Source organism: Microbispora sp. NPDC049125 (assembly GCF_040802045.1).
Classification (GTDB): domain Bacteria; phylum Actinomycetota; class Actinomycetes; order Streptosporangiales; family Streptosporangiaceae; genus Microbispora.
This window is the reverse complement of record NZ_JBEZDW010000018.1, coordinates 1-115,343: the sequence shown is the minus strand read 5'-3', so window position 1 is coordinate 115,343 and position 115,343 is coordinate 1. Positions and strand designations below refer to the sequence as shown.

Here is a 115,343-nt window from a genome sequence, read left to right as displayed (position 1 = left end):
AGGGCGGCGGGAAGATTCTGGAGGACCAGAAGATCGTCATCACCCAGCCGGAGGCCGGCACGTTCAAGGCGTTCAGCGCGGTGTGCACCCATGCCGGCTGCACGGTCGCCAGTGTGTCCAACGGCACGATCAACTGCCCGTGCCATGGCAGCAAGTTCAGCGCCAAGGACGGGTCCGTGGCGCACGGACCGGCGAGCCGGCCCCTCGCCGAGCAGAAGATCACGGTGACGGGCGACAGCATCACGCTCGGCTAGTCATCGGCGGTCGCGGGCCGGTGACGGCGCGGCGCCCGGCTGTGGCCCGGGCGCCGGCCCCGGTCGCGGCCGGGACTGATCGTCTCCGGCGGGAATGTCGGTGGGGCCAAGTAGTCTTGCAGTGTGGCGGATCCGGCAACCTACCGACCGGCGCCCGGATCGATTCCCGAATCGCCAGGCGTCTATCGTTTCCGTGACCCGGGCGGCCGGGTGATCTACGTCGGCAAGGCGAAGAGCCTGCGCCAGCGTCTCAACTCCTACTTCGCCGACTTCGCCGGGCTGCACCCCCGGACCCAGTCCATGCTCACCACCGCGGCGTCGGTGGACTGGACGGTGGTCCGCACCGAGGTCGAGGCGCTTCAGCTCGAATACTCCTGGATCAAGGAGTTCGACCCCCGGTTCAACGTGAAGTACCGGGACGACAAGTCGTACCCGTTCCTCGCCGTGACGATGGGCGAGGACTTCCCGCGCGTGCAGGTCCTGCGCGGCGCCAAGCGCAAGGGCACCCGGTACTTCGGCCCCTACTCCCACGCCTGGGCCATCCGCGAGACCGTCGACCTGCTGCTGCGCGTCTTCCCCGTGCGCACCTGCTCGGCGGGGGTGTTCAAGCGGGCCGGGCAGATCGGGCGGCCCTGCCTGCTGGGCTACATCGACAAGTGTTCCGCCCCCTGCGTCGGCAAGGTCACCCCCGACGAGCACCGCGCGCTCGCCGAGGACTTCTGCGACTTCATGGCCGGCAACACGGGCCGGTTCATCAAGCGGCTGGAGCGCGACATGCGCGAGGCCGCCGCCGTGGAGGAGTACGAGCGGGCCGCCCGGCTCCGCGACGACGTCCAAGCCCTGCAGCGGGCACTGGAGAAGCAGACCGTGGTGCTCGGCGACGGCACCGACTGCGACGTGATCGCCCTCGCCGAGGACCCGCTCGAGGCCGCCGTCCAGGTCTTCTACGTGCGCGGCGGGCGGATCCGCGGCCAGCGCGGCTGGGTGATCGACAAGGTGGAGGACGCCACTCCCGGCGATCTGGTCGAGCAGTTCCTCCTGCAGATGTACGGCGAGGCCGCCATCCCCAGGGAGATCCTCGTCCCGGCGCCGCCGCCGGACGAGGAGGCCGTGGTCGAGCTGCTGAGCGAGCAGCGCGGCAGCCGGGTCGACCTGCGCGTCCCCCAGCGGGGCGACAAGAAGAGCCTGATGGAGACCGTCGAGCGCAACGCCAAGGAGTCGCTCGCGCAGCACAAGCTGCGGCGGGCGAGTGACCTCACCACCCGCAGCCGGGCGCTGCAGGAGATCGCCGACGCCCTCGACCTCGACCAGGTGCCGCTGCGCGTCGAGTGCTACGACGTGTCGCACATCCAGGGCTCCAACGTGGTCGCGTCCATGGTGGTCTTCGAGGACGGCCTGGCCCGCAAGAGCGAGTACCGCCGGTTCTCGATCAGAAGCGGCGACGGCGACGTGGCCTCGATCTACGAGGTCATCTGCCGCCGGTTCAAGCGTTATGTCGAAGAGCGGGTGGCCACCGGCGAGCTGGCCGGCGGGCCGGACGGCGAGCTCGTCCCGGCAGCCGACGGGACGGACGGCGCCGAGGCGCCGATCGGGGTGGACCCCGAGGTGGAGCTCCGCCTCGCGGGCGATCCCGGCGCCGGGATGCCGATCGACCCCGAGACCGGCCGGCCGCGCAAGTTCGCCTACCCGCCCAACCTCGTGGTGGTGGACGGCGGCCCGGCCCAGGCGGCGGCCGCCCAGCGGGCGCTCGACGAGCTGGGCATCGACGACGTGGCGGTCTGCGGCCTGGCCAAACGGCTGGAGGAGGTGTGGCTCCCCGGCGACGACCAGCCGGTGATCCTCCCCCGTACGAGCGAGGGGCTCTACCTGCTTCAGCGGGTGCGTGACGAGGCCCACCGGTTCGCGATCAACTTCCACCGGTCCAAGCGCTCCAAGAGCCTCAAGGAGAGCGCCCTCGACGAGGTCCCCGGTCTGGGCCCGGCGCGCAGGCAGGCGCTGCTGCGCCACTTCGGCTCGGTGAAGCGGCTGCGCGAGGCCACCGCCGACGAGATCCGCGAGGTGCCCGGCATCGGCCCGTCGACGGCGGAGGCCATCGTGGCCGCCCTCCGTGGCGAGAGCACGTCCCCGGCTGGGCAGGGATCGTGAGCAAGCCCCGGGCGTCCCGTTGCCCGTCGCCTGGTGGAACGGCGCGGCGGCGGCGCGGCGTGGCGGTGGCGGGACCAGGGCCACAGATGTCATGCTCCGGCACGGAGGCGCCGTCCCCGAGGGGGAAGGCGCCACGTCCGGGCGGCCGCGCACCGTCCGGCGGCGTGGCGATGCCGATTTCAAGCAGGGCGGTGAGCGGGCGATGAGCACGACTGAGCCGGCGTTCGTGGTGGTCACGGGAATGTCGGGGGCGGGGCGCAGCACCGCCGCGAAGGCGCTGGAGGACCTGGGCTGGTTCGTGATCGACAACCTGCCGCCCGGGCTGCTGTCGTCGGTGGCCGAGGAGGCGGGCCGGGTCAACCTGGCCGCCAACCAGGTGGCGGCCGTGGTCGACGTGCGCAGCCTCGCCTTCACCACCGACCTGACCACGGCGGTCGAGGAGCTCGACGGCCGTGGCATCGGCGTCCGGGTGGTCTTCCTGGAGGCCAGCGACGACGAGCTGGTCCGCAGGTTCGAGAACGTGCGCCGGCCCCATCCCCTGCAGGGGGACAGGCGGCTGGTCGACGGGATCGACCGCGAGCGCGGCATCCTGCGGGAGATCCGGGCCAACGCCGACCTCGTCATCGACACGTCCCTGCTGAACGTGCACGAGCTCCGAAAGAAGATCATTTCTTACTTCGGCGGCGAGGACCGGCCCGGCCTCAAGGTCAACGTGGTGTCCTTCGGCTACAAGTACGGCCTGCCGGTCGACGCCGACCTGGTCGTCGACTGCCGCTTCCTGCCCAATCCGCACTGGGTGCCGGAGCTGCGCCCGATGAACGGGCTCGACGCCCCCGTGCGCGACTACGTGCTCAACCAGCTGGGCGCAAAGGAGTTCCTCGACGGCTACGAGGAGGTCTTCGCCGTCGTCGCGGCGGGGTACACCCGCGAGGGCAAGGGGTACGCGACGCTGGCGGTCGGGTGCACGGGCGGCAAGCACCGCAGCGTCGCCATGGCCGAGCAGCTCGGCGGGCGCCTGCGGGAGCGCGGGATGGACGTGCAGGTCAGTCACCGCGACGTCGGCCGGGAGTGACAGGCGCGGCCTGCGGGGTGGCGGACGTGCGGGCCGGGTGACCACAGCGCCGCCGGAGCGACGCGTTCCGACGCGCGGGCCGTTTTACCGCGACCCCGGCCGGGAGTGACGAGTCCGACGCGCGGGGCGGTTTACCGCGACGCAGGCCGGGGAGTGACGAGTCCGACGCGCGGGCCGCAACCGCGACCCCGCCAGGGGAGTGACGCGCCGGCCCCCTCTCCCTCCGGTGCGACACCGGCCCCGTGGGCTCGTAGGGTGGGGCGAGCCGTCAGGCGAGGAGGAAAATGAAAGATCTCGCCAGTGGACCCGCCGGCACGACCGTCACCGGAGCCCACCTCACCCCCCGGACAACCACAACGACCGCCCGCGACGAGGCGCATCCGGGCCGCGGCCCCAAGGTCGTCGCCCTGGGCGGTGGCCACGGTCTGTACGCCTCCCTGTCGGCCCTGAGGACCATCACCGACGACCTGACGGCCATCGTGACCGTCGCCGACGACGGGGGCTCCAGCGGCCGTCTCAGGCGTGAGCTGGGCGTCCTGCCCCCGGGCGACCTGCGGATGGCGCTCGCGGCCCTGTGCGGCGACGACGAGTGGGGCAAGACCTGGAGCGAGGTGGTCCAGCACCGCTTCCGCAGCCAGGGTGATCTGCACGGCCACGCCGTCGGCAACCTCCTGATCGTCGCCCTGTGGGAGCTGCTCGACGACCCCGTCTCGGCCCTCGACTGGGTGGGCCGCCTGCTCGGGGCGCACGGCCGGGTGCTGCCGATGGCCTTGGTGCCGCTCGACATCCAGGCCGAGGTCGAGCTGGACGGCCGGATCACCACGGTCAGAGGGCAGGTCGCCTGCGCCCTCACCCCCGGCCGGGTCCGGTCCATCTCGCTGCTGCCCGCCGATCCCCCCGCCGTCCCGCAGGCGCTGGAGGCGATCGCCGAGGCCGACTGGGTGGTGTTCGGGCCGGGCTCGTGGTTCACCAGCGTGCTGCCCCACCTGAAGGTGCCGGGGCTCGCCCGCGCGCTGCACGACACCCGCGCCCGGCGGCTGGTGATCCTCAACCTGGCGCCTCAGGCGGGGGAGACCGACGGGTTCTCTCCCGAGAAGCACCTCGAGGTGCTCAGGGAGCACGCGCCGTCCCTGGCCGTCGACGCGGTGCTCGCCGACGAGACGGTGGTCGGCGATCCGCGGGCGCTGGAGAAGGCGGCGTGGTCCATCGGAGGCCGCTTGGTTTTGGCCGATGTGGGCGCCTCTGACGGTTCTGCGCGGCACGACGGACCGCGTCTTGCCGCGGTCCTGGACGAGATTTTCCGCGAGAAGCGGTGATTGCCCGCTCCCCAGGTGCGAGAGACTGACGTGCAGAGTCTGTTTGGGGGAGGACACGCGCAGATGGCCATGACGGGTGTGGTGAAAGACGAGCTGAGCCGCCTATCGGTGCTCAAGCCTTGCTGCCGCAAGGCGGAGGTGTCGACGCTGCTCCGGTTCGCGAGCGGGCTGCACCTCGTCGGGGGGCGGATCGTCATCGAGGCCGAGCTCGACACCAACGTCACCGCCCGGCGGTTGATCAGGGACATCGGCGAGGTGTTCGGCCACCGGGCCGAGGTGCTCGTGCTGGCCCCCGCCGGCCTGCGCAAGGGTTCGCGGTACGTGGTGCGGGTCTACAAGGACGGCGAGGCGCTGGCCCGGCAGACCGGGCTCATCGACAACCACGGCCGGCCGGTGCGGGGGCTTCCCCGGCAGGTGGTGTCCGGGGCGACCTGCGACGCCGAGGCCGCCTGGCGGGGGGCGTTCCTGGCGCACGGCTCGCTGACCGAGCCGGGCCGTTCCATGTCGCTTGAGGTGACGTGCCCGGGCCCGGAGGCGGCGCTGGCGCTGGTCGGCTCCGCCCGCCGGCTCAAGATCCACGCCAAGGCCCGCGAGGTGCGCGGGGTCGACCGGGTGGTGGTGCGCGACGGCGACGCGATCAGCGCGCTGCTGACCCGCCTGGGCGCCCACGACAGCGTGATGGCCTGGGAGGAGCGGCGGATGCGCCGCGAGGTGCGCGCGACAGCCAACCGCCTGGCCAACTTCGACGACGCCAACCTGCGCAGGTCGGCCCGCGCCGCCGTCGCGGCCGGCGCCCGCGTGCAGCGGGCCCTGGAGATCCTGGGCGACGACGCGCCCGAGCACCTGGTGGTCGCCGGTCGCCTGCGGGTGGACCACAAGCAGGCCTCGCTCGAGGAGCTGGGGCAGATCGCCGACCCGCCGCTGACGAAGGACGCGATCGCCGGGCGCATAAGGCGTCTGCTCGCCATGGCGGACAAGCGGGCGCAGGACCTGGGGATCGCCAACACCGAGGCGAACCTCACCGCCGACATGCTGGCGAACTGACCGGCCGGGCCCGTACGGCGGGCCCGTGCCTCGTTCCCCCATGACCCGGACCGGCCCTTCCCGGGCGAACACGCCAAAGCACGGCCCCGTGGTCTACACCAATTTGGGTCCGATAAGGTCTGTGACTGAGGTTTAACACAGCCACGGCGCCGGTAGCCCGGCGCACGACGTACGAGGAGATCGGATCTGTGAGCATCCGCGTAGGCGTCAACGGCTTCGGCCGTATCGGCCGCAACTTCTGGCGCGCTGTGGCGGCCAGCGGCAAGGACATCGAGATCGTCGCGGTGAACGACCTTACCGACAACGCCACGCTGGCCCATCTGCTGAAGTACGACAGCATCCTGGGCCGCCTCCCGTACGAGGTCAAGGCCTCGGCGGACGAGATCACGGTGGACGGCAAGGCCATCAAGGCCTTCGCCGAGCGTGACCCGGCGAAGCTGCCCTGGGGCGACCTGGGCGTCGACGTCGTCGTGGAGTCGACCGGCCTGTTCACCGACGCCAACAAGGCGAGGGTGCACGCCGACAACGGCGCGAAGAAGGTCATCATCTCCGCCCCGGCGAAGAACGAGGACGTCACGGTCGTCATGGGCGTCAACCACGACACCTACGACCCGGCCGCTCACACGATCATCTCCAACGCGTCGTGCACCACGAACTGCCTGGCCCCCATGGCGAAGGTCATCAACGACACCTTCGGCATCGAGAAGGGCCTGATGACGACGATCCACGCGTACACGCAGGACCAGAACCTGCAGGACGGCCCGCACAAGGACCTGCGCCGCGCCCGGGCCGCCGCGCTGAACATCGTGCCGACCTCGACCGGCGCCGCCAAGGCCATCGGCCTGGTCCTGCCGGAGCTGAAGGGCAAGCTGGACGGCTTCGCGCTGCGCGTGCCGATCCCCACGGGCTCGGCCACCGACCTCACGGTCGACGTCCGCCGTGAGACCTCGGTCGAGGAGGTCAACGCCGCGCTCAAGGCCGCCGCCGAGGGCCCGCTGAAGGGCTACCTCACCTACACCGAGGACGAGATCGTCTCCAGCGACATCGTCACCGACCCGTCGTCCTGCATCTTCGACGCCGGCCTGACCAAGGTCATCGGCAACCAGGTGAAGGTCGTCGGCTGGTACGACAACGAGTGGGGCTACTCCAACCGCCTCGCGGACCTCATCGTGTACGTGGGCGCCTCCCTCTGATGATCGGAATCGACGAGCTCGACGTGAAGGGGCGGCGCGTGTTCGTGCGCGCCGACCTCAACGTCCCCCTCGACGGGGAGACGATCACCGACGACGGCCGGATCCGCGCGTCGGTGCCGACGATCAGGAAGCTGCTGGAGCGCGGCGCCAAGGTCATCGTGGGCGCCCACCTCGGCCGGCCCAAGGGCTCGCCCACGCCGAAGTACTCCCTGGCCCCGGTCTCCCGGCGGCTGGCCGAGCTGCTCGGCGAGGGCGTGGCCTTCGCCTCCGACGTGGTCGGCGACTCGGCCGCGAGCACGGTCGGGGCCCTGCAGGACGGGCAGGTCGCCCTCCTGGAGAACCTGCGCTTCGAGCCGGGCGAGGAGTCCAAGGACGACGCGGTGAGGGGCGAGTTCGCCGACCGGCTGGCCGCGCTGGCCGAGCTTTACGTCGGCGACGGCTTCGGCGCGGTGCACCGCAAGCACGCGAGCGTCTACGACGTGCCCAAGCGCCTGCCGCACGCGGCCGGCGACCTGGTGCTCGCCGAGGTCGAGGTGCTGCGCAAGCTCACCGAGGACCCGGCCCGGCCGTACGTCGTGGTCCTGGGCGGCGCGAAGGTCTCCGACAAGCTCGGCGTGATCGCCAACCTGCTGTCGAAGGTGGACCGGCTGCTCATCGGCGGCGGCATGGCCTACACCTTCCTCAAGGCCCAGGGCCACGAGGTCGGCAACTCGCTGCTGCAGGAGGACCAGCTCGACCAGGTCCGCGGCTTCCTCCAGGAGGCCGCCACCCGCGGCGTGGAGCTGGTGCTCCCCGTCGACGTGCTGGCCGCCACCCACTTCGCGGCCGACGCGCCGCACGAGGTGGTCGACGCGACCGCGATCCCGGCCGACCGCGAGGGGCTCGACATCGGCCCCCGCACGCGTGAGCTGTTCGCCTCGAAGCTGGCGGACGCGCGCACCGTGTTCTGGAACGGCCCGATGGGCGTGTTCGAGTTCGACGCGTTCTCCGGCGGCACCCGCGCGGTCGCCGAGGCGCTGATCGGCTCCGAGGCGTTCACCGTGGTCGGCGGCGGCGACTCGGCCGCGGCCGTGCGGCAGCTCGGCCTGCCCGAGGACGGCTTCTCCCACATTTCCACCGGCGGCGGCGCCAGCCTCGAATACCTCGAGGGCAAGACGCTGCCCGGACTCGCCGCCCTGGAGGAATAGATGGCCCGCAAGCCGCTGATCGCCGGCAACTGGAAGATGAACCTCAACCATCTCGAGGCCATCAACCTGGTGCAGAAGCTGGCGTTCTCGCTCACCGACCGCGACTACGACTCCGCCGAGGTCGCGGTGCTCCCGCCGTTCACCGACCTGCGCAGCGTGCAGACGCTGGTCGACGGCGACAAGCTCCGCATCGTGTACGGCGCGCAGGACCTGTCGGCCCACGACTCGGGGGCGTACACCGGGGAGATCTCCGGGGCGATGCTGGCCAAGCTCGGCTGCACGTTCGTGCTCGTCGGGCATTCCGAGCGCCGGCAGTACCACAACGAGGACGAGCCCGTCGCCAACGCCAAGGTGAAGGCGGCCTACCGGCACTCGGTCACGCCGATCCTGTGCGTCGGCGAGGGCCTGCCGGTCCGCCAGGAGGGCCGCCAGGTCGAGCACACGCTCGCGCAGCTGGAGGGCGCCCTCGACGGCCTGCCCGCCGATCAGGCGAAGTCCATCGTGATCGCGTACGAGCCGGTGTGGGCCATCGGCACCGGCGAGGTCGCCACTCCGGAGGACGCCCAGGAGGTCTGCGGCGCGATCCGGACACGACTCGCCGGTCTGTACGACGGCGAGGTGGCCGAGGCGGTCCGTATCCTTTACGGAGGCTCGGTGAAGCCGGACAACATCGCCGGCATCATGGCGCAGCCCGACGTGGACGGCGTCCTCGTCGGAGGGGCCAGTCTCGACCTGGGGCAGTTCGTCAAGATATGCCGCTTTGGCGAGATCTCCGGCTAGCTGAGCCGTTTAGGGGGTGCGACTTGACATCAGGTCGTACCCTCATAGAGCAAGATTGAATCGTCACGACGATGGTGACGTGCACACCTGCGGTGCACGCCCGACACGAGGAACAGGTCTACGGTGACTATCGGAATCTCCATCGCCCTCATCCTGTCGAGCTGCCTGATGGTGCTGCTCGTCCTGCTCCACAAGGGCAAGGGCGGCGGTCTGTCGGACCTGTTCGGCGGCGGTTTCTCGTCGTCTTTCGGCGGATCGTCGGTGGTGGAGCGTAACCTGGACCGCCTGACCGTCATCACGGGCGTCATCTGGTTCGTCTGCATCATCGCGCTCGGCCTGCTCCTCAGGCCGTAGCGGCCCGCCTCGGCGACGCGTGACAGAGATTCATCTCCCCCCGTCCGCGGGGCGATCGAGCAAGGAGTTCATCGGTGGGTAGTGGCAACGCGATCCGTGGCAGCCGTGTCGGCGCCGGCCCCATGGGAGAGGCCGAGCGCGGAGAGGCCGCCCCCCGGGTACGGGTCCCGTTCTGGTGCGCCAACATGCACGAGACGCGCCCGAGCTTCGCCAGTGACGCGGCCGTCCCCGAGTTCTGGGACTGCCCGCGGTGTGGCCTGCCCGCGGGGCAGGACCAGTCGAACCCGCCCGCTCCGCCTAGGAACGAGCCGTACAAGACGCACCTCGCGTATGTGAAGGAGCGTCGTAGCGACAAGGACGGCGCGCAGATCCTCGCCGAGGCGCTGGAGCGGCTGCGCAAGTCCTCCCGCCCGATCTACTAGGTCCCCGCGATCCGGCGCAGGCCCTCACCGCTGATGCGGTGAGGGCCTTCGTGCGTCCGGCGGGCGGGTGGTCTCCCCGCCGGTCCGGATGCCGGGAGCGTCGAGGCCCGCACAGGTGGTGTCCCCGGCGCGGTCCGCGTCCTGGTGGAGAAGGCGCGGTCCGCGTCCTGGTGGAGAAAACGTGCGGAGTCGGTGCAGATCGGCTCTGAAGCGGGAGGGCTTCGCAATCATGGCCGTATGAGGGAGGCGGTCAGGGGTGCGCCGGCCGGCCTGGCGGTCGGGAGCGTGGTGGCTGTCATGTGGGCGGAGAGCCCGGGCTGGGACGGGCACTCAGGCGTGCGGGGCCCCTTTTCCCTCATGATGACGCCGGCGATCTTCCTGATCGGCGCGGTCGTGGCGGCCCTGGTCCGGTTGCCCCGCTGGCCTCTCGTCGCGCTCATCGGCGGGATGGCCACGCTCGCCCTGGGCCAGGCCCTGTGGAGGATCGTGCCCGAGACAACCTTCTACGGTTTCGACCGGTCACTGCTCGGCGGTGTGCACCTGATGTCGGCGGTGGCCGGGTTCACCGTCGCGGCCTGGGCGCCGGCCGCCGGGAGGCGGTGGTGGTCCAGGATCGCCGTGCTCGGGGTGCTTGTCGCGGTCTGCGTGGCGGCCGCCGCCTTGGAGGAGCCCGCCCGGCGCTGGCACCTGGCGCGCGCCTTCGAGTCGCTCGGAGTCCCGCTGGTGGCGCCTGACATCGCGGGGCATGGGCTGGCCGGCGTCGAGGCGCCGATCGTCGGCGGGGCGGGCGAACCGGAGATCGACATGGAGTACCGGCGCGTCGGCGCGGAGACGGTGGGCGGGAGCTTCCTGGGCATCCAGGTGACCGTACGCCGGGGGGCGGCCGCGACCGCCGCGGAGGCGTGCGCGACACCGTACGATTCGTGGGACGACAGGGGCGGGCCCTGCCGCGAGGTATCCCGGGATCGGTGGGTCCGCCACGGAGGGAACGGGCGGGTCGCGGTGTTCGCCCACAGCGGCGGCGCGCTGGTCGAGTTGCAAAGCCATGGCGCCGGGGAGACGGCCCTCCTGGCGGCCGCCGAGACGGTACGGCCGATCACCGCCGAGACTCTCGTGGCGCGGGTCCGACCGGTCCGGTGAACCGCTAGCCGTGGACGGGCTCGCCGTCGACGAACGTCATGCGGGCGCCCACGGTCCAGATCTCGGACGGGTCGATCAGGAAGGGGTCGCGGTCCAGAACGACAAGGTCGGCCGGGCGGCCCACCTCGATGACGCCCGCCGGTGAGCGGTTCAGCCAGGCCGAGCCCGCCGTGTAGGCGGTCATGACGGTCCTCAGGTCCACGCTCTGCTCGGGCAGGAACGGCGTCTGCGCCGTGGGGTAGGACGCGTGGACCGAGCCTCCCGGCTCCGTGCGGTTGACCGCCACGTGCATCGCCTGCAGAGGGTCGGCCGAGGAGACCGGCCAGTCGGAGCCCCCGGCGAGCCGGGTGCCGTGCCGTGCCAGGTCGGCGAAGGGATACTGCCACGACGACCGCCGCTCGCCGAGGTAGGGGATGCACAGCTCGTCCATCTGGGCGTGGTGGGTGGCCCACAGCGGCTGGAGGTTCGCCGCGACGCCGAGCTTCGCGAAGCGTGGCACGTCCTCGGGGGTGATGATCTGCACATGGGCGATGTGGTGGCGGTTGCCGGGGTCGGTGCCCGTCAGGGCGTCCAGGGCCTCCCGGACGGCGCGCTCCCCGATGGCGTGGAAGTGGACCTGGAAGCCCAGGGCGTCCAGCTCCTTGACGTACCCGTTCAGCAGCGCGGGCTCGACGTAGGACAGCCCGGTGCCGCCGCAGTGGCAGTAGGGCTCGATCACGGCGGCGGTGAAGTTCTCCGGGATGCCGTCCTGCATGATCTTCACCGACGAGGCGCGGAACCGTTCCAGGCCCTCGGCCGCCGCGCGCCGCTCGACGAGGCCGGGGATCTGTTCGGCGCCGCGTGCGCGGTCCCACCACAGGGCGCCGACCACTCTGGCCCTGAGGCGCCCGGACGCGGCCGCCGACAGGTACGCGGGGAGCTGGTCGTCCGACCCGGCGTAGGAGCCGACGATGGCGTCCTGCCAGCCGGTGATCCCCAGCGAGAACAGGTGCGCCTGCGCGTCGAGGAGGGCCGCCTCGATGTCGGCCGCCGTGGGGCGGGGCGTGAGCAGGCCGACGAGGTCCATGGCGCCCTCGTGGAGCACGCCGCTGGGCGTGCCGTCCGGGTCGCGCTCGATACGGCCGTCGGCGGGGTCGGGGGTGTCGCGGGTGATCCCGGCCAGCTCCAGCGCCCGCGTGTTGACCCAGGCGGCGTGGTGGTCGCGCTGGATCAGGTACGCCGGGCGGTCGAGGAAGTCGAGCTGGGACCGGTGGGGGAGGCCGCCGGGGAAGGCCGCCATGTCCCAGCCGCCCCCGTCGATCCACGCCTTGTCCGGATTTCTCGCGGCATAGGCTGATGCAGTCGCCATGTAGGCCTCGAGCCCGTACACCTCCGAAAGGTCGCACCTGGCCCGCTCCAGCCCGGCCTGCACGGGGTGGACGTGGGCGTCGGTGAATCCGGGGGTCAGCAGGCCGCCTTCGAGGTCCACCGGCTCGGCCGCCGGCGCGAGCCGTACGAGGTCGGACTCGGCGCCCACGGCGGCGATGACGCCGTCGCGGACCAGGACCGCCTCGGCGAAGCCGCCCTGGGAATCGGGGCCGAAGCCGTCCGTCGAAGCACGGGCGGCGGGGGTGAACGCGCGTCCGCCCCGGAACAGGATGGTGGAGCTCACAGCATCGGGCCTTTCACTTCGGGCCTTCCACGGTCAGTGGCCGGTGATCATGTCGGCGATCCTCGCGAGCGCCGAGGTGCGGGTCATGCCCTTGCTCTCGCGGGCGTCGGCCATCCGGTAGAGGCGGTACATCGAGTGGACGCCGAGCCACCGTAGCGGCTCGGGCTCCCAGGCGCGGACCCGCCGGTCCACCCAGGGCAGGGCGGTCAGCTCGCTGTCGCGGCCAAGGACGAGGTCGCACAGCGTCCGCGCGGCGAGGTTGGTCGTCGTCACGCCGTGGCCGGTGTAGCCGCCGGCCCAGCCGATGCCGGTGGCCTGGTCGACGTGGACGGTGGAGCACCAGTCGCGCGGCACCCCCAGCACTCCTGACCAGGCGTGGGCCACCCGGGAGCTCGCCACGGCGGGGAAGAACGCGGTGAGCAGGTCCCACAGCGCGTCGACCGTCCACGTGTGCGTGTGGCCGCGCTCGTCGATCCGGGACCCGAAGAGGTACGGCTTGCCCCGTCCGCCGAACGCGATGCGGTCGTCGGCGGTCCGCTGGGCGTACATGTAGTAGTGCGCCATGTCGCCGAGCAGTTCGCGGCCCTCCCAGCCGATCGCGGCCCACACGCCGGCCGGCAGCGGCTCGGTCACGATCATGGAGCTGTTCATCGGCAGCCAGTCGCGGTGGTGCCCGGGGATGGTCGCGGTGAACCCCTCCGTGCAGCGCAGCACGTGCGCCGCGGTCACCGTGCCGTGCGGCGTGACGGCCCGCCCGGGGGCGATCTCGGTGACCGGCGTCCGCTCGTAGATCTCCACTCCGAGCCGGCGTACGGCCTCGGCGAGGCCGCGGACGAGCTTGGCCGGCTGGATGCGCGCGCAGTGCGGGCTCCAGGTGGCGCTGAGCGCTTCCGCCACCCTCAGCCGGGAGTCCATCTCGGCCGGGGAGAGCAGCCGCACGTCCTCCTCCGTCCAGCCCCACTCCCGCTGGTCGGCGAGCTCGTCGCGCAGGCGGGCGGCTTGGGCCGGGCCGCGCGCGACCGTGAACAGGCCGCCCTTCACGATGTCGGCCTCGATGCCTTCCTCCGCCGCGACCCGGATCACCTCGTCGATGGCCGAGAACATCGCCCGCTGGAAGCGGCGGGCGGCGTCGGTGCCGTGGGTGCGGGCATAGCGGTCGGGTGAGCCGGCGAGCGCCCCGGTCAGCCAGCCGCCGTTGCGGCCGGACGCGCCGAACCCGGCGAACTCCTTCTCCAGCATCACGACGCGCAGCGACGGCCGCGTCTTCTTCAGGTAGTAGGCGGTCCACAGGCCGGTGTATCCGGCGCCGACGATCGCCACGTCGGCCGTCAGATGGCCGTCCAGAGGCGCGGCGGGGGCGGGAACTCCGAGGGATCGGTACCAGAAGGACACTTCGCCGTTGACGAAGTCCGGCGAGAGGGGAGCGCTCATGGAGCACATCCTGCTATATCCGTGCCTTCACCGACGTCCGGCGACGGAACTCGTCGGTAGATCGACGCAATCATGCGGATAACAGTAGTAGTAACGTGCCATAGCCAATGGAAACGGTCACCTCACTCCTATGTAGCAAAGGTGTAACAGCGCTCAGCCAAGCTGAAGGCCGACGCAACGGAGGGAGCGGGTCCGATGGGGTTCTTCCGGATCAGGACGACGGTGGACGAGCGGCCCGGGCGGCTGGCGTCTCTCGCGGCGGCCCTCGCCGAGCAGGGCGGCAACATCCTCGGCCTGTCCGTGCAACCCGACACCGACGGCACCGTCGACGAGTTCGTCACCGACATCCCTGCGTCCCCGGACGCCGTACGGGAGGCTCTGGAGGCGGCCGGGGGGCGGCGCGTGCGGATCGTTCCCGCCACCGCGCACGAGCTGACCGACGAGCCCACCCGCACGCTGCTGCTCGCCGCCCGCCTGCGCTCCGCGCCGTGGCGGCTCCCCGAGATCCTCGCCGAGCTGCTGAGGGCCGACGACGCCCGGTGGGTGTACGGCGCCGTCCCGCCCAGGCCCCGCTCCGAGCCCGCCGCCACCGAGCCTGTCGCGACCGTGGCCGCCAGTGAGGCCACGACCGAGGCTGCCGGTGGGACGGCTGGCGGGAAGGCCAATCGGACGGCCGGTGCCGGGAAGGCCCCGGTGGAGCTGCCCGATCCCACGCTGCTGGTCGTTCCCGTCGCGCCCCGGCGGTCCATCCGGCTCCGCCGCACCGGCCTGCCGTTCACGCTGACCGAGGCGGCCCGCGCCGCCGCGATGGTACGGCTGGCTCAGCCGCCCGCCGACGCCTCCGCGTCCGAGGGGCCGGTACGGCTGGCCGACGGGGCCGAGGTCCTGGTGCGGCCGCTGACCCCGCTCTACCGGGAGGCGCTGCGCGATCTGCATGAGCGCTGCTCCCCGGAGACCCGCAGGTTCCGCTACTTCACCGCCAACCCGACGCTGCCGCCGCGGGTGTTCGACCGCATGTGCGACCGCAGCCGGGGCCAGTCGTTCGTGGCGTGCACCGACGGCCAGGTCGTGGCCGTCGCGTCCCTGATCTTCACCGCCGACCCGGGCATCGCGGAGATCGCCTTCCTCGTCGAGGACCGCTGGCAGGGCCGGGGGCTCGGCTCCGCCCTGGCCCGCACGCTCATGCGGCAGGCGCGGGACCTGGGCTTCGCGGAGGTGCGGGCGACCATGCTCTTCGACAACACGCGCATGCGCAGGCTGCTGAGCTCGCTCGGCGCCACGCTGGCCCACACCGAGGATCCCGGTGTGATGGAGGCGCGCATCGCGGTGGGTGTGATGGCGTCGGCTTCCCCGAGCTGACCCGTCACCGGTGATCCATCCTGGTCCCGTGGCGGCTCAGGGCACCGGACCAGGATGGATCTCCACTCCGGCACGGCGCGGGGTGGACGGGGACCCCGCGGGCGGGTACAGGTGGTCTGTGGACCTCGATGAGGCGGCCGACCGGCTCTACGGCCTGGTGCCCGGCGAGTTCACCACGGCCAGGGACGCCCTCGCGAAGGAGGCCAGGGCCGCGGGGGACGCGGAGCTGGCCCGCGGCGTCCGCGCGCTGCGCAGGCCGACGGTCGTCGCCTGGGCGGTCAACCAGGCGTCCCGTCGCCGTCCGCAGGAGCTGGAGGAGCTTCTCGACGTGGGCAGGCGCCTGCGCGAGGCGTGGCGGAGCCAGGACGCCGACGCGCTGGCCGCGCTCGGCCGGGAGCGGTCGGCGGCCATCGCCCGCCTCGCCCGGGTGGTCAGGCAGGACGCCGAGTCGGCCGGGCAGCCGCTCGCCGGGACGGCGGACATGGAGCTGGAGCAGACTCTGGACGCCGCCGTGGTCGATGACGCCGCCGCCGCGCGGGTGCGCGAGGGACGGCTCGTGCGCGGGCTCAGCTACAGCGGCTTCGCCCCCGCCCCGGTCGTACGGCCCGCGCCTGGGCAGCGAGGGCCCGCCAAGGCCCGGCCGCCTTCCGCGCCGGAGGAGGCGGGCAAGCGCCCCGGGAGCGAGGCGGAGCGAGAGGCCGCAGCACGCGAGCGCCGGGAAGCGGAGCGCGAACGCCGCGTCAGGGAGCTCGATCGGGAGCTGGCGGAAGCCCGGCGCGCCGCGGGAGAGGCCGAGCGTAGCCACGCGGACTGGGAGGCCGAGCTGGCGGAGGCCGGCCGCGAGCATGAGCGGCGCGGCCGGAAGGCCGCCGAGTTGGCGGAGAAGCTGGCCAGGGCCAAGGAGAAGCTGGACGCCGCCGGGCACCGGCTCGACGTCGCGAAGCGCGAGGAGGCCGCCGCCGCCCGGGCCGCGCGCTCCGCCCGCCTCCGCGCCGAGCAAGCCGAGTCGGCCCGGCGTGCCGAGGACCCATGAGCCTCCAGCGGTGGAGCTGGCGCGCCAGGCCACCTTTCAGGGTCGGTCAGAGATCGAATGATCGGAAAGTACCGAGCTACCGGTGGATTCTCGGCAGCGCGGAGACACGCATTGTAACCACCATGCCACCTGGCGCTAGCGGCTGTCCTTGAGTACTATTGAGATCGCCGCCCCCTGTGAGGGGGAGAGGAAGTGAGCCCGGGTTTACTGCCGGAATTGACAGGACCCCGGGCTTCGCGCTGTCTGAACCAGTCCTGCATCAGTCGCAGTGCAGGCGTTCGATCCGATGGTCGCCTACCAGGATGGTCCTGAACGTGGCGTCGCCGATCTCGGCGAGGGCGATTATGCCCGCAATGGCATCAGGCAGCCAGAGAAGCTCTTCACCTCCGGGATCAACCCAGTCGACGTGCATGTCCTCCGGCATGGCGTTGTGAGCACGCAGGGCGTTGACCATGTCGAGGTCTTCCCTGTTACCGACTGCGCCACGTCCTTCCATGACGGCCCGGACGACGCTGCGCTGTGCAAGATGCCAGAAGAGCCGCTCCATGCACTTCCGGCGGGCTCGTCGCTGTTTGGCGGAGTGGAGCCCGGTACCGACGACCGTAAACGATGTCGCCCCGAGGGCGGCTATTGCATGCGTGATCTCGATGCGGCGCTGTGCGCCTTCGTCACGCCAGTGGAGGCGGTGCTGCTTGGTGAGAAGCAGTTCTCTCAAGGCGTTTCGATAGCCCTCTGTGGCCGCTTCCGGCACCATGACCGCACTAAGAATGTAAAGGCCCGCGCCAATGCGCATGGACTCGTCCATGTACGCACATGACCTGCTGTCCACGGTCGATTACCGTACGCTATATCGCCAGGCCGATCCCATAGATCAGGAGAAGACAGAGGCGGCGAGCCACCCATGGTCGGTGGCCGTATGACCTGCTTCCCACCCTGAGCCGCGCCACCTGCGGTACGCCCACGCTGCCGGCGCAGAGCACCGGAAGCCCGTCGGCGCCGAAGCTGTCCATCCGGCTGTGATGGGTGTGCCCGGGCAGCAGCCGTTGCAGGCGGGGCGCGAGGATCTCTCCGAACGCGAGCCTGTCCATCAGGAACGCGTCGTCCTTCTCGTCGCTGATGACTGGGTTGTGGTGGACGGCCCCGATGCGCAGCCAGCCGTCCTGTTCGTAGGCGGACAGCCGTCGGGCGAACGCGAGAAGCTGACGCTCCCCGCAGTAGCCGTAGTGCTCCTCATCCCGGTGGCTCTCCGCGAGGGTCGAGTTCAGCCCGGCGACGACCGTCTTCAGCTCGGGGATCTCGACCAGCGTCCACGGCTCGTCCGGGGCGAAGGTGATCCCCGGGACGTCGGCGTAGAACCGGCTGAACATGGCGAAATACGGTTCCCACTTCGGCCAACACGGCGGGATGGGCTCGATTTCGTCCGCCTGGCAGTTGAGGAAGTACGCCTCACACTTCTTCCAGTTGACGTCATGGTTGCCGGGGACGATGACCACCCGTTGCCGGGTGAGGCCCAGCCCTTCCGCCAGCTCCGCGAGGAAGTCGTGTACTTGGTCGAACTCCTGACGGCGCGCCCACTCGGCGAGGTCCCCGGACGCGACGATCAGGTCGGGCGCCGCTCCACGGTCCTCGCGCAGCAAGGCCAGATCGGTCAGCAGCCGCGCGGCCAGCGAGGCGTGCGCGCGGTCCAGGTCTGCCGCCCCGTCGGCGCCGAAGCCGTGGTGGGCGCCGAACTGGGTGTCGGACAGATGGAGGATCGTGACCGTCCGCCGCTCCGGCGCCGCGCCTCCCGTTGAGGACAGGGGTGCCCCGCCGAGCCGGGCGTCACAGACCGGTCTCAAGGGCGGTCGTAGATCGAATGATCACCGACACGGCGCCACTGCAGGGTCGGCTCGCCGTCTCGGGAGGTCGTGAACCGGAACGTGACGCGACCGTCGGGCGACGTGAAGTTCCACGTCAGCGAATAGATGTCCGTGTCAGTGAGCTTGTGAATGCGCAGCCGTGCGGGCCAAGGCGCCTGACCGGTGTGTGCCCCCTGCTCGATGGCGGGGAGGAGATGCTTGAAGACGGCTTCCCTGAAGAGTGCGTAGTGCTCATGAGGAAGCCGTGACGCGTCTCGGAGAAAGGACGCGGTACGGTCGTACCTCACTGCGGAGTGTCTCCGCGGACGGTGTCTATCTCGGCGAATAGGTCGTCCAGGCTGTCGAAGGCACGGGTTCGCCCCTCCCGGACGTCAGCGTCGGCTTCGGCCTCGGCGGACTGCCATCCAGGTGTCCAGTACCAGGCGTCTTCGGCTGGCACGATGGCGGCGACGCGGCGGCCTCGATCGGTCAAATAGGCGATCGTGTGACGCCGTGCGGCAGCGGTGATGACGTCGGGAAGATGGCCGTCAGCCTCGCTCAGCGGAACCTCGAAGGCGTCGTCGCTCATGTCCTGAGTGTAAGCAGTCGCGCGCACGGGGGGCATGTCACCGAGTGTAGTGGAAGTGTGTCGCTTCGGTCACGGGATTCGGCTCGACGGGCTGCTGAAGGGCGCTCATCCCGGCGGCCACCGGGATGAGGAGGCCGCCGGGAGGATGGCGTACGGGTCAGGGGGAGGCGATCCTGCCGAGGGACGGCGGGATCTTCGCGGCGGCGGCGCGGTCGAGCAGGAAAAGCGTGCCCTGCCGCCCACGGGCCCCGGCCGCCGGCACCTGGAAGGGCCCGGCGCCGGAGAGGGCGAGGTGCACGGCCTGCGCCTTCTCCTCGCCCGCCGCGACGATCCAGACCTCACGGGCGGCCCGCAGGGCGGGGAACGTCAGCGAGATCCGGGTCGGCGGCGGCTTGGGGGAGCCGTGCACGGCGACGACCGGCCGCTCCTCCTCGTAGACCCCCGGCTGGCCGGGGAACAGCGACGCGACGTGGCCGTCGGGGCCCATCCCGAGCAGCAGCACGTCGAACGACGGCACCGGCCCGTGGTCCTCCGGCCTGGCGGCCTTGGCCAGCTCGGCGGCGTACGCCTCCGCCGCCTCCTCCGCCGTCAGGCCCGCGTCGGTGCTCGGCATGGGGTGGATCCTGGACGGGTCCACGTCCACCCGGTCGAGCAATGCCTCGCGGGCCCCGGTCTCGTTGCGCTCGGGATGGCCGGTCGGCAGGAACCGCTCGTCACCCCACCAGATGTCGAGCGCGTGCCAGTCGATCGCGTCGTGCGCGGCCGTCCCGGCGAGCGCCGCGAGCGTCGCGATGCCGATCGTCCCGCCGGTCAGCACCAGATGCGCCGAGCCCCGCGCGGCCTGGGTGTCGACCAGCCGGGTGATGAGGCGGGCCGCCACCGCCTGGGCGAGCACCTCGGTGTCGCGGTGGACGAGGACGGTCGGGACGCTCACCCCTGATCCCCCCGCGTCAGCGCGGCGAGGTGCCGGATCGTCGACGCGTAGACGTCGTCGGGGTCCAGCCTGCGCAGCTCCTCGGCGAGCAGCTCGGAGGTGGGCCTGCGGGCCAGCGCGACCCGCCGATCCGGCTGGCCGGGACGCGACAGCGTGGCCAGGCGGGCGTCGGACCTGCTGACCGTCATCTCGCCCCCCTCGCCCAGGGTGAGCCGTACGCCGGTGATGCCGGGACCGGAGGAGTCCCGCACCTCGACGGGCGCGCCGAGCCGGTCCGACAGCCACGCCGCCAGCAGCGGCGCGCTGGGGTTCCCCGTGGCCGCCTCGACCACCCCGTGCTCGACCTTCCCGATGGGCTGGTCGAAGGCGGCGGCGAGGAGGCTGCGCCACGGCGTGAGCCGGGTCCAGGCCAGGTCGGTGTCCCCGGGGACGTACGCCTCGGCGCGTTCGCTGATCGCCGCCACCGCGTCCTTGGACGCCCGCGCGTCGGTGATGCGGCGGCCCGCCAGCCCCCCTATGGCGTTCTTGGCCGGGAAGCCCGGGCAGTCGCCCGGCCACCAGGCCACGACCGGTGTGTCGGTGAGCAGCAGCGGCGTGATCACCGAGTCGGCGTGCTCGGTCAGCTCGCCGTACAGGCGCAGCAGCACGACCTCGCCCGGGGCCGACTCGCCGACGCGGATCTCCGCGTCGAGACGGTTCGGCTCGGCCGGATCGCGGTTGATCACCACGAGGATGCGTGAGGGATGCTCGCGCGCCGCGTCGGTGGCCGCGCGCAGGGCGTCGTACTGGCCGGCCTCGTCGACGACCGTCACCAGCGTCAGCACCATGCCGACCGCGGGCGCGCCGATCTGGTGGCGCAGCCGCGTGAGCGTCGAAGAGATCTTCGACGCGGTCGTCTCGGTCAGGTTGAAGGTGGTCACCCGGTTCTCCGCTCGCTTGGCGCCGTGCCGATCGCCGTGTCGGCAGCCGCGCCGATCACCCTGCCGATCACCCTGCCGATCATCGTGCCGGCACCCTTGCCGGTGGCCGGGCCGGTCACAGCCGCCTCCAGGCGCGCCCGTCCCTGGCCAGCATGGCGTCGGCGGAGGCGGGACCCCACGTCCCGGACTCGTACCCCTCCGGCTGGCCGTTGCTCGCCCAGAACTCCTCGACCGGGTCGAGGATCGTCCACGACAGCTCCACCTCCCGCTGGTGCGGGAACAGCGGCGGGTCGCCGATGAGCACGTCGAGGAGCAGCCGCTCGTACGCCTCGGGGGAGGACTCCATGAACGACTCGCCGTAGGCGAAGTCCATGTTGACGTCCCTGACCTCCATCGCCGTGCCCGGCACCTTGGAGCCGAAGCGCACCGTGATGCCCTCGTCCGGCTGGACCCGGATCACCAGGGCGTTGTGGCCGAGGATCTCGGTGTCGTCCTTGCTGAACGGCAGGTGCGGGGCCCGCTGGAAGACGACGGCGACCTCCGTCATCCGCCTGCTGAGCCGCTTGCCTGTACGCAGGTAGAACGGCACCCCCGCCCAGCGGCGGTTGGCCACCTCCAGGCGCAGGGCGGCGTAGGTCTCCGTTATGGAGTCCGGCGAGATGCCCTGCTCCTCCAGGTAGCCGACGACGGGCTCGCCGCCCTGCCAGCCCTTGGCGTACTGCCCGCGGGCCGTGCCCGTGGCCAGGTCGGCCGGGAGCTGCACCGCCCGCAGCACCTTCTCCTTCTCCCGGCGCAGCGAGTCGGCGTCGAAGGACGTGGGGTCCTCCATGGCGACCAGCGCCAGCAGCTGGAGCAGGTGGTTCTGGATCACGTCGCGGGCCGCGCCGATGCCGTCGTAGTAGCCCGCCCGGCCGCCGATGCCGATGTCCTCGGCCATGGTGATCTGGATGTGGTCGACGTAGCCCCGGTTCCAGATCGGCTCGTACAGCGTGTTGGCGAACCGCAGGGCCAGGATGTTCTGGACGGTCTCCTTGCCCAGGTAGTGGTCGATGCGGAAGACCGACTTCTCCGGGAACACCGCGCTGGTGATCTCGTTCAGCTCGCGCGCGCTCTTGAGGTCGTGCCCGAACGGCTTCTCGATCACCACCCGGCGCCACGCGCCCTCAGGGGCCTTGGCCAGGTCGGTCCGCTTGAGCTGCTCGACCACGGTCGGGAAGAACTTCGGCGGCACCGACAGGTAGAAGGCGTAGTTGCCGCCCGTTCCCCGGGTCTCGTCGATCTCCTTGAGCATCATCGACAGCACGTCGAAGGCGCCGTCGTCGTGGAACTCGCCGGGGCAGAAGTGGATGCCCTCGCTGAGCTGCTTCCACACCTCCTCGCGGAACGGCGTCCGCGCGTGCTCCTTGACCGCCTCGTACGTGACCTGGGCGAAGTCCTCGTGCGCCCAGTCGCGGCGGGCGAAGCCCACCAGGGAGAAGCCCGGCGGCAGCAGCCCCCGGTTCCCCAGGTCGTAGATGGCCGGCAGCAGCTTCCGCTTGGCGAGGTCCCCGGTGACGCCGAACAGCACGAGCACGCACGGCCCGGCCACCCGGGGCAGCCGCCTGTCCCGGGGGTCGCGCAGCGGGTTGGCCTCGACGTTCAGGGCGGTCGTCCCGGTGATGGCCGCCTGCACGGCGGCCTGCACGGCCGCGGCCGTCGCCACCGGCGCGCCGACCTCGGGGACCGGCGCCTCCTGCGCCTCCGGAGCCGGTGCCTCCGGAACGGGCGCCTCCGCGGCCTGTGTCTCCTGGACCTGTGTCTCCTGGACCTGTGTCTGCGGGATTTGGGGCTCGGTCATGTTCCCTCCCTGCCGACGGGTCCTGTGCCAGTAGCGCATCGCATGGTCAGAGCTCCTCCGCCACGGAGAGCAGGTGCCTGACCCCGGCGACCCTGTCGGTGAGATGCAGACGGACGGCCGGCCTTCCCCGCGAGGCCAGCGCCCCCAGGTCGCCGAGCGCCTGGGCGAGCTGGAGCCTGCCCAGCGTGTACGGCCGGCCCGGCACCTCGATGTCGTCGGTGACGGCGCCGGTGATCTGGAGGAACACCCCGGCCTCCGGGCCGCCCTTGTGGTACTGCCCGGTCGAGTGGAGGAACCGCGGGCCCCACCCGAAGGTGACGGCGTGGTCGGTCCGGTAGTCGAGCAGCGCGCGCAGCGTGGCGACGTCGGCGCCGGCCCAGGTGTCGGTCATCTCCTCGAACGAGGCGTCCCCCACGGTGGCCGCGTCGAACGCCGCCTCCCGGTCGAGGTACGCCATGATCGCGAGGTAGCCGCGATCCGGGATCGCCCGCAGCACCCAGGTGAGCACGTCGGCCAGGTTCTTCGGGTCACCGGGCACGTCGCCGTAGACCTCGACCGGGCCGTCCGTGAGCAGCGGAGTGCCGGTGGGCAGCGGGCCGTCCCCGGCCTCCTGGAGGATCCTCGTGGTGTTCTCCTTCGACTCCGCCACGTTGGGCTGGTCGAAGGGGTTGATCCCGAGGACGCGGCCGGCGACCGCCGTCGCGTACTCCCAGACGAGGAACTGCGCGCCGAGCGGGCCGTCGACGGTGGTGCCGCCGTCCGGACCGATGCTCACCAGGAACTGGTCCCCGGCCTCGGCCGCCTCGGCGCCGACCACCGGCAGGATCCCCTTGCCCTCCTTGCCGGTGGACTCGGCGATGAGCTGCTCGATCCAGTCGGGCAGCCCCGTGATGTCGGACATGCCGTCGCGAAGGATCAGCTTGTCGCGGCCGTGCAGGGCCTGCGCGCCCAGCAGGGCGCCCAGGTCGAGCCCGGGGTTGCCCTCGTCCTGCGCGAGGAGCGGACGCACCGCGTCGGCCTGGTCGAGCAGCCTGCGCACGTCCGCCCCGGCGAGGGCGCTGGGCACCAGCCCGAACGCGCTGAGCGCGCTGTAGCGGCCTCCGACGTTGGGGTCGGCCAGGACGACCGGGTAGCCGGCCTCGATGGCCGACTGCTCCAGCGGCGAACCGGGGTCGGTCACGACCACGATCCGGTCCGCCGGGTCGATGCCCGCGTCCCTGAAGGCCTTCTCGTAGATCCGCCGGTGGCTGTCGGTCTCTACCGTCCCGCCGCTCTTGCTCGCCACCACGAGGAGCGTGCGGTCGAGCCGGTCGCCGAGCGCGCGCCGCACCTGGTGGGGGTCGGTGGTGTCGAGGACGGTCAGCGGGACGTCCTCGGTGGCGCAGATCACCTCCGGGGCGAGCGAGGAGCCGCCCATCCCGGCCAGGACCACGTGGTCCAGGCCCTCGGCGCGGCCCCGCTCCACCAGCTGGACGATCTCGGGAAGCAGCTCCCTGCTGCTCAGCGGAAGGCCCAGCCAGCCGAGCCGGATCGCGGCCTCCTGCTGCGCCGCCGGCCCCCACAGCGCCGGATCCCCCGCGGCGAGCGCCGCGGGCACCCCCTCGGCCACGAGCTTGTCCCTGACCGCCTCGACGGCCTCCACCTCGTCGCCGAGGGTCACCTCAACAGTCATCTGACTCAGGCCTTCCGCAGCTCGCCGTCGACGGTCGCCAGCAGCTCGTTCCAGGACGCCTCGAACTTCTCGACGCCCTCCTCCTCCAGGACCCGCACGACGTCGTCGTAGTCGATGCCGGCCTCCTTGAGCGAGGCCATGACGTCCCACGCCTGCTGGTAGAAGGGGCGGATCGTGTCCCCGGAGATCCGGGCGTGGTCGGCCGTGGCGTCGAGGGTCTTCTCGGGCATCGTGTTGACGATCCCCGAGGTGACGAGCTGCTCGACGTACAGCGTGTCGGGGTAGTCCGGGTTCTTGACGCCGGTGGACGCCCACAGCGGACGCTGCGGGTGCGCCCCGGCGGCGCGCAGCGTCTGCCAGCGCGGCGAGTTCACGATCTCCTCGAACGCGGCGTACGCCAGGCGGGCGTTGGCCACGGCGGCGCGGCCCTTGAGCTCCGCGGCCTCCGGGGTGCCGATCTTGTCGAGACGGGCGTCGATCTCGCTGTCCACCCGGCTGACGAAGAACGACGCGACCGACTCGATCGTGGCCAGGTTCAGCCCGGCCGCCTGCGCCCGCTCCAGGCCGGTCAGCCACGCCTCGAGCACCTGGCGGTAGCGCTCCAGCGAGAAGATCAGCGTGACGTTGACGCTGATGCCCTCGGAGATCGCCTGGGTGATCGCGCCGAGACCCTCGACGGTCGCCGGGATCTTGATGTGCGTGTTGGGCCGGTCGACCAGCCACCACAGGGCCCGGGCCTCGGCGATCGTCGCCTCGGTGTTCCTGGCCAGGCGGGGGTCGACCTCGATGGAGACACGGCCGTCGACGCCGTGGGTGGCGTCGAAGACCGGGCGCAGCACGTCGGCGGCCCAGCGGATGTCGAACGTCGTGATCGCCCGCACCGCCTCCTCGACCGTGACGCCGCGGACGGCGAGGTCGTGGATCTGCGCGTCGTACGCGTCGCCCTTGGCCAGCGCCGAGGCGAAGATCGTCGGGTTGGAGGTGACGCCCGTCACGGCCTTCTCCCGCACGAGGGCGCCGAGGTTGCCGGTGCGCAGGCGCTCCCGGCTGATGTCGTCGAGCCAGATGGAGACTCCGGCCTCGGTCAGGCGCTTCAGATTCTCAGTCATGCTTCGTCCCTCAGTTTCCGGTCGTCTCGCCCTTGTCGGCGCCCGCCCGGGCCAGGCTGGCCTTGGCGGCGGCCACGACGCGGTCGGCGGTGAGGCCGAACTGCTCATAGATGGTCTTGTACGGCGCGGAGGCCCCGAAGTGCTCCAGGCCCAGCACCTCCCCGACGTCTCCCACGAACTCCCGCCAGCCCATGCTGATTCCCGCCTCGACGGCGACGCGGGCGCGGACCGCGGGGGGGAGAACGGTCTGCTTGTACGCCGGCTCCTGGGCGGTGAACCACTCGACGCACGGCATCGAGACCACCTGGGTCGGGATGCCCTGCGCCTCCAGTAGGTCGCGTGCCTCGACGGCGATCTGCACCTCGCTGCCGGTGCCGATGAGGACGACCTCCGGCTGGCCGTTGGACGCCTCACGCAGGACGTAGCCGCCCCGCGCCACCTTGTCGGGGTCGCCGGTGCCCTCGAGGACCGGCAGGTTCTGCCGGCTGAGCGCCAGGCCCGCCGGGCGGTCGTTGTGCTCCAGGACGGCCTTCCAGGCCGCCGAGGTCTCGTTGGCGTCGGCCGGGCGGACGACGTCAAGCCCGGGGATCGCGCGCAGCGCCCACAGGTGCTCGATCGGCTGGTGCGTCGGGCCGTCCTCGCCGAGGCCCACCGAGTCGTGCGTCCAGACGTAGGTCACCGGCAGCTTCATCAGCGCGGCGAGCCGCACCGAGGGCCGCATGTAGTCGCTGAAGACCAGGAACGTGCCGCCGTACGGGCGGGTGCCGTCGTGCAGCGCGATGCCGTTGAGGATCGCGCCCATGCCGTGCTCGCGGATGCCGAAGTGCAGCGTCCTGCCGTACTTGTTCCCGGGGAACTCCTTGGTCTGGTACTCGTCCGGGATGAAGGACGGCTCGCCCTTCATGGTGGTGTTGTTCGACTCCGCGAGGTCGGCGGAGCCGCCCCACAGCTCGGGCAGGACCGGCGCCAGCGCGTTCAGCACCTCACTGGAGGCCTTGCGGGTGGCCATCGAGGCGCCGGCCTCGAAGGACGGCAGCGCCTTGTCCCAGCTGTCCGGGAGTTTGCGCTGGGAGATCCGGTCGAACAGCTCGGCGCGCTCCGGGTTCGCCTCACGCCAGCTCCGGTACCGCTCGTCCCATTCGGCGCGCGCCTCCTTGCCGCGGCGGACCACGTCGCGGGAGTGCGACAGGACCTCCTCGGGCACCTGGAAGGACTTGTCCGGGTCCAGGCCCAAGATCCGCTTGGTCGCCGCGACCTCCTCGGCGCCCAGCGCCGAGCCGTGGGCCTTGCCCGTGTTCTGCTTGTTGGGCGCAGGCCAGGCGATGATCGTGCGCAGCTTGATGAACGTCGGGCGGTCGGTCTCGGCGCGGGCCGCCTCAAGCGCGTCGTACAGCGCCTGGACGTCCTCCTTGTACTCGCCGGTCGCGGTCCAGTCGACCTCCAGGACGTGCCAGCCGTACGCCTCGTACCGCTTGGCGATGTCCTCCGACAGGGCGATCTGGGTGTCGTCCTCGATCGAGATGTGGTTGGAGTCGAAGACGACGGCCAGGTTGCCGAGCTTCTGGTGGGCGGCGAGCGCGCTGACCTCGTGGCTGATGCCCTCCTCGATGTCCCCCTCGGAGGCGAAGCACCAGATCATGTGGTCGAACGGCGAGGCGCCCTGCTCGGCGTCCGGGTCGAACAGGCCGCGCTCCCGGCGGGCGGCCATGGCCATGCCGACGGCGTTGCCCAGGCCCTGGCCGAGCGGCCCGGTGGTGGTCTCCACGCCGATCGTGTGGCCGTACTCGGGGTGGCCCGGCGTCAGGCTGCCCCACTGGCGCAGCGACTTCAGGTCGTCGAGGGTCAGGCCGTAGCCGGACAGGTAGAGCTGGATGTAGAGCGTCAGGCTCGAATGGCCGCACGACAGGACGAACCTGTCTCGCCCCGCCCACTTGGCGTCAGAGGGGTCATGTCGAAGGACCCGCTGGAAGAGAAGATAGGCGGCGGGCGCGAGGCTCATCGCGGTGCCGGGGTGACCCGACCCCGCCTTCTCGACGGCGTCCATCGCCAGGGCTCGTACGACGTCGACCGACCGCCGGTCGAGGTCACTCCACTCAAGGCTTTCGCTGCTCAAAATGCTCGTTCTCCTCTAGTTTTCTCGCGCCGATTCTGGCATTGCCCGCCCACATCGGACCCTAACGGGTTGACCCCGATACCGTTTGGTAGGCGCTTCGGCCACAACCGGCCACGTCCGGCCCCGATTCCTGGACCGCCCGCCATGCCGACTACAGTGATTTCGCAACTGCCGGTAGCGGCCCGTAGATCCGCCCTATTCAGAGGTTACGCGTTGACCCCGCACGTGTTGGAAGCGCCTTGACGGTCCTGACGAACAAGCACACGGTGGCCCCCGCCGGGACCGCCGCATCGGCCACGGCCTCCCGGTCCCCGGGAGCGCTCGTGAAGGCCTACGTGGCGCTCACCAAGCCCCGGATCATCGAGCTGCTGCTGATCACCACGCTGCCGGTCATGTTCCTGGCGGCGCGCGGGCTGCCCGACCTGTGGACGGCGATCGCGACGATGGTCTTCGGGACCCTGTCCGCCGGCAGCGCGAACGTGCTGAACTGCTACATCGACCGGGACATCGACGCGACCATGCGGCGCACGCGGCGACGGCCGCTCGCCAAGCACGAGGTCTCGCCCCGGGGCGCGCTGGTGTTCGGCATCGTGCTCGGCGTGCTGTCCACGCTCGGGCTGGCCCTGACGGTCAACGTGCTGGCGGCGGCGCTGTCGCTGGCGGCCATCCTGTTCTACGTCTTCGTCTACTCGCTCGTGCTCAAGCGGCGCACGTCGCAGAACATCGTGTGGGGCGGCATCGCCGGCTGCATGCCGGTGCTGATCGGCTGGGCGGGGATCACCGGCAGCGTCTCCTGGGCCCCGGTCGTCCTGTTCGGCGTCGTGTTCTTCTGGACGCCGCCGCACACGTGGACGCTGGCGATGCGCTACCGCGAGGACTACGCCGCGGCGGAGGTGCCCATGCTCCCGGTGGTGGCCACCGAGAGCCGGGTGGTGAGGCAGGTCGTCGCCTACACCTGGGCGACGGTGCTCTGCTCGCTGCTGCTGTGGCCGGTCGCCCACACGTCGCTGTTCTACCCGGTGGCCGCCCTGGTGCTCGGGGCCGTCTGCCTGCTGGAGGCCCACGGCCTGCTGGCCCGGGTCGGCTCCGGCAAGACCGGCGTCGACCTGCGCCCCATGCGGTTCTTCCACTGGTCGAACGTCTACCTGGCCCTGCTGTTCCTCGCGGTCGCGATCGACTCCCTCCTGGTCTGATCGCCCGCTTTCTGGGATCTTTCAGGGATGGGATCTCTCGGGGGACCGGACGGAGACCGGACGGGCACGTTCGGTTACAGTCACGGGGTGGCGAGCCTCGATCCGCGCGCAGTCCTGAGGGAGCGCCCGTCGGTCGGGCTCATCATCGGCCTGGTCGTGGCGGGGATCTGCGCCCTGGTGTCTTTCTCCTTCGACATCCTGAACGGCGACCCGGTCCACTTCTTCATCGCGCTGGGTCTGGCCGTCGCCCCCGTGCCGCTGCTGCTGGCCGGGGTGCTCGCGCTCGACCGCATGGAGCCGGAGCCGCGCACCAACCTCGTCTTCGCCTTCGCCTGGGGAGCCGGGATCGCCGTCCTGGTCGCGGGCGTCCTCAACTCGCTCAACCTCGTCTACGTCGCCCACCAGCTCGGCGACGAGACCAGCGCGCGCAACCTCGTCGCCACGTTCGGCGCGCCCCCGGTCGAGGAGACCGTGAAGGGGCTGGTGCTGCTGGGGCTGCTGTGGTTCCGCCGCCACGAGCTCGACGGGCCGACCGACGGCATCATCTACGCCAGCATGGTCGGCCTCGGCTTCGCGATGTCGGAGAACGTGAGCTACTACATCGCCGCGCTGGGGGAGAACGGCCCGCAGGTCCTGGCCGCCACGCTCGTGCTGCGCGCGGTGCTGTCGCCGTTCGCCCACCCGCTGTTCACCTCGATGATCGGCATCGCCGTCGCGTACGCCGCGCAGCGCCGCGGCGCCGCCGGGATCTTCGCGATCATCATCGGCTGGATCGCGGCGATGACCCTGCACGGCCTGTGGAACGGCTTCGCCTCGTTCGGCGGCCTCGGCGGGCTGGCTGTGGCATATCTCATCCTGATGACGCTGCTCGTGGTCGAGCTGGTGGTCGTCTTCAGGGACAGGAAGCGCATCGTCGGCCTGATCCAGCGCTACCTGCCGCCGTACGAGCGCAACGGCCTGGTGAACCCGGCGGACATCTTCATGCTGTCGTCGCTGCGCGGCAGGAGGCAGGCCCGCGCCTGGGCCAAGGCCCACGGCGGCCGCCGTGGCGCCCGGGCGATGAGCGACTACCAGCTCGCCTCGACCGAGCTGGGCCTGCTGCACGCCCGCGCGGCCCGGGGGCAGATCGACGAGCAGGCGTTCCTGACGACCCAGCGGTCGCTCGCCGACCTGATGGCCTACGCGCGGATGTCGTTCCCGGTGCCGGAGCGCCACCAGGCCAGCGCGGCACGTGGAACGCCCCCGCCCGGGTACGCGCCGGGCGCCCCGCCGCCGGGCCGCTGGCCGGGTGCCCCCGGGCAGGGGCAGCCGCCGTACGGCTCGGCGCCGGGGCCGGGGCATCCCCTCTGGGGACCGCCGCCCGGCGGCGGATGAGGGGACGTCCCGGCGGCCCGGCGCCGCGCTGCTCCCGTCAGCCGCAGGAGATGTCGGTGAAGGTGGGAGTGCTCGGCGAGTTGCCGAGGAAACCGGCGGTGGCGGAGGCTCCGGGGGCGAGGGTCGTGGCCCACGACGGCGCGTGCATCATCGCGGACGGCCCGCTCTGCATGTGCGTGCCGTTCCACGCCTGAATGATCGTGGTGCCCAGCGGGTTCATCATCCACTGGACGTACCAGTTGTTGATCGGCGTCGTCCCGGTGTTCTTGATGGTCACCTCGGCCTGGAAGCCGCCCGACCAGGCGTTGGTCACCCTCACCGCGGCCGTGCAGGACGCCGTCCCGGGGCTGGTGTTCGGCGACGGGCTGACTGACGGGCTGGCCGAGGGACTGGGGGAGGGGCTGGGGGACGGGCTGGGGGAGGGGCTGGGGGACGGGCTGGGGGAGGGGCTGGGGGACGGCGTCCCGGTGCCGCCGGTGAAGTTCACGTCCGAGCAGCCGTAGAAGGTCTCCTGGCTGTCGGAGCGGTACCAGACCGCGTAGATGACGTGCCGGCCGGTCTTGTTGGGCAGCTTGCCGGAGAAGCGGTAGGCGCCGTTGCTCACCGCGGGCTCGGGGTCGGCCGTGAGGAACGGCTGGTCCTCCATGTCGGCCCAGGTCAGCGGTTTGGTGGGGTCGTAGCCGTCCTTGGTGACGTAGAGCTTGAAACCGCCCGGATGCGGCACCCACGCCCCGTAGACGAAGTCGTAGGTCGCGTTCGCCCGCAGGGTGGTGGTCGGCCAGTCGGTGCGCGGCGCGTCGTACGCCGCGTACTTGGCGAAGCCGCCGCTGCACAGCTTCCCGTCGGGGATGAAGCCTCTGGTGCGGCCGGCGCCGTCCGAGCGGAGCACGCCGTACCAGTCGTAGAGCGGCTGCGTGCCGCCGTCGGCGACGGCCTGCTTGCACGCCGGGTTGTTGGGAATGATCTGCCCGCCGGTCAGGCCGTCGACGTAGCACGCGTAGGTGCGGCTCGCGGGCGCCTGCAGGGCCCCGTGCGCGCTGGCCGACTGCTGGAACAGGACCGCGACGAGGCCGGTGAGCACGACCGTGACCGCGGTGAGGACGGCGATCTTGCGCCTCGATCTCACAGGGGACTCCTCATGATCGGGCACGCCGCGCGCGCTCGTGCCGCCGTGTTGCCCGGGACCCTAACTTCCCGGCTGCCGACGGGCCAGCACGGGTGTCAGGAGACGGCGGTCACGGCTGGCTTCGCCCAGCTCACGCCGGGACGGCCGATGAAAGTTTCGCGGCCCGGGGAGCAGGGGGTCAGGGGGCGAGCGCCCGGTCCAGGCCGCGCTCGCGGGGGCCGAGGAACCGGGGACGGGAGCGCAGCACGACGCCGTCCAGCAGCGCCTTGGCCGCCGCCGGGATCTCCCTGGCGGCGTACTCGGCGCTCTCCAGGGGCCAGTCACGGCTGGAGTCGTCGCCGACGCCGAAGGCGTCGATCCCGGCCGCCCGGCACAGCGTCACTGCCCGGGGGAGATGGAAGACCTGGGTGACGACGACGAGCCGGGAGGCGCCGAAGATCTCCCTGGCCCGTACGCAGGAGTCCCAGGTGTCGAAACCGGCGTAGTCGAGCACGATCTTGCCGGCCGGTATGCCCTTGGCCAGCAGGTAGTCGCGCATCACCGACGGCTCGTCGTACCCTGCGCGGCTGTTGTCGCCGGACACCAGCAGAGCGCGCACCTTCCCAGCCCGGTAGAGCGAGGCGCCGAGGTCGAGCCGGGCGCGCAGCATGGGGGTCGGCGTCCGGCCCCGCACGCCCGCCCCGAGCACGAGCGCGGCGGGCATCGAGGGCACCGACGCCATCCATGGGGTCCGCGGCTCAGCGATCACGCGGTGCGCGCCGCTGGACAGCCACGCCCAGGTCATGGGGGCCAGTGGCAGCACGCTCAGGGCGATCAGGGCCTGGAACCCCCTCCGCCGGTCCACGCGGGACCATCGCCACGGCTTCATCCGGGCGCCCCGGCGGTCAGACGACCGCGTGGCGGAGCCCGGCCAGATCGTCCGGGGCCGCGGCGGAGCCGGCGGGCCCCCGCGAGCGCAGCAGGAACACCACGCGGAGCGTGGCGATCCACACGAGCGTGGCGCCCAGCACGTGCACGCCGACGAGCAGGGCGGGGACGGCAAGGAAGTACTGCACGTACCCGATCACGCCCTGGGCCAGCTCGACTCCCAGCAGCGCCAGCGCGGCCCGCATGGCCCGGCCGGGCGCGTCCGTCACGCGCAGCGCGAACATCAGGGCGAACGTGAGCCCCACCACGACGTACGCGACGTCGGTGTGCAGCCGCACCACGCTCTCGATGTCGAAGCCGAACCGGGAGGCCGCCTCGTCCCCCGAGTGCGGCCCGGTGCCGGTGACCACCACACCGGCGACGACCAGGACCACGACGGCGGCGGCCAGCGCGAACCCGAGCGCGCGGATGTCCCGGCGGACCAGCGGCGTGACCGGCTCGTCGCCCTCGCCCGCGCGGGCGAACAGAGCGTACGACGCGGCGATCATCCCGATCGACAGGAAGAAGTGCACGCTGACGGTGACCGGGTTGAGCAAGGTCCTGACGACGAGCCCGCCCCACAGGGCCTGGACGAGGACGCCGATCGGCTGGAGCGCGGCCAGCCGCACGAGGACCGGCCTGCCCCGCTCGCCTTTGCTCCGCCCGAGCCGTACGGCGGCCACCACGCAGGCCACGGCGACGGCGAGCACGAGGAACGTCAGCAGCCGGTTGCCGAACTCGATGGCCATGTTCACCGAGGAGTGCTCGTCGTGGGCGGCCGGCACGAAGCTGTCCGGCGTGCACCTGGGCCAGGTCGGGCAGCCGAGCCCGGAGCCGGTGAGGCGGACGGCGGCGCCGGTCACGGCGATCCCGGCGTTGACGACGACGGCCGCCAGCGCCCAGCGCCGCACGGTCTCCCCCGTGGGGAACCAGAGCAAGCGGTGGAAGGCGGAGGCCGTCAGGCGGTCGGCGAGGCGGTTCACGGCATCAATCGTAGGTGGCGAGGGGGGTGCCCCCCTCTGCGGCCCCGGCCGCCTGGAGATCGTTTGTCCGTGGGGAACGGTACGATCTCAGCACGGGCGGGGGCCGGAGGAGGGTGATGGGCACGCGACCTGAGGGCCTCGGCCCGGCGGCGGCGGGTGAGCGCCAGAGCCTGCGGGAGCGGGTGGCGCAGGCCCTGCGCAACGCGCTTGTGGCGGGGGAGATGCGTCCCGGGACCCTCTACTCGGCCCCCGCGCTGGCCGCCCGCTTCGGCGTGTCGGCCACTCCCGTCAGGGAGGCCATGCTCGACCTGGCCAAGGAAGGGCTGGTCGAGGCGGTGCGCAACAAGGGCTTCCGCGTGGTGGAGGTGTCCCGGCGCGACCTCGACGAGATCTTCGAGATCCGGCGGCTGATCGAGGTGCCGACGGTGGTCCGGCTGGCCCGGGAGGGCCGCGTCGACGTCGAGGCGCTGCGGCCGCTGGCCGAGGAGATCGTCTCGGCCGCCCGGCGGGGCGACACGCTCGCCTACGTCAGCGCCGACCTGCGGTTCCATCTGGCGATGCTGGGCATGGCGGGCAACGGGCGGCTGGTGGAGGTCGTGCGCGACCTGCGCGGCCGCGCGCGGCTGCACGGCCCGGGCCCGGACCTCGCCGGCGCGGCCCGCCGGCATCTGGACCTCCTCGAAGCCGTGGCCGCCGGAGACGCGGACGCCGCCGGGCGCATCATGAACGACCACTTGGAAGCCGCCCGCGGCCATGGAGGACCGGGATGACGACGAACGCGGAAGACCGGATCGAACGTGCCCGGATGCTCTACGAACGCTTCGTCTTCGCCGGCGACGCCGGCGCCCTGGACGCCGCCGATCCGGACCTGGACGCGGTCGAGGCCGATCTGGCCCTGGCCCGTGGCCGGATCCTGCACGGGCGGTTCCTCGACGGGCGGGGCGAGGACCCGGCGGAGCAGGAGCTGTTCCAGCGCGCGGCTGATGTCTACCGCAGGCTCGGCGACGTGCGGGGCGAGGCGGAGTCGTTGTTCTGGATCGGTGTCTTCCACCAGGTCGTCCGGAACGACGCCGAGTCGGCCGTTCCCCTTCTCGAGCGCTCCCGCGAGCTCGCCGCCCAGGTGGGCGACAAGCTGACGATGTCGTACGCGCTGCGGCACCTGGGCATCGCGGAGCACTTCGCGGGGCGGCTGGACGCGGCGCGCGAACGGCTGGAGGAGTCGGTGCGGCTCCGCCGGGAGATCGGGTTCATGCCCGGCGTCGCCGCGAACCTGATCGGCCTGGCGTACATCGCCGCCGGCCGGGGCGAGCGTGACCAGGCCCTCGCGCTGATCGAGGAGGCGGGCGCCATCGCCGAGGCGAACGGAGCTCACGGCGTCATGCGCTCGGTCGAGGAGGCGCGCGCACAGCTGTAGGCGCCGCCCGGCGCGCGGGCACAATTGTGGGCGCCGCCCGGCACGGGCCTCCTTGCTGCCGCGCGGCGTGCCCGGCGGCGGGCGGCGGGCGGCGTGCCGTGTGAAGGGCCGCCAGGGTCAGGGGCCGGAGCGGGTGGCGCCGATGGAGGCGATCACCACGCAGCCGATCGCGGCCCACTCCCTGGCCTGGAGCACCTCGCCGAGCACGAACAGCCCGACGAGCGCGGCGACGGCGGGTTCGAGGCTCATCAGGATGCCGAAGACCCGCTTCGGCATCCTGCGCAGGGCCTCCAGCTCCAAGGAGTACGGGATGACCGACGACAGCAGCCCCACGCCCGCGCCGACGAGCAGGATCTCGGGCCGCAGCAGATCGCTCCCGCCCGCCGCCACGCCCACCGGCGTGATCGCCAGCGTGGACACGACCATGGCGAACGACAGGCCGCTCGCCCCGGGGAAGCGGGCCCCGGTGGCGGCGGAGAAGACGATGTAGGCGGCCCAGAAGGCGCCGGCCAGCGCGGCGAACCCGATGCCCGCCCAGCTCGCCGCGCCCGCCTGGTCCCAGGGCGCGAGCAGGAGCACGCCGGCGGCGGCCAGCGCCACCCACAGCAGGTCCATCCGGCGGCGGGACGAGACCACCGCCAGCGTCAGCGGGCCGAGGAACTCGATGGCCACCGCGATTCCGATCGGCAGCCGCGCCAGGGCCTCGTAGAACGACAGGTTCATCAGGCCGAGGCTCAGCCCGAAGGCGACGCCGACGGCCAGGTCGCGCCTGGACAGCCCGCGCACCTTCGGCCGGGCCATCGCGACCAGTATGACCGCGCCGGTCGCGATGCGGAGGAACACCACGGCGGACGGCGGGAGCTGCGCGAACAGGTTCTTGGCCAGCCCCGCGCCCACCTGCACCGACACGATGGCGAGCAGCACCAGCCCCGAGGGGGGCACCGCGTCGGACGCCGCCCGCAGCGCCTTGCCGGGCCCCAGCCTGCCCCGGTACGGCGGGACGGATCCGGACAGGGACTCAGCGGACATGCGGAAACTCCAGGCACGGGGAAATCGGGGGACATGGAGCACTATGCCGTACCACCAAATACGCCCGCATTCAGGGCGGGGTTACCGATACGCGTCCGGTTCCCGCTCCCGTGCCGATCAAAGCTCCCGTGCCGATCAAAGCTCCCGTGCCGATCAAAGCTCCCGTGCCGATCAAAGTTCCCGTGCCGATCAAAAGCTCCCGCGCCGATCAAAAGCTCCCGCGCCGATCAAAAGCTCCCGCGCCGATCAAAAGCTCCCGCGCCGATCAAAAGCTCCCGCACCGATCAAAGCGACGCACCGCGAAGGCCGCTCGTTCTTCCGGAGAGCGGAAACCGATCGCCCTCGGGGTACGTCACCATCCGCTTTGGAAGAAGGCTGAGAGGGCCGGCGCCGGGTCGGCCGCGGTGGTCGCGTTCGCCACGGCGACGACGATCACGGCCGGCGACAACGACGCCGAGAGAACACCGAACGCCCCCAGCAGCCCCTTCGTCCGCGTGCCGGGCGACTCCGTTGCGGCGAACCTCCTCCACGACACCACGCTCGCGACGATGAGGGCGGCCGCCACGATCGCGGCGATCACGGCCATCGCCACGTGATACCGGGAGAAATCGCTGATCATCGCGTCGAGGGCAGGAGGGATCCGGTCACCCGTGATCAAGGAGCCGGCCAGTCGCCGCCGGACCTGATGGAGCGTGCCGGCGAGTTCCCCGCCGGGTGCGCCGGCCGGCAGCATCGGCAACAGTGAGGCGAAGGGCGCCACCGCACCCTGGACGTTGGCCATCACGGTCGCCAGCGACGACAACGCGAGCATCGTGACGAGAACGCCGGCCGACGCGAGGGCGGCCCTCCTTCCCGCGCCTCGACCGCCGGCCCTCAGGAACGCCTTCCAGACGAGAACGGCGAGCGCCACGAGCACGATCAGCAGGACAGCGGCGATCACCGCCTTGGCCACGTGTCGGAATATGGCTGGCCCCACCCGCCGGGCTGGTGGAGACCACCGGTCGCCGTGGTCTGGGACGGACTACATCGGGGATCCGGCGCGGCTCCGCCGGTGCTCCCGCCTCACTCCCAGCGGAACGTGCGCGCGGCCAGGAGGAGGGTCACGGCGGCCCAGCAGGCCAGCACGAGCAGGGGGCCGGCGGGAAGGCCGGCGCCCTGGCCCAGGACCGATCGCATGCCGTCGGTCAGCGCGCCGATGGGCAGCAGCCTGAGCACCGGCTGCGCGCCCGAGGGGAACGAGCTCAGCGGGAACAGCACGCCGCCGAGGCCGAGGAGCACCAGGTAGACGAGGTTCGCCCCCGCGAGCGTGGCCTCGGCCCGCAGCGTCCCCGCCATGAGCAGGGCCAGCCCGCTGAAGGCGGCCGTGCCGAGCAGGACCAGCAGCACCGCCCACAGGGGGTTGCCGTGCGGCGACCAGCCCAGGGCCAGCGCGACCCCGCTGATCACCACGGCCTGCGCCGCCTCCACGGCGAGGACGGCGCAGGTCTTGGCCAGCAGCAGCCCGGCCCGCGACAGGGGCGTCGCGCCGAGCCGCTTGAGCACGCCGTAGCGCCGCTCGAAGCCGGTCGCGATGGCCTGCCCGGTGAACGCGGTGGACATGACGGCCAGGGCGAGGATCCCCGGCGCGACGAAGTCGATTCTTTGCCCGCCCACGTCGATCAGGGGGGCCGCGGAGAAGCCCACGAGCAGGAGGATCGGAATGATCATGGTGAGCAGGAGCTGCTCGCCGTTGCGGAGCATCGCCCGCGTCTCGGCGCCCGCCTGCGCGAGGACCATGCGGGGGAGCGGGGCGGCTCCCGGCCTGGGCGTGAAGTCGAGTGCCGTCATGTCCTGGTCTCGCGTTCCGGGTGCGTTCCGCGTTGTGGGTGTGGAGTCACCGGAGCTCACGCCCGGTGAGTTCGAGGAAGACGTCCTCCAGCGTCCGGCGCTCGATGCGCAGGTCCTCGGTGGTGACGCCCTCTGACGCGCACCACGCCGTGACCGTCGCGAGCAGCTGGGGGCCGACCTGCCCCTCGATGATGTAGTGCCCCGAGGGCGACTCCTTGGCGGCGCTCCCCGGCGGCAGCGCGTACAGCAGCTCCTCGACGTTCAGCCCGGGGCGGGCGCGGAATCGGAGCTGCCGCTCGGCGCCGGTCAGCGTCTCCGGGGTGCCCTCGGCCACCACCCGGCCGTGGTCGATGACGACCACCCGGTCCGACAGCTTCTCGGCCTCGTCCATCTGGTGGGTCGTCAGCACCACCGCCACCCCGGCGGCCCGCAGGGCGGTCACCAGGTCCCAGCAGGCGTGGCGGGCCTGGGGGTCGAGCCCGGCGGTCGGCTCGTCGAGGAACACCAGCTCGGGCCGTCCGATGACGGCCGCGGCCAGCGACAGCCGCTGCTGCTGCCCTCCGGACAGCCGCCGGTACGGCGTGCGGGCGTGCTCGGTCAGGCCGAGCAGCTCAAGCAGGGCGTCCGGGTCGAGCGGGTGGGCGTGGAAACGGGCGATCACCTTGAGCCACTCGCCCGCGCGCACCGCCGGGGGGACGCCGCCGGCCTGGAGCATCACGCCGAGGCGGGGCCTCAGCGACGGGTCGGCCGGGTCGAGGCCGAGCACCCGCACCGTCCCCCCGTCCGGCCGGCGGAAGCCCTCGCAGATCTCGATCGTCGAGGTCTTCCCCGCGCCGTTGGGCCCGAGGATCGCCGTGACCTCGCCCCTGGCGCAGGTCAGGGTCAGCCCGTCGACGGCCGTCTTCCGCCCGTACCGCTTCACCAGCCCGCGGATATCGACGGCGGCTTCGCCGCCGGGGGCGCTGTCGACCGCCCGCACCTCACCGGCCTCCCCTCAAGGCTGACGCGCCGTCATGGCGCTTCGTCGGTCGTGGGATCCAATTGGAGTCTAGGGAGAGGGGGGCCCGGTCCGGACGGCGGATCCCTGACAGAGCGCCGGCGGCCGGTAAAGTCTCGTATCACCCCAGGTTAGGTAAGGCTTTCCTGCGTGAGATATTGCATTCCTATCGAACCGCCGTTGGGTTTGTCGTAGGGGAAGGAATTACGGCACACTGATGTTGTGAAATACGTGCCCGGTAAGACGAACGCAGAGAAGGCCGCGACGCCGCGGCCGTCTCAGGCGTCGCCCGAGCACGTGCGCGTCTCCACTCCCCATCTTGCACCCCCCGCGTCCGCGCAGGTGACGGCCGAGCGCGGCACCCGGGCCAGGGTGGCCAGGCTCATCCTGGAGCACGGCCCGGTCACCGCGGCGGCGCTCGGGGAGCGGCTCGGCCTGACCCCGGCCGCCGTACGCCGCCACCTCGACGCGCTGCTCGCCGAGGGCATGATCGAGCCGCGTACGGTCCGGCCGCGCGGCCAGCGCGGGCGCGGCAGGCCGGCGAAGATGTTCGGCATCACCGACGCGGGCCGCAGCGCCTTCGTCCACGCCTACGACGACCTGGCCGGCAGCGCGCTGCGCTTCGTGGCCGAGCGGATCGGCGTGGAGGCGGTGTCGGAGTTCGCCAGGGCGCAGGTGTCCGGCCTGGTGGGCAGGCTGGAGGCGCTCATGCGCGACGTCCCCGAGGGCCAGCGGGTCCGGGTCCTCGCCGAGGCGCTGTCGGCGGAGGGCTACGCGGCCTCGGCCACCGAGACGGGCAAGGGCGGCGAGCAGCTGTGCCAGCACCACTGCCCGGTGGCCCACGTGGCGGCGCAGTTCCCCCAGCTGTGCGAGGCCGAGACCGAGGCGTTCGCGAAGCTGCTGGGCACCCCCGTCCAGCGACTGGCCACGATCGCCAACGGCGACGGGGTCTGCACCACCCATGTGAGTTCCCACGCGCTGGCCGGACGGCAGGCGCGCACCGACCTATCGAGCACATCGACGAGCAAGGAGTCCGGAAGGTGACTGTCACCGACCGCCCGGAGCTGGAAGGCCTCGGGAATTACAAGTTCGGCTGGGCCGACTCGGACGTGGCCGGCTCAGCGGCCAAGCGTGGGCTGTCCGAAGAGGTCGTCCGCAACATCTCCGCGCTCAAGAACGAGCCGGAGTGGATGCTCGACCTGCGCCTCAAGGGCCTCCGGCTGTTCCGCAAGAAGCCCATGCCCACGTGGGGCGCCGACCTCACCGGCATCGACTTCGAGAACATCAAGTACTTCGTCCGCTCCACCGAGAAGCAGGCCGCGAGCTGGGACGAGCTGCCCGCGGACATCAAGAGCACCTACGACAAGCTCGGCATCCCCGAGGCGGAGAAGCAGCGCCTCATCGCGGGTGTCGCCGCGCAGTACGAGTCCGAGGTCGTCTACCACAAGATCCGCGAGGACCTCGAGGAGAAGGGTGTCATCTTCGTCGACACCGACACCGGCCTGCGTGAGCACGAGGAGCTCTTCAAGGAGTACTTCGGCTCGGTCATCCCGGTGGGCGACAACAAGTTCGCGTCGCTGAACACCTCGGTGTGGTCGGGTGGCTCGTTCATCTACGTCCCGCCGAACGTCAACGTCGAGATCCCGCTCCAGGCCTACTTCCGGATCAACACCGAGAACATGGGCCAGTTCGAGCGGACGCTGATCATCGTGGACGAGAACTCCTACGTCCACTACGTCGAGGGCTGCACCGCGCCGATCTACTCGTCCGACTCGCTGCACTCGGCGGTCGTGGAGATCATCGTGAAGAAGGGCGCCCGCTGCCGTTACACGACCATCCAGAACTGGTCGAACAACGTCTACAACCTGGTCACCAAGCGCGCCGTCGCCTACGAGGGCGCGACCATGGAGTGGATCGACGGCAACATCGGCTCCAAGGTCACGATGAAGTACCCGGCCGTCTACCTGATGGGCGAGCACGCCAAGGGCGAGACCCTGTCTGTCGCCTTCGCCGGTGAGGGCCAGCACCAGGACGCGGGCGCCAAGATGGTGCACCTCGCACCGAAGACGTCCTCGACGATCATCTCCAAGTCCGTCGCCCGCGCCGGCGGCCGGACCTCCTACCGCGGCCTCGTGCAGATCGAGGAGGGCGCGGCCGGGTCGGCCTCGACCGTCAAGTGCGACGCCCTGCTGGTCGACCAGATCAGCCGGTCCGACACCTACCCGTACGTCGACGTCCGCGAGGACGACGTGTCGATGGGCCACGAGGCCACGGTCTCGAAGGTGTCGGAGGACCAGCTGTTCTACCTCATGAGCCGCGGACTCAACGAGGACGAGGCGATGGCCATGATCGTGCGCGGGTTCGTCGAGCCGATCGCCCGCGAGCTCCCGATGGAGTACGCGCTCGAGCTGAACCGCCTGATCGAGCTGCAGATGGAAGGAGCCGTCGGCTGATGGGTCTCGAGACGAAGCCGCTCTCGACTCTCCACGAGATGTCGTCGTTCCGGGTGGAGGACTTCCCGGTGCCGACGGGCCGCGAGGAGGAGTGGCGGTTCACCCCGCTCGCCCGCCTCAAGGGCCTGCACAACGGCACCGCCGGCGGGTCCGGCGCCGTGGTCGTCGACGTCGACGCGGCGCCCGAGGTGACGGTGGAGACCGTCACCCGCGACGACGCCCGGCTCGGCAAGGCGTACGTGCCGGGTGACCGGGTCAGCGCGCAGGCCTACACCTCGTTCGAGAAGGCCACGGTGCTGACCGTGCCGCGGATGACCGTGGCCTCCAGGCCGACCGTGGTGACCATCCGCGGGACGTCCGTGGACGGCGCGGCCTACGGCCACATCCTCGTGACGCTGGAGCCGATGGCCGAGGCCCTGCTGGTGTTCGACCACCGGGGCAGCGCCGTCTACGCCGACAACGTCGAGTTCGCCGTCGGCGACGGCGCGACGCTGAAGGTCGTCAGCCTGCAGGACTGGGACGACGACGCCGTCCACGTCTCGCATCACCACGCCCTGCTCGGCAAGGACGCGACGTTCCGGTCGTTCGTGGTCACCCTCGGCGGCGACCTCGTACGGCTGTCGCCCTCGGTGTCGTACGCGGCGCCGGGCGGCGACGCCGACCTGACCGGCCTGTACTTCGTGGACGCCGGGCAGCACGTGGAGCACCGCCTGCTGGTCGACCACACGGTGCCGAACTGCCGCAGCAACGTGACCTACAAGGGCGCGCTGCAGGGCGACGAGGCGCACGCCGTGTGGATCGGCGACGTGATCATCCGCGCGGAGGCCGAGGGTACCGACACCTACGAGCTGAACCGCAACCTGATCCTCACCGACGGCGCCCGCGCCGACTCGGTGCCCAACCTGGAGATCCTCACCGGCGAGGTCGCCGGCGCCGGCCACGCCTCCGCCTCCGGCCGCCTCGACGACGAGCAGATCTTCTACCTGCAGGCCCGCGGCATCCCGTTCGACGAGGCGCGCCGCCTGGTCATCCACGGGTTCTTCGCGCAGCTGCTGGAGAAGATCGAGCTTCCCGAGATCCGCGACCGCGTGCTGACGGCGGTGGAGACGGAGCTGGCCCGATGAGCGCCGCCGGGGGATGGGAGAAGGTCTGCCAGGTGGCCGACATCCCCGACGAGGGGGTCATCGGCCTGGAGGTGGACGGCGTCCCCGTCGCGCTGGTCCGCACCGGGCAGGACGTCTACGCCCTCCACGACGTCTGCTCGCACGCCGAGGTGCGCCTCAGCGAGGGCGAGGTCTACGACAGCACCCTGGAGTGCTGGCTGCACGGCTCGTGCTTCGACCTGCGCAGCGGCAAGCCGACCGGCCCGCCCGCCACCAAACCCGTGAACGTATACCGAGTCAAGATCGACGGCGACGACGTGTTCGTCTCGCTCTCGAAGGAGTAACTGTGCCCACCCTTGAGATTCGTGACCTGCACGTCGCCGTGGGCGACAAGGAGATCCTGCGCGGCGTCGACCTGGTCGTGCGCTCCGGCGAGACCCACGCGATCATGGGGCCGAACGGCTCCGGCAAGTCCACCCTGGCCTACGCGATCGCCGGCCACCCCAAGTACACCGTCACCTCCGGCAGCGTCCTGCTGGACGGCGAGGACCTCCTCGGCATGTCCGTGGACGAGCGCGCCCGCGCCGGCCTGTTCCTCGCCATGCAGTACCCCGTCGAGGTCCCCGGCGTGACCGTGTCCAACTTCCTGCGCTCGGCGGTGACCGCCGTCCGCGGCGAGGCCCCCAAGCTGCGCGAGTTCGCCAAGGACCTGAAGGCGGGCATGGACGGGCTGTCCATCGACCCGGCCTTCGCCCAGCGCAACACCAACGAGGGCTTCTCCGGCGGTGAGAAGAAGCGCCACGAGATCCTCCAGCTCGAGCTGCTCAAGCCGAAGATCGCCGTCCTCGACGAGACCGACTCCGGCCTCGACGTCGACGCGCTGCGCGTGGTCTCCGAGGGCATCAACCGGTTCCGGTCGCAGGGCGACACCGGCGTGCTGCTGATCACCCACTACACCCGCATCCTGCGGTACGTCACCCCCGACCACGTCCACGTGTTCGCCGGCGGGCGGATCGTCGAGGAGGGCGGCCCTGAGCTGGCCGACAAGCTCGAGGCCGAGGGCTACGAGGCGTACGCGAAGGCGACCGCCTGATGAGTGACCCGAGCTTCGACGTGGAGAGGATCAGGAAGGACTTCCCGATTCTCTCCCGCGAGCTGCCCGGCGGGCGCCCCCTGGTCTACCTCGACTCCGCGAACTCCTCGCAGAAGCCGAACCAGGTGATCGACACCATGCGGGAGCACCTCGCGTCCCACTACGGGAACGTGGGCAGGGCGCTGCACGCCCTGGGCAGCGAGTCGACCGAGGCGTACGAGGGCGCCCGCGACAAGGTCGCCGCGTTCATCGGCGCGCCCTCGCGCGACGAGGTGATCTTCACCAAGAACGCCTCCGAGGCGATCAACCTGGTCGCCTACGGCTTCGGCAACCCGCTGAACACCGACGAGCGGTTCCGGGTCGGCCCCGGCGACGAGATCGTCATCTCGGAGATGGAGCACCACTCCAACATCGTGCCGTGGCAGTTCCTCGCCCAGCGGACCGGCGCGACCCTGCGCTGGTTCCCGGTCACCGACGAGGGCCGCCTCGACATCGGCGGCCTCGACGAGCTCGTCACCGAACGCACCAAGATCGTCTCGATCACGCACCAGTCGAACGTGCTCGGCACGGTCAACTCGGTGTCGCCGATCCTGGCGCGGGTCCGCGAGGTCGGCGCGCTGATGATGCTCGACGCCTCCCAGTCGGTGCCGCACCAGGCGGTCGACGTGGCGGAGCTGGGCGTGGACTTCGTGGCCTTCACCGGCCACAAGATGGTCGGCCCGTCCGGCATCGGCGTGCTGTGGGGCCGCCGGGAGCTGCTCGACGCCATGCCGCCGTTCCTCGGCGGCGGGGAGATGATCGAGGCGGTCTGGATGGACCACTCGACCTACGCCCCGGTGCCGCACAAGTTCGAGGCGGGGACGCCGCCCATCGTCGAGGCCGTCGGCCTCGGCGCCGCGATCGACTACCTGACCTCGGTCGGCATGGACGAGATCAAGGCCCATGAGAGGCGGCTCGTCGGTTACGCCTTGGACGTCCTCCCGCAGGTCCCCGGCCTGAGGATCATCGGCCCCGCCACGGCCATCGCCCGCGGCGGGACCGTGTCGTTCACCTTAGAGGGCATCCACCCCCACGACGTCGGGCAGATCCTGGACGACGTGTACGGCATCGCCGTACGGGTAGGTCATCACTGCGCCCGCCCGCTCCACCTGCGGTTCGGCATACCGGCGACGACGCGGGCGTCTTTCTACCTCTACAACACGACGGCCGAGATCGACGCACTGGTCCGCGGCCTCCACCACGTGCAGAAGGTGTTCGGCTAAGCCATGATCGCGGAAAGCATGTACCAGGAGCTGATCCTGGAGCACTACAAGCACCCTCAGGGACGGGGGCTGCGCGAGCCGTACGACGCGGAGGTCCACCATGTGAACCCCACCTGCGGTGACGAGGTCACCATGCGGGTGAAGGTGGCCGACGGGGGCAAGGTCCTCGACGTGTCCTACGACGGGCAGGGCTGCTCCATCAGCCAGGCCGCCGCGTCGGTGCTGCACGAGCTCGCGACCGGCTCGACCGTCGAGGAGACCCTGTCGGTCGTGGACGAGTTCACCCGGCTGATGCAGGGCCGCGGGCAGGTGGAGCCCGACGAGGACGTCCTGGGAGACGCCGTGGCGTTCGCCGGCGTGGCGAAGTTCCCCGCCCGCGTCAAGTGCGCGCTGCTGGCCTGGATGGCCTACAAGGACGCGCTGATGAGGAGCCAGGGATGATCGGCCGCCCAGGCCGTGTTACCAGCCGTGTTGCAGGAAGGTGCGGCGGCGCCCTGAGGACGGGCGTGCCGCGATGCGAGGAGACGACGTGAGCAAGCCCACCGAGACGCCGACAGCCGTCCCCCCGTACGACGGGGCGCCCTCCCTCGACGACGTGACCGAGGCGCTGAGGGACGTCGTCGACCCCGAGCTGGGGATCAACGTCGTCGACCTCGGCCTGGTCTACGGCGTCAACCTGGACCCCGCGGGCGAGGGCGAGCGGCCGATCGCGACGATCGACATGACCCTGACGAGCGCCGCCTGTCCCCTGACCGACGTCATCGAGGACCAGGCCAACTCGGCGCTGGCCGACCTGGTGTCCGGCGTGGTGATCAACTGGGTGTGGCTGCCGCCGTGGGGGCCGGACAAGATCACCGATGAGGGCCGCGACCAGCTCCGGATGCTCGGCTTCAACGTCTGATCGCGCCGGCGCGACGCGCCGCCGAATTCGCGGATCTTCCCGTGGAGTCCGGGAATGCCGTACAGTTGTTTTTTGCTGTGCCTTGTGCGACGTGAGAGAAGGCGTCCGTGGGAGGGCCGCCACGACAATCGGCGGCCTCCACTTCTGCGGGACGTCGCGTCGCGGGGGCCTGTTCGCCGGTGATCCGAACCACCGGCCGCCCCATGACTTCGATGCGGGATCCGAATCCCGCGTTCCAGGTACGGCCCAGCCGTACATGTACCGGCACGTCCTTTCGCAGAAGTGACGCGCCCGCGTGTTCAGGCACGTCATCTCCAACGAAAGGCACGATTGCGTGACCACCTCTGACCTCGGCACGGAGACCCCGGCCGAGTTCGCCCTGCTCGGGCTGCCCCAACCGCTCGTCACGGGCCTCGTCCGCCAGGGCATCACCGCGCCGTTCCCGATCCAGCGCGCGGCCATCCCCGACATCCTCGCCGGGCACGACGTGCTCGGCAGGGGCCAGACCGGCTCCGGCAAGACCCTGGCCTTCGGCCTGCCCACGATGGCCCGCATCGCGGGCCACAAGGCGCTGCCCAAGCGCCCCCGCGCGGTCATCCTCGTCCCGACCCGCGAGCTGGCCCTCCAGGTCGCCGACACGGTCGAGCCGCTCGGCCGCGGGCTCGGCCTGCGCACCAGGACGGTCGTCGGCGGCATGCCGATGGGCCGCCAGATCGAGGCCCTGCGGCGCGGCGTCGACATCGTCGTCGCCACCCCCGGGCGTCTCACCGACCTCATCCAGCAGGGCGAGTGCTCGCTCCAGGACGTCATGGTCACCGTGCTCGACGAGGCCGACCACATGTGCGACCTCGGCTTCTTCCCGGTGGTGACCGCGCTCATCCAGCAGACGCCGGCCGGCGGCCAGCGGCTGCTGTTCTCGGCCACGCTGGACGGCGACGTCGACAAGCTGGTGCGGCGGTTCCTGACGGACCCGATCGTCCACTCGCTCGACCCGGCGACCTCGTCGGTCGAGACCATGGAGCACCACCTGGTGCAGGTGGAGCGGGACGACAAGCCCGACGTCACGGCCGAGATCGCCAACCGTGAGGGCCGGACGATCCTGTTCGTCCGCACCCAGCACGGCGTCGACCGCGTGGTGAAGCAGCTCGCCCGCGCCGGGATCCAGGCCGGCGGCCTGCACGGCGGCAAGCGGCAGAACCAGCGCACCCGGATCCTCGGCGAGTTCCGCGAGGGCAAGATCCCGGTGCTCGTCTGCACGGACGTCGCCGCGCGCGGCATCCACGTGGACGACGTGAGCCTGGTGCTGCACGTGGACCCGCCGATGGACCACAAGAGCTACCTGCACCGCGGCGGCCGTACGGCAAGGGCGGGCGAGCGCGGCAGCGTGCTCACCCTGGTCCTGCCGAGCGAGCGCCGGTCCACCGAGTCCATGACCCGCAAGGCCGGGGTCACCCCGTCCAAGCACCGGGTCAGGCCGGGCGACCCGGTCCTCGCCGAGATCGCCGGCGCCCGCCGGCCGAGCGGCCGCTCGGTTCCCGTGTGGGAGCCCGAGGTGCGCAAGCCGCTGCGCCGTGACGACCAGCCCCGCGACGACCGCCGCCGGCGCAGGCCGGCCGGCGCGCAGGGCGGCCAGCCCTCGTACTCCTCCTGGAACGGCGAGGGCCGCTCCGAGCAGCGCGGCGACGTTGCCGGCGGCGGCTTCAGGGGCGAGGTGCGCGGCGACCGCCGTGACGCGCCGCGTGGCCGCTCCGGCGTCCGTACGGCGCGATCCGAGGGCTACGCCGGTGGGCGTTCCACCGGGCGGCCCGCGGAGCGCGGTGTCGCCCAGGCGGGCCGCGGCCGTCAGGTCACCGGCCGCTGAGGCGCCGGCGCCGCAACAGAAACGCAGTCACGGAAGCGCTGTGACTGAAACGCAGTCACGGAAACGCTGTGACTGAAACGCAGTGACTGAAGGGCTGATCCCGGCCGGGCCGGGGTCAGCCCTTCACGCCGCTCAGCACGATCCCGCGGGTGAAGTACCGCTGGAACGCCAGGAAGAACCCGATCGTCGGCAGCGAGGCGAGCAGCCCGCCCGCCATGATCGCCCCCTGGTGCTGCGCCCCGGAGAAGTATGAGTTCAGCCGGGCGAGGGCGACCGGGATGTTGGCCATCTCGTCGCTCTGCACGATGATCAGCGGCCACAGGAAGTTGTTCCACTCGGCGAGCACGATGAAGATCGACATGGCCGCGAGGGCGGGCCGCAGGAGCGGCAGCACGATCCGCCACCAGATGCGCCACTCTCCCGCGCCGTCGACCCGGGCGGCCTGGATCAGCTCGTCGGGGATCGAATGCAGGAACTGCACGAGGAAGAACAGCACGAACGCCTTGGCCAGCGCCGGGACGATGTAGCCCTCGTAGCTGTCCAGCCATCCCAGGTTCCGCATGATCACGTAGTTGGGGATCAGCGTCGTCTGCCAGGGCACCATCATCGAGGCGATGATCATCAGGAAGATCGCCCGGCGGCCGGGCACCCGGTGCTTGGTGATGACATACGCCGCGAGCGAGGCGATCACCAGTGAGCCGGCGGTGATGGTGACCGTGATGAGGAGGCTGTTGAACATGAACCGGCCGAACCCGAAGTCCACCTGGTAGCGCTGGAAGATGCCCTGCAGGTGGCCGGGGTTGATCCTGGTGGCCGAGTAGTCCGGGTCGTAGAAGTTGTCCAGCGTCGGGCTCCGCGGCACGAATGACGGCGGCTGCCGGTTCAGCTCGCCGACCGGCTTGAAGACGCTGATCACCATCCAGTAGAACGGCACGATCATCGTCAGGGACAGCAGGTAGAACGGCAGCCGGAGCAGGTGGCCGTTCCTGGTGGAGCGGCGCGGGGAGTTGCGGCCGGTGCGCGGCGCCGCCGACGCCCCCGTTCCGGCCTGCGGCACCGTGGTGGGGACGACGGTCATGACAGCTCCTTCATCGCGCGGCCGACGCGCAGGTTGACCAGGCTGATCGTGAAGATGATCAGGAAGAGCACCCAGGCGACCGCCGAGGCGTAGCCGAGCTTGAAGTGCGTGAAGCCCTGGTCGTACAGGTAGGGGACGATCATCAGACCCGAGTCGAGGATCCCGCCGACGTTGTTGGTCCCCCGGAACACGATGTAGACGGCCTCGAAGATCTGGAAGGCCGTGATCAGCCCGGTGATGACCACGTACGTGGTGACCGGCCGCAGCAGCGGCAGCGTGATGCTCCGGAACTGCTGCCAGGTCGAGGCGCCGTCGATGCGGGCCGCCTCGTAGTACTCGTACGGGATCGTGTTGAGCCCGGCGACGTAGAGGACCATCCCGTACCCCATGCCGCCCCAGACCGACATGAGCACCAGGATCGGGATCGTGAGGCCGGGCGTGGACAGCCACTGCAGGGGCCGGCCGCCGAACCAGCCGACGACCGTGTTGGCCAGGCCGAAGTCACCCGGATTGAAGATCCACTTCCATAGCAGCATCACCGCGATGGACGAGGTCACCGAGGGCAGGAAGAAGATCGTGCGCATGATTCGGTGCGCCCATCCCGACTCGCTGAACGCCAGGGCGAGCCCGAGCGACAGCAGCGTGCCGATCCCGACGGACGCGACGACGTAGACGAACGTGTTGCCCAGCGCGTGGCGGAACCGGTCGTCGTCCGTGAGCAGCCGCCGGAAGTTGTCCAGGCCGGCGAACTCGGGGACGTTCACCCCGTCGAAGCGGGTGAAGCTGAGGTAGAGCGAGTTGGCCAGCGGCCATACCAGGAACCCCGCGAACAGCCCCAGGAAGGGGAGCAGCATCAGGTAGGACGTGCCGTGGCGCCGCCACCGGGACATCCGGGGCGAGGCGTGCGGTGCCATGTGGCCTCCAGTTGGAAGGTGGCACCAGGGCCGGTGGAAGGTCAGGTGTGCCGCCGGCCCTGGCCGTACGGCTATCCGGCGTTGCGTTCCATGATCTTGGCGGCCTCGCTGAGGGCGGTCTTCAGGTCCGCCCTGCCGAGGATCGCCGACTGCAGCTGCTTGGCGACGTCGGGCGCGCTGTCGTCCCAGCCCGGGCAGCCGGGCGCGGCGGCGCCGGTCTTGATGATGCCGGCGAACACCGCCGACTGCTCCGGCGTGAACGACGAGGTCGCGATCTTGTCCGGCCGGGGCGGGATGAAGGCCACGTTGCGCGCCCTCGACTCGGCGGCGATCGCGTCGAGGGCCTGGTCGCTGTAGAGGAACTTGACGAAGTCGGCCGACTGCTGGACGTACTTGCTGTACGACGTCACCCCGACGGCCCGGCCGCCGATGAAGGTGGTGGGGCCCGCCGGACCGGCCGGCAGCGCGGCCATGGCCCACTTGCCCTTCAGCTCCGGCTTGTCGGTGTCGAGGCTCATGGCGATCCAGGAGCCTCCGGACACCATCGCCGTGCCGGTCTCCAGCGCGTCCCCGCCCGCCACGGTGTCGGTGGGGGCGCCGTGCTTCCGGTAGAGGTCCACCCAGTACGACAGCGCCCGCTCGGCCTGCGGGGTGTCGAGGGAGGGTTTGCAGTCCGCTGTGTAGAAGGCGCCGCCGGCCTGGTGGAGGTAGTTGAAGAAGCCGATCCAGTCGAGGTTGCCCCAGTCGATGCTGAAGGGCCGTTTCACCCCGGCGCTCCTGAGCTTGCCGATGTCGGCCGTCAGCTCGTCCCAGGTCTTCGGGGGAGCCGTCACCCCCGCCTTGCCGAGCAGGTCCTTGCGGTAGTACAGCGCGTGGGTCGACATGTCGAGCGGCACGCCGTATACCGTGCCGTCCGGCGAGACGGCCGACTTCCACTGGGCCGGCTGCGCCTGGGCCCGCAGCGCCTCGATCCCGTACTTGCGCAGGTCCACCATCGCGCCGCGCATGCCGAACTGGATGGTCCAGGTCAGGCCGCCGGACAGGATGTCCGGCCCGCTCCTGCTCGTGGAGGCCGCGAGCAGCTTGGCGTACGCGTCGTCCCAGCTGAGGGTCTGCACCTTGATCGTCACGCCGGGGTGGGACTTCTTGTAGAGATCGGCCGCCTTCTGGAAGGCCGCCGTCTCGTCGTCGCCTCCCGTGGACCACCAGCTGATCGTGGCGGGGACCCCGGCGTCCGCCTGTTTCGTCTCCGGCTTGCCGCTCGTGGCGCAGCCCGCACCGAGCGCGGTGATCAGGGCAGCGCTGACGGCTGCCGTCGTTCGTCGCATGGGTGTCTCCGATCCTGACGGAAATCGTGTGATCGCCTGTCTTCCAGCGGCCCCCGGGAGCGGCCTCGCCGCGAGGCGGTGGCCTGCCGGGCCGTACCTCCCTTGCTCCAAATTTGTGCAGATCTCAGCACTAAACCGGATCAGTTGCAATAGGGGGTTTCCCCGGCGCCGGAATGGCTGACCTGGGAGTTTGATGTGACTCACCAGGTCAGCGAAGAGGCGGGGATTTACGCTCCGGCCGGCTGAGCCCCTTAACCGTGCCAGCGAATCGGCTCACCGGAGTGCTTGTGTAGCCTGAGCCAGGTGATCGGCGGGTGCCCCGCCCGCCCCAGCCCCTGGGAGCCCTCATGTTCGTTGACATGCCGCTTGACCAGTTGCGGAGCTACCGGCCGGAGCGTCGCGAGCCGGAGGACTTCGACGCCTTCTGGGACGCCACGCTCGCCGAGGCGCGCGAGCACGACCTGGCCGCGGTCTTCGAGCCGTACGCCGCCGATCTGGCCATGGTCGACGTGTCCGACGTGACGTTCGCCGGGTTCGGCGGGCATCCCATCAAGGGGTGGTTCCTGGCGCCGGCGTCGCGGTCGGGGCCGCTGCCGTGCGTCGTGGAGTTCATCGGCTACAACGGCGGCCGCGGGCTGCCGCACGACTGGCTGCTGTGGCCCGCCGCCGGCTACGCCGTTCTCGGCATGGACACCCGCGGCCAGGGCGGCGGCTGGCGGCAGGGCGACACCCCGGACCCGGCGCCCGGCGCCGGGCCGGAGACGCCCGGCAAGCTGACCCAGGGCGTGCTCGATCCGTACGCCTACTACTACCGCCGGCTGTACACCGACGTGGTGCGGGCGGTCGAGGCGGCCCGCAGCCACCCGGACGTGGACCCCGGCCGGATCGTCGTGTCCGGAGGCAGCCAGGGCGGCGCGATGGCCATGGCCGCGGCGGCGCTTGTGCCCGACCTGACCTACGCGTTCATCAACGTGCCCTTCATGTGCCACCTGCGGCGGGCCGCCGAGATCACCGACGAGGACCCGTACGCCGAGCTCGGCAGGTTCTGCGCCATCCACCGCACCAAGGTCGACCAGGTCTTCGCCACGCTCGACTACTTCGACGGGCTCAACTTCGCCGCCCGCGCGCGCACGCCCGCCCACTTCTCCGTGGGCCTGCGCGACGGCATCACGCCCCCCTCGACCGTCTTCGCCGCCTACAACCACTACGCGGGGCCCAAGGACATCTCGGTGTGGCCGTTCAACGGCCACGAGGGAGGCCAGACGCACCAGGTGCAGGAGCAGCTCAAAATCGCCCGGAAGATCTTCGGCTGACCGGTCCGGCCGGCAGTCTCGCACCGTGGACGCCGGGCGCGTCCCGGCCGTCCGCGCGGATACCCTTGGTCCGGGCGGATACCCTGGACGCGCACGCCCGACGACCCGAGAGAGACCATGAAGACCTTCGACGAGCTGTACGCCGAGCTGGCAGACAAGGCGCGGACCCGGCCTGCGGGCTCCGGCACCGTGGCCGCCCTGGACGCCGGCGTCCATGCCATCGGCAAGAAGGTCGTGGAGGAGGCCGCGGAGAGCTGGATGGCGGCCGAGCACGAGTCCACCGAGCGGGCGGCCGAGGAGATCTCGCAGCTCCTCTACCACATCCAGGTCCTCATGCTGGCGCGCGGCGTCGGTCTGGACGAGGTCTACAAGCATCTGTAGCCGCGACCGCTCGCGGCTCATCTGCGTCTCACGACCTCGTCCATCCCGATCCCGGAAGGGTTATCTCACCTCATGCTGCGTCTCGCCGTCCCGAACAAGGGCGCGCTCACCGAGGCCGCCCAGACCATCCTGAAAGAGGCCGGATACCGGCCGCGTACGGACAGCAAGGAGCTCGTGGTCGTCGACCCCGACAACGACTGCGAGCTGTTCTTCCTCCGGCCGCGTGACATCGCGGTCTACGTCGGCGAGGGCACCCTCGACGCCGGCATCACCGGCAGGGACATGCTGTTCGACTCCGGCGCCCCGGCCGAGGAGGTCGTGCCGCTCGGCTTCGGCCGGTCCACGTTCCGCTTCGCCTCCCCCGCCGGCACGTACTCCAGCGTGGCCGACCTCGCCGGGCTCCGCGTGGCCACCTCGTACGCCGGGCTGCTCGGCAAGTACCTCGCCGACCAGGGCGTCGACGCCCGGGTGATCAAGCTGGACGGCGCCGTGGAGACCGCCATCCGGCTCGGCGTCGCCGACGCGGTGGCCGACGTGGTGGAGACCGGCACCACGCTGCGCAACGTGGGCCTCGAGGTGTTCGGCGAGCCGATCGCCCACTCCGAGGCCGTCGTGATCAAGCGTGCCGGAGCGCCCGAGTCGACCGGCTTCGGCCAGCTCGTCCGCCGGCTGCAGGGCGTGCTGGTGGCCCGCGACTACGTGATGATCGACTACGACATCCGGGCGGAGCGCATCGACGAGGCCATCGCGATCACTCCCGGCATGGAGGGGCCGACGGTCTCCCCGCTGCACCGCGAGGGCTGGGTCGCCGTCCGGGCCATGGTGCCCCGCAAGGGCCACCAGCAGGTGATGGACCAGCTCTGGGAGATCGGCGCCAAGGCCATCCTGGTCACCGCCATCTACGCCTGCCGCCTCTAGCTGTGTGAGGCCGGCACGCTGTCGGCGCGGACCGGCACCGCGACGCCCGCGGCTGCCCGTCGGCAGCTCCGTGGGGCCGGTGATGGTTGTAGCGCAGGTTCCCCACTTCGATCGCGGTGTGGCTGCTGTCACCAGGGCACCGTTCCGGCGTCATCGAAGAATCCGCCGGTCGGTCCGTCGTCGGGCAGGGTCGCGAGGTGAATCGCGATGGCCGCGCCCTGTTGTGGTGTGCGGACGCCTTGGAAGCCGTTGAGGTCGGTGGCGGTGAAGCCGGGGCAGCCGGAGTTGATCAGGATGTCGGTGTCGCCCAGTTCCTTGACGTATTGGATGGTGAGGGCGTTGAGGAAGGCCTTCGACGCCAAGTAGGCGGCGGGGACCGGGCCCATGTCGATGCCGGGGGTGGTTTGCAGGGCGAGCGAGCCGACGCTGCTGGACATGTTGACGATCCGTGGTGATGCCGAGTCGCGCAGCATCGGCAGCATCGCGTTGGTGACCCGGATGACGCCGATCACGTTGGTTTCCACGACAGCTCGCACGGTCGCGGGATCGACCGTGGTAGGTGTCTGTGGCACGCCGCCGGTGATCGCGGCATTGTTAACCAGGACGTCGAGCCCTCCGGCATGGCCGGCGATCAGCTCGGCCGCCGCGGCCACACTTGCGTCGTCGGTGACGTCGAGCGGCACGCCGAACGCGTCGGTCCCGGCCGTGCGCAGCTTCTCCACCGCGGTGTCGCGGCGTTGTCGATCCCTCGCGCCCACACCGATTCGCCAGCCAAGCGCGCCCAGGCCGGCGGCGATCTCGTATCCGATTCCCTTGTTCGCGCCGGTCACTAGCGCGATCGTCCGTTCACTCATGCCGTCGATCATGTTGCCGCCTCAGGTGGGGCGTCCAAGACCGGTCGGGTGGGCGGCGATACCGCACGGGTATCGGTCGTGGTCAGCGCCGGATACGATCAGCGGGTGGAGACGCGGGAGTTGAGATACTTCGTCGCCGTCGCCGAGGAGTTGCACTTCGGGCGGGCGGCGCAACGGCTCGCGATGACGCAACCACCACTGTCGCGGGCGATCCAGCAGCTGGAACGGCGGCTCGGAGTCGTTCTTCTGCACCGCACCGCTCGCGCCATCGCCTTGACCGAGGCCGGGTCGGTGCTGCTGCGGGAGGCCCGGACCGCGCTCGACGCGGTCGAAGCCGCCGAGCGGCGAACCCGCCGTGCCGCGGGCGACCAGCCGGGTGTGGTGCTGGCCGCCAAGGCCGGAGCGTCCAGGGAACTGTTGCCGAAGCTTCTGGACGCCTACGCCGCTGAACCGGGCTCAGTGGCAGTCGAGGTGATGTTGTGCGGGCCGGGCGAGCCGGAAAGTCTGCTGCGCGCCGGGCGTGCCGACGTCGCTCTGCTCCACCGGCCGTACGACACCACAGCCGGATTCGACACCGAGGATCTGCGCACCGAACAGCAGGTCGTGGTCCTGCCCAAGGGGCATCCCCTGGCCAACCGGGCGCATCTGTCGTTGGCCGAGGTCAACGCCCAGACGGACCTGCCCCTGCCGCGCTGGCCCGGACGAGATGGCGGCCATCCGGACGGCCCCGGCCCGCAGGTGCGCGACCATACCCAGCTGTTCCAACTGATCGCGCTCGGACTGGCCTGCGCAGTCGTACCCGAGTCGCTCCGAGACCGGCTACGCGACGACCACGCCATCGTGCCGGTGCCGGACGCACCGGCCGTCACGACCGTCATCGCCTGGCCACCACACTGCAGATCCAAAGCCGTCGCCGACCTCGTCCGCACCGCGACACGCCTCTAGCCGATACCCGCTGCACAAGAGGAAACGCCGGGCGCGATGACAAATGTAATCGCGAATGCCAGACGTCGGCCACTGACGGATCTCCTGTGCCCGCCTTTACTGTCGGACCATGAACGCCATCGCCTTCACCGGGGTCACCAAGACTTACGGCGACGTCCTCGCGGTCGACGGGCTGAACCTCGAGGTCGCGGCCGGCAGCACTGTCGCCCTTCTCGGGCCGAACGGCGCGGGGAAGTCCACATCGATCAACATGCTGCTGGGGCTCCTGCAGCCGACCGCGGGGGACATCAGCGTGTTCGGCCGCACTCCCGCGCAGGCCGTCGCCCGCGGGGAGGTCGGCGCCATGCTCCAGGAGGGGACGCTGATCCCCGAGCTGACCGTCGCGGAGACCGTGGACTTCGTCCGCGCGCTCTACCCGCAGTCGCTGCCGCTGGAGGAGATCCTCAGGCTCGCCGACCTGACCGGTGTGGCCAAGCGGCGGGCCGACCGGCTATCCGGCGGGCAGACCCAGCGGGTCCGCTTCGCGCTGGCCATCGCCGGCGCGCCCCGGCTCCTGCTCCTCGACGAGCCCACGGCCGCGATGGACGTCGAGTCCCGCCGGGGGTTCTGGGACAACATGCGGGCGTACGCCGCGCTGGGCCACACGATCCTGTTCGCCACCCACTACCTGGAGGAGGCCGACGAGAACTCCGACCGCGTGGTGGTCATCGCCCGGGGCCGCGTCGTCGCGGACGGCACGGCGGCGCAGATCAAGGCGGGGGTCGCCGGCCACGCGGCGAGCTTCCGGCTGGGCGAGCAGTCCGTCGCCGGGCTGGACGCGCTCCCGGGAGCCACGGCCGTGGAGATCCTGGGGGGCCGGGTCACGCTGCACACCACCGACCTGGACGCCACGCTGGACGCGCTCTACCGCAAGACGACCCTCGACATCCACGATCTCCAGCTCCACGGGGCCGATCTGGAGGACGCCTTCCTCGCCCTCACCAAGGAGGCCTGACCATGCGCCACTACATCAAGGTCGAGATCCTGCGGATGCTCCGCAACAAGCGCTACCTCATCTTCGTCGTGGCCTTCCCCGTGGGCTTCTACCTGCTGTACTCCAACCTCTGGGGCTCCGAGGTCGACGCGGCGACCGGGGTGAGGGGCGCCGTGACGCTGATGGTCTCCATGGCCGCGTACGGCGCGCTGGCGGCCGCGATGATGTCGACCGCGGTCCCGTGGTCGCAGGAGCGGCACAGCGGCTGGCTGAGGCAGCTCCAGATCACGCCGCTTCCGGGATGGGCGATCATCGCGACCAAGCTCGTCGCGTCGCTCCTGCTCGTGCTGCCCTCCTTGCTGCTGGTGGGGCTGGCCGCGGTGCTGACCCAGCACGTGACGCTCCCGGCGGGGCAGTGGGCCGCGCTCCTGCTGTGCATGTGGATCGGGACCATCCCCTTCGCCGCCCTGGGCCTGACCATCGGGTCGCTGCTGCGGCCCGACACCGCGCAGCCCGCCGCCATGATCGGAATGTTCGGCCTCGCCCTCCTGGGCGGGCTGTGGTTCCCCGTGAGCATCATGCCCGCGACAATGAAGTCCATCGCCCAGGCCACACCGTCCTACGACTACGCCAGCATCGGCTGGGAGATCGTGGCCGGCCGGGCGCCCCACACGCCGGATGTCGCCGGGATCGCCGGATGGGGCGTCGTCCTGGCCGTCCTGGCCCTCCTGGCCTACCGCCGGGCCACGGCCCGCGCCTAGCATCGAGCCGGCCCGTCCTCCACGGGGCCGTACGCCGGAAGGAGACGCCATGAGCCGGTTGACGAACGTCTTCACCTTCGGCGGGCCCGACGAGCGGCCGTCGCGATGGCGGCGCCTCGTGGGCATGTCGTTCGGCATGGTCTACCTGTTCTATCCGGCGGCCGACGTCTTCAGCGGGAAGGTGGCCGGCGCGCGGATGGCCTGGGAGATCGCCGCTCTGGTCAGCTTCGTGGTGGCGTACCTGGCGACCGTGCTGAGCCCGCGTGACACCGAGACACCCACCCGGTGGACCCTGCCGCTGCTCGGGCTCACCACGGTCATGGTGGTCGTCTACCCGCTGTTGTTCGGCGGCGGCTGGCTGGCCCTGCCGATCTACATGACCGTCGTCTACGCGATGGCCCTGCCTCCCCGGCAGGCGCTGCTGGGCGTGGCGGGCATGGCGGCGGTGGTGATCGGCGACGGCCTGGTCGCCGGGGCCGACGGCGGGACGATCTCGATGCTCCTGCTGCAGGTGACCACCTTGAGCGTGCTGTTCATGACCGTGCGCAACACCCGGCAGCTGGTCGTCCAGCTGCGCAAGGCGCAGAGCGAGGCGGCCCGCCTGGCCGCCGCCGACGAGCGGCTGCGGATCGCCCGCGACCTGCACGACCTCCTCGGGCACAGCCTCTCGCTGATCGTGCTGAAGAGCGAGCTCGCGGGGCGGCTGGCGGGGAACGACGCCGAGCCGGTCGCCCGGGAGGTGGCCGACATCGAGTCGGTCGCCCGGCAGGCGCTGGTCCAGGTCCGCGAGGCGGTGACCGGGTACCGGCGCCGCCTCCTGTCCGAGGAGATCGACGGCGCCCGCTCCGCGCTGGCCGCGGCGGGGGTCGCGCTCACGGTCCGCACGTCGGGCACGCCGCTGCCCGACGACCTCGACGAACTGTTCGGCTGGGCCGTGCGCGAGGCCGCCACCAACGTCGTACGGCACGCCCACGCCACCCGCTGCGAGATCAACCTGTCGTACGGCGACGCGGGGGCGACGCTGGAGGTGGCCGACAACGGCCGGGCCGGGCCGTATCTGCCCGGCAGCGGCCTCACCGGCCTGAGCGAGCGGGTGGCGGCGGCCGGGGGGTCGGTCGAGGCGGAGCCCGCTCCTTCCGGGTTCCGGCTGAAGGTCGTCGTCCCCAGCCGGGTTCCCGGCTGCCCGGTCGCGGTGTGAGCCGGGATAGGTTGTGCCGGTGATCAGGGTGATGCTCGCCGAGGACCAGACCATGATCAGGGGGGCGCTGGCCTCGCTGCTCGGGCTGGAGCCCGACATCGAGGTCGTGGGGGAGGCCGCCGACGGGGACGAGGCCGTCGCCGTCGCCGTGGCCACCCGTCCCGACATCGCGATGCTCGACATCGAGATGCCCGGCAGGGACGGCATCGCCGCGGCCGAGGAGATCCGCCGCCTCGTCCCTGGATGCCAGGTGATGATCGTGACGACGTTCGGCCGGCCGGGCTACCTGCGCAAGGCGATGGAGGCGGGCGCGGCGGCGTTCCTGGTCAAGGACAGCCCGGCCCGTGAGCTGGCCGCCGCCATCCGCCGGGTGCTGGCGGGGGAGCGGGTGATAGACCCCGGGCTCGCCGCGGCCGCGCTCAGCGCCGGGCCCAACCCGCTGTCGCCGCGGGAGCGCGGAGTCCTCACGGCGGCCGCCGACGGCTCGACGATCGGTGACATCGCCCGCAAGCTGCACCTGTCCGAGGGCACCGTGCGCAACTATCTGTCCTCGGCCATCCAGAAGACGGCCGCCCGCAACCGGATCGAGGCCGTCCAGCGGGCGCGGACCCAGGGCTGGCTCTGACCCGCCGGCGCCGGTCCGCAAGCAGCGGATCTACATTGTAAAGGCGCACGGCCCAGGTCGGCGGTCGGGTACGGCGGCCCCGGATCAGCGAGAGGACTGCAGGTCGGCGACGTGCCGGATCAGATCGCCGACGCGCACCACGCCCATGCAGCGGCCCACCTCGTCCACCACCACCAGGTCGTCGTAGACGCGGGCGTGATCGCGTCCGGCGACCTGCATGGCGGCGACCGCGGGCGTGGTCTTCGCCACCACCTTCGCCGGGTCGGCGAGCCGGCCGGCCGGCTTCCGGGCGTGCAGCGCGTGGCCGTACGCGCCGGCCATGAACAGCAGGAAACGGCTGCGGTCGAGGCTGCCCTGCGGCCGCTGGTACTCGTCGACGAGGATGACGCTGGTGATCGACGGCTCGGCGCTGAGCACGCCCACCACGTCCTCCGCCGTGGAGTCGGCGGGCAGTGTCACGGCGGGGAGCAGGAACTCCTGCACACGCGGGCCGAGCATGGCGCCCGCGGCCGTGGTCTCCGGCACGGGCAGCGGCACGTGGACCCGGCCGTGCCCCTGGGAGGGCCGCCAGTCCAGAGGGGCGAGCAGCGGCCCCTGGGCGAGGCGGATCCCCCAGCCGCGCACCGCCGCGAGCTGGCTCTCCTCCTGGAGCCCCGGCGCGAGGACGTGCGCCCCGATGCCGCGCGCCAGGCCCACCAGGGACTGGGCGAGTGCCCCCCTGCGCTGGTCGCGCGGAACGCGCCCGATCAGGTCGCCGGAGATCACGATCACGTACGGCGAGGCGTCCGCGAGCAGGTCGAGAGGCAGATGGGCGGTGCCGAGGCCGCCGAACGCGATGAGATAGCCCACCGCGCGCAGGCCGTCGATGCCCCACAGCAACGCCATGCGGTCGGCCGGGGAGACATCGCCGTCGATCATCAAGATGACCTCGCGGGTACGTCGCCCGGTCGCGCGCATGGCCTCGTGGAGCGGCGCCAGGGCGGCCGAGCCGCCGACCACCGCCGCGGCGGGGATCGGCAGCATGAGCGGCAGCTGCGCGTGCTCCTGGGTGGCGGCCCGCACGCCGGCCACCGTAACCGCCACGCTCGCGGCGCCGCCGGCGGTGGAGGCGTCCCGGGGGATCACCTCGACCGCGACGACTCCGCCGGTCTCCAGATCGACCACCGGCAGGAACAGCGGATCGGCTGGACGGCTCTGGAAGCCGGGCGCCGCGAAGCCCGCGTGGCTCACCGGGGACGGGCCGGGCGAGGGGTTCGCGGAGGCCGGGGAGAGCGGCGGGGCAACCGGCACCACCGAGGGAAAGGGGACCGTCACAGGTGAATTGTCATGCCTCCCACCAGCCACAACCGCCCCGAGCGGCGGAAATTCACCTACATTTCCACATAATGCAATGGGGATCGCGGCGGCTCCGGACGAGTATTCTGGGCCGCCATGACGGCACGGCCCGCGGCGGGCGGCGGCAGATGGGTCGAGGTGGCCCCGGAACGCCTCGCGGCATGGGTGGCCGGCTTCGGCCGCCGGCACGGCGCCGTGGAGGAGGCCGTGATCGGCGAGGTGGTGCGGCTGTCGGCCGCCGACGGCGCGGTGGCCGAGTGTCACGTCCCGTTCCCGCCGCTCACGGAGGCGCCGCTCACGGAGGCGCGGCCGTACGGCGAGGGCGGGCCGGTGGCGGCGCTGGTCGCGCACGCATGCCGGGAGCGGAGGGTCGGTGTCCTGCTCGTACGGCTCGGCGGCCACGCCGCGGGGATCTTCGAGGGTGAGCGGCTGGTGGCGTCCAAGGTGGGGTCACGGCAGGTGCACGGGCGCAGCGCGGCCGGCGGGTGGTCGCAGCAGCGCTTCGCCAGGCGCAGGGAGAAGCAGTCGTCGGAGGCGCTCCAGGCGGCCGCCGACGTCGCCTTCCGGGTCCTCGCGCCGAGGGCGGCGGACCTCGACGCCGTGGTGCTCGGAGGCGACCGCCGCGCGATCGAGGAGGTCCGGGGCGACACGCGGCTGACCGGCCTGTTCGCGCTGGAGACGGGCCCGTTCCTGACCGTGCCCGACCCCCGGCTCGCCGTTCTCCAGGACACCCCCCGGATGTTCCGCGGCGTCCGCATCCGGGTCGTCGACCCGTGACCTTCTCCACCGGCCTCCGGGCCCTGTGACCGCCGTCCCGGCCCCTGACCTCGGAGCGAGTGGCGTATCGGCCCTCAAGCGCGGCGCGAGGCCGGGGGCCGGCGCCGCTCAGGCTCCCGGCGTCAGGCCGGCCAGGCACTACACTGGAGCCATGCGCGCTCCCGATTGATCGTCCCCTCTGCCGACCCGCGACCGCATCCTCCACGGGAGTGTCCACCTCGCCATGATCATCGCTACTGACGTCGAACTGCGCGCCGGCTCGCGCCTGCTCATCGAGGCGGCCTCGTTCCGGGTGAACCCGGGCGACAAGATCGGCCTGGTCGGCCGCAACGGCGCGGGCAAGACGACCCTCACCAGGGTCCTCGCGGGTGAGGGCATCCCCGCCGCGGGCACGGTCACGATCACCGGCAGCGTCGGCTACCTGCCGCAGGACCCGCGCACGGGCGATCTGACGGTCCTCGCGCGCGACCGGATCCTGTCCGCGCGCGGGCTCGACGAGGTGCTCCGCGACCTGCGGGAGGCCGAGCTCGGCATGGCCTCCGACGACACCCGGGTCCGGGACAAGGCCGTGCGCGCGTACGGGCGGCTCGAGGACCGGCTGCACGTGCTGGGCGGCTACTCGGCGGAGTCGGAGGCGGCCTCGATCGCCTCCAGCCTGGGCCTGCCCGACCGGGTGCTCGGGCAGCCGCTGCAGACCCTGTCCGGCGGGCAGCGACGCCGGGTCGAGCTGGCCCGGATCCTGTTCAGCGGAGCGGAGACTCTCCTGCTTGACGAGCCCACAAACCACCTCGACGCAGACTCGATCGGGTGGCTTCGAGAGTTTTTGCGCTCACACCAGGGCGGCTTGGTCATCATCAGCCACGACGTCGGCCTTCTTGAAGCGACGGTAAACCGCGTCCTCCACCTCGACGCGAACCGGGCCGCGATCGACACCTACAACGTCGGCTGGAAGGCGTACCTCGCCCAGCGCGAGACCGACGAGAAGCGCCGCAAGCGTGAGCGGGCCAACGCCGAGAAGCAGGCGTCAGCCCTGCTGTCGCAGGCCGACCGCATGCGGGCGAAGGCCACCAAGGCCAAGGCCGCCCAGGACATGGAGCGCCGTGCCCGGCGGCTGCTGTCGGGCATGGAGAGCGAGCGCCGCGCCGACCGCGTCGCCAAGCTCCGCTTCCCCGATCCCGCCCCCTGCGGCAAGACGCCGCTGACCGCACAGGGCCTGTCCAAGTCGTACGGCTCGCTGGAGGTCTTCACCGACGTCGACGCGGCCGTGGACCGCGGCTCGCGGATCGTGATCCTCGGCCTGAACGGCGCGGGCAAGACCACCCTGCTGCGCCTGCTGGGAGGCATCGAGACGCCCGACACCGGCGAGGTGCGGCCCGGGCACGGCCTGAAACTCGGCTACTACGCGCAGGAGCACGAGACGCTCGACGCCGACCGCACCGTGCTGGAGAACATGCGCTCGGCGGGGCCCGACCTCGCCGAGGTCGACCTGCGGAAGGTGCTGGGCTCGTTCCTGTTCTCCGGCGACGACGTGGACAAGCCCGCGGGCGTCCTGTCGGGCGGCGAGAAGACGCGGCTCGCCCTCGCGACGCTGGTGCTGTCGAGCGCGAACGTGCTGCTGCTCGACGAGCCGACCAACAACCTCGATCCGGCCTCGCGGGACCAGGTCCTGTCGGCCCTCGGCTCCTACACGGGCGCGATCGTGCTGGTCACCCACGACGAGGGCGCGGTCGAGGCGCTGCAGCCGGATAGGGTGATTCTGTTGCCGGACGGAGTCGAAGACGCCTGGAGCGACGAATTTTCCGATCTTGTGGCACTTGCCTGATCTTAATTTGAGCGGGTAGGGATCTTTTCCCGCGGAGTAGGTAGCCGATCCCGTCGAAATGACTGATCATGGCCTAAGTAACGCTGCGGAAGTCTGGCACTACAGGAGGTACTCGTGGCCGAGACTCTCAAGAAGGGCACCCGGGTGACCGGGGCCGACCGTGAAAAGCTGGCCAGCGATCTCAAGAAGCGCTACTCCGCGGGTGAGAGCATCCGCGCTCTGGCTGCTTCGACCGGCCGGTCGTACGGGTTCATCCACCGCATCCTGAGCGAGTCCGGCGTGACTCTGCGCGGGCGCGGCGGAGCCACCCGCGGCAAGTCCAAGCGCTAGATCCGCCTCAAGACGCGCGACCGCAGCCGCTCGTTCCAGCAGAGGGAGCGGTCGCGTCCGGCTCGGCAGAACGAATACAGAACAGTATTCGGTAGGCTCGGACGCGACCGCGGAGAAACGGGGCCGCGAGCCCTGGCACGGACGGGACGCCGGAGGGGACCGGCCCGGCCGTGCGAGGCGACGCTCGCCTCGACCGGACGCAGGAGCAGGCGATGGCGGAGACGGCAGTAGGGGGGAGCGGGGGGCTCGTCCACGAGGTGGGCGACCTCTCGGCAACGGAGACGATCTCGGCGGCCGCGCCGGCCGAGGTCGGAGTGCGCTTCGAGGTGGACGGCGAGATCGCGACCGTCACTCTGAACCGGCCGGGAAGGCGCAACGCGCAGACGTTCGCGACCTGGGCGGCTCTGGCCCGGATGGGGGACACCCTTCCGGACCAGGTCAGGGTGGTCGTGGTCCGAGGTGAGGGGCCGTCCTTCTCAGCCGGGCTCGACCTGCGCATGTTCACTCCCGAGGGAGTGCCCGGGCAGGAGTCGTTCGCGACCGTCGCCGCTCTCGACGACGGTGCGTTCGAGCGGCGGATCGAGGAGGCCCAGCGGGGCTTCCTGTGGCTGCGCAGGCCCGACATCGTGTCGATCGCCGCGGTGCAGGGACATGCGATCGGCGCGGGTTTCCAGCTCGCGCTGGCGTGTGACCTGCGGATCGTCGCGGACGACGTGCAGTTCTGCATGAAGGAGCCCGCTCTCGGGCTCGTGCCCGACCTGACCGGCACCAAGCCGCTCGTGGAGATCGTGGGGGTCTCCCGGGCCATCGAGCTGTGCCTGACGGCCCGCAGGGTGGGAGCGGACGAGGCGCTGCAACTGCGCCTCGCCGAGATGGCGGTGCCGCCGGAGGAGCTGGACCAAGCCGTGGCAGACCTGGCGGCGGCGCTGCTGGCCACCGACCGGGCGGCGGCGACGGCGACCAAGCGGCTGCTGCGGGCCGCGCCGGGCCGCACGCTGGAGGAGCAGGCGGCGGCCGAGCGGGCCGAGCAGGTGGCGCGGATCCGGGCTCTGTTCGCTTCTAGCTGACCAAGGAATCGAGGATCTCCCGCCGGTGCTGCACAGGCGGGAGGATGAACGCCATATGACGATGATGAACGGTGGCTACGGCTTCCAGGTGATGCGCTCGATGCGGCGTGACGGCTCCGTGCTGCAGGAGCGCCTGACGCCGGGCATCGCGGGCCGCATCGCCCGGTACGCCCGCCCGTTCAAGTGGCAGATCACCGGGTTCCTCGCGCTCGTCGTGGTGGACGCGATCGTGGTGATCGCCAACCCGCTGCTGATGAAGGCGATCATCGACGACGGCATCATCCCGAAGCGGACCGACGTGGTCCTGTGGCTCGCCGCGGCCATCGGCGGGCTGGCGGTGCTGGACGCGGCGCTCGGCCTGGTGCAGCGATGGTTCTCCGCCCGCATCGGCGAGGGGCTGATCTACAACCTGCGCACCGAGGTCTTCGACCACGTGCAGCGCATGCCGGTGGCCTTCTTCATGCGGGCCCAGACCGGCGCCCTTGTCTCCCGGCTGAACAGCGACGTGATCGGGGCGCAGCGCGCCCTCACGAGCACGCTGTCGTCGGTCGTGTCCAACATCGTCAGCCTGATCATGGTGCTCGGCGCCATGCTCGTGCTGTCCTGGCAGATCACGCTGGTCGCGCTGCTGCTCCTTCCGCTGTTCATCTTCCCGGCCAAGTGGGTGGGGCGGCGCATGTCCGCGCTGACCCGCGAGCAGATGCAGCTCGACGCGGAGATGAGCTCGGTGATGACCGAGCGCTTCAACGTCGCCGGCGCCATGGTCGCCAAGCTGTACGGCAGGCCGGACGACGAGGCTCTGCTGTTCGGGGAGCGGGCCGGGCGGGTGCGCGACGTCGGAGTGATCGTCGCCATGTACGGCGCGGTCTTCCGCATCGCGCTGGGCCTGGTCGCGGCGCTGGCCACCGCGCTCGTCTACGGCTTCGGCGGCAGCCTCGCCGTGTCGGGGGCGTTCGCGCTCGGCACGCTCGTGGCCATGTCGTCGCTGCTCATGCGGCTGTACGGCCCGCTGACGAGCCTGTCGAACGTCCATGTGGACGTGATGACCGCCCTGGTGAGCTTCGACCGGGTCTTCGAGGTGCTCGACCTCAAGCCGATGGTGGCCGAGCGGCCGGACGCGCGCCAGGTGCCCGAGGGGCCGGTGTCGATCGACTTCGACGACGTGCGGTTCCGCTACCCGGCGGCGTCCGACGTCTCGCTGGCCTCGCTCGAGTCGGTGGCCCGGCCGGACACGGGGCCCTCGCAGGAAGTGCTCAAGGGCGTCTCCTTCACCGCACGTCCCGGGGAGATGGTGGCGCTCGTCGGCCCCTCCGGCGCCGGCAAGACCACGATCACCTCGCTGGTGTCCCGGCTGTACGACGTCGACGAGGGCGCCGTGCGGATCAACGGCCTCGACGTCCGGGACGCCACGCTGGAGAGCATCAGGGACACGGTCGGCGTGGTCATGCAGGACGCGCACCTGTTCCACGACACGATCGGCAACAACCTCCGCTACGCGAGACCGGAGGCCACCGACGAGGAGATCTGGGAGGCGTTACGCGCAGCCCAGATCGGCGACCTGGTGAGAAGCCTGCCGGAGGAGCTGGAGACCGTCGTGGGCGACCGCGGCTACCGGCTGTCGGGTGGCGAGAAGCAGCGCATCGCGCTGGCCCGCCTGCTGCTCAAGGCGCCCCGGGTCGTGGTGCTCGACGAGGCCACCGCGCACCTCGACTCCGAGTCCGAGGCGGCCGTGCAGAAGGCGCTGAAGACCGCCCTGGAGGGCCGCACGTCCCTCGTGATCGCCCACCGCCTGTCCACCATCCGGGAGGCAGACGCCATCCTGGTGATCGAGGACGGCCGGGTGGTGGAGCGCGGCCGCCACGAGGACCTGCTCCGGGAGGGCGGCACGTACGCCGAGCTCTACCGGACCCAGTTCACCGAAAGTCCCGCCGCCAACGGCCACGTCGCCGGTGGGGTCGCCGGTGAGGTCGCCGGTGGGGTCGCGGGGGAAGCGGTCACAGGTAGCCGAGGCGCCTGAGCTCCTCGCGGGCCACCTTCTCCACCAGCTCCGCGTCTGCCGCCGGCAGCCGCTTGCGCCAGCTCCCCGGTTTCGGCGGGCTGGCGCCGTACAGGGCGATGGTGGACACCTTGGTCTCCAGGAAGGACGCGACCGCGTCGATCGCCTCGCCGGGTGAGGCCAGCATGTCCTCGTACCGCAGGGTGAGCAGGTGCTCGGGGGGCAGCTCGCGCCGCAGGGTCGCGCTGAGCCGCACGGCGCCGCGCCAGCGCAGGGCGCACTTGCCGGCGGCGGGCATCTCGTTCCAGCGCGCGCGGTGCTCGGCCGCCCGGACGCCGAGGAACGGGTTGGGGAACTCGGCGTCCTCGCTCAGCATGTGGGGCTTGAACCACGCCATGCAGGTCGGGTCGGCCAGCATGTCGGCGACCACGTCGCGGCCGTCGCGGATCACCTGGATCAGCCGGGCGTCGGGGAACGCCTGCAGCAGGACAGGCGCGCTGTAGAGGAGGTCGGGGCTCGCGTCGCCGAACCGGGACAGCTCGCCGGGCCCGGCGCACGGCCCGGCGCCGACGATGCCGCCGGCCTCACGGCAGGCGGTGGTGCACTCCGCGCACGCTCCGGGCACGACCTGCCAGGCCTCCGCCAGCACGTCGCGCAGCACCCGCGGCGCCCCGCCGCTGCGGGCGATCGACGGCCTGCGGGCGAACGCGTAGACCACCCGCGCCACCGGGCCGCGGCCCATGGTGATGTGGAACCCGGGGGAGCGTTTCAGGGCACGGCCCAGAAGGTCCGCGCCGGAGTGCGGGGCAGCGACCACGAACACCGGCCGGCGGACCTTGACGCCGTTGACCACGAGGATGTGCGTCGGAGGTCGCATAGGTACGGCTAAGTCTGACACCCTTTGGGGGATGAGCGAACGCATCCCCGCCGGCTCGTGACGGCGCGCCGCCGATGGCGCCCAGCGGCGGCGGCGGGATCACGGGGAGGGGCCTGTGAGTGGCGGTCGCGGAGACGTTGAGATCACGGGGGAGACGCCTATGAGCGGCGGTCGCGGGGACGCCGGGAAGTCGCGGGGCGGGCCGGGTTCGCCTGCTCCCTTGGGTGCCCCTTCGCCTGCCCCTTTGCGTGCTCCGCGCAGGTTGCGGCCCGGTGACACCGTCGCCCTGATCGCGCCTGCCGGCCCCCCCGATCCCGTACGGCTCCAGCGTGGCCGCGAGATCCTGGAAGGCCTCGGCCTGCGGGTGATCCTCGGCTCCTCGGTGGCCGCCAGGATGGGCTATCTGGCCGGGCCGGACGCCGCCCGCGCCGCCGACCTCCAGGAGGCGTGGTGCGACCCGGACGTGGCGGCGGTCGTCTGCGTCAGGGGCGGCTACGGCGCGACGAGGCTGCTCGGCCTGCTCGACTGGGACGCCATGGCGGAGGCCGGGCCGAAGGTCCTTCTGGGCTCCAGCGACATCACGGCGCTGCACAGGGCCTTCGCCGCGAGGCTCGGCGTCGCGACGCTCTTCGGGCCGATGCCGGCCTCCGCCACGATCAGCGACCCGGAGGGACCGGAGCCCGCCACCTTCACCCACCTGCTGTCGGCCCTGTTCGAGGGCGGCGTTCCCGGGCCGGTCTCAGGGGACCACGTCATCATGCCGGAAGGCGCGGTCGCCGGTGATCGGCCCGGCGCCCCCGGCCGGGTGGAGGGCCGTGTCACCGGGGGTAACCTGACCCTCCTGGCCGCCCTGTGCGGCACGCCCGACGCCCTGAGAGCCGAGGGATGCCTGGTGCTCCTGGAGGACGTCGACGAGCAGCCGTACCGGATCGACCGCATGCTGACGCAGCTGCTGCAGGCGGGCTGCCTGGACGGCGCCCTCGGCTTCGCGCTGGGGTCGTGGATCGGATGCGGCGACGCGCTGCCCGTGCTGGTGGAGCGGCTCGCTCCGCTGCGCGTCCCGATCGTCGCGGGCCTTCCGGTGGGCCACGGATCACCACAGTTCTCTGTGTGGCTGGAGGCGGATGGGGTTATTGATACCGAATTGTGCTCTCTGGTCAGTCTGTTTCGCGACCCTGACCAGGCAGCCTGAAACCCCGCCCGGGAGGCGTCCGGGCAGCGGCGGAGGGATGGTGCGTTGGGACTCTTGCGGCGACTGCTCGGCCGGAGCCGGCCGGACCATCCCGCACCGAGGTCCGTCGAGGAGGTCGACCTCGACTCCCTGCTCGCGCTGGTCGCCGAGACGATGGGGCACACCTGCGACTTCGCGGCCGACGGCACATCGCTGACGCTGGGCGCCCCGGCCGGCGGCGTCTTCCTGGACCCGGCCGGCGGCGTCGCGGACGGCAGGGGATCGGGGCGGGTGGTGAACCTCGTCGGCCTGCGCCGGGAGGCCGCCCGGCGCTCCCGCGAGGACTGGCCGATGCTGGTGTCGGAGCACCTGGCGCACGCCGTGTCCGGCGAGCCGTTCGACGCGTGCAACCTCACGCCGATCCGGGCGCTGCTGCGCACCCGTGTCCACGCGGCCGACGATCCCGAGATCCCCGACCCCTCCCGCATCATCGGCCGCCACCTGAGCGCCGACCTGATCGAGGTGCTCACCGTCGGCGCCCGTCCCGTACGGCCGGAGGAGGCGTTCTGCTGGCCGATCCCGCCGGCGCAGGCGCTCGACGTGGCCGTGGAGAACGCGCTGGCCGACGAGTGGCCCACCGTGACCCCGCTCGATCTCGGCGGGACGGAGGTGTCGCTGCTGGCTGCGCCCAGCGCGGCGGCCCACCTGCGGCGGCTGGGTGACCACGTCTCCGTGCCGGATGACGGCATGCTGGTGGCCCTCCCGCACCGGGGGATGGCCGCGACCCACCCCGTCGCGGGCATCGGAGTGGTCCGGGCCATCGAGCGGCTGCGCATCTTCGCCCAGCGGGAGTGCTCGGCCCGGCCCGACGGGCTCAGCCCGCACGTGTACTGGTGGCACCGCGAGCGGCTGACCCGCATCCAGGCCGACCTGATCAGCCACGACGGCCAGACCCGGCTGGTCGTCGCCCCGCCGCCCGAGTTCGCCCGCCTCCTCGCCCGTCTCGCCGAGCAGCTCTGACCGCCGTCCCTCGCTCATGATCCGCGCCGGGCCCGGGCGGCGCGTCTCCGGCGAGGCCGCCGCGCACTGCGGGCGAGGGGCCTGGAGGTGACAGACCGGTGCGGAGTCAGCCGGCCTGGCGGGCCTCCTCCATGTAGGTCACCAAGGCACGCATCTGGTCGGCGGGCCACGGCAGGGGCGCGCTGATCTCCGCGCTGTTGTCGCGCCACATGCCGAGGGCCGCCGCCTTGGTCTCCTCGCTCTTGTGGAACATGGCGCCGACCGCGTCCCAGCGCCGTACGAGATCCTGCACCCGCGGGTCGTCGGCGGGCGTGCCCTCCCGCAGGTGCCCGAGGCCTTCCTCGACGAGCCCGGCCCACTGGCGCTTCGCCGCCTCGACGGCCTCGGGGCCGAGCTCGGCCCTGCGCTCCGCCAGCTGCTCGCGCTGCTCCTGCGTGAAGTACGTCTCGAACACTGAAATCATCTCCAAGGTCGCCATGAACTGGTCCGGATCGGGCATCGACGAGCCGTCGATCTGGTCGAGCAGGCCGTGGATCCGCAGCTGGAGCCGCTCGACGCGTACGGCGTGCTCCTCCAGCTTGCGCAGCTGGGTGGCGAGCAGGTCGCGCATCGACGCCAGATCGTCCGCCGAGTCCGCGAGTACACCCGCGATCTGCTCAAGCGACAGGCCGAGCGCGCGCAGGGCCCGCAGCCGGTACAGCCTCCGCAGATCGCGCTCGGTGTAGCGCCGGTGCCCCGACGCCGTCCGCTCGCCGGGGGTCAGCAGTCCGATCTCGTCGTAGTGATGCAGCGCGCGAACGGTCACCCCGCTCGCCTGCGCCAGCTCACCGATGCTCCACCTGCGGCCCGTGTCGTCTGTCCCGATCACGTCGCCAACGCTAGAACCTCCCGCAGGGGCAGGTGCAAGCCCGTCCAGCCGAGCGTACGGCTGTCAGTGGTTCAGGCGTCTGTGGACCGTGCGAGGTCGGCCGGGACCATTCCCGGCGGACCGAGCACCACGTCACCGAGCTCGGCGGCGATCGCCATGAAGAGCTCCGCGTTGAACTCGGTCTCCGATGTGGCGAGATGAGCGGGCGTCCCGGATCGGGCGATGAGTTCGGCGAACCCCGCGGGCGAGGTGACGTTGAGCACGCGGGCTCCATGGGGGCCGGACCTGATCGCGTGCGGGACCTCCATCGGGATCGCGTAGTAGTCGCCCGATCGCAGGGTCAGGGTGTCGGCGCCGGCCCATACGGTCACTGAGCCGGAGACGACCCAGAGCCGCTCCTCGTACTTGGTGTGCAGGTGGAGGGGGGTCGCCGCCCCGGCCGGTTGGACGGAGTCCGTGAAGTCGTGGCGCCCGTCGGTCTCCGCGGCGGAGGTCAGAACGGTGACGCGCAGTTCCTGGCCCAGCACGAACTCGCGTTCCTGCGCGCTCGCGGAGGAGGTGATCAGATGGCTCATGTGTGAGGTGCTCCCGATTCGAGGTGACAACGTGGCGCATGCGGCACGATGATGACAGAGGACGTCCGTATTCAATATAGGCACCCTCTATCCAATAACGTACAGCAGGGACGCGACATGACTCCCCACTCCCGGCCCTACCGGGCAGATCGCCGAGCCGATTCGGCCGCCCAGACGAGGGCGGCGATCCTGCGCGCCGCCATACGCCTCTTCGTCGAGCACGGGTACGGCAAGGTCACCGTCAACGACATCGCCCGCGAGGCCTCGGCGGCGGTTCCCACCGTCTACGCCAGCACCGGTGGCAAGGCCGCGATCCTGGCGACCATCATCGACGAAGCCGCCCGCGACCCCATCGTCGACGAGACCTTGGCCGCCGTACGTGAGTGCACCGACCCCGAAGACGTCATTCGCGTCGTCACGCATGGCGTCCGCGTCGACAACGAGCGTCATCACGACATCGTGCGGGTCATGCTCGCTGCCGCCGCTCTCGACGAAGCGGCGGCCGGCACCCTCGCCCGGTCCAACGAGCTCTACCGCCGGGCGCTGGGGGAGGCGGCTGAGCGGCTGGAGGCCATGCGCGCACTCAAGCCGGCCGTCGACCGGCGCCGCGCGATCGACATCCTGTGGTTCTTCCTCGGCCACCATTCCTGGCACCTGTGCGCGTCCGAGCTGGGCTGGTCATGGGACGAGGCCGAGGAATGGCTCACCGAGCGGATCTCGTCCGCCCTTCTCACCGCTACGTGATGCGGTCCCGTCACCACCGCCTGGCGATACGTATGAGAGCCGGTCGACCTGCTCGCCGTCCCCGCAGACGACCTCCACGCCGAGATCGTGCAAGCCGTCCGGCCGTCCTGGCAAATCAGGATGAAATGGCTGAGGTCGAACCAGTCGTCACAGAGAAGTCTAGATATTTTCTCAACGAGGTCTGGACGCTTTTCTCGCGATACTTGTGAGTGAGGTCACAATAGGCGACATAGGCCGATATGGGGTCCCTGAACTGCGACGACGATGATTCTGCGGGCTCGCGAAGAGGACGGGTACGCTTCGTTAACCGGAAATGCGAGTAAATCGCTTGATACCGCACCCTGCGATACCCCATGATCCAACCTGTCGCGCGAAACGGGCTCTCGGCCGTCTCCTCTCCTACGGGGGCGGGGAGACGGTTGAGTGCCCACGCGCGGCCGGCCGGCCTCGTCACCTCGTACCGTCCGGGGCCCGGCCGGCTCCCGTACAGCCGTGCGTCGTGTCGCTCGCGAGCGGACAGCGGCTGCCATCCGCCTGCCGGCAGCTACCAATCGTATTCTTTTGGCCAGTCAGACTAAGGGCGTTGAGGTGAATGCCCTTGGTCGAATGGGACTCGCTCAGGTGCGGGGTCCAGTCTCGCCTTCGCTGTGTGAGCCGTGAGGAGCATGAGTGGTCGAACATGGCGCCCAGGCTTGTGCATCCCTACACCCAGCGCTTGGGCGGCTTTCGTAATGCTTCGCGTGAAAGGAAGTCCGCCTTGCGGATCGCCTCTGGGATCCGATATTGGCGGCTCATCGTCAGTGTCAGGTCGGTCGCCTGATCCAGGCCGATTCGATGCCCGACAGATACGAAGACCGGCTTGATTCCGGTCTGCGTGCGCAGCACACGACCAACCATCTCGCCACCCTCGACAAGTGGCGCCCATTCACCTCGTCGCGGTCCTGGATCATCGAATGCACTACCGAAGGGTGACTTGGCTACACCAAAAGATGGCAAGCCCGTCAATACACCCATGTGGCACGCCAACCCAAATCGTCTGGGGTGGGCAATCCCGTAACCGTCGCAAACAAGCACGCCTGGCCGGGCCGCGAGTTTTTCGAGCGCTTCCAGAAGAATAGGCGCCTCGCGAAACGCCAATAACCCTGGGACGTAGGGAAAGGTTGCTTCGCCGTAGGCGATGGCGGTCTCCCGGATCTCAAGGGTCTGCAACTCCATCAAGACCGCCGCAGCCGCGGTGCGTTGGGTGCCGACTTCGTATGAAACATCCAGCCCTGCCACCAACTCAGGAGCAGTCGTAAGACTGTTCGTCAAGTCGATTCTCGTCCGCAGCACCGCCTGCAAGCGCGCAGCGTCGGCAGGATCGAGCGATGTTTCATACGCTTCCATCAGCCCAGCCCCGTCTCGCCGGCCAGCCCAGCCGCATTGCGACCCGAAGCCGCCGAAGCCGCGTGAACATGGGCTATTCTCCGAGATCTCATCGTGGGCTGTGACCTTGCCGCCGGCATCAAGATGACCGATCGGAGAAGCACCCCGCGGCCATGGGTCTCTTCCGGCAGGAAGACCCTATCTTGAGCCCGGCTTGGTAGCGTCGCCGCGATCCGAGATCAGTGCTTGAACGTGAACGATTACGAGCTCCTGACAGTCCCGATGGCGTTTGCTCCGGCCCAGCAGGCCCACCGAGAGGTGGTCGTCCTTGTCGATCTCTGTCGGATGGACGTAGGTCGCCATTCCCTCCTTGTCGCCGATGACCAGCCAGCCGGTGGGAACGGCGTCGTGGACGCCGAAGTCTCCCAAGGAGGTTCCGGGTACCACTCGCCCATTCTCACTCAGGAATGTCCGCGCCTCCTTCTCGATGTCTCCCCCCGGGAGATGGCGAGCAAAGACCACGGTGCCGTTCCTGAACAGCACCCAACGGTCGTCAGGGTTCCACAGCACCTCCTCAACCCATAACCGGAGCCGCTCCTCATCCGGGGGCTGGACCCGCCCAGCGTGGCGTCCGAAAAGTTTTTTCCACACAATATCCTCCCCCTGTGGTGGCGGGCTACTGTTCCTTGTGAGAAGATCGTGCGCTGCTCAGGTGGCGAAGGTGATCTAAATCAACTTCCCTCTCCGTATCGGGGATTGGGGCGATACTCACCGGTCAGATTTCCCGCCTCATCCACCTTCCACGCGCCGATGATCGCCTCGGGAGGAACCCTCTGATCCGGGGCGAAATAACCGTCTATTTCGTAGACCCAACCCCCCGGATGGCGACGGGCTTCGTTGATCAGCTCGGGATTCGGCTTGTGTGATTCGACCATGGTGCAACTTCCTTACCGGCTGGTGTCCTGACCCGTCTGGCAGACTACATCCGCGCCCATCGTGCACGAATTCATAGATCTAGTTGCCGAGCCAGGGTGGCGAAGTCGGGCGCCACCTCGCGCCAACCATCGGGCATCAGGTAGATGATTCGAGGGGTGCTCCGACCTGTGCGATAGTCCAGCGCTATCGGCATGTCGGTCCCTAATGAACCAATGAGAACGGCAAGTGCCGGATCAATCCCAAGTCCTTGGTTGCTGCCGGGGACATCCTCTTCGAGTTCTGCCGCCGATTTGCTATGGAAGAACCGATTCTGAGCGACCATCGTGGCGAAGTCGTAGAACTGTGGCCCGTCTGGCTCGTCCCCAAATATGCGTCGAAGGATGTCGGTATTCTGCGGCGGTTTCCACCGCCCGTCGGCGATTGTTTCCAGTAACTCCTCGGGTAGATGCAACCCACCCATGAAACTTGGAGACTCGTACATTTATCCAGCTACCTCCATCCCTGTCGCGGCTCGTAGTGCGTCCATTATCAGGTCACGATGTCCCATGGGTGCTGCCCGATCGCCGAAGTTGCGTTCGTTCACGCTACGGGAGTTCCACCGCATTTGAAGGGTTCCATCCCCTCCTTTTATCACAGCGAATCCAACCGTGCTCCCGGACCCACCGAACACCTCGCGGTTGATCTGAGCATGCCCGCCAAACTGGCTCACTAGTGGATTACCGCCTCCGCTGAGCCTCGCATGGAAATTCCTGCCGGCCGGATCGTAAACTCCGCTGAAGCCGTCGCTTCCATGAATATTCAGAGCCGCCCGGTTGTTCGCTACAGACTGCCCGGTGCTCACGGTCCCCAGGTTGCAATTGTGGACGAGGATGGGAGTCGTGCCTGCGAGCACATGGTACGTATGGACCTCGGCGACCGTGAGGTCGTTCATGGCCTTGCGGCCGGTGTGGTTGCGAACGGCGGTGACGGTGGCGGGGGTGCCGTCGGCTGTAGTGAGGCGGTGGCCCGTGGTGAGATCGCCGGCGTCCACCCATGCCTTGTGATCGAGGTCCCAGAAGGGATGGTGCTGGGTGGTGTGGAGGGTGATCCGGGCCGTGTCGGTGCCGTCGGTTGCGGCGTGGGCGGGGGGCGTAGCGCCGGCGAGACCGGTGGCGAGGGTCAGGGCGAGGGCGCCACGGGTGATGGCCCGCGCCCGGCTGTGCTCGCCGGTCGAGCGGGGAGTCGATGTGGTCTTCTTGCCGGTCCTGCTGACAGTGATGGTGAGGTCGGTCAGCTCGGTGTCGGTGTTGCGGTGCAGGGCCGTGACGGTTTTGGCGGTGGTCTTGCCTGTGGTCGGGTCCGTGGCGGTGACCTTGTCGCCGACCTCGATCTTGCCGATCGGTTTCGTCGTGCCGTCGGCCATCAGCACCCGGGTGGCGGGATCAAAGCTGTGACACGAGCGTGCCGCCGATGAAAGCGGTCTGGCTTTGCCTGCGCCGCCCAGGGCGGTGCGGATGGAGGGCGCGGCGGCTTCGACAGCGGCGCCGACGGCTTTGCCGATGCCCAGGCCGATGATTCCTTCGGCGGCGCCGAGGGCGGCGGAGGTGAGGGCGTCGCCGACATTGTGGATGTTGCCCTGCATGGCGTCGGCGACGAGGTGGCCGGCGGCACCGGCGAGCATGGCGCAGCCGATGCTGCCGGCTCCGGCGGTGACGGCCTCACACGCCACCCCGACGCCGATGGCCACGACGGTGGAGACGATGACCGCCTTGTGCTGAGCCACCCATTGGCCCGCGGCGCTGACGGCCGCACGGGCGCGGCAGCCGAAGTTCCAGGTGCCGCAGGTCGGCTTGGGTGCGTGGTAGGCGGGGGCGGCGCCGTAGTGGCCGATCGGACGGTAGCTGGGGTGCGACTTGATGGGACGGTGGGCCTTGGCCGCGGCGACGTCCTGCTGCCAGCCGCTGTAGCCGCCGTGTTGGCCGTTGGCGTAGTCCTCGGGGATCAGACCGTCGGGGTCGCTGAGGGTGGCGGGATTGTTGTTCGCGTAGGCGTAGCCGTTCATCTGCTGGGGGTCGGCCACGTCGATGAGCGGGTCGGCGGAGACGAAGCGGCCGGTGGCCGGGTCGTAGTCGCGGGCGCCCAGATGGGTGAGCCCGGTTGAGGCGTCCAGGTCGCCGCCGACGAAGCCCTTGGCGTCCGGCCAGGTGGCGGGCGCGGTGCCGCGCGGCTGTCCGAACGGGTCCTGGCGGCGCAGTGCGACGGCCTGGGTGGAGTCGGCCACCGACGCGGTGGTGGTGCCCTGGTGGTCGGACGCCAGCCAGGTCAGCCCCGCCTTGGTGCGTACGGCCACGGCGGCGCCGCCGTGGGTGTAGGTGCGGGTGCAGGACGTGGCCTGCGTGGCGGTGTCCAGGCGGGCTTCCTGGCCGGGCAGGTACAGGGTGGTGCCGGTGGGGTCGCGGCTGACCAGCCGGTTGCCGTCGGCGTCGTAGAGGTAGCTGGTGGTCTTGCCCGCTTCGGTGACTTTCGTCAGATGGCCTTCGGCATCCCATTCCAGCGTCTGCTGCCCGGTCACGCCCTTGCGGCCGGTGGTGTCGCCGATCGCGTCGTAGCCGTAGCCGTCGGTCCGCCCGTCGTCCGGCCCGCCCGCCGTGGTGACCGACCTCAGGGTGTGCGGCTGGGGCTGTCCGGCGCCGGGGTAGCTGTAGGTGCGGGTGACGTCCCCACCGGCGTCGTGCCGCACCTCGCGGGTGCGGTTGCCGGTGGCGTCGTAGGTGAACGACGACCAGTACGGCGCGGGCCCGCCGAGGACGGAGGTGGACGGCGTGGCGGAGCAGCCCTCGTCGTAGTAGAAGTAGCGCATCACCCGCTTGGAGCTGGTGTCGGACCGGAGGGTCTGCCACAGTGGCTGGCTCAGCTTGGAGTACTTGGTGTCGGTGACGTAGGTGGTCCGACCCCGCGTCGTGGTCGGGTCGCCCAGCTCGTCGTAGCCGTACAGCATCACCTCCCGTGTGAGCCCGCCCGCGGCGGGGATGCCCGCCGAGCTGGGCGTGCCGTCGGTATTGAAGCCGCTGCCGTACTGGTAGGTCCCGGCGAGCTTGCCCTCCACCGCGGGATGGTGATGGTGGTGGAGGTGACTGGCAGGCCCTTGACCGAGGTGCCGTTCGAGAGGGTGTCGTACATCCCGTCCGCGAGTTTGGCGCCGGAGGTGGAGCCGTCGTACATGCCGGTCTTGCGGGGTTCGTCACGCGCAGCAGCTCGGGGAAGGCCGGGGACGTGCAGTACAAGGTTTCCAAAATGATCACCGATGGCGGGCTGCCGATCGGCTCGGGCTACTTCAGGCAGGGCCTTGTCTTCGCCGATTCACAGAGGTATTCCAACAAGCTCGTACAGCAGCATGGGCTCGCCGACGACCCGGCCTTCCGCACGGCGCTTCCCGACGTCGAGACGGCGACGTACGCGGCTTACGTCAATACGGATCGGCTGGAGAAGTGGTATCTGCGCCGCGTGGATCCCGGTGTCCGGGCCGATGTGGCGCGTCTCCAGGCGATCGGCCTCAGTGGCCGTCAAGGCGAGGGCGGCGGCGGTTTCACCCTGCGACTGGTCCTGAACCAGCCCGGGTGAGCCGCACCACGAAGGTTCGAAGCGCAGGCGCATGGCCGCGGGGCACGGCTCGTTTCTAACAATCTCTGTCATGATCAACCATCACCGCACGTAGGTACGCGCCTGAAACATTCACGGCGGGCGGCGGCCGACATGCGTGTGTCCGCTGTGTACCAGCTCATCCACGTGCAGGAGCCATCACATCAGTCAGAGCATGTCTTGACAGACCCCAAGCGCTTTGACATTTTCAAACGGCTTTCAACAAAACATGGCGACGGACAGCGTCGAGCCGAGCATGCTGCGGCCAACCGCCCTGAATCCAGCGGGGCCGGCAGCCGCCCCTTTCGTCCGGCCCGCGTCGTCATTCATCCCTCCACCACAGGCACCCCCGGAGGTCTTTCATGCGTGAACGTCGATCGATCGGCGACAACAGATGGGTCCGCCTCTTCATGGCGTTGATCGCGACGGCCGTGACCGGCGCCGGCGCGGTGGTGGTGACAGCGCCTGCCGCCCAGGCGGCCACGACCACCGTCTCGGTGAACGGTGGCTCCACGGGACGCACGTTCGACGGGGTGGGGGCGATCAGCGGCGGCGGCGGCAACTCCCGGCTGCTCATCGACTACCCCGAAGCGCAGCGCTCGCAGATCCTGGACTACCTGTTCAAGCCCGGCTACGGCGCCGCGGTGCAGCTGCTGAAGCTGGAGATCGGCGGTGACGCCAACTCCACCGACGGCGCCGAGCCGAGCATCGAGCACGCGCGGAGCGACATCAACTGCAACGTCGGCTACGAGTTCTGGCTGGGCGAGCAGGCGGTGGCGCGCAACCCGAACATCAAGCTGATCGCGCTGCCGTGGACCGCGCCGGGCTGGATCGGCGGCGGGAACTTCTGGTCCCAGGACATGATCAACTACGACATCTCCTGGCTCAACTGCGCCAAGCAACACGGCCTGACGATCAGCTACATCGGCGGATGGAACGAGCGCGGGCACAACAAGAGCTGGTACGAGAACCTCCGGTCGGCCCTCAACTCCAACGGCTACGGCAGCGTGCAGATCGTCAGTGACGACAGCTTCGGCCTGTCCACCGCGGACGACATGCAGAGCGACCCCGCGTTCAAGGCCGCGGTCGGCGTGGTCGGGTCGCACTACCTGTGCGGCTATCTGGGCGACGCCACCTCGTGCCCGTCCAGCGCCAACGCCGTGGCCACGGGCAAGCCGATCTGGAACAGCGAATTCGGATCGCAGGACTACATCACCGGCTCGGCCCCGTACATCCGCAGCATCACCCGCGGTTACCTCGACGGCCAGATGACGGGCTTCGTCAACTGGCCGCTGATCGCCGCGCTCTACCCGAACCTGCCCTTCAACACCACCGCCCTGGCGGTGGCCAACTCGCCCTGGTCCGGCGCGTACCAGCTGGGCCGCAGCCTGTGGACGAACGCCCAGGTCGCCCAGTTCACCCAGCCGGGCTGGCGTTTCCTCACCGGCTCCGCGAGCGGCTACCTCGGCGGGAACCGGGCCAACGGCAGCTACATCTCCCTGAAGTCCACGAACAACACCGACTACTCGACGATCTACGAGACCACCACCTCGTCGACCACGCAGACGGTGAACGTCAACGTGACCGGCGGATTGAGCACCGGCACGGTGCACGTGTGGTCGACCAACGTCGGCTCCTCGAACCCGGCCGACTGGTTCGTCAGGCAGCCGGACATCACCCCGAGCAACGGTTCGTACTCGCTGACCATGCAGCCGAACCGGATCTACTCGGTGACGACGACGACCGGTCAGGGCAAGGGGACGGCGGCCGGCCCGGCGAGCGCGTCGCTGGCCCTGCCGTACTCCGACGACTTCGACGCCTACGCCTCCCGGACCGAGGCCAAGTACTTCTCCGACATGCAGGGCTCCTTCGAGGTACGGCCCTGCACCGCCGGCCGCACCGGTCAGTGCCTGCAGCAGGTGACCCCGGCCCGGCCGATCGAATGGCAGGACGACAGCGACGCCTTCGGCCTGGTTGGCGATACGACCTGGAGGAATTACAAGGTCAGCGTGGACGTCGACTTCCAGCAGGCCGGCACCGTCACGCTTCTCGGGCGGGCCGGCACCCAGCAGCGGCCGCAGAGCCATCAGGCGGCCTACCAGTTGCGGCTGAACAGCTCCGGAGCCTGGTCGATCGCGAAGAGCACCACCTCCGGCACGGTGAGCACCCTCACCTCGGGAACGCGGAGCTCGCTCGGCACCAACACCTGGCACACGATGTCGCTCAGCTTCTCGGGCAGCCAGATCACCGCCGCCGTCGACGGCGCCACGCTCGGCTCGGTGACGGACGGCTCCTACTCCACCGGACAGGTCGGGCTGGGAGTGGTCGGATACCAGACCGACATGTTCGACAACCTCTCCGTCACCCCGACCAGCGGTGACGTAGGCGGCGGCACCGTCGGGCCCATCAGGGGCCAGGCCTCCGGCCGCTGCGTCGACGTCCCCAACGCGGTCCAGACCAACGGCACCCGGGTCGCGCTCTGGGACTGCAACAGCGGCGCCAACCAGACCTGGACCCTCACGTCGTCCAAGCAGCTGATGGTCTACGGCACCAAGTGCCTCGACGTGGTCGGCCAAGGCACGGCGGACGGGACCGCGGTCGACATCTGGGACTGCAACGGCGGCACCAACCAGCAGTGGACGGTCAACTCCGACGGCACGATCGTCGGAACCGGCTCCAACAAGTGCCTGGACGCCACCAGCGGCGGCACCGCCAACGGTACGCAACTGCAGATCTGGACGTGCAACGGCGGAGCGAACCAGAAGTGGTCGCGCACCTGAGCCGGCGGTGAAACGCCGGCAGTGAACCGGTTGGCCGTGTCCATGCCGCATCCCGCGGCGCGGGCACGGCCAACTGCTCTTGCCGCCCGCCCGAGTCGTTCGCCGGCCGGCCGGCGCCCGCGCCTCGCGGTCCGCAGATAAACGCGAGTCGTCCGGATGGGTGTGACGGTCGAGATACGCGAATATGTCAAGAATCGCGGGATAGAACTTGTCTGGGACGACCTGGCCGAGGTGAGTGTGTCCCGCGGCGTCGACGGGGTGATCATCCTGGCCAATCGCGCAGGCTTGGAAACGCTGGCGCGACACCTTCTCACAATCGCTCAAGACGGTGTGGAGACCGGCTCGCACATTCATCTCGACGAGTATTCCGGGCTGGAGGACGGATCCGTCGCACTGATTATGGAAAGGTCTCCGGATCGTCTTGACGGAGAGCGGGACTGATCCTGGATTCACCGGCCGTAATCTGACGGGGATGCCGTGATTGAGAGCGAGGCGCTCTTGGGGCTGGAATATCGGATGTTCTTCACGCCGGGGGTTCTTCGGAGGCTGCGAAGCCGGATGTCACGTTCTCACGCCGCAGTCAATCCTGTCTGAGGTTGTTTCAGAGCTCGGCTGGGGGCTGGAAAAGGTCAGCGGAGGGCGAAGGCGGTGCGGACGAGGTGGATGTGGCTGAAGGCCTGGGGGAAGTTGCCGAGCTGCCGCCCCAGCCGCGGATCGTACTCCTCGGCCAGCAGCCCCACGTCGTTGGTGATCGCCAGCAGCCGCTCGAACAGCTCCAGCGCCTCCTCTTTCCGCCCGACCAGCGCCCGCGCCTCCGCCAGCCAGAAGCTGCACGCCAGGAACGCCCCCTCGCCACCCGGCAGGCCGTCGACCACGTTGTCGTCCGAGACCGGATAGCGCAGGACGAACCCGTCGGTCATCAGCTCCCGCTCGATGGCCTCGATCGTCCCCGCCACCCGGGGGTCGTCCGGGGGCAGGAAGCCGACGATCGGGATCTGCAGCAGCGCCGCGTCCAGCTCGCGGGAGCCGTACGACTGGGTGAACGTGCCGCGCTCGGGGTCGTAGCCCTTCTCGCAGACCTCCGCGTGGATGCGGTCGCGCAGCGCCATCCAGCGCTCCACCGGCCCGGTACGGCCCAGCTCCTCGACGACCTTCACCATCCGGTCGGCCGCGACCCACGCCATGACCTTGGAGTGCACGAAGTGCCGCCGGGGGCCGCGGACCTCCCACAGGCCCTCGTCGGGCTGCTGCCAGTTCTGCTCCAGGAAGTCCATCACCTTGCGGATCATCCGCCACGCGTGGTCGTCGGGCGGCATGCCCGCCTTGCGTGCGTGATAGAGGGCGTCGACCACCTCGCCGTAGATGTCGAGCTGGAGCTGGCCGGCCGCGCCGTTGCCGATCCGCACCGGCCGGGAGCCCTCGTACCCCGGCAGCCAGTCGAGCGTCATCTCCGGCAGCCGCCGCTCGCCCGCGACGCCGTACAGGACCTGCAGGTCCTCGGGGCGGCCGGCGATGGTCCGCAGCAGCCAGGTGCGCCAGGCGCCGGCCTCGTCGATGTAGCCGGAGCCGGTCAGCACGTCGAGCGTCATCGACGCGTCGCGCAGCCAGCAGAAGCGGTAGTCCCAGTTGCGGACGCCGCCGAGATGCTCCGGCAGGGACGTCGTCGGCGCGGCCACGATGCCGCCCGTCGGCTCGTAGATGAGCGCCTTCAGCGTGATCAGCGAGCGGACGACGGCGTCGCGCCAGGGCCCGGCGTAGCCGCACCGCGAGGTCCACTCCCGCCACAGGTCGAGGGTCGCCTCCAGCTGCTCCAGCGGGTCGATCGGATCGGGCTGCGACTGGTGGGAGGGATGCCAGGTGAAGACGAACGGCACCCGCTCGCCGGCCGACACGGTGAAGTCCGCGGTGTGGCGGTAGCCGCCGCCCTTCTTGAGGGTGACGGGCGAGTGGATCCAGACCGAGTCGGGGCCGCCGATGGCGTGCAGGTCGCCGTCCCTGCGCCGCACCCAGGGGACGATCCTGCCGTAGTCGAACCGGATGCGGATCTCCGTGGTCATGTCGACCGTGCCGGTCAGGCCCTCGACCACGCGGACCAGGTCCGGGCTGGCGTGCCGGGGAGGCATGAAGTCGATGACCTTGGCCGTTCCCGTCGGCGTCTCCCAGAAGGTTTCGAGCACCAGGGTGTCCTCGGCGTACGCCCGGCGTGCCGCCCGCTCCTGACCGGCGGCGCCGAGCCGCCAGAAGCCGTGCGACTCGTCGCCGAGGAGCCGGGAGAAGCACGAGGGGGAGTCGAACCTCGGCAGGCAGAGCCAGTCGACCGAGCCGTCCATGCCGATGAGCCCGGCCGACTGCATGTCACCGACGAGGGCGTAGTCCTCGATCCACATGGCCGCCACGTTACCCAGTGCGGCCCATCCGCATGAAGATCTGGGTCAAGGGGCCGATCGTGAGGGCGAAGACGATCGTGCCGATCCCGGCGGTCCCGCCGAGCAGCCATCCGGCGGCGAGCACGGTGAGCTCCACGATCGTGCGGGCGAGCCGGATCGACAGGCCCAGCCGGTGGAGGCCGGTCATCAGCCCGTCTCGCGGGCCCGGCCCGAAGCCCGCGTTGATGTACAGCCCCGACGACGCCGCGATCGTCACGATGCCGCCGATCAGGAACGCCCACTGGACCGGCCACTGGGAAGGCGCGGGCACCAGCCACATCACGGCGTCGGCGCAGGTGCCCACCAGCAGCACGTTGCTGATCGTGCCGAGGCCGGGCCGCTGCCGCAACGGGATCCACAGCAGCAGCACCAGCGCCCCGACGAGGTTGATGCACATGCCCATGGACCATCCCGTCTGTATGGACAGGCCCTGGTGGAAGACCTCCCAGGGGTCGAGGCCGAGGTTCGACCGGACGAGCAGGGCGATTCCGGCGCCGTAGCCCGCCAGCCCGATGTAGAGGCGGACGAGCCGGAGGGGGAGCGAACCGGACCGGGGAAGCGAGAGCTCAGTCATAGTGACCCGATCCTCCCGGTCGCCCCCTTGCCGGATACAGGGCCAATCAAGGAAATTGGCCTTATGGATCGACATTTGAGCGCTCTCCAGCTCGCCCGGCTCGTCAAGCTGCCACCCGACGCCCGGCCGTACTACAAGGCGCTCGCCGGGGCCGTGCGGGGCCTGATCCTGGACGGGCGGCTGCCCGTGGGCGTGCGCGTCCCCGCCGAGCGGCACCTCGCCGAGGAGCTGGGCGTCAGCCGGACCACTGTGACCAGCGCGTACGACCGGCTGCGCGAGCAGGGCTACCTGGCCAGCCGCCAGGGGTCGGGCAGCCGGACGGCCCTCCCCGACGCCGGGGCGCTGGGGACGGACAACCCCTGGATCGCCCCGGACGACGACGGGCTGCTGCCGATGCACACGGCGGCGCCCCCGGCGACGTCCCTGCTGGGCGAGGCGGTCGCCGAAGCGGGGCGGGCCTACCACCGGTACGCGGTGGGCATGGGCTACCACCCGGTCGGTCTCGCCCCGCTCAGGGAGGCCGTCGCCCGCCGGTACGGTGAGCGCGGCGTGCCCACCCGCCCCGAGCAGATCATCGTCACGGGCGGCGCACAGCAGGCCCTTCATCTGCTGATGACCATGCTCGTGGCGCCCGGGGACCCGTTGCTGGTGGAGTCGCCGACGTACCCGCACGCGCTCGACGTCGCGCGGCTGCGCGGCGCCCGCCTGGTGCCGGTCGGCGTGCAGGACGACGGCTGGCACCTCGACCTGCTGACCTCCGCCATGCGGCAGTCGTCCGCCCGGCTCGCCTACCTGATCCCGGACTTCCACAACCCCACCGGCCATCTCATGGCCGACGGTGACCGGGCCGCGCTGGTGGCGGCCGCCCGCCGGCACGGCATGACCGTGATCTGCGACGAGAGCTGGGCCGAGACGGCTCTCGACGAGGAAGCGCGGGCGGCGCCGCTCGCGTCGTTCGACACCGACGGGCGGGTGATCAGCGTGGGGTCCGCCTCGAAGCTCTGGTGGGGCGGGCTGCGCATCGGATGGATCAGGACCACCGCCGCGACGGCCCGCCGCCTGGCCGTGCTGCGGGCCTCGGTCGACCTCGCCACCCCTGTCTTCGAGCAGCTCGTGACGGCCCGGCTGTTCGAGCGGATCGGCGAGGCGCGGGCGGAGCGCCGCCGCCTGCTCGGCGAATCGCTCGCCGCGCTCACAGCGGCGCTCGCCGAGGAGCTGCCGGGCTGGAGCTTCACCGTCCCGCGCGGCGGCGGGTCGCTGTGGGTTCGGCTCGACGGGCCGGTCGCGAGCGGGATCGCCGCCTCCGCGGCCGGGCGCGGGGTCCGGCTCGCCCCCGGACCGTGGTTCGGGGTGGACGGGGCGCTCGAACGCCGTCTGCGCCTGCCCTTCACCCAGCCGCCCGACATCCTGCGGGAGGCGGTGCGCCGCATCGCGGCCTCCGACGCCCCGTACGGCTACCGCCCCCTTGAGCCGCTCACCCCGGCCCTGTGACCGGGGTCTCCGCCATCAGCGCCCGGATCCTGCGGGCGAACAGCAGCAGCACCAGGCCGGCGGCGATCGCGCCGAGCGCGAGCAGCAGGTAGTACGCCGGCATCGGGATCACGGTGGTCAGCCGGTACGCCTGGCCCCCGATCGAGTCGCCCAGGGAGATGGCGAGATACCACACGCCCATCATCTGGTTCTCGAACGCCCGGGGCGCCAGCTTGTTGGTCACCGACAGGCCGGCCGGGCTGAGGAACAGCTCGCCGATGGTCTGGATCATGTAGACCGACAGCAGCCACAGGATCGACACCCGCGTCCCGCCCGAGGCGACGCCCGCCGCGACGGACATGACGACGAAGCTCAGCCCGACCAGCACGAGGCCCACGGCGAACTTCACCGGCGTGCCGATCCGGTCGCCCGCCCGGTAGAACAGGTCGGCGAAGACCGGCGCCAGGACCACGATGGCGATCGAGTTGATGTTGGACACCCATCCCGGCGGCACATCGAAGCCGCCGACGCGCAGGTCGGTCTGGTTCTGCGCGAACAGCAGCAGCGCGCTGCCCGCCTGGTCGTAGATGAGCCAGAACACGGCCGCGGCGAGGAACAGCCACACGTACGCCACGAGCCGGGTGCGCTCCTCCGGCGTGATCTCGTGCGAGCCGGTGAAGAGGAAGACGAAGTACGCCACCGGCACGGCCGTGGTCAGGATCGCCAGCGCGAGCGCGAAGCGGTCGATGGTGAACGTCCCGCTGCGCGCCCACACCAGCAGGGCCGCCGCAAGCACGGTCAGCGAGCCCCCGATGACGAGCCTGAAGTGCCGCCGCTCCTCCGGGGTGAGCCGGTGGTCCGGCTCCTCGCCGACCCCCCGCAGGTGCCGGCGGCCCAGCACGTACTGGCTCAGCCCGACGGCCATTCCGGCGGCGGCCGCGGCGAACGCCAGGTGCCAGCGGCCCCCCGTCTGCAGCCACGGCACCACCGTGATGCCGAGGAAGGCCCCGAGGTTGATGCCCATGTAGAAGATCGTGTAGCCCGAGTCGCGGCGGGCGTCGTCGTCCTCCCGGTACAGCTCGCCGACGAGGGCCGCGATGTTGGGCTTCAGCATGCCGCTGCCCAGCGCGATCAGCGTGAGCCCGGCCCAGACGAACGCCCCACCGGCCGGGACGGCCATGCTGAGGTGGCCCGCCATGATGATCATCGCGCCGTACAGGACGGTCCTGCGGGGGCCGAACAGCCGGTCGGCCATCCAGCCGCCGGCCAGCGCGAGCAGGTAGACCGAGGCGATGTACACGCCGTAGACGCCGACGGCCGTGGTCTCCGGCAGCCCCATCCCGCCGCGCACGGCCGGCGCGGACAGGAACAGCACGAGGATCGCGCGCATGCCGTAGTAGCTGAACCGCTCCCACATCTCCGTGCCGAAGAGCGTGGCGAGTCCACGCGGGTGGCCGAAGAACGTCCGGTCCCGCTCCGGCGCCCCCGGCGTCATACGCGGTGTCATGCGCTCACCCCCGATCGCGCAACGCCCCTCTACCTACCCCCGCGGCGGCCCGCGGACCCGCCCGAGCCGTACGGCGGGCACTGTCCGCGTACTTCTCACCGTCAGGGGCTTGTCGGGTGTGATGCGTTGTGGTGCGATGCATGCCATTCGTACATGGGGCACCCCCGGGAGGCGCGATGGCTGGCGTTCTTGACGACCGTTCCGAGCTCCTGGAGGAGATCGCCGGAAGGACCTTGTGCGACCAGCTGCGGGTGACCGCCGAGCGGCACCCGGACGCCCCCGCCTACTCCGACCCCTCGGGGGACGGCTGGACCACCCTCACCTACGCCCAGGCGCGGCACCGGGTCCTGGAGATCGCCGCCGGGTACGCCGCCCTCGGCCTGCTACCGGGTGACGCCGTCGCGCTGATGATGGTCAACCGCAGCGAGCACGTCCTCGCCGATCTCGGCGCCGTCCACGCCCGCGCCGTCCCCTGCTCGGTCTACGCGACCTTCGCCTCCGACCAGATCGCCTTCGTCGCCGGTGACGTGGACGCCAGGGTCGCCGTGCTCGGCGGCCCGTCCGAGCTGGCCAGGTGGGAGCCCGTTCTCGGGGAGCTTCCCGCGCTCAAGAAGATCATCATGCTTGAGGGCGCGCCCGAGGGCGACGACCGCTTCATGAGCTGGGCCGACTTCCTGGCCCTGGGGGCGGCCGCACTCGCCGCGAACCCGGCGGACGTGGACGCCCGCTGGCGTGCGGTGACCTCCGACGACGTCCTGACCGTCCTGTACACCTCCGGCACGACGGGCAACCCCAAGGGCGTGCCGCTGACCCACGCGAACGTGCTGTTCGAGGTGGCCGCGACCCAGCGGATGATCCCGCTGCCCGACCTCGGCACCCAGATCTCCTACCTCACGTACGCGCACATCGCCGAGCGGGCGCTCAGCCTCTACCTGCCGCTGTTCAAGGCCTCCCACGTTCACTTCTGCACGGACCTGGCCAACCTCGGCGCGGTCCTCGGCCAGGTCAGGCCCGTCCTGTTCTTCGGCGTCCCCCGGGTGTGGGAGAAGATGACCGCACGCCTCCAGGCGCTGCTCGCGACCCAGCCGGAGGAGCAGCAGGACAGCGTCCGGAAGGCGATGGCCGCCGGGCTCGCGTACGTCGAGGGGCTCCAGTACGGGCACACGGTCACGCCGGAGGTGCGGGCGGCGTACGAGAAGGCGGACGCCGCGCTGCTGTCGGTGATCCGCTCCCTGATCGGGCTCGACCGGGCCGGGTGGCTCGCCACCGCCGCCGCGCCGATGCCGCCCGAGGTGCAGCGGTTCTTCGCCGGGCTCGGGCTCAAGGTCATCGACGTGTACGGCATGACGGAGACGACCGGCGCCTTCACCGCCAACACCCCCGACGTGTTCAAGCTCGGGACGGTGGGGCGGGCCGAGCCGGGCGTCGAGGTGGCGATCGCCGACGACGGCGAGATCCTCACCCGCAGCCCGCTCAACACCCGGGGCTACCTCAACCGGCCCGGGGAGACGGCCGCCCTGCTGGACGAGGAGGGCTGGCTGCACACCGGTGACGTGGGCTCCGTCGACGACGACGGCTTCATCAAGATCGTCGACCGCAAGAAGGAGCTCATCATCACGTCCGGCGGCGAGAACATGTCCCCGGCCAACATCGAGAACCACCTGAAGGAGCACCCGCTCATCGGGCAGGCCCTCGCCTACGGGGACGGCCGGCCGTACCCGGTGGCGATCCTCACCCTGGACGGCGAGGTGGCCCCGGGGTGGGCGGCGGCGCGCGGCATCTCCTTCGGCTCGCTCGCCGAGCTGGCCGAGCATCCCGACGTGCTCAAGGAGATCGGCGCCGCGGTGGAGGCGGCCAACGAGAAGCTCGCCCGGGTGCAGCAGGTGAAGACGTGGCGGCTGCTGCCGGTCGAGTGGACGGCGGAGACGGCGGAGCTCACGCCGAGCCTCAAGCTCAAGCGCCGGATCATCCACGCCAAGTACGCCGGCGTCATCGACGCGATGTATCGATCCTCCTGAGTGGCGGAGCGGGGCGGCGGGACCATGAGCAAGGCGGCGGGAACATGAGCAAGGCGGCGGGAACATGGGAGAACCATTGCCACGCCGGGAGTGTGTCGAGGGCCGCCGGACCGGCGGCCCTGCGTACGTTCTCGAAGCATGAGACACATCCTCGCGACGCCGGCCCTCGCGGTCGCGGCGCTGCCGCTGGCCGTCCAGGCCCCGGCCCCCGCCCCGGGGGACCTGGCCGACCCGGCGGACCTGGCGATCCGGTCCGTCACCGTGCGGCCGGGCGCACCCGTGGTCGGGCCGAGCGGTTCGGTGCGGCTGGTGGTCGACGTGTCGGCGCGCGGAGCGGCCCGGGTGTCGGTCGAGGTGGAGCCCGGCCGCCCGGACGGCCCTGAGCAGCCCGAACAACCCGGGCAACCAGGACAACCTGGGCAGCCTGAGGAGCCCGAGCCGTCCGCCGTGCCGCCGGAGGAGCCCGCCGCGCCGCCGTTCCAGGAGCCGTTCCAGCAGCCGTTCCAGGAGTACGGGCCGCGACCGGCGGCTCCGGCTCCCGGCGCTCCCGCTCAGATCCCCCCGCGACCGGGCGGGCTCGCGGGACTGACCCCGTCGCAGGTGCCCCGCTTCGTGGGCACCACGCTGGGCAGGGGCGGCGCGCCGTGGTTCCTGCCCATGCGGACCACCCGCGCCGGCGCCGGCCAGGAGTGGGAGACGTGGCGCTTCCTGCCGGAGAAGGCCCTGTCGCGGTGGTATCCGAGCGGGCCGTGGACGGTCACCGCGACGGCCTGGGACGCCCGCGGTGGCGTCGTCACCGCGCGCACCACCTTCGCCCTCAGGCGCGCGACCTCGCTGGAGGGGGTCAAGGCGGTCCGTGACGGGGACGAAGGCGTACGGGTCACCGGCACGCTCCTGCGGGTCGATCCCGTCGGGAGGGTGGACTACCGTCCCTTCCCCGGGCAGCGGGTGACCGTGTCCTACCGCCGGGGCGGATCCGGCGAATGGCGGCCGCTGGGCCGGGCCTTCACGAGGAGGGACGGCTGGTTCAGCACCCGCCTGCGCGCGCCGGGGGATGGGGTGTGGCGCGCCGAATACTCCGGTACCACGCATTACGCTCCCGACGTAAGCGCCGAAAAGCACCTATAAATGCCGATAAGTCCATTTCAAGGGAACCGGAACGCTGGTAGTTGCGATTCTGTGACCATTGTTCGCCGCCGTTGACGCAACTTCTCTCTCTCCTGACACGTCTATGACGTAGGCATGCCCCGCCCCGGGGTGTGTTCAGTGAACACGGGGAGAGGAAGCACCTCATGGTGAAACGCGTGGCTACCACGCTGGTGGCTGTCGCCATGGGCGCCGCGGCGCTCGTGACGGCGGCACCCGCCTTCGCGGACGACGAACCCGCGTACGCGCCGGACCCGAAGATCCTGTCGATCGACGTCAGCCCCAACCCGGTCGTCGTCAAGAAGCACGGGTCGGTCGAGGTCACCGCCACGGTCAGGACCAAGGACCTCGCGAGCCTGTCCATCGAGGTCTGGGAGCCCCAGGGCGGCGACCACGGTGACGGCCACGGCGACGGCCACCACTGGCTCGCCGCCAAGACCGGTGACGAGCCGTACACCGGTCCGAAGTTCGACACCAAGTCGCAGTCGTGGAGCTTCGACTGGAGCCACAAGACCGGGCTCTGGAAGGTCCACGTCGAGGGCGTCGGCCCGAAGGGCGAGAAGGTGTCGGCCGACCGCGGCTTCGTGGTCAAGCACGAGGAGTGGGCGCCGAAGCCGCAGCCGAAGCCGCATGGCCCGAAGGCGACCCGCATCGCCGGGTTCGACGCGACTCCGGAGCCCGTGCGCAAGGGCCACAAGCTCACGCTCAAGGGCAGTCTCCAGGTCGCGCAGTGCTACGGCGACTGGTACTACAAGTGGGACGGCTACGTCAGCGTCCACGGCCGTGACGGCTACTGCGACGAGGACAGGAACGTCTGGCACGACTGGCACTGGCTCGGCAGCCAGGACGTCGACGTGTACTTCCTGCCCAAGGGCTCGCACAGCTGGAAGCGCGTCGGCACGATCGAGACCAACGACGACGGCAGCTTCGCGGCCAAGGTCCGTGCCTTCCGTTCCGGCACGTGGGGCGTGAAGTTCGACGGCACGCGGCGCCTCAAGGGCTCCGAGGCGACCGACTACGTGAAGGTCGTCCGCCACTAGCGGGCACCGGAGCGCGGCGGAAGCACCGGGCCGCGACGAGAGACCTCCGGTGGGCGTGGAGCGGTCGCTCCGCGCCCACCAGGAGGTCTTCGTTCGTTTCAGGCGCCACCTGACCTGCATTTTCGTGACAAATGTGGCGAACTGCTGGTGCGCAGCGTTTTGAGTGTCTCTCTGTTGAATTAATGGTGACCGCAGGGGTAGGGAGGTCCCGGTGCCCGCGCCACTTTTCCGCAGTGTCTGGAATCCGGCCTGACAGAGCGCCGATCCAGCCGTCCGTAGGGGGGCCGAATCGTGATTAGCCTGCTGCTGGCCGAGGACATGCACCTCATCCGCAAGGCGCTGATCGCCCTGCTGTCCAGCGAGGACGACCTCGAGGTGATCGCCGAGACCGACAAGGGCGACGACATCGTCCGGCTGGCCTGCCTGCGCCGGCCCGACGTCGCGGTCCTGGACATCGGCCTCCCGGACGTGGACGGGATCACCGCGGCCGCCGAGCTGCACCGGCGATTACCCTCCTGCAAGACGGTGATCCTCACCGGCCTCGGCACGCCGATGGCCCTGCGCCGGGCGCTGGACGCCAACGTCCGGGGCTTCGTGGTGAAGGACGCCCTGCCCAGCCACCTCGTCGACTGCATCCGCCGGGTCTCGCGGGGCGAGCGGGTGGTCGACCCCGAGCTCGCCGTCGCCGCGCTCGACGCGGACAGCAACCCGCTGACGGCCCGCGAGCTCGACGTGCTGGAGACCGCCGCGGGGGGAGCCACGGTGGGGGAGATCGCCGACAGGCTGTCCCTTTCCCGTGGAACGGTCCGCAACTACCTGTCGCGCATCCTCACCAAGGTGGGGGCGCGCTCGCGCGTCGAGGCGATCCAGATCGCCTCGGAGTCCGGCTGGCTGTGGCCCTCACCCGGCCGGGAGATCGGCATTCTCCGCTACCGCCCCCGCCGGTAGGCCGCGGCCCTCCCAGTGGCCGACAAGGTCCGCGTAGAGCGGCGAGGCGGCCACCATCTCCTCATGCCTGCCCATCAGGACCCGGGTGCCGTCCATCACCAGCACGCGCTGGGCCCGCAGGGCCGAGGAGATCCGGTGCGCGATCACGATCAAGGTGCCCGGGCGCGCCGCGAACGCCGCCTCCGCGCGGGCCTCCGCCGCCGGGTCGAGATGGCAGGTCGCCTCGTCGAGGATCACCAGGCGGGCCGGCGACAGGTAGGTCCTGGCCAGCGCGATGAGCTGGCGCTCGCCCACCGACAGCTCGGCCGGATCGATCTGCGTGTCATAGCCGTCGAACCGCTGGGCCAGCTCCGTCAGCCCGAAGGCCGCCACCGCCTCGTCGAGGGCCTCCACCGGGGTGCCCGGGGCGAGATAGGTGAGGTTGTCCGCCAGCGTTCCGTGGAAGACGTACGCCTCCTGGGGGATCAGGGCGCGGGCGGCCGGAAGGACCTCGGCCGCAGGGACGCCGCCGATCAGCACCTTCCCCTCGGCCGGCCGGAGCAGGCCCGCCACCAGACCGGCCAGCGTCGACTTGCCGATACCGCTCGGGCCGACCACGGCCAGGTGGCCGCCGTCGGGCACGACCAGGCCGAGACGGTCGATGACGGGCTGCGCCGCCGGGCCGTACGCGAAACCGACCCCGCGCAGCTCCAGGCGGGCCCCCTCCGGTGCGCGCGTCCCGTGCGGGACCGGCGGCCCGGCGGCGTCCACGATCCGCTCCAGTGTGACCGCCAGCCGTACGCCGCTGACGCCGAGGCCCTGCACCAGCCCGCCGAGCGCGGGCGTGAGGGACTGCATGACATAGGTCAGCGCGCCCAGGACGACGCCGCCGGTGAGCCCGCGCTCCAGCAGCCAGGGGGTGCCGGCGAGCAGGAGGAGCACCGGGAGCCAGCCGCCGACGGCGAGCGCCAGCGTGCGGGTCGCGGTCACCCGGGCAAGCGCCCGGGCGGCCCTCGCCTGGAAGGTCACCTCCCGCCCGGCGGCCGCCGCGACGCGGGCCTCGCCCCCGCAGGCCGTGACGTCCCGCAGGCCGCTCGCGATCGCGGCGACCGTCGCGGCGGTGCGCTCGTCGGCGACGATGAAGTCGCGCTGCCGCCGGGCGAGCGCGGGCAGGGACGCCAGGAACAGCGCGAGCCCGGCGGCGACCGGCGGCAGCACGAGCGGGAGCACGGCCGGGGCCAGGGTCGAGATGCCCAGCGCCACGCTCACCAGCGTGAACGTGAACGACCGCACCACCGTGATGATCGCCCCGAAGGCGTCCCTGGCCAGCTCGACCTGGTGGTTCATCCGCGCCACGGCGGCGGTGCCGCCGCCACGCCCGGCCCGCAGCGTGCCGGTGACCACGATCTCCAGCAGTTCGTCGCGGAACGGCTCGACGATGCCCGCGACGAGCAGCAGGACCTGGCGGGCCGCCACCGCGGCCACCAGCCAGGCGGCGGCCAGCACCGCGAGCCACGCGAGGCCGGTGCCCGGCCGCCCGGCGGCGAAGCCGTCGTCGACCGCCCGCGCGACCGCATGCCCTCCGGCGAACGCGGGCGCCGCCTCAGCGAGCGACCACCCGGCGAGGCGCAGGAGACGGCGCGGCTCCCGCGTCAGCGCCCGTCTCACCACGGGCAGGACGGCGGCTCTCACGGCGCGACCTGGGAGGAGGCCTCAGGGGCAGAGGCCGACTGGAAGACGGCACGGTAGCCGGGGTCGTCCCAGAGCAGATCGTGGGGCCCCCGGGCCCGGATCCGGCCGCCTTCCAGCCACACCACCTGGTCGGCGCGCGCGGCGGTGGCGACGCGGTGGGCGACGACGAGCCGGGTACGGTCGGCGAGGCTGCCGGTGAGCGCCCCGCTGACCTGGCGCTCGGTCACGGTGTCGAGGCTCGACATGGCGTCGTCGAGGATCAGCAGCCGCTCCGCCTGCGCGAACGCCCGGGCGAGGCCGACCCGCTGCGTCTCCCCACCGGACATCGGCGCGTCGCCGACGGGGGTCGCGTAGCCCAGGGGCAGCCGCCGGATGAAGGCGTCGGCGCACGCCGCCCTCGCCGCGTCGCGCACCCGGTCCATCTGAGACTCCGACGGCCCGAAGGCGATCGACTCGCCGAGGGTCTCGCCGAACAGGGCGGGCCGCTCGAACGCGTAGCCGACGGCCCGGCGCAGCTGCTCGCGCGCGACCTCGTGCAGCGGCACCCCGTCCAGCGTGACCGTGCCCCGTTCGGGGTCGAGGAGCCGTCCGGCCACGGCCGCCAGCGACGACTTGCCCGATCCGGAGCATCCCACCACCGCCACGCAGGACCCGCCGGGCACGACCAGGTCGACGTCGCTCAGCAGCCGGGCCCCGTCCGCCCGCACGCTGACGCCCTTCAGCTCCAGCCTGCCGGGGCCGGGGGGCAGCGGCCGGGAACCGTATGACGGGGGCGGCACGGCCAGCAGCCGGTCGAGGCGCCGGGCCGCCGACCGGGCGCGGGCCAGCCTCCCGGCGTACCCGATCGCGGAGCCGAGGCCCGCCCCGAGCACGACGTAGCGCGCGGCGGCCAGCAACTCGCCGACGGTGAGGTCTCCGGCCGACAGGCGCAGGCCGCCCACCGCGAGGACGGCCGTCTCCAGGAGCGGCACCACCACGGCGGCCTGGACACCCGCCCGCGCCTGCAGCCGCCACAGCGCCAGCCCGTGCGCGCGCAGGACGGGGAGCGGGGCGAGGACGCGCCTGGCCTCCTGGTCCTCGGTGCCGGCGGCGGTGATGGTGCGGGCTCCCGCCAGCGCGCCGACCAGCCGGGCGGCGATGTTTCCCTGCGCCTCCTGGTAGCCGCCGGACGCCGCGGTCGTGCTGCGCATGAACGCCCGGAGCACGGCGACGATGAGCAGCAGCCCCGCCACCAGCGTCACGGCCAGCCAGGGGTCGATCAGTGCGAGGGCCGCCACGCTGCCCGCCGAGGGCACGATCAGCGCCGCCGCCGTGACGACCGCCTCAGGCGTCCGGCCCGCCTCCTCGGCGTTCACCCCCGCCCGGGTGACGAGTTCACCCGGGGTGAAGTGCCTGGTCATCGTGGTCCCGACGGACAGCGTGTGCGTGATCACGCGGCCGCGCAGCCACAGCGCCGCCCGCGCCCCGCTGACGCCGGAGGCGAGCACGCCGAGCGCGTCGCACGCCACCACGAGCGCGACGAGGGCGGCCGTGGCCGCCAGCCACCGCTCACGGCCGGGGCCTGCCGCGACCAGGGCGTCGACGGTCCGGCCGAGGGTCAGCGGCAACAGGAGCTCGGCGGCCGCGCCGAGCAGCGCCGTCACCGCCAGCGCCGCCAGCCAGGGGCCGCCGTGCCTCACGGCCTTGAGGATGAGCAGGTCCGCCGCCCGTGTGGTCACCGCCGCCTCCCCACTGCGTATGGCGCGAAGTACGTGAAGTAATGGCGCGAAACATGGTGCGAAAAGGGGTCGGAAAGCGAGAAGCCTGGGCGGCCCGCGAGGGCCGCCCAGGTCTTACGCGGTTGTCAGCCGCAGATGATGCTCAGGCTGCTGTTCTCGTGCGGGGTGCAGCCCAGCAGGCTGAGGTTGCTGCCGCCGCCGCCGCCACCGTTGGGGGCCTCGAGGGTCTGGAGGTCGAGGAGCGCCATGATGATTCCTTCCGTTGCAGGGGGTCGAGGTCGTGCCTTGCGAGGTGCTATCAGCCGCAGATGATGCTGAGGCTGCTGTTCTCGTGCGGGGTGCAGCCCAGCAGGCTGAGGTTGCTGCCGCCGCCGCCACCGCCGGTGGGGGCCTCAAGGGTCTGAAGGTCGAGCAGTGCCATTACGAACACCTCCTTTCAGGCTGTCGGGGACGTCGGACCCGGTGGCGGCGCGCAAGGGCCCCTGCGCGTTCGACCGTCCGGGGGGCTCTAGGAAGGGGAGGCGGACCGGCTGGTCGTGCAGCGCGGTTCCGAGCGCGAAGAGCACGCCGGCGCTCCCAGTGGCGAAGTCCATGGAAAGGCGGAGCAGCTGGGCCCCGGGGAAGGCCAGCCCGTCCCGGTACGGAAGCTCGTGCCAGGACAGACGGGCGATCTGGCCGGCCGCGGCCTCCGGGTCGGGGCGCGAGCCGGAGACGAGGCAGGCGATCATGCCCGCCCGGCCGGCGAACAGCCCCGACTGGATGTAGTAGGAGAGCCTGGTCACCGGCCGGATGGCGGCCAGCGACCCGGCGAAGGTCTCGTCGTGCCGGTGCGCGAGGTAGCGGTCCAGGACCAGCCCGATGCCCGCCGACCCCTCGTCCAAGTAGGGGTTGGTCCGCCAGCCCTGCTGCACCTGGAGCTGCCCGTCCTCCCGGCCGACGCAGCGCCGCAGGTCCTGCCGCAGCGCGGTCGCGGCGAGGTCGAGCAGGCCGGCGTCGCCGGTGCGCTCGTAGGCGTGCAGGAACATCAGCGCGGGGCCGGACGAGCCGTACATCAGCCCGGCGTGCGGGTTCGCGCCGCCGCTGATCTCCGGCACGTCGTCCGGGCCGCCCAGCCGGTCGGCCGCGGCCGACACGACCCGGTCCGCCTCTTCACGGAAGGCCGGCTCGCCCGTGACGTCGTGCAGGCGCATGAGGCTCAGCGCGACGCCGGCGAGCCCGCCGTACAGGCTGAGGTTGAGCCGCTCCCAGCTCTCCCGCCCGCACAGCTCGGCCACGTCGAGCGCGTCCTGTCTCAGGCCGAGGGACTCCAGCGCGTACGCCACCCCGTGCAGGCCGTTGTAGAAGCCGATGGGGCCGCCCGGCCGCTTGGCACGCGCCAGCAGCCACTCCTCGTGCTCGGGGAACCGGCCTGCGCCGGTGGCGGCCAGGGCGTGCAGGACGCCCGCCGCGCCGTTGGCCAGGCTGATGCCGCCGCCGGGCTCGAACTGCACGATGTCGCCGGGGAACAGCCGGTCGTCCCGCTCGGGCGTCGCGCTCGCGAGGATTCCCTTCGCGATGGCGTCCCGGACGCCCGGCCAGCCCTCCTCCAGGCGGCTCGGCCTCGGCTCGGGCGCGTCGTGGTCCAGGATCGTGCGTACGGCGCCGCCGACCAGCTCGCGCGGCACGCCGGGGAAGGTCCGCGCGACCAGCTCGGCGATCTGGACGGCCTTGGGCCGGTGCAACGGCAGAAGCAGGGTCGCCATCGGCGCGAACATGCTGAGATGGAGACAGGCCAGGGCGTACTCGTCGGCCTCGACGCCGGCCCGGCCGGGCGGCGGCACGAAGCCGGGGTTGGCCAGCGTCGGTCTCTTGTTCTCCTCGGCGAGCGAGGAGACCTCGAAGTCGATGAGCACCACCCGGTCGCCCTCGACCAGGACGTTGAACGGATGCAGGTCGCCGAAGACCACGCCGCGCCCGTGCAGGGCGGACACCGCCCTCCTCACCCGGGCGAGCATCCCGATGGCCCACTCCGTGTAGTCGGCGACCATGCGGGGGGTGAGGTCAGCCCGGGTGAGGGGGTGCCTTTGGGCGATGAGCTGGCTGAGCGTGGTCCCGTCCACGTACTCCTGGACGAGGAAGTGGTGGTCGCCCAGCGTGAAGTAGTCGAGCGCCGCGGGCACGCAGTCCAGGCCGGCGAGCCGCGCCATGATGTCGGCCTCGTGACGCAGGCGGGTGACCGCGTCGCGCCCGGCCACGTCGAGCCCGGCGTGCGGCCGCGCCTCCTTCAGCACCACCTGGTTCCCGGTCCGCGTGTCGCGCCCCAGGTACACGCCGCCGCCGTTGGAGAAGTGCAGCACGCTCTCCACCTGGTACGGCAGGCCCTCCAAGGTGACGGCGTTGCGGGCGGCCAGATGCGGTTCGAGGAAGGCGGGCAGGGTGACCCAGGGGGGCAGGGCGAAGGCGGGCCCCCGCACGTCGGGGACGAGCCGGCCGTCTGCGTCTTCGATGGCGAGCACCTGCTCGCCGTTCTCCCCTGCGCAGTGGCGCTCCATGAAGCCGCCGTACCGGACGAACAGCGGGCCGGCGCCGTAGCGCAGGTCGCTCAGGATGTACGGTCCGTCGACGCCGTCGAGGATCTCGGCCAGCTCCTTGAGCACCAGCTCCAGCTGGGCCTCGTCGACGGGGTAGATCGTGACCAGCTTGCCGCTCGACCCCCGGAAGGCGTACTTGGAGTTCTGCATCAGCATCACGCGCCGGCCGCGGAGGAACTTGAAGGCCAGCCCGCGGGGGACGCAGTAGTCCCACGCCGCCGCGACCACCCGCTCGGCGTCCTCGGCGGACGACGAGATGTGGATCTTCCAGCCCTGGGAGGGCAGGGTGGCGCCGGTCGGCGCGTAGTGCATCCACGTGTCGGTCGCGAGGTGGGCCCACCCGTCGGGCACGGGCCGCTGGACGATGGAGAAGTCGGGGTGCTCCGCACGCTTGCGGTCGAGGGTGTCGTAGAACAAGGGATCTGCGAGGCAGTAAATCTCGTACTTACTAATCACAAGATGTCCCCTTAGGCCGGTCACATGAAAGAATTCCGTAAATAAGGAGATGGGCCAAGTTACGCCCGTCAACAGCCTTATATGCGTATGTCACATAACGAGCCATGATTTGGGTCATGGGGGCGGCGTGACGCCGCCGAGGCCCGGCCATGCGGTCCGGCCGCGATGATCAGTCAAATGCCTGGTCAACCGGGAAGATCGGATTATGACCCGGTTAAGGGAGCGTCCTCAAGGGTGCGATCCCGGCCTTTTATATATTACCTACAAGCAATGCATGAAATGCCGGTACGGGCACTTCAAGTGGATGTGTGACGTCGCGCGGGGCCGGACCCTCGGTCCTGCCGCAAGTCCGCAGCTCACGCCGGGTGCCGTCCCGGCTCCGCCTGCCTTGGGGCTCCGCGTTCGCGCAGGCCTTGAGGGGCGGCCGTGCTACTGCGGATGGTGGTTGGGGATCTCGGCGAACAGCCGGAACCAGCCGTCGGGGTCGACGATGGTGCCGACGATCCCGCCGAGCGCGGCGGCGCGGCTGCGGAGGTTGTCGATGCCGCTGCCCGGGCATGGCGGGGAAGCCGGCTCCACTCCGTCGTTGGCCACCATCAGCAGGACGTTGTCGCCGTCCGCGGCCACCTCGATCACGCACAGGCGGGCCCTGCTGTGGCGCAGGACGTTCGTCACCGCCTCGCGCACCATGACGGCGAGCACGGCGCTCACGTCGGGCTCCAGGTACGTGTCGGTCAGTTCCACCTTGCAATCAGTGCCGTACGCGCGCAGGACCGCGCGGGCGTTGGCCAGCTCGGAGGGCAGGGAGATCTCCTGGTAGGAGCGCGTCACGTTCCTGATGTCGGTCGCCGCCTGCCGGATCGACTGGACGACGTCGGCCAGGGCGGGCCGTACGGGTGAGTCCTCGTCCGCGAGGCGGTAGGCGATCTCGCTCTTCAGCGTGGCGAGCCACAGCCGGCTGCTCACCAGGTCGTGGACGTCCCTGCCGAACTGTTCACGCGCGGCGGCCGCCGCCTGCCGTACGGCCTCGGCCTGGAGGGCCCGCAGCCGCCGCCGGCGGCGCAGGAACAGCGCGACGCACAGGAGGGCACCGAGCGGGGGGAGCACGGCGAGAATCGCAACGCTGGGCAAGTGAGGACCCTCCAGTCATCCTCGCCGGAAGATCGGCCTCGCCATTTGGAACACACCATAGATCCTTGCATACAAGTCAAGAAATATGGCCACTTAGTGAGTGTCGAATTACATTCTATTTCGCGTTTCTCACGACAGGTCCTTCCATGTGAACCCGCGGAATCGGGAACAACCAAAAGCGGATTGCGGCCATGACGAATAGGTGCCGTCAGGTCCCCCCGGGAACCGTCTCCCCGATGAGACGCGCGACCCGCCTCACAGGTGCACGGCGTCCGGATGTGCGTCCGAATGGCGGCGTTTCGGGAAGTGCCTGAACTGGGGCCTCCGGGTGGTGCGCGTACCGCGGTGTTCAGGCGAGCGCGCGTACCGCGGCGCGGAAGAGGAAGGGAAGCCGCTGGGCGGCGGGCACGATCAGCCGTGCGGACGCGGGGTGGAGCCTCGCCTCCAGGAGCGCGGCCGTCAGCAGCCGGGAGCGCAGGGACAGGCGGCGCCACGCCTCCTCGTAGGCGTCCGAGCGGCCGGTCCGCAGGCAGCGGACGAGGGCCCGGGCGGACAGCAGCGCGATCGACAGCCCCTCGCCGGTGAGGGCGTCCACGTAGCCGGCGGCGTCGCCGACGAGCAGCACCCGGCCGGCGACCCGGGAGCGGACCCGCTGGCGCAGCGGACCCGCTCCGCGCACCGGCGTCGCGGCCGGTCCGTCCAGCCGCGCGAGCAGGTCGGGGAACTCGGCCAGGTGGTCGTGGTAGCCCCGCCGCTCCGCGCTGAGCACCGCCACGCCGACGAGGTTGTCGCCCACCGGCGTCACGTACGCCTCGCCTCCCGGCGCCCAGTGCACCTCGACGAAGTCCGCCCACGGAGCGACCCGGTAGTGGCGGCGCAGGCCGTACCTGCGAGGCGCCGAGGCGGGCAGCTCCAGCCCGAGCGCGGCCCGGACGGGGGAGTGCAGCCCGTCGGCCGCCACCAGCCACCGCGCGGCCAGTTCGTGCGCCACGCCTCCGCCCTCCGCCCCCAAGTCCGGCACGCCGTCCACGCGGAGATCTGGCGCGCGGTCCAGGCTGCGGCTCCGGGCGCCGTACGGGCCGTCGGCGGTTCCGGTGGGAGCCGTCACGCGAGGGGGGGAGGGCCGCACCGTCGCGCGTACGCCGTCGGCGTCCTGGCGGAGGCCCTCCACACGGCCGGGGACGACGACGACACCGAGCTGCGCGGCCCGCCGGGCGAGCGCGGCGTGCAGGGCCGTGCGCCGCACCCCCAGGCCGTGCCCGTCGCGGAATGCGGCCTGCGCCCGGTGACGGCCGTCGAGGTAGCGGATGCCGCGGAACGGCCTGCCGTCAGGGATCGCGACGCCCATCTCGCGGAGCACCGCCGTCCCGGTCGGCATCAGGCCCTCGCCGCAGGCCTTGTCCACCGGTCCGCTGCGCGGCTCGACGACGACGGCCTCCATCCCCGCGAGCGCGGCCTGGATGGCGACCGCCAGGCCCGCGGGGCCGCCGCCCGCGACGAGGACGTCGATCACCGGGTGGTCTGGCCGTGACCGGAGGACGCGGCCCCCGCGGGATCGGCGCCGGTCAGGGCCGCGTTCTCGCAGCGGATCCTGACCACCATGAGCGGCACGTTGAGCAGGGTGAAGGCGAGCGCGGTGATCCACGCGGAGTGCACCAGCGGCAGCGCGGCCCCCTCCAGGGCCACCGCCACGTAGTTCGGGTGCCGCAGCCACGAGAGCCGGTACGGGCCGCGGTCGACCAGCGGCATGCCGGGGACGACGATGACCTCGGTGTTCCACTGGCGGCCCAGGGTGGTGACGCACCACCAGCGCAGCCCCTGCGCGGCCGCCACGAGCGCCAGCATCGGCCAGCCGAGGGCCGGCACGAACGGCCGGTCGGCCAGCCACACCTCCAGCAGGCATCCGGCCAGCAGCCCGGTGTGCAGGATCACCATGAACGGGTAGTGGCCGCGGCCGTGCACCACGCCGCCACGGGCGAGGCTCCAGCGCGCGTTGCGCCGGGAGACGACGAGCTCGGCGAGACGCTCCAGCCCGACGGCGACGATCAGCAGGGTGTACCAGGGCGACACGTGTCCTCCGGGTTCCTTCGAGCTTTCGGCAGTAGCTTCCCACCCGCCGCGACCGGCCTTCCGCCGGTTCCCGCCGGCTTCCTACCAGCGCAGCAGGACCAGCTCCGAGCAGAACCCGGGGCCCATCGCGATGAGCAGACCGGGCGTGCCTGGAGGCGGGGGCCGCAGGGTGAGGGTGTCCCTGAGGACGTGCAGCACCGAGGCGGAGGACAGGTTGCCGATCCGGGCGAGAGAGCGCCAGGTCAGCTCCAGCGCCCCGCCGGGCAGGTCGAGCGTCTCGGCCACCGCCTCCAGCACCTTGGGGCCGCCGGGATGGCACACCCAGGCTGTGATGTCGCCGGGCGTCAGCCCGTGGTCGGCGAGGAAGGCCTGCACGTCGCCGGCGAGGTAGGTGCGCACCACGTCGGGCACGCCCGCGTCGAGGACCACCCGGAAGCCGCTGTCCCGGATGTCCCAGCCCATCACCCGTTCCGAGTCGGGGTACAGGCGGCTCCGCGTCGCGACCACGACCGGCCCCCGCGCATCCGGCCCGGGCGCGTACGGGGCGTCCGCGGGCGGCTCACCACCGCTGGTCACGCCGGCCGAGGAGCCACCCGGAGTGCCGCCCGCCCGGACGCCGGCCGCCCGGTCGCGGCCCACCGCCACCACCGCGGCCGCGCCGTCGCCGAACAGCGCCCCGGCCACGAGATTGGCCATCGAGGAGTCGTCGCGCTGGAGCGTGAGGGAGCACAGCTCGACCGACAGCAGCACCGCCACGTGCTCCGGCCACCCCCGCAGGTAGTCGTGCAGCCGGGCGATCCCCGCCGCCCCCGCGACGCAGCCGAGCCCGAAGACCGGCACCCGCTTCACGTCCGGCCGCAGCCCCAGCCGCCCGGCCAGGCGCGCGTCCAGTGACGGGGCCGCGATCCCGGTGACCGACGTGCACATGATCATGTCCACGTCCCCGGCGGTGAGCCCCGCCGCGTGGAGCGCGCCCTGGATGGCCTCGGCGCCCAGGTCGAGGGCCGCCTCGATGAAGATGTCGTTGGCCGTCCCGAAGCCGTCGAGCTTGCCGTACTGGTCGAGCGGGAGCACCAGGTTGCGGTGCTCCACCCGCGCGCTGGCATGCAGCCGGTCGAGCACTCCGCGGCCGGTCCCGGATGGAAGGCACACCTTCGCAAGCACGTCGGTGATCTCGTTCTGGGGGTGACGATGCGGGGGAAGGACACCATGGACGGCCGCGATACGGGTCATTCGACATCCCGGGGCAGGCGAAAGGCGGACACCTGCCTTTTGCCCGTCTTGAGCTCCGGCATGCCTGGCGTGACGGGAGAGCCGAGCTACGCTCGGTTCGTGACGGACAGCGGGGCTCCACATGACGGCACGCTCAGGCAGACGGGCCCCGTCCCCATCGGAGGGCGGCGTCACCGCTCACCTCTCACGATGGCGGCCGGCCTCGCGCGGGCCTGCCATCCGGGGCCCACGGTGGCCGTCACGGCGCTCGTCACCGCGCTCGTGGCGGCGAGCGGGCGCGACGCCGCCGGATGCGTCCTGGCGGCGGCGGCGGTGCTGACCGGCCAGCTTTCCGTCGGATGGTGCAACGACGCCGTGGACGCCGGGCGCGACGCCGCCGCCGGGCGCTCGGGCAAGCCGATCGTCGCCGGCCTCGTGTCCGCGCGGGCCGTGCGGGCGGCGGCCGTCGCGGCTCTGGTGGTGTGCGTGCCGCTCTCGCTCGCCTGCGGCCTCACCGCCGGGGTCGCCCACCTCGTCGGCGTGGCCGCCGCGTGGGCGTACAACCTGGGGCTGAAGGGCACCGCCCTGTCCTGGCTGCCGTACGCGGTGGGGTTCGGCATGGTTCCGGCTTTCGTCGCCGCGCAGCAGCCGGGGGGCCCCTGGCCCGCCTGGTGGGCCGTGGCCGCAGGAGCGCTGCTCGGTTGCGCGGCCCACCTGGCCAACGTGCTGCCCGACATCGCGGGGGACATGGCGACCGGCGTGCGCGGCTGGCCGCAGCGCATCGGCGCCGAGCGGGTGCGGGCGCTGATGCCGCTCCCGCTGGTCGCCGCCTCGCTGCTGCTGGTCGTGGCGCCGCCGGGCCCGGCCGGCGCCGCCGGATGGGCGGGTCTCGCGGCCGTCGCCGTGTGCGCGGCTGCCGGGGTCCTTCTCGGGGGCAGGTCGCCCAGGGTGCCGTTCGCGGCGGCGATCGCCGCGGCGGGCGTCGACATCGCGCTCCTGCTGGCGAACGGCACAGGCATCGCCGCGTCCTGAACCAGCCGCGTGTCCTGGGCCGCCGATCGTGACGGGGATCGTGACCTGGATGGTCAGCCGGGGGCCGGGACGCGTCGGCGGCTCATCCCTCCAGGGGCCGTTCCCGGGCGAGGTACGACGGGGCGGCCGGGGGGAGCGTCCTCGTCCCCCAGACGGCCAGCGCGCCCCCGCACACCAGGATCATGGCGAGCTGCGCGGCGGTCACGGCGTTCATGACATGGCTCGCCGGGTCGACGGCGGACAGGTTGAGCACGGCCGCTCCCGCGGGAAGGAAGGACAACCCCAGGATCGCCGGCGCCAGCGCCGCCGAGGAGCCGCGCCGCTCCCCCAGGCACCAAAGCGCCGTCGCCGGCAGTCCCAGGGCGGCGAGGCCCGGGTCGTCGAGCAGCGCCCAGGCCCACGACCACGTCTCAGGGCTGACGACCCCGGTCAACGCGGCCCAGACGAGCGCCTGGGGGACCAGGGCGAGCGCGAAGCCCGAGGCGAGCGCGATGACGGCTCCCCGGCTCGGGCGGCCCACGGGCGGCGCGTCCCGGTGGAACCCGGCGTACACCGTCAGCACGGTGACGAGTCCGGGCAGCCACGTGGGGAACGCCGCCGGCAGCAAGTCGCCGGAGGACGCGGGGGAGACCGCGAAGGCGACGGTGCCGGCCGCCACGTGCACGCAGAACGCGGTCGTGGCCAGCGCCTTGGCGGCCCGTCGGCGGGCGAGGACGAGGGCCGCCAGAGCCGCCGCCCACAGCAGCGGGCACACATCCAGCAGCAGGCGCCACGGCCACTGCGGCCACCCCGCGTCCCCGGAGCGCGGCCACGCGTCGACGATCATCTCGTTCACCAGCGAACCGACCGTGAGCGCGCAGCCCTGCACGGCCCAGTACGCCAGGCCGAGCGCCGCCACCATGCGGGCGGCCTCCCCGAGGGCGATCGACCGGGGTGTCGCCCCGGGACCACCCAGGCGGACCCGTACGGCGAGCGCCGCGACGCTGGCTGCCTCCCGCCACCGGGGCCACGCGTTGTGCTCGTCACCCACGCCCGCCGAGCCCTCAAGGAAGGCCGCGACCATCTCCTCCTCGCGCCCGGCCCGATAGGCGGCCGGCAGCAGCCGCAGCACCCGCCGGTAGCGGTCCTCAAGCAAGCTCATCGCGCACCGTCCCGTCGGCGGTGGCCGGGAAACCCTTCGGACCCTCGTCTTGCCGCCCGTCTTGCCGCCCGTCTTGTCGTTCCGCGCGTCGCGGCGGCGTCCGCGGGCCGCCGTTCACGCCGTGCCGCCCGCGTAGCGTGCGCGCAGCCGCTCCGTCGCCCGCCGCGCGTTGGCGGCCAGCCGTACGGCCTCGGCCTCCAGCGCACGCGCTCCCTCGTCCGTCAGCCGGTAGTAGCGGCGCAGCCGCCCCTGCCGCACCTCTTCCCGGTCGAGGGTCACGAGCTCGTCGGCGCCCAGCCGGTCGAGCACCCCGTACAACGTGCCGATCTTGAGCTGGACCCTGCCCTCGGAGAGCCGCTCGACCTCCTGCGCGATCCCGTAGCCGTGCCGCGACTCGTCCACGAGCGCGGTCAGCACCAGGAAGGCGGGTTCGGTCATCGCCCTTGGCGTCATGGAGCCATGATATATCGGCAAGCAGGATATTCAAGTGGTCCGGGTATGCGTCCTTTCGGGCCGCCCCTTGATCGGCGTCTCCCTGTCGCGTAGTGGCACGTCGACGAGGTGTGTCCGCTTTCAATGGCCGGACGCCGGGGGGAGAGCCCGCTGGGACGCTCTTGGATAATTCGGTCACGCTCCGGATATCGGCCGCCGTTTCCTCCATACCCGATCCGATCACGGCGCGGAGAATATCGGGCGCGTCTGTCCCGCGATTCGGTCCGTCCTCACGTTACGGTCGGGGGCTGTGTCCAGGCGCAGGCAGAGGGGGCCGCGCCAGAGGCGGACCGTCATGTTGGCGCTCCAATAGGAAGCGGCAGTCAAGGGCGGAGTCGGGCATTTGAGAGGTACCGATAACGGTTTTCGCAGCTGTATTTCATTTCACCTGAAAGGTGTCGATGAATACCGCTGTCGGCCTCCTTCGCCGCTCCGTTCCGGCAAGCCGGGAAATTTCCGGCTGCGGGGCTCGACTCGTCGCCTGGGCTCATTTCGTTCTGCCACGAATTCACTGGAGGATCTCGCTTGCTGAATGTCCATGCCCGCGGCCTGCTGCCCGGCGCGTTCAGGCACGCCATGACCGGCACCCTGGCCGGCACGCTGACCTGCGCTGCCGCACTCTCCCTGGCGGCCACCCCGGCCACCGCCGTCCCCGGCCGGCCCGGCACGCCGCAGCCGCCCACGGTGGTATTCGCCGAGACCTTCGAGAACGGCCAGGGCGCCACGCCCATCCTCGTCACCGGCTACACCGGGGCCGCGCCGGTCAACGAGACGTACACGGCCGACCCCGCCTGGCTCGCCAACTGCAACGGGTGGATCGTCTCCCAGCAGGGCCCGCCTGCCGCGCCTCCCACGTCGGGCTGCGGCGGGTGGTGGACCTCCGTCAAGCAGCTCGCCGGGAGCCTCGGCAAGTGGGCCGGCGCGGACCCGGCGACCAACCATGCCGTGACCGGGTACACCAACGCCGACCCGGGGGCGGGCAAGACCCAGCTTCAGACCGTCACGCCAGTGAACATCGGCGCGACCAAGCGGTTCCTCACGTTCTCCGTCGACGCGGCGGAGGTCAACTGCCACGGGAACCACGCCAAGCTCGGCTTCTACCTGCTGGACGGCGCGACCGCCGTGCCCACCTTCACCACCCCGATCGAGCCGTGCGCCGACTCGCAGACGACCATCGACGGGATCAAGGTGGGCACCTACACCAGCGACAAGCCGGTGTTGTTCAACGGCTCCACGATCGGGCTCCGGCTGGTCAACTTCCAGGGCAGCGGCTACGGGAACGACGCGGCGTTCGACAACGTGCGGATCCTGGACGCCACACCCCGGCTCGGCGTCGGGTTCGGCCCCGCGTCCGCCGAGATCGGGCAGACGGCGACGCTCACCTTCACCGTCACCAACACCAGTGAGCTCGCGGTCAAGGAAGGCTGGTCGTTCACCGCGAACCTGCCGAGCGGCCTCAAGCTCGCGGCGGGCGCGCCTGTCACCGACTGCGCCGCCGCCACCGTCACGGCGCCCGCGGGCGGCGCGCAGGTCGGCGTGACCGGCACGCTGGCCGCCGGGAAGCCCTTCTGCACCGCCACGGTGAAAGTGACCGCGGCCCGTGCGGGCACGTACGACATCTGTGCCGGCGACGTCACTTCCCGGGCGGGGATCGACCCGCCCGGCTGCGCCGAGGTGAGGTTCACCCCGCCGGCCCTGATCTTCGACGCCCACGCCCACGGCGGCCGGGTGAGCTCCCCGGTGCTGACGGTGGCGCCGCTCGTCCCGTCGGACGTCACGTGCACCGGCGCTCCGGGCGCCGACGACGGGACGCTCGTACAGGCGGCCCTGGGCAGCCTCGGCTCCCTGGGGGTCGTCACGACCAGGGCGTCGGGCACCGTCGACGCGGCCGGCCTGCGCACCGCTGCGGCCTCCGCCAAGACGGCGCACGTCAGCCTGCTCGGCGGCGTCGTCACCGCCGACGAGGTCACGGCCACGGCCACGGCGAAGGACGACGACACCGGCGCCGTCCACGCCTCAGGCGGCGTGAGCCTCACCAATCTGAAGGTCAACGGCGTCCCGGTCGTCGATCCCGGGGTCAACCTGTCGATCGACATCCCGCTCGTGGGCAAGGTCGTGATCAACGAGCGGGTCGCGACGGCCGGAGGGCGCGGCATCTCGGTCAACGCCGTCCACGTGCGGACGCTCGCCGGCGTCGACATCGTGGTCAGCCACGCCAGGGCCGCGCTGACGCCGCCGGGCGGGCCCTGTCCCACGGCCTGACGTCCCACCCCGTCCGATCGCCGGAACCCGCGATCGGCGAGTGCCCATCACCCCGGAGGGGGCGTGCCACCGCGTCGGCACGCCCCTTCGGGCGTCATGACGCTATCCGTCAAGTGATCGTGACACCATCGTGATCTTCTGTGGCCTAGGGTCGGCAGGACGCACCCCTGACCGCGTCGCACATCGGGAGGCCGGCGATGCCCGAGCCCGTCCTTTCCTGCCGCTCGCTCGGCTGCCGCGCGGGCGGGCGCGAGGTCGTCCAGGGCCTGTCCCTCGACATCCTGCCGGGAGAGCGCGTCGCGCTCATGGGCCCGTCGGGCTCAGGCAAGACCACCCTGCTGACCACCCTGGGCGGCCTGCTCCCGCCCGCCGCCGGCCGGGTGCTCCTCGGCGGCGTCCCCCTCGACGAGCGGCCGGCCCTGCGGCGCGAAACAGCCCTGATATTCCAGTCGTACGGCCTGCTGTCGCTGCTGACCGCCGCGGAGAACGTCGAGGTGGCCCTGCGCGCGGCGGGCCGCGCGCCGCGCGACGCGGTGCGTGAGGCGGCGCAGGCCCTGGACGGCATGCGGCTGACGGCCTACGCGAGCCACCTCATCGAGGAGCTGTCCGGCGGCCAGCAGCAGCGGGTCGCGGTCGCCCGGGCGCTCGCCCTGCGGCCGCGTGTCCTGCTCGCCGACGAGCCCACCGCCGAGCAGGACAGGCTCAACCGGGCGCTGGTGCTGGACGCGCTGATGGCGGCGCCGGCCGCGCTCGTGGTCGCCACCCACGATCCAGAGGTGGCCGGGCGCTGCGACCGCGTCGTCGAGCTGCGGGCGGCGGTGAGCCGGGCATGACGGCCGTGACGAGCCCGGCGGCCGTGGTGCGGTGCGACGGCGTCGTGCAGATCTACAAGACCCGGGAGATCGAGGTGGTCGCGCTGCGCGACATCGACCTCGTCATCGAGGAGGGGGAGAGCGTCGCGCTCCTCGGACCGTCGGGCGCGGGCAAGTCCACCCTGCTGTGGCTGCTGGCGGGGCTGCTGCGGCCCAGCGCGGGACGGCTCTGGCTCGGCGGCGTCGAGGTCGGCCGGCTCGGCACCCGCGCGCTCGACCGCCTGAGGGCCGCCCAGATCGGCGTGGTCCTGCAGAACCCGGCGCGCAACCTCATCCCGTACGCCTCGGCCGCCCAGAACGTCGCCTTCGCGCAGCGTGCCGTACGGCGGCGGGACCGGCGCGCGGCGGGGGACCTGCTCGAACGCGTCGGCCTCGGCTCCGTACGCGACCAGCCCGCCGGTGGGCTGTCCGGAGGCGAGCAGCAGCGCCTGGCCGTCGCGGTCGCCCTGGCCAACCGGCCGCGCCTGCTGCTCGCCGACGAGCCGACCAGCCAGCTCGACGCCGACTCCGGCCGGGCCGTGGTCGAGCTGATCAACGAAGTGGGCGCGACGTCGGTGCTGGTGACCCATGACATACGAGTCAGCGAGGCGATGAGCCGTACGGTGACGATCCGGGACGGGCGGATCGGCGCGGAGGGCAGGGACGGGGAGGACTTCGTGGTGATCGGACGCGAGGGCGCGGTGCAGCTGCCGCCCGAATACCACGAGCTGCTCCCGCCGGGGTCGATGGCCCGCGTGGAGCCGCTGCGCGACGGCGTGATCCTGCGGCGGGCGGAGTCGTGATGCTCCGGGGGCTGTGGCGGCGGCGCTGGCTGTCGCTCGTCGTGCTCATCGTGGCCGTCGTCCCGGTGGCCGCCGCCTCGCTCGCCCCCGTCTACACGGGCGCAGCGCGGACCGCGATCATCCGCAACGCTCTCGACGGAGCCGTGCCCGACCACCGGGGCTGGCGCGTGACCTCCCCCGCCGAGGACGCCGGCGAGCTCGCCCGCCAAGTGGCCGCGCCCTTCCTCCGGCCTCCCATCGCCGGCGCCGAGCTGCTCAGCCCCGAAATCAAGGGCCTCAAGTTCTACTCGCTGCTGTGGCAGGACGGGCAGTGCGGTCACGTGACCCTGCTCAAGGGGCGCTGCCCGTCCGCCGCCGGGGAGATCATGGTGAGCCGGGCCTCGGGATTCCTGCCCGGGGCCACGGTCAAGCTCTCTGCCTTCCTCGAGGGGCCGCCGGACAAGCTGCGGCCGGTGCCGCTGCGCGTCGTCGGCGTCTACCGGGTGGACCCCGCCGACCCGTTCTGGTTCGGCCGCGCCCTGTTCCCGCAGACGGCCGGGGTGACCGAGGGGAACGGCGACCCGCTCATCACCACCCCGCAGACCCAGGCACGGTACGGCCCGCCGCCGGGCGACCAGATCGCCGTCGCGTCCGGCAAGGCCTGGGTCACCTCGGCGATCGTCTACGTCGACGCGCGGCGCGTGACCAGCCAAGACCTGGCCGCCCTGGAGGCCGTGCAGGGGCGGCTGCGTGACCTGGGACAACTCCACGAGAACACCACGGTGTTCACGTACATGGAGACCACCCTCCAGGCCATCCGGCTGCAGATCGACTCGCTGTCGGTGCCCACCACGCTCGTGGCCCTCCAGCTGGTGGTGCTCGGCTGGCTGCTGCTTTTCCTCACCGTCCGCGACCTCGTCGCCGCCCGGGCGCCGGAGATCGCCCTGGCCCGGCTGCGCGGGCTGTCCTCGCCCCGGATCTGGGCGTTCGGCCTGTCCGAGCCCGCGGCGATCCTCCTCGCGGCGCTGCCCCTCGGCGTGGCGGCCGGATGGTCCGTCGCCACCGCCATGGCGGGCCGGCTGCTCAGGGCGGACCTCCCGGTCACCGTGGACGCCGACGCCGTGGCGTACGGCGTCGCCGCCGTCGCGGGCGGCCTGCTCGCCGCGGCCGCGGCCGCCCGGCAGACCGTGGCGCAGCCCGTGGTGGAGCAGTGGCGGCGCACCCCGCGCGGCCGCGGCCGCACCTGGATCCCCGAGGCGGTGATCCTCACGATCACCGTGGCCGGGCTGGTGGAGCTGCTCGCGGGCGGCGCCATCACCGACTCCACCGGGCAGCGGGCCGGCGCCCTCGTCGCGCCGGGCCTGCTCGCGGTGGCGGTCGCCCTGCTGGCCCGGCGGCTGCTTCCCCTCGCGTGCGCCGCGCTGTTCCGCCTGACCCGCACGCGCGGCGGCATCGGCGCGTTCCTCGCCGTACGCCAGATCTCCCGCGGGCCCGCCACCGCCAGCACCGTCATCGTCTTGGCCGCCGGGCTGGGCCTCGCCGTCTTCGCCGTCGCCGCCTGGTCGGTGACCTCGCGGAACTTCACCGACGTCGCCCGCGTCCACAACGGCGCGGAAACCGTCTTCGTGGTGCCTCCCGGCGACATCGCCCGGCTCCGTGAGCTCTCCGACGGCATCCCCGGCACCGCCCCGGTGGTCGTCGTCCCGGGGCCGCCCGCCATGCTGGCGACCGACCTGGAGCGGTTCGCCTCGGTCGCCCTGTGGCGGCCCGAGTACGGCGGCGGACGGCCGCTCGCCGAGCTCGTGCGCGGGCTCACCGTCCCAGTCGCGCCCCGGGTGACGCTCACCGGCGACCGCATCCGCGCCCACCTCGCCGTCCCGCCCATCCCCAAGGGCTACGACGTCGTCCTGTACGCGGACTTCCGGGTGGCCGGGCAGACGACGCCGGCGTCCATCCCTCTCGCCAGGCCCATCCCCTCCCGGGCCGTCTACGAGTGGGGGCTGCCGCGCGGCTGCCAGGACGCGCGGTGCGAGCTGCGCGGCCTGCGGGTCGAGGTGAAGACCACCGGCTCGACCGACTACGACACCCCGCCCGACAGCATCACGGTGACCTCGCTGGAGGCCCGGCACGAGGGCCGGTGGACGACCGTCGACGCCGGGCTCGACGACATGAGGCGATGGACGCCGCGTGCCGCCGGCGGCTCCGGGCTGACCTTGTCGATCTCCCCGTTCGGCGGGGTGTCGGCCTCGGCGCCCGCCACCTTCCCTGATCCGCTGCCGGCGCTGGCCGGCGGGTCCACCGGCATGAAGCTGCCCGGGCTGGACGACGCCCACCGCGCCGGATACGCGGCCACCACCCCCGTGGCGGCGGTGCCCGGCCTGAACGCCGCCGGGGCGGTCGTCGACCTCGACCTCGCCGACCGGGTGGCGTACGGATACTCGCCGAAGGCGGAGTTCCAGATCTGGGCGGCGCCGGGCAAGGGCGCCGAGATCCGCGAGGCTCTGCACGCCGCGGGCGTGCCCGTCCTGGCCACACGGACGGTGGGCGACCGCGTGGCCGGCTACACCGGGCAGGGGCCGGGGCTCGCGCTCATGCTGCTCGTCGTGTCGGCCGGGGCCGCCGCGCTGCTCGCCCTCGGCCGCGCCGTCCTCGCGTTGTACGCCTCGGCCCGGCGGCGTACGTACGAGCTGGCCGCCCTGGAGGCGGCGGGCGCCCGGGTCCGGCCGCTGCGGATCGCGCTCCTGCTCGAACAGGCGGTCACGCTGTCATGGGCCGGCCTGGCGGGCGTCGCCGCCGGGGTGGTGGCCGCCCGGGCGGCGCTGCCCCGGGTGCCGGAGTTCGCCGAGGCCCCCGTCACTCCCCAGCTGGACTACACGCTCGTCCCGCAGCCGCTCATCCTGGTGGCCGTCGCCGTGCTGGCGGCGAGCCTGCTCGCGGCGGCGGTGACGGCGGAGCTGCTCCTGCGCGGCGTCCGCTTCGAACAGCTCCGCGAGGCGCCCGCCTGACCGGCGTCGCGAGGCGCCGTCCTCCGCCGACGACCGGTCGCCGGCCGGGGGGCGTGCGGCGTCTTCCGCGGGTGACCGGGGCTTCGTGCTCCGGCCGGGACCGCGGCTGACGCCGCGGTCCCGCGGTCATCCCTTGTAGTTGAAGACCTGGCGGAGGGTGTGCCGCACCTCGACGAGGTCCTTCTGGTCCGCCATCACGCGGTCGATCGGCTTGTACGCCTCCGGGTGCTCGTCGACCAGCGCCGCCGCCCGGTCCGCGTTCCACGTCCGGCCGCGCATCGCCTCCGTCAGCGACTCCGCCGACAGCTCACGCTTCGCCCGGCCCCGCGACATCCTCCGGCCCGCCCCGTGCGAGCAGGAGTTGTACGACAGGGGGTTGCCCAGCCCGCGCACGATGTACGAGCGGGTGCCCATCGAGCCGGGGATGACGCCCTCGTCTCCCTTGTCGGCCTTGATGGCGCCCTTCCGGGTGATCCACAGGTCCCTGCCCTGATGCGTCTCCTTCTGGGAGAAGTTGTGGTGGCAGTTGATCGTCCTGGTCCGCGAGCCCTTGCCGGTGACGCCGAACAGGGCCTCGACCAGCACTTTGTCCATCCGCGCCCGCGAGGCCATGGCGTACCGCTGCGACCACAGCATGTCCTCGACGTACGCCGTGAACTCCGGCGTGTCCTGCGCGAAGTAGGCGAGGTCGGGATCCTCCAGGCCGACGAGCCCGCGCCGCATCAGCCTCTTGGCCCCGTCGATGTGCGAGGTCGCGAGCTGGTTGCCGATGCCGCGCGACCCCGAGTGCAGCACGGTCCAGACCCGGTCGCGCTCGTCCAGGCACACCTCCACGAAGTGGTTACCGGACCCGAGCGTGCCGAACTGGCGGGCGACCTTGGTCTCCTGCTTGCCGTTCAGCGCCGTGTGCGGGCGGCCCAGCTCGCCGAGGGCCCGGTCGACCGCGCGGTCCTCGTGGCCCTTGCCGACGCCCGCCGGGATGCGCCGCTCCACGAGCGGCATGAGCGCGTCGAGGGTGTCGGGCAGGTCGGCGGCGGTGAGCGACGTCTCCGTGGCGACCATGCCGCAGCCGATGTCGACCCCGACGGCCGCCGGCATGATGGCGTTCTCCGTGGGGATCACGGATCCGACCGTCGCGCCGATGCCGATGTGCGCGTCCGGCATGAGCGCCACGTGGCCCGCCACGAACGGCAGGCGCGCGGTCCGCGCGGCCTGCTCGATGGTGCCCGCCTCGATGTCGCTCGCCCACGACAGAAGGTTGTGGGCTACCTGCTCCGGCATGATCTCCTCCTACGTCGAGATCCACTGTGCCGGTCTCCGCCCGGGATCCCAACCGAATTATTCAACCTGCCGAAGTCGTCCGGAATTTCGATTGCGTCCCTCCTCCGCCGCCGTCCATCATGCCGGGAGGAACGACGAGGCGCCTGCCGGCCCGCCCGTAGGAGAGATCGGTGTCGCTCATGGATTCCCGCGCTTCTCAAACCCTATGAGGGCTTCAAGCCATCAGCCGCATCTGTCACGTCCGCACCGCCGTGGCCCTGCGCTGAATGTGGCGTGGTGGCGTGGTGGCGTGGTGGCGTGGTCAGCAGACGACTCGCCGGGTGTATTCGACCAGATCCTTTTCTGACACGACGCCGTCCTCAGCGATCCTCGGATTGTCCAAGGCGAGCATCCCGGTCCCTGTGGCCGCCTTCGGAATCGCGGCGCGGTCCACAGGCAGCCCTTCGCGATGGGACCCGATCTCCACGTACACGCCGAACCTGCTGGGCAGCGAACCGCTGAACGTTTTCTCGACGGTCGCGAACTGAACATCCTTCAGCACGGTGAACCTCAGCCCTTCGTCGTACGGCGCCACCGGCCCGGTCGCCCGCCAGAGCAGCGGAGGCGGCTTCGGTGACTCCTCGGTCGCCGACACGACCTCCTCGCGCACCTCTACAGCGGAGACCCTCTGCCCCGGACATAGCGGAACGAAAACCTGCACCTGCCCGTCGGCCGTCAGCCCCACCCCCATCGTCACGCCCTCCGGATCAGCCATGTACGAAAGGCCGCAGGAAGTCGCCGACAGAAGGACCACGGCGATCGCGGCCATTCCCCTCCATCGTGGTCGATCATCGTGGCGGCGGTACCGGGCTGGGGTCGGGCGTCGGATTCGGGATGCACTTGTAACCGCCGTCATCCAGGTTCGCCTCCTTCTCCGACTGTTTTCGTACAGGCTTCGATACCCGCATACAGGATGGCGAACGAGTACCAATGACCATCCCCTTTTCGCGTAGCGATGCCATCGCTCACGGTGTTTCTTCTCATGCGTAAAGGCTGAGGTTCGCCGGCAAGTATTTCGGGTCACGCCAGGTCGCGAATACATCTGCGATCGCCTGATCTCCACGGCCCAGGAGTTCCTGAGACATCTAAGGAACCGCGCAAAGTCCAGGAATGCTACCAGGAAATGGCCGGATGGTGTAACGTCAGCCCTGTGCGCGTACAGGGGCCGGAACCGTCAGGTCGCTACGGCGGTGGTCGGGCATGAAAGATGCGGGTCATCTGTGGAAACTCTTCATGACCCTTCTTGGGAGTATGAATGTTTCGCCCCTGGTGAACCTCCCGGCGGCGCCACCCCGACACTCCTCGGCCCTTCCTGTCACCACACGCGCGGTCAGCTGACCGACGCTGTCGGTTCCGCCCCGAACAGTCGTATGGCGTTCGGACGACTGATCGACGCGCCGGCTTCGGGATAGGCGTAGGGCGAAACTCGGTCGCCTTCGGCGAGCGAAGTCACATTGCCCACTCCGTCGTAAAGGTAGGCCTGGGCGTAGAGATCGATCCCCAGACTGCCTGCAGAAGTTCCGGCAGTGATGAGGGGGCCTTTCCGCAGCGCCATCCGCCTGTGAGCGACCGGGGCCCGATCCGCTCCCATCGGTCGTGGGAGACACCGGTTGTTGCGCGGGGCCGGATCGGTCAGGGGTGCGCACATCGAGCGGGGGATCGGCTTCTAGGTAGATCTTTTGTTCGATGGGTGTGACCTGGGCTTACGCGAGATTCCGCGCCTGGTTTTGTCGGTGGCGTTGGCTAGCGTGGGGGTTACTGGATCGGTTGTTCGAGTGATTGGCGAGTGAAGGGGGTGTCTGAGATGTCGGCGCCTTTCCGCTTCGATGGGTCGTCAGGACGTTCTTCGGACGTGCCGCCCTTTTCGTTCGCCGACGGCGTTCGTGCCGGAGACCCCGCTGTCCCGGAGGTCCTCGCCGGCACCCTGCTCGATCCGCGTGTGGCCCCGCCACGGCGGCGTGCCGACGACGTCGGTGGCCCCGTCTGGAGCGGTGACGGTCCCGATGGCGAGGCGCCCGGTGGCGTCTCCGGTGGGACCCCCGCTGGGGCAGTCGATGACGTGCCCAGTGCGGAGGCGTCCGGTGGTGAGGCGTCCGGTGGCAGTGATCGCACGGGGCGCGACACAGTCTGCGACACGGGGCGCGATGCGGTCGGCGGTGGGGCTGCGGCCGGGTCGGGGGTGTTGGCGGGTGAGTTGTTGCGGATCGCCGGGCGGTTGGCGGTTGCCGCCGTGCCGGACGTCCCAGCGGTGTGCCTGGATGAGGCCGAGACGTTGATACGGGCGCGGGATCTGGTGACGTCGGCGTTGGCGGCTCGGGTGGAGCGGGTGCACGTGACCGGTGAGGTCAAGGCGCATGGGCATGCCTCCACCGGTACCTGGCTCCGCTCCAGCACCCCCATTCCCAGCCCGGCCACCACAGACCCGGCCACCACAGACCCCGCCACCACAGATCCCGCCACTCCCGATCCGGCCACCACGGACCCGGCCACCGGCCTGGCCAATCCCGATCCCGTCTTTCCCGGTGCGGGCGCCACTGTTGCGGCAGGCGCGTCCGTCGGCGGTGTTGCGGTCGGTGCTGGTGGAGGGCCGGTGGGGAGGGTCGGGCCGGGGATGGGTAAGGGGGGTGCGGCTCAGCTGATGCGGATGGCCGTGGAGTTGGCTCGTTTGCCGGTGATCCGGGAGCGGTTTGCTTTGGGTCTGTTGCCGGAGGGGTCGGTGGAGGCGATCACGGCGGTGACGGCCAAGTTGAGTGATGAGGATGCCGTGCGGGCTGAGCCGGTCGTGGCGGAGTTGGCCGGGAACGGTTCTCCGGCGGAGATCGCCAAGGTCGGCCGGTATCTGCGGGAGTTGCTGAATCCGGGGACGCTGGACGAGGAGTGCGACGACGATTACGCCGCGCGGTTCTTGTTGATGCGGCAGTTGCGTACCGGTGGGGTGGAGGGGGAGTTCCGCCTTGCGCGGGAGGCGTCCGCCGCGCTGGTGGAGTTCATGACGGCCTATGCCCGTCCCAAGGACA

The 115,343-nt window shown here is 71.3% G+C and carries 103 protein-coding genes and 1 pseudogene (1 of these 104 running past the window's edge); 56 read left to right on the top strand and 48 right to left on the bottom strand.

What is annotated here, in order from left to right; genetic code table 11:
• The 11 genes from AB0B72_RS21910 to AB0B72_RS21860 form a co-directional block, all read left to right on the top strand.
• Positions 1-254 carry the 3' portion of a Rieske (2Fe-2S) protein gene (locus tag AB0B72_RS21910; RefSeq protein WP_367740723.1) on the top strand. It extends 214 nt beyond the left edge of the window, so 254 of the gene's 468 nt are visible here — the last part of the coding sequence; its start codon lies off the left edge, out of view; it ends in the stop codon at positions 252-254.
• Between the two features lie 123 nt (positions 255-377).
• Positions 378-2,399, top strand: coding sequence for an excinuclease ABC subunit UvrC (gene uvrC, locus AB0B72_RS21905; RefSeq protein WP_367740722.1), 2,022 nt, complete (start codon positions 378-380; stop codon positions 2,397-2,399).
• Positions 2,400-2,601: 202 nt separating this feature from the next.
• Positions 2,602-3,471 (top strand): RNase adapter RapZ, encoded by an 870-nt coding sequence (gene rapZ / locus AB0B72_RS21900; protein ID WP_367740721.1) that lies wholly within the window; start codon positions 2,602-2,604, stop codon positions 3,469-3,471.
• A gap of 284 nt (positions 3,472-3,755) precedes the next feature.
• Positions 3,756-4,787 (top strand): uridine diphosphate-N-acetylglucosamine-binding protein YvcK, encoded by a 1,032-nt coding sequence (gene yvcK / locus AB0B72_RS21895; RefSeq protein ID WP_367740720.1) that lies wholly within the window; start codon positions 3,756-3,758, stop codon positions 4,785-4,787.
• A gap of 63 nt (positions 4,788-4,850) precedes the next feature.
• Positions 4,851-5,831: a DNA-binding protein WhiA gene (gene whiA, locus AB0B72_RS21890; RefSeq protein ID WP_367740719.1), complete on the top strand. Its 981-nt coding sequence runs from the start codon at positions 4,851-4,853 to the stop codon at positions 5,829-5,831.
• Between the two features lie 188 nt (positions 5,832-6,019).
• The gene (gene gap / locus AB0B72_RS21885; protein WP_367740718.1) at positions 6,020-7,024 is read left to right on the top strand and encodes a type I glyceraldehyde-3-phosphate dehydrogenase; all 1,005 of its coding nucleotides are present in this window, start codon (positions 6,020-6,022) and stop codon (positions 7,022-7,024) included.
• Positions 7,024-8,211 (top strand): phosphoglycerate kinase, encoded by a 1,188-nt coding sequence (gene pgk, locus AB0B72_RS21880; protein WP_367740717.1) that lies wholly within the window; start codon positions 7,024-7,026, stop codon positions 8,209-8,211. The genes gap and pgk overlap by 1 nt, the downstream gene beginning before the upstream one ends.
• Positions 8,212-8,991 (top strand): triose-phosphate isomerase, encoded by a 780-nt coding sequence (gene tpiA, locus AB0B72_RS21875; protein ID WP_367740716.1) that lies wholly within the window; start codon positions 8,212-8,214, stop codon positions 8,989-8,991.
• Positions 8,992-9,114: 123 nt separating this feature from the next.
• Positions 9,115-9,345, top strand: a complete 231-nt coding sequence (gene secG, locus AB0B72_RS21870) for a preprotein translocase subunit SecG (protein WP_367740715.1) — start codon at positions 9,115-9,117, stop codon at positions 9,343-9,345.
• Between the two features lie 74 nt (positions 9,346-9,419).
• On the top strand, positions 9,420-9,767 hold the full coding sequence (locus AB0B72_RS21865; protein ID WP_367740713.1) for an RNA polymerase-binding protein RbpA: 348 nt from the start codon (positions 9,420-9,422) through the stop codon (positions 9,765-9,767).
• Positions 9,768-10,004: 237 nt separating this feature from the next.
• Positions 10,005-10,907: a hypothetical protein gene (locus tag AB0B72_RS21860; protein WP_367740712.1), complete on the top strand. Its 903-nt coding sequence runs from the start codon at positions 10,005-10,007 to the stop codon at positions 10,905-10,907.
• A 4-nt stretch (positions 10,908-10,911) separates the two neighbouring features.
• On the opposite strand, the gene AB0B72_RS21855 is transcribed toward AB0B72_RS21860, so the two are convergent.
• Both AB0B72_RS21855 and AB0B72_RS21850 read right to left on the bottom strand, forming a co-directional pair.
• Entirely contained in the window at positions 10,912-12,558 is a 1,647-nt protein-coding gene (locus tag AB0B72_RS21855) for an amidohydrolase (protein WP_367740710.1), read from the bottom strand.
• A gap of 33 nt (positions 12,559-12,591) precedes the next feature.
• A complete protein-coding gene (locus tag AB0B72_RS21850; protein ID WP_367740709.1) occupies positions 12,592-13,989 on the bottom strand; it encodes an NAD(P)/FAD-dependent oxidoreductase in 1,398 nt (465 codons plus the stop codon).
• Between the two features lie 195 nt (positions 13,990-14,184).
• On the opposite strand from AB0B72_RS21850, the gene AB0B72_RS21845 reads away from it, so the two are divergent.
• Both AB0B72_RS21845 and AB0B72_RS21840 read left to right on the top strand, forming a co-directional pair.
• On the top strand, positions 14,185-15,348 hold the full coding sequence (locus AB0B72_RS21845) for an N-acetyltransferase family protein (RefSeq protein ID WP_367740708.1): 1,164 nt from the start codon (positions 14,185-14,187) through the stop codon (positions 15,346-15,348).
• 118 nt (positions 15,349-15,466) lie between these two features.
• Positions 15,467-16,381 (top strand): hypothetical protein, encoded by a 915-nt coding sequence (locus AB0B72_RS21840; RefSeq protein ID WP_367740707.1) that lies wholly within the window; start codon positions 15,467-15,469, stop codon positions 16,379-16,381.
• Positions 16,382-16,640: 259 nt separating this feature from the next.
• On the opposite strand, the gene AB0B72_RS21835 is transcribed toward AB0B72_RS21840, so the two are convergent.
• The 10 genes from AB0B72_RS21835 to tkt all read right to left on the bottom strand — a co-directional run bounded on the left by AB0B72_RS21835 (position 16,641) and on the right by tkt (position 27,393).
• Positions 16,641-17,186: a hypothetical protein gene (locus AB0B72_RS21835; RefSeq protein ID WP_367740706.1), complete on the bottom strand. Its 546-nt coding sequence runs from the start codon at positions 17,184-17,186 to the stop codon at positions 16,641-16,643.
• 40 nt (positions 17,187-17,226) lie between these two features.
• Positions 17,227-18,219 (bottom strand): metallophosphoesterase, encoded by a 993-nt coding sequence (locus AB0B72_RS21830; RefSeq protein WP_367740705.1) that lies wholly within the window; start codon positions 18,217-18,219, stop codon positions 17,227-17,229.
• A 304-nt stretch (positions 18,220-18,523) separates the two neighbouring features.
• Positions 18,524-18,808 (bottom strand): hypothetical protein, encoded by a 285-nt coding sequence (locus AB0B72_RS21825; RefSeq protein WP_367740704.1) that lies wholly within the window; start codon positions 18,806-18,808, stop codon positions 18,524-18,526.
• Positions 18,809-18,965: 157 nt separating this feature from the next.
• The gene (pgl, locus tag AB0B72_RS21820; protein WP_367740703.1) at positions 18,966-19,742 is read right to left on the bottom strand and encodes a 6-phosphogluconolactonase; all 777 of its coding nucleotides are present in this window, start codon (positions 19,740-19,742) and stop codon (positions 18,966-18,968) included.
• Positions 19,739-20,662 carry a glucose-6-phosphate dehydrogenase assembly protein OpcA gene (locus AB0B72_RS21815; RefSeq protein ID WP_367740702.1) on the bottom strand — a complete coding sequence of 308 codons (924 nt, stop codon included), beginning with the start codon at positions 20,660-20,662 and terminating at the stop codon, positions 19,739-19,741. The genes pgl and AB0B72_RS21815 overlap by 4 nt, the downstream gene beginning before the upstream one ends.
• A complete protein-coding gene (locus AB0B72_RS21810; protein ID WP_367740701.1) occupies positions 20,659-20,781 on the bottom strand; it encodes a hypothetical protein in 123 nt (40 codons plus the stop codon). The genes AB0B72_RS21815 and AB0B72_RS21810 overlap by 4 nt, the downstream gene beginning before the upstream one ends.
• A complete protein-coding gene (gene zwf, locus AB0B72_RS21805) occupies positions 20,778-22,499 on the bottom strand; it encodes a glucose-6-phosphate dehydrogenase (protein ID WP_367740700.1) in 1,722 nt (573 codons plus the stop codon). The genes AB0B72_RS21810 and zwf overlap by 4 nt, the downstream gene beginning before the upstream one ends.
• A gap of 46 nt (positions 22,500-22,545) precedes the next feature.
• Positions 22,546-24,171 (bottom strand): glucose-6-phosphate isomerase, encoded by a 1,626-nt coding sequence (locus AB0B72_RS21800; RefSeq protein ID WP_367740699.1) that lies wholly within the window; start codon positions 24,169-24,171, stop codon positions 22,546-22,548.
• 5 nt (positions 24,172-24,176) lie between these two features.
• Positions 24,177-25,280 (bottom strand): transaldolase, encoded by a 1,104-nt coding sequence (gene tal / locus AB0B72_RS21795; protein WP_367740698.1) that lies wholly within the window; start codon positions 25,278-25,280, stop codon positions 24,177-24,179.
• 10 nt (positions 25,281-25,290) lie between these two features.
• Entirely contained in the window at positions 25,291-27,393 is a 2,103-nt protein-coding gene (tkt, locus tag AB0B72_RS21790) for a transketolase (RefSeq protein WP_367740697.1), read from the bottom strand.
• Between the two features lie 266 nt (positions 27,394-27,659).
• Here tkt and AB0B72_RS21785 point away from each other — a divergent pair, with 266 nt between their 5' ends.
• Together AB0B72_RS21785 and AB0B72_RS21780 are read left to right on the top strand one after the other, a co-directional pair.
• Positions 27,660-28,586 carry a heme o synthase gene (locus AB0B72_RS21785; protein WP_367740748.1) on the top strand — a complete coding sequence of 309 codons (927 nt, stop codon included), beginning with the start codon at positions 27,660-27,662 and terminating at the stop codon, positions 28,584-28,586.
• An 87-nt stretch (positions 28,587-28,673) separates the two neighbouring features.
• Positions 28,674-29,960, top strand: coding sequence for a PrsW family intramembrane metalloprotease (locus AB0B72_RS21780; protein ID WP_367740696.1), 1,287 nt, complete (start codon positions 28,674-28,676; stop codon positions 29,958-29,960).
• Positions 29,961-29,997: 37 nt separating this feature from the next.
• On the opposite strand, the gene AB0B72_RS21775 is transcribed toward AB0B72_RS21780, so the two are convergent.
• From AB0B72_RS21775 to AB0B72_RS21765, 3 genes are all read right to left on the bottom strand, one after another.
• The gene (locus tag AB0B72_RS21775; protein WP_367740695.1) at positions 29,998-31,086 is read right to left on the bottom strand and encodes a lytic polysaccharide monooxygenase; all 1,089 of its coding nucleotides are present in this window, start codon (positions 31,084-31,086) and stop codon (positions 29,998-30,000) included.
• Between the two features lie 178 nt (positions 31,087-31,264).
• On the bottom strand, positions 31,265-31,930 hold the full coding sequence (locus AB0B72_RS21770) for a vancomycin high temperature exclusion protein (RefSeq protein ID WP_367740694.1): 666 nt from the start codon (positions 31,928-31,930) through the stop codon (positions 31,265-31,267).
• 40 nt (positions 31,931-31,970) lie between these two features.
• Positions 31,971-32,975, bottom strand: coding sequence for a heme A synthase (locus AB0B72_RS21765; protein WP_367740693.1), 1,005 nt, complete (start codon positions 32,973-32,975; stop codon positions 31,971-31,973).
• Positions 32,976-33,091: 116 nt separating this feature from the next.
• Between AB0B72_RS21765 and AB0B72_RS21760 the strand changes: the two genes are divergently transcribed.
• Together AB0B72_RS21760 and AB0B72_RS21755 are read left to right on the top strand one after the other, a co-directional pair.
• Entirely contained in the window at positions 33,092-33,745 is a 654-nt protein-coding gene (locus tag AB0B72_RS21760) for a GntR family transcriptional regulator (protein ID WP_367740692.1), read from the top strand.
• Complete coding sequence (locus tag AB0B72_RS21755) at positions 33,742-34,389, top strand: tetratricopeptide repeat protein (protein WP_367740691.1); 648 nt, start codon at positions 33,742-33,744, stop codon at positions 34,387-34,389. The genes AB0B72_RS21760 and AB0B72_RS21755 overlap by 4 nt, the downstream gene beginning before the upstream one ends.
• Before the next feature lie 117 nt (positions 34,390-34,506).
• Here the strand turns inward: AB0B72_RS21755 and AB0B72_RS21750 are convergent, their stop codons facing one another.
• The 4 genes from AB0B72_RS21750 to AB0B72_RS21735 all read right to left on the bottom strand — a co-directional run bounded on the left by AB0B72_RS21750 (position 34,507) and on the right by AB0B72_RS21735 (position 38,224).
• The gene (locus AB0B72_RS21750) at positions 34,507-35,418 is read right to left on the bottom strand and encodes a DMT family transporter (RefSeq protein WP_367740690.1); all 912 of its coding nucleotides are present in this window, start codon (positions 35,416-35,418) and stop codon (positions 34,507-34,509) included.
• A 352-nt stretch (positions 35,419-35,770) separates the two neighbouring features.
• Positions 35,771-36,370 (bottom strand): hypothetical protein, encoded by a 600-nt coding sequence (locus tag AB0B72_RS21745; RefSeq protein WP_367740689.1) that lies wholly within the window; start codon positions 36,368-36,370, stop codon positions 35,771-35,773.
• Between the two features lie 110 nt (positions 36,371-36,480).
• Positions 36,481-37,245 (bottom strand): ABC transporter permease, encoded by a 765-nt coding sequence (locus tag AB0B72_RS21740; RefSeq protein ID WP_367740688.1) that lies wholly within the window; start codon positions 37,243-37,245, stop codon positions 36,481-36,483.
• A gap of 46 nt (positions 37,246-37,291) precedes the next feature.
• Complete coding sequence (locus AB0B72_RS21735; protein ID WP_367740687.1) at positions 37,292-38,224, bottom strand: ABC transporter ATP-binding protein; 933 nt, start codon at positions 38,222-38,224, stop codon at positions 37,292-37,294.
• A 315-nt stretch (positions 38,225-38,539) separates the two neighbouring features.
• Between AB0B72_RS21735 and AB0B72_RS21730 the strand changes: the two genes are divergently transcribed.
• The 9 genes from AB0B72_RS21730 to AB0B72_RS21690 all read left to right on the top strand — a co-directional run bounded on the left by AB0B72_RS21730 (position 38,540) and on the right by AB0B72_RS21690 (position 46,915).
• Positions 38,540-39,286, top strand: coding sequence for a helix-turn-helix transcriptional regulator (locus AB0B72_RS21730; protein WP_367740747.1), 747 nt, complete (start codon positions 38,540-38,542; stop codon positions 39,284-39,286).
• A complete protein-coding gene (gene sufB, locus AB0B72_RS21725; RefSeq protein WP_367740686.1) occupies positions 39,283-40,695 on the top strand; it encodes a Fe-S cluster assembly protein SufB in 1,413 nt (470 codons plus the stop codon). The genes AB0B72_RS21730 and sufB overlap by 4 nt, the downstream gene beginning before the upstream one ends.
• Complete coding sequence (gene sufD, locus AB0B72_RS21720; RefSeq protein WP_367740685.1) at positions 40,695-41,819, top strand: Fe-S cluster assembly protein SufD; 1,125 nt, start codon at positions 40,695-40,697, stop codon at positions 41,817-41,819. Before sufB ends, sufD begins: the two co-directional genes overlap by 1 nt.
• Positions 41,816-42,142, top strand: a complete 327-nt coding sequence (locus AB0B72_RS21715) for a non-heme iron oxygenase ferredoxin subunit (RefSeq protein ID WP_367740684.1) — start codon at positions 41,816-41,818, stop codon at positions 42,140-42,142. The genes sufD and AB0B72_RS21715 overlap by 4 nt, the downstream gene beginning before the upstream one ends.
• Before the next feature lie 2 nt (positions 42,143-42,144).
• On the top strand, positions 42,145-42,891 hold the full coding sequence (gene sufC / locus AB0B72_RS21710; RefSeq protein ID WP_367740683.1) for a Fe-S cluster assembly ATPase SufC: 747 nt from the start codon (positions 42,145-42,147) through the stop codon (positions 42,889-42,891).
• The gene (locus AB0B72_RS21705) at positions 42,891-44,153 is read left to right on the top strand and encodes a cysteine desulfurase (protein WP_367740682.1); all 1,263 of its coding nucleotides are present in this window, start codon (positions 42,891-42,893) and stop codon (positions 44,151-44,153) included. The genes sufC and AB0B72_RS21705 overlap by 1 nt, the downstream gene beginning before the upstream one ends.
• Positions 44,154-44,156: 3 nt before the next feature.
• Positions 44,157-44,594, top strand: a complete 438-nt coding sequence (gene sufU, locus AB0B72_RS21700; RefSeq protein ID WP_367740681.1) for a Fe-S cluster assembly sulfur transfer protein SufU — start codon at positions 44,157-44,159, stop codon at positions 44,592-44,594.
• Positions 44,595-44,682: 88 nt separating this feature from the next.
• Entirely contained in the window at positions 44,683-45,054 is a 372-nt protein-coding gene (locus AB0B72_RS21695) for a metal-sulfur cluster assembly factor (RefSeq protein ID WP_367740680.1), read from the top strand.
• Between the two features lie 334 nt (positions 45,055-45,388).
• Positions 45,389-46,915 (top strand): DEAD/DEAH box helicase, encoded by a 1,527-nt coding sequence (locus AB0B72_RS21690; RefSeq protein ID WP_367740679.1) that lies wholly within the window; start codon positions 45,389-45,391, stop codon positions 46,913-46,915.
• A 115-nt stretch (positions 46,916-47,030) separates the two neighbouring features.
• Here AB0B72_RS21690 and AB0B72_RS21685 read toward each other — a convergent pair whose 3' ends face one another.
• The 3 genes from AB0B72_RS21685 to AB0B72_RS21675 form a co-directional block, all read right to left on the bottom strand.
• Complete coding sequence (locus tag AB0B72_RS21685; RefSeq protein WP_367740678.1) at positions 47,031-47,993, bottom strand: carbohydrate ABC transporter permease; 963 nt, start codon at positions 47,991-47,993, stop codon at positions 47,031-47,033.
• Positions 47,990-48,907 (bottom strand): carbohydrate ABC transporter permease, encoded by a 918-nt coding sequence (locus tag AB0B72_RS21680; RefSeq protein WP_367740677.1) that lies wholly within the window; start codon positions 48,905-48,907, stop codon positions 47,990-47,992. The genes AB0B72_RS21685 and AB0B72_RS21680 overlap by 4 nt, the downstream gene beginning before the upstream one ends.
• 71 nt (positions 48,908-48,978) lie before the next feature.
• The gene (locus AB0B72_RS21675) at positions 48,979-50,235 is read right to left on the bottom strand and encodes an extracellular solute-binding protein (RefSeq protein WP_367740676.1); all 1,257 of its coding nucleotides are present in this window, start codon (positions 50,233-50,235) and stop codon (positions 48,979-48,981) included.
• A 347-nt stretch (positions 50,236-50,582) separates the two neighbouring features.
• On the opposite strand from AB0B72_RS21675, the gene AB0B72_RS21670 reads away from it, so the two are divergent.
• The 3 genes from AB0B72_RS21670 (at position 50,583) to hisG (ending at position 52,847) form a co-directional block, all read left to right on the top strand.
• The gene (locus AB0B72_RS21670) at positions 50,583-51,548 is read left to right on the top strand and encodes an acetylxylan esterase (protein ID WP_367740675.1); all 966 of its coding nucleotides are present in this window, start codon (positions 50,583-50,585) and stop codon (positions 51,546-51,548) included.
• A gap of 117 nt (positions 51,549-51,665) precedes the next feature.
• A complete protein-coding gene (locus tag AB0B72_RS21665) occupies positions 51,666-51,929 on the top strand; it encodes a phosphoribosyl-ATP diphosphatase (protein ID WP_367740674.1) in 264 nt (87 codons plus the stop codon).
• A 72-nt stretch (positions 51,930-52,001) separates the two neighbouring features.
• Positions 52,002-52,847: an ATP phosphoribosyltransferase gene (gene hisG / locus AB0B72_RS21660; protein WP_367740673.1), complete on the top strand. Its 846-nt coding sequence runs from the start codon at positions 52,002-52,004 to the stop codon at positions 52,845-52,847.
• A gap of 128 nt (positions 52,848-52,975) precedes the next feature.
• On the opposite strand, the gene AB0B72_RS21655 is transcribed toward hisG, so the two are convergent.
• The gene (locus AB0B72_RS21655; protein ID WP_367740672.1) at positions 52,976-53,713 is read right to left on the bottom strand and encodes an SDR family NAD(P)-dependent oxidoreductase; all 738 of its coding nucleotides are present in this window, start codon (positions 53,711-53,713) and stop codon (positions 52,976-52,978) included.
• A 93-nt stretch (positions 53,714-53,806) separates the two neighbouring features.
• Here AB0B72_RS21655 and AB0B72_RS21650 point away from each other — a divergent pair, with 93 nt between their 5' ends.
• The 5 genes from AB0B72_RS21650 (at position 53,807) to AB0B72_RS21630 (ending at position 58,203) form a co-directional block, all read left to right on the top strand.
• Positions 53,807-54,646 carry a LysR family transcriptional regulator gene (locus AB0B72_RS21650; protein WP_367740671.1) on the top strand — a complete coding sequence of 280 codons (840 nt, stop codon included), beginning with the start codon at positions 53,807-53,809 and terminating at the stop codon, positions 54,644-54,646.
• A 109-nt stretch (positions 54,647-54,755) separates the two neighbouring features.
• Positions 54,756-55,640, top strand: coding sequence for an ABC transporter ATP-binding protein (locus tag AB0B72_RS21645; protein WP_367740670.1), 885 nt, complete (start codon positions 54,756-54,758; stop codon positions 55,638-55,640).
• Between the two features lie 2 nt (positions 55,641-55,642).
• Positions 55,643-56,380: an ABC transporter permease gene (locus AB0B72_RS21640; RefSeq protein WP_367740668.1), complete on the top strand. Its 738-nt coding sequence runs from the start codon at positions 55,643-55,645 to the stop codon at positions 56,378-56,380.
• Positions 56,381-56,429: 49 nt separating this feature from the next.
• Complete coding sequence (locus AB0B72_RS21635; RefSeq protein ID WP_367740667.1) at positions 56,430-57,578, top strand: sensor histidine kinase; 1,149 nt, start codon at positions 56,430-56,432, stop codon at positions 57,576-57,578.
• Between the two features lie 19 nt (positions 57,579-57,597).
• Entirely contained in the window at positions 57,598-58,203 is a 606-nt protein-coding gene (locus AB0B72_RS21630) for a response regulator (RefSeq protein ID WP_367740666.1), read from the top strand.
• Positions 58,204-58,287: 84 nt separating this feature from the next.
• On the opposite strand, the gene AB0B72_RS21625 is transcribed toward AB0B72_RS21630, so the two are convergent.
• Positions 58,288-59,517 (bottom strand): EAL domain-containing protein, encoded by a 1,230-nt coding sequence (locus tag AB0B72_RS21625; RefSeq protein ID WP_367740665.1) that lies wholly within the window; start codon positions 59,515-59,517, stop codon positions 58,288-58,290.
• A gap of 117 nt (positions 59,518-59,634) precedes the next feature.
• Between AB0B72_RS21625 and AB0B72_RS21620 the strand changes: the two genes are divergently transcribed.
• The 5 genes from AB0B72_RS21620 to AB0B72_RS21600 all read left to right on the top strand — a co-directional run bounded on the left by AB0B72_RS21620 (position 59,635) and on the right by AB0B72_RS21600 (position 65,551).
• Complete coding sequence (locus AB0B72_RS21620) at positions 59,635-60,315, top strand: acVLRF1 family peptidyl-tRNA hydrolase (RefSeq protein WP_367740664.1); 681 nt, start codon at positions 59,635-59,637, stop codon at positions 60,313-60,315.
• 223 nt (positions 60,316-60,538) lie between these two features.
• The gene (locus tag AB0B72_RS21615) at positions 60,539-62,137 is read left to right on the top strand and encodes an ABC-F family ATP-binding cassette domain-containing protein (protein WP_367740663.1); all 1,599 of its coding nucleotides are present in this window, start codon (positions 60,539-60,541) and stop codon (positions 62,135-62,137) included.
• A 114-nt stretch (positions 62,138-62,251) separates the two neighbouring features.
• A complete protein-coding gene (locus AB0B72_RS21610) occupies positions 62,252-62,467 on the top strand; it encodes a helix-turn-helix domain-containing protein (protein ID WP_030904785.1) in 216 nt (71 codons plus the stop codon).
• A gap of 170 nt (positions 62,468-62,637) precedes the next feature.
• Positions 62,638-63,534, top strand: coding sequence for an enoyl-CoA hydratase/isomerase family protein (locus AB0B72_RS21605; protein WP_367740662.1), 897 nt, complete (start codon positions 62,638-62,640; stop codon positions 63,532-63,534).
• 55 nt (positions 63,535-63,589) lie between these two features.
• A complete protein-coding gene (locus AB0B72_RS21600; RefSeq protein WP_367740661.1) occupies positions 63,590-65,551 on the top strand; it encodes an ABC transporter ATP-binding protein in 1,962 nt (653 codons plus the stop codon).
• Here the strand turns inward: AB0B72_RS21600 and AB0B72_RS21595 are convergent.
• Positions 65,529-66,407 (bottom strand): sulfotransferase, encoded by an 879-nt coding sequence (locus AB0B72_RS21595; protein WP_367740660.1) that lies wholly within the window; start codon positions 66,405-66,407, stop codon positions 65,529-65,531. The two genes, AB0B72_RS21600 and AB0B72_RS21595, sit on opposite strands and share 23 nt — an antisense overlap.
• Before the next feature lie 244 nt (positions 66,408-66,651).
• On the opposite strand from AB0B72_RS21595, the gene AB0B72_RS21590 reads away from it, so the two are divergent.
• Together AB0B72_RS21590 and AB0B72_RS21585 are read left to right on the top strand one after the other, a co-directional pair.
• Positions 66,652-67,599: an LD-carboxypeptidase gene (locus AB0B72_RS21590; protein ID WP_367740658.1), complete on the top strand. Its 948-nt coding sequence runs from the start codon at positions 66,652-66,654 to the stop codon at positions 67,597-67,599.
• A 45-nt stretch (positions 67,600-67,644) separates the two neighbouring features.
• Entirely contained in the window at positions 67,645-68,598 is a 954-nt protein-coding gene (locus tag AB0B72_RS21585; RefSeq protein ID WP_367740657.1) for a hypothetical protein, read from the top strand.
• Between the two features lie 106 nt (positions 68,599-68,704).
• Here AB0B72_RS21585 and AB0B72_RS21580 read toward each other — a convergent pair whose 3' ends face one another.
• Positions 68,705-69,466 (bottom strand): MerR family transcriptional regulator, encoded by a 762-nt coding sequence (locus AB0B72_RS21580; protein WP_367740656.1) that lies wholly within the window; start codon positions 69,464-69,466, stop codon positions 68,705-68,707.
• Positions 69,467-69,537: 71 nt separating this feature from the next.
• The gene (locus AB0B72_RS21575; protein WP_367740655.1) at positions 69,538-70,041 is read right to left on the bottom strand and encodes a cupin domain-containing protein; all 504 of its coding nucleotides are present in this window, start codon (positions 70,039-70,041) and stop codon (positions 69,538-69,540) included.
• A 117-nt stretch (positions 70,042-70,158) separates the two neighbouring features.
• Between AB0B72_RS21575 and AB0B72_RS21570 the strand changes: the two genes are divergently transcribed.
• Positions 70,159-70,785: a TetR/AcrR family transcriptional regulator gene (locus tag AB0B72_RS21570; protein ID WP_367740654.1), complete on the top strand. Its 627-nt coding sequence runs from the start codon at positions 70,159-70,161 to the stop codon at positions 70,783-70,785.
• Positions 70,786-71,487: 702 nt separating this feature from the next.
• Here the strand turns inward: AB0B72_RS21570 and nfi are convergent.
• The 5 genes from nfi to AB0B72_RS21545 all read right to left on the bottom strand — a co-directional run bounded on the left by nfi (position 71,488) and on the right by AB0B72_RS21545 (position 76,171).
• Positions 71,488-72,171 (bottom strand): deoxyribonuclease V, encoded by a 684-nt coding sequence (gene nfi / locus AB0B72_RS21565; RefSeq protein ID WP_367740652.1) that lies wholly within the window; start codon positions 72,169-72,171, stop codon positions 71,488-71,490.
• 177 nt (positions 72,172-72,348) lie between these two features.
• A complete protein-coding gene (locus AB0B72_RS21560) occupies positions 72,349-72,801 on the bottom strand; it encodes a hypothetical protein (RefSeq protein WP_367740651.1) in 453 nt (150 codons plus the stop codon).
• A gap of 80 nt (positions 72,802-72,881) precedes the next feature.
• Positions 72,882-73,085 (bottom strand): hypothetical protein, encoded by a 204-nt coding sequence (locus AB0B72_RS21555; RefSeq protein ID WP_367740650.1) that lies wholly within the window; start codon positions 73,083-73,085, stop codon positions 72,882-72,884.
• A 71-nt stretch (positions 73,086-73,156) separates the two neighbouring features.
• Positions 73,157-73,546: a hypothetical protein gene (locus AB0B72_RS21550; protein WP_367740649.1), complete on the bottom strand. Its 390-nt coding sequence runs from the start codon at positions 73,544-73,546 to the stop codon at positions 73,157-73,159.
• 21 nt (positions 73,547-73,567) lie between these two features.
• Entirely contained in the window at positions 73,568-76,171 is a 2,604-nt protein-coding gene (locus AB0B72_RS21545) for an RHS repeat-associated core domain-containing protein (protein WP_367740648.1), read from the bottom strand.
• Between the two features lie 167 nt (positions 76,172-76,338).
• Between AB0B72_RS21545 and AB0B72_RS21540 the strand changes: the two genes are divergently transcribed.
• The 3 genes from AB0B72_RS21540 to AB0B72_RS21530 all read left to right on the top strand — a co-directional run bounded on the left by AB0B72_RS21540 (position 76,339) and on the right by AB0B72_RS21530 (position 79,925).
• Complete coding sequence (locus AB0B72_RS21540; RefSeq protein WP_367740647.1) at positions 76,339-76,686, top strand: hypothetical protein; 348 nt, start codon at positions 76,339-76,341, stop codon at positions 76,684-76,686.
• Positions 76,687-77,066: 380 nt separating this feature from the next.
• Positions 77,067-79,484, top strand: a complete 2,418-nt coding sequence (locus tag AB0B72_RS21535; protein ID WP_367740646.1) for a ricin-type beta-trefoil lectin domain protein — start codon at positions 77,067-77,069, stop codon at positions 79,482-79,484.
• 156 nt (positions 79,485-79,640) lie between these two features.
• Positions 79,641-79,925, top strand: a complete 285-nt coding sequence (locus AB0B72_RS21530) for a hypothetical protein (protein ID WP_367740645.1) — start codon at positions 79,641-79,643, stop codon at positions 79,923-79,925.
• 188 nt (positions 79,926-80,113) lie between these two features.
• Here the strand turns inward: AB0B72_RS21530 and AB0B72_RS21525 are convergent, their stop codons facing one another.
• Together AB0B72_RS21525 and AB0B72_RS21520 are read right to left on the bottom strand one after the other, a co-directional pair.
• Positions 80,114-81,871: a glycoside hydrolase family 15 protein gene (locus AB0B72_RS21525; protein WP_367740644.1), complete on the bottom strand. Its 1,758-nt coding sequence runs from the start codon at positions 81,869-81,871 to the stop codon at positions 80,114-80,116.
• 10 nt (positions 81,872-81,881) lie between these two features.
• On the bottom strand, positions 81,882-82,484 hold the full coding sequence (locus AB0B72_RS21520) for a YitT family protein (protein WP_367740643.1): 603 nt from the start codon (positions 82,482-82,484) through the stop codon (positions 81,882-81,884).
• A 63-nt stretch (positions 82,485-82,547) separates the two neighbouring features.
• Between AB0B72_RS21520 and AB0B72_RS21515 the strand changes: the two genes are divergently transcribed.
• Positions 82,548-83,975 carry a PLP-dependent aminotransferase family protein gene (locus AB0B72_RS21515; protein WP_367740642.1) on the top strand — a complete coding sequence of 476 codons (1,428 nt, stop codon included), beginning with the start codon at positions 82,548-82,550 and terminating at the stop codon, positions 83,973-83,975.
• Here the strand turns inward: AB0B72_RS21515 and AB0B72_RS21510 are convergent.
• A complete protein-coding gene (locus AB0B72_RS21510) occupies positions 83,959-85,461 on the bottom strand; it encodes a peptide MFS transporter (RefSeq protein WP_367740641.1) in 1,503 nt (500 codons plus the stop codon). The genes AB0B72_RS21515 and AB0B72_RS21510 overlap by 17 nt on opposite strands.
• Before the next feature lie 176 nt (positions 85,462-85,637).
• Between AB0B72_RS21510 and AB0B72_RS21505 the strand changes: the two genes are divergently transcribed.
• From AB0B72_RS21505 to AB0B72_RS21490, 4 genes are all read left to right on the top strand, one after another.
• On the top strand, positions 85,638-87,479 hold the full coding sequence (locus tag AB0B72_RS21505) for a long-chain fatty acid--CoA ligase (RefSeq protein WP_367740640.1): 1,842 nt from the start codon (positions 85,638-85,640) through the stop codon (positions 87,477-87,479).
• Positions 87,480-87,617: 138 nt separating this feature from the next.
• On the top strand, positions 87,618-88,607 hold the full coding sequence (locus AB0B72_RS21500; RefSeq protein ID WP_367740639.1) for a hypothetical protein: 990 nt from the start codon (positions 87,618-87,620) through the stop codon (positions 88,605-88,607).
• A gap of 176 nt (positions 88,608-88,783) precedes the next feature.
• Positions 88,784-89,665: a hypothetical protein gene (locus tag AB0B72_RS21495; protein ID WP_367740638.1), complete on the top strand. Its 882-nt coding sequence runs from the start codon at positions 88,784-88,786 to the stop codon at positions 89,663-89,665.
• A 291-nt stretch (positions 89,666-89,956) separates the two neighbouring features.
• Positions 89,957-90,613, top strand: a complete 657-nt coding sequence (locus AB0B72_RS21490) for a DNA-binding response regulator (protein ID WP_367740637.1) — start codon at positions 89,957-89,959, stop codon at positions 90,611-90,613.
• Here the strand turns inward: AB0B72_RS21490 and AB0B72_RS21485 are convergent.
• The 9 genes from AB0B72_RS21485 to AB0B72_RS21445 all read right to left on the bottom strand — a co-directional run bounded on the left by AB0B72_RS21485 (position 90,566) and on the right by AB0B72_RS21445 (position 101,462).
• Complete coding sequence (locus AB0B72_RS21485) at positions 90,566-92,284, bottom strand: ATP-binding cassette domain-containing protein (protein WP_367740636.1); 1,719 nt, start codon at positions 92,282-92,284, stop codon at positions 90,566-90,568. The two genes, AB0B72_RS21490 and AB0B72_RS21485, sit on opposite strands and share 48 nt — an antisense overlap.
• Entirely contained in the window at positions 92,281-94,002 is a 1,722-nt protein-coding gene (locus AB0B72_RS21480) for an ABC transporter ATP-binding protein (protein ID WP_367740635.1), read from the bottom strand. Before AB0B72_RS21480 ends, AB0B72_RS21485 begins: the two co-directional genes overlap by 4 nt.
• Positions 94,003-94,127: 125 nt before the next feature.
• Entirely contained in the window at positions 94,128-94,250 is a 123-nt protein-coding gene (locus AB0B72_RS21475) for a SapB/AmfS family lanthipeptide (protein ID WP_367740634.1), read from the bottom strand.
• A 50-nt stretch (positions 94,251-94,300) separates the two neighbouring features.
• Entirely contained in the window at positions 94,301-94,423 is a 123-nt protein-coding gene (locus AB0B72_RS21470; protein ID WP_367740633.1) for a SapB/AmfS family lanthipeptide, read from the bottom strand.
• Positions 94,395-97,028 (bottom strand): class III lanthionine synthetase LanKC, encoded by a 2,634-nt coding sequence (gene lanKC / locus AB0B72_RS21465; protein WP_367740632.1) that lies wholly within the window; start codon positions 97,026-97,028, stop codon positions 94,395-94,397. Before lanKC ends, AB0B72_RS21470 begins: the two co-directional genes overlap by 29 nt.
• A gap of 429 nt (positions 97,029-97,457) precedes the next feature.
• Complete coding sequence (locus AB0B72_RS21460; RefSeq protein ID WP_367740631.1) at positions 97,458-98,159, bottom strand: sensor histidine kinase; 702 nt, start codon at positions 98,157-98,159, stop codon at positions 97,458-97,460.
• 349 nt (positions 98,160-98,508) lie between these two features.
• Positions 98,509-99,672 carry an NAD(P)/FAD-dependent oxidoreductase gene (locus AB0B72_RS21455; RefSeq protein WP_367740630.1) on the bottom strand — a complete coding sequence of 388 codons (1,164 nt, stop codon included), beginning with the start codon at positions 99,670-99,672 and terminating at the stop codon, positions 98,509-98,511.
• Positions 99,669-100,229: an isoprenylcysteine carboxyl methyltransferase family protein gene (locus AB0B72_RS21450; RefSeq protein WP_367740629.1), complete on the bottom strand. Its 561-nt coding sequence runs from the start codon at positions 100,227-100,229 to the stop codon at positions 99,669-99,671. Before AB0B72_RS21450 ends, AB0B72_RS21455 begins: the two co-directional genes overlap by 4 nt.
• Before the next feature lie 81 nt (positions 100,230-100,310).
• Positions 100,311-101,462 carry a type III polyketide synthase gene (locus AB0B72_RS21445; protein WP_367740628.1) on the bottom strand — a complete coding sequence of 384 codons (1,152 nt, stop codon included), beginning with the start codon at positions 101,460-101,462 and terminating at the stop codon, positions 100,311-100,313.
• Between the two features lie 99 nt (positions 101,463-101,561).
• Between AB0B72_RS21445 and AB0B72_RS21440 the strand changes: the two genes are divergently transcribed.
• A complete protein-coding gene (locus tag AB0B72_RS21440; protein WP_367740627.1) occupies positions 101,562-102,473 on the top strand; it encodes a UbiA family prenyltransferase in 912 nt (303 codons plus the stop codon).
• A gap of 82 nt (positions 102,474-102,555) precedes the next feature.
• On the opposite strand, the gene AB0B72_RS21435 is transcribed toward AB0B72_RS21440, so the two are convergent.
• Both AB0B72_RS21435 and AB0B72_RS21430 read right to left on the bottom strand, forming a co-directional pair.
• Positions 102,556-103,614 (bottom strand): hypothetical protein, encoded by a 1,059-nt coding sequence (locus AB0B72_RS21435; RefSeq protein ID WP_367740626.1) that lies wholly within the window; start codon positions 103,612-103,614, stop codon positions 102,556-102,558.
• Between the two features lie 114 nt (positions 103,615-103,728).
• Positions 103,729-104,067, bottom strand: coding sequence for a PadR family transcriptional regulator (locus AB0B72_RS21430; RefSeq protein WP_367740625.1), 339 nt, complete (start codon positions 104,065-104,067; stop codon positions 103,729-103,731).
• A gap of 564 nt (positions 104,068-104,631) precedes the next feature.
• Here AB0B72_RS21430 and AB0B72_RS21425 point away from each other — a divergent pair.
• The 4 genes from AB0B72_RS21425 to AB0B72_RS21410 all read left to right on the top strand — a co-directional run bounded on the left by AB0B72_RS21425 (position 104,632) and on the right by AB0B72_RS21410 (position 111,006).
• The gene (locus AB0B72_RS21425; protein WP_367740624.1) at positions 104,632-106,368 is read left to right on the top strand and encodes a choice-of-anchor P family protein; all 1,737 of its coding nucleotides are present in this window, start codon (positions 104,632-104,634) and stop codon (positions 106,366-106,368) included.
• 197 nt (positions 106,369-106,565) lie between these two features.
• Positions 106,566-107,201, top strand: coding sequence for an ABC transporter ATP-binding protein (locus tag AB0B72_RS21420; RefSeq protein ID WP_367740623.1), 636 nt, complete (start codon positions 106,566-106,568; stop codon positions 107,199-107,201).
• Positions 107,198-108,022, top strand: coding sequence for an ABC transporter ATP-binding protein (locus tag AB0B72_RS21415; protein WP_367740622.1), 825 nt, complete (start codon positions 107,198-107,200; stop codon positions 108,020-108,022). Before AB0B72_RS21420 ends, AB0B72_RS21415 begins: the two co-directional genes overlap by 4 nt.
• Entirely contained in the window at positions 108,022-111,006 is a 2,985-nt protein-coding gene (locus tag AB0B72_RS21410) for an FtsX-like permease family protein (RefSeq protein ID WP_367740621.1), read from the top strand. Before AB0B72_RS21415 ends, AB0B72_RS21410 begins: the two co-directional genes overlap by 1 nt.
• A 126-nt stretch (positions 111,007-111,132) precedes the next feature.
• Here the strand turns inward: AB0B72_RS21410 and AB0B72_RS21405 are convergent, their stop codons facing one another.
• A complete protein-coding gene (locus AB0B72_RS21405) occupies positions 111,133-112,287 on the bottom strand; it encodes an RtcB family protein (protein WP_367740619.1) in 1,155 nt (384 codons plus the stop codon).
• A 301-nt stretch (positions 112,288-112,588) separates the two neighbouring features.
• Positions 112,589-113,095, bottom strand: coding sequence for a hypothetical protein (locus tag AB0B72_RS21400; protein WP_367740618.1), 507 nt, complete (start codon positions 113,093-113,095; stop codon positions 112,589-112,591).
• A gap of 1,035 nt (positions 113,096-114,130) precedes the next feature.
• Here AB0B72_RS21400 and AB0B72_RS21395 point away from each other — a divergent pair.
• Positions 114,131-115,343: pseudogene (locus tag AB0B72_RS21395) on the top strand (hypothetical protein); the annotation flags it as partial.

Coding starts and splice junctions, on each gene's coding strand:
- AB0B72_RS21570 (WP_367740654.1), top strand. CDS start 70,159: ATGACTCCCCACTCCCGGCCCTACCGGGCAGATCGCCGAGCCGATTCG.
- AB0B72_RS21435 (WP_367740626.1), bottom strand. CDS start 103,614: ATGAGCTTGCTTGAGGACCGCTACCGGCGGGTGCTGCGGCTGCTGCCG.
- AB0B72_RS21525 (WP_367740644.1), bottom strand. CDS start 81,871: ATGTGGATCGAGGACTACGCCCTCGTCGGTGACATGCAGTCGGCCGGG.
- nfi (WP_367740652.1), bottom strand. CDS start 72,171: ATGGAAGCGTATGAAACATCGCTCGATCCTGCCGACGCTGCGCGCTTG.
- AB0B72_RS21405 (WP_367740619.1), bottom strand. CDS start 112,287: ATGCCGGAGCAGGTAGCCCACAACCTTCTGTCGTGGGCGAGCGACATC.
- AB0B72_RS21510 (WP_367740641.1), bottom strand. CDS start 85,461: ATGACACCGCGTATGACGCCGGGGGCGCCGGAGCGGGACCGGACGTTC.
- sufD (WP_367740685.1), top strand. CDS start 40,695: ATGGGTCTCGAGACGAAGCCGCTCTCGACTCTCCACGAGATGTCGTCG.
- AB0B72_RS21635 (WP_367740667.1), top strand. CDS start 56,430: ATGAGCCGGTTGACGAACGTCTTCACCTTCGGCGGGCCCGACGAGCGG.
- pgk (WP_367740717.1), top strand. CDS start 7,024: ATGATCGGAATCGACGAGCTCGACGTGAAGGGGCGGCGCGTGTTCGTG.
- AB0B72_RS21640 (WP_367740668.1), top strand. CDS start 55,643: ATGCGCCACTACATCAAGGTCGAGATCCTGCGGATGCTCCGCAACAAG.
- AB0B72_RS21400 (WP_367740618.1), bottom strand. CDS start 113,095: ATGGCCGCGATCGCCGTGGTCCTTCTGTCGGCGACTTCCTGCGGCCTT.
- AB0B72_RS21445 (WP_367740628.1), bottom strand. CDS start 101,462: ATGACCCGTATCGCGGCCGTCCATGGTGTCCTTCCCCCGCATCGTCAC.
- yvcK (WP_367740720.1), top strand. CDS start 3,756: ATGAAAGATCTCGCCAGTGGACCCGCCGGCACGACCGTCACCGGAGCC.
- AB0B72_RS21415 (WP_367740622.1), top strand. CDS start 107,198: ATGACGGCCGTGACGAGCCCGGCGGCCGTGGTGCGGTGCGACGGCGTC.
- AB0B72_RS21685 (WP_367740678.1), bottom strand. CDS start 47,993: ATGACCGTCGTCCCCACCACGGTGCCGCAGGCCGGAACGGGGGCGTCG.
- AB0B72_RS21825 (WP_367740704.1), bottom strand. CDS start 18,808: ATGAGCGACGACGCCTTCGAGGTTCCGCTGAGCGAGGCTGACGGCCAT.
- AB0B72_RS21800 (WP_367740699.1), bottom strand. CDS start 24,171: ATGACTGTTGAGGTGACCCTCGGCGACGAGGTGGAGGCCGTCGAGGCG.
- AB0B72_RS21420 (WP_367740623.1), top strand. CDS start 106,566: ATGCCCGAGCCCGTCCTTTCCTGCCGCTCGCTCGGCTGCCGCGCGGGC.
- AB0B72_RS21520 (WP_367740643.1), bottom strand. CDS start 82,484: ATGACTGAGCTCTCGCTTCCCCGGTCCGGTTCGCTCCCCCTCCGGCTC.
- AB0B72_RS21645 (WP_367740670.1), top strand. CDS start 54,756: ATGAACGCCATCGCCTTCACCGGGGTCACCAAGACTTACGGCGACGTC.
- rapZ (WP_367740721.1), top strand. CDS start 2,602: ATGAGCACGACTGAGCCGGCGTTCGTGGTGGTCACGGGAATGTCGGGG.
- AB0B72_RS21470 (WP_367740633.1), bottom strand. CDS start 94,423: ATGGCACTGCTCGACCTTCAGACCCTTGAGGCCCCCACCGGCGGTGGC.
- AB0B72_RS21845 (WP_367740708.1), top strand. CDS start 14,185: ATGGGGTTCTTCCGGATCAGGACGACGGTGGACGAGCGGCCCGGGCGG.
- AB0B72_RS21620 (WP_367740664.1), top strand. CDS start 59,635: ATGACGGCACGGCCCGCGGCGGGCGGCGGCAGATGGGTCGAGGTGGCC.
- AB0B72_RS21850 (WP_367740709.1), bottom strand. CDS start 13,989: ATGAGCGCTCCCCTCTCGCCGGACTTCGTCAACGGCGAAGTGTCCTTC.
- AB0B72_RS21575 (WP_367740655.1), bottom strand. CDS start 70,041: ATGAGCCATCTGATCACCTCCTCCGCGAGCGCGCAGGAACGCGAGTTC.
- AB0B72_RS21705 (WP_367740682.1), top strand. CDS start 42,891: ATGAGTGACCCGAGCTTCGACGTGGAGAGGATCAGGAAGGACTTCCCG.
- AB0B72_RS21595 (WP_367740660.1), bottom strand. CDS start 66,407: ATGCGACCTCCGACGCACATCCTCGTGGTCAACGGCGTCAAGGTCCGC.
- AB0B72_RS21410 (WP_367740621.1), top strand. CDS start 108,022: ATGCTCCGGGGGCTGTGGCGGCGGCGCTGGCTGTCGCTCGTCGTGCTC.
- AB0B72_RS21835 (WP_367740706.1), bottom strand. CDS start 17,186: ATGGACGAGTCCATGCGCATTGGCGCGGGCCTTTACATTCTTAGTGCG.
- AB0B72_RS21430 (WP_367740625.1), bottom strand. CDS start 104,067: ATGACGCCAAGGGCGATGACCGAACCCGCCTTCCTGGTGCTGACCGCG.
- AB0B72_RS21500 (WP_367740639.1), top strand. CDS start 87,618: ATGAGACACATCCTCGCGACGCCGGCCCTCGCGGTCGCGGCGCTGCCG.
- AB0B72_RS21615 (WP_367740663.1), top strand. CDS start 60,539: ATGATCATCGCTACTGACGTCGAACTGCGCGCCGGCTCGCGCCTGCTC.
- AB0B72_RS21755 (WP_367740691.1), top strand. CDS start 33,742: ATGACGACGAACGCGGAAGACCGGATCGAACGTGCCCGGATGCTCTAC.
- zwf (WP_367740700.1), bottom strand. CDS start 22,499: ATGACCGAGCCCCAAATCCCGCAGACACAGGTCCAGGAGACACAGGTC.
- AB0B72_RS21750 (WP_367740690.1), bottom strand. CDS start 35,418: ATGTCCGCTGAGTCCCTGTCCGGATCCGTCCCGCCGTACCGGGGCAGG.
- AB0B72_RS21530 (WP_367740645.1), top strand. CDS start 79,641: ATGGGTGTGACGGTCGAGATACGCGAATATGTCAAGAATCGCGGGATA.
- AB0B72_RS21655 (WP_367740672.1), bottom strand. CDS start 53,713: ATGATCGACGGCATGAGTGAACGGACGATCGCGCTAGTGACCGGCGCG.
- whiA (WP_367740719.1), top strand. CDS start 4,851: ATGGCCATGACGGGTGTGGTGAAAGACGAGCTGAGCCGCCTATCGGTG.
- AB0B72_RS21475 (WP_367740634.1), bottom strand. CDS start 94,250: ATGGCGCTCCTCGACCTCCAGACCCTCGAGGCCCCCAACGGTGGCGGC.
- AB0B72_RS21550 (WP_367740649.1), bottom strand. CDS start 73,546: ATGGGTGGGTTGCATCTACCCGAGGAGTTACTGGAAACAATCGCCGAC.
- AB0B72_RS21515 (WP_367740642.1), top strand. CDS start 82,548: ATGGATCGACATTTGAGCGCTCTCCAGCTCGCCCGGCTCGTCAAGCTG.
- AB0B72_RS21760 (WP_367740692.1), top strand. CDS start 33,092: ATGGGCACGCGACCTGAGGGCCTCGGCCCGGCGGCGGCGGGTGAGCGC.
- hisG (WP_367740673.1), top strand. CDS start 52,002: ATGCTGCGTCTCGCCGTCCCGAACAAGGGCGCGCTCACCGAGGCCGCC.
- sufU (WP_367740681.1), top strand. CDS start 44,157: ATGATCGCGGAAAGCATGTACCAGGAGCTGATCCTGGAGCACTACAAG.
- AB0B72_RS21505 (WP_367740640.1), top strand. CDS start 85,638: ATGGCTGGCGTTCTTGACGACCGTTCCGAGCTCCTGGAGGAGATCGCC.
- AB0B72_RS21665 (WP_367740674.1), top strand. CDS start 51,666: ATGAAGACCTTCGACGAGCTGTACGCCGAGCTGGCAGACAAGGCGCGG.
- AB0B72_RS21555 (WP_367740650.1), bottom strand. CDS start 73,085: ATGGTCGAATCACACAAGCCGAATCCCGAGCTGATCAACGAAGCCCGT.
- AB0B72_RS21680 (WP_367740677.1), bottom strand. CDS start 48,907: ATGGCACCGCACGCCTCGCCCCGGATGTCCCGGTGGCGGCGCCACGGC.
- AB0B72_RS21715 (WP_367740684.1), top strand. CDS start 41,816: ATGAGCGCCGCCGGGGGATGGGAGAAGGTCTGCCAGGTGGCCGACATC.
- AB0B72_RS21600 (WP_367740661.1), top strand. CDS start 63,590: ATGACGATGATGAACGGTGGCTACGGCTTCCAGGTGATGCGCTCGATG.
- AB0B72_RS21670 (WP_367740675.1), top strand. CDS start 50,583: ATGTTCGTTGACATGCCGCTTGACCAGTTGCGGAGCTACCGGCCGGAG.
- AB0B72_RS21675 (WP_367740676.1), bottom strand. CDS start 50,235: ATGCGACGAACGACGGCAGCCGTCAGCGCTGCCCTGATCACCGCGCTC.
- tpiA (WP_367740716.1), top strand. CDS start 8,212: ATGGCCCGCAAGCCGCTGATCGCCGGCAACTGGAAGATGAACCTCAAC.
- AB0B72_RS21860 (WP_367740712.1), top strand. CDS start 10,005: ATGAGGGAGGCGGTCAGGGGTGCGCCGGCCGGCCTGGCGGTCGGGAGC.
- AB0B72_RS21740 (WP_367740688.1), bottom strand. CDS start 37,245: ATGACGGCACTCGACTTCACGCCCAGGCCGGGAGCCGCCCCGCTCCCC.
- AB0B72_RS21535 (WP_367740646.1), top strand. CDS start 77,067: ATGCGTGAACGTCGATCGATCGGCGACAACAGATGGGTCCGCCTCTTC.
- tal (WP_367740698.1), bottom strand. CDS start 25,280: ATGACTGAGAATCTGAAGCGCCTGACCGAGGCCGGAGTCTCCATCTGG.